The sequence below is a fragment of the Lysinibacillus sp. NPDC059133 genome (assembly GCF_042755925.1).
Taxonomy (GTDB): Bacteria; Bacillota; Bacilli; order Bacillales_A; family Planococcaceae; genus Lysinibacillus.
Genome location: NZ_JBHZDH010000006.1, coordinates 39,007 through 138,463, shown reverse-complemented (window position 1 = coordinate 138,463; position 99,457 = coordinate 39,007). Strand labels below are relative to the sequence as shown.

The window sequence follows — 99,457 nt, the reverse complement described above, 5'->3', positions numbered from 1 at the left end:
AGGTAGATAGGTTCGAGGTGGAAGTGTGGTGACACATGGAGCTGACGAATACTAATCGATCGAGGACTTAACCAAAATGTTTGAAACATTCAATGAACCGTTTATCCAGTTTTGAAAGAATAACATTTCTTTCAATAGTCTAGTGATGATGGCAAAGAGGTCACACCCGTTCCCATACCGAACACGGAAGTTAAGCTCTTTAGCGCCGATGGTAGTTGGGGGCTTCCCCCTGTGAGAGTAGGACGTCGCTAGGCACCTAGAAAAGTCGAGGATATTTTCCTCGGCTTTTTTTATTTTCAATTTTTAGTAAATATTAACCCAAACAATACTATAAAAATAGTTATGGTTCCTGCCAATTATCTAGTCGAAGCTAGAGAAATGAGAAATCTGAATCTTAAAAAGCCATAGCTAAGAAATATGGCATACGTTTCGACAACAGAGTAAACTATTGAGCACTAGCTGACGAAGGCCAAGGACCTAAAGATTGAAGAACATGACATTTTTATTGACCAAGCGAGAGATGAAGTTTTTGATCGTCCGCAGTATCAGGCGATGAAAAGTGGATTCGTAGTGGCGTAAGAAGTAGAGGGATTTGTACTTTACCCAAATTTTTAGCGGTAATAACCACAATTCACAAATTGTTCAATGAAAGCGTTTAGAATTTGAACAGTTTGTGAAGACCTTCACATTATGCTTTATTTTTTTAAAAAAAGGAGTAGAATAGGAATCAGTAAGAGGTTGTTATAAAACAGTTTATCAAAAATATCACATTTTTAGTGGTTGTTATATTACAAAAACGTATAGTTGAAGGGAGATTTTACAATGTGGGTTATTACAGTATTTGAGAAAAAGGACGTTCGTATTTTTGAATATACAAATAAAAATGAAGCAACAAAAGCTTTAGGCGGATTTAAGAAAAACGCAATTTTATCTTTCACAAAATAAGCTAACTAAAAACTCGTAGCCATGTCGAATTGGCTACGAGTTTTTCATTATGTTGGAAAACAAAATAATTAAGGAAATCTTTGTGCATGTTGTGGCGTTTTAAATGAGGATAATAATCGTTTCAGGTCCCTTGATTTCTTGTGTGCGAGCTTCAATCCGCTTATGTTGCAGCTAACACTTCGTTTTTGCGCAGAAAATATCTGTTGCTGTCGCTGCGCTTTCGCACAAAAAACATCTGTTGCTGTCGCTTCGCTTTCGCACAAAAAACATCTGTTGCTGCCGCTTCGCTTTCGCGCAAAAAACATCTGTTGGCCCGAGACTCTGGAGCGAGCAACGCGAGTGAAGCGGCTCATCGGACGCCCCTAGGAAAGCGCCCAGTCGGAACGGAAATCAATCTCTCGTTGTGTCGAAGGACTATTAAAGAAATCAACATTCTAATGAATCCCAATACAGGGCGTAATTAGGGCACTATGCTTAAAATAATTTTCAATGCCAAAACATAGCATTTACTTGCTCTTTATTTTAAAGCGTATTATAATAAAATTGTAAGTGGGACATAATTTTAAGTAGTGGGACGAAATGCAACCCGCAACTATTTAAAAGGGAGTAGATAAATATGTTATCTGTACCTGAGGCACAGCAAAGGCTACTTCCAGAAATGTATCCGCTTCTACAATCGAGATATCGTATTTTGCAAACAGTTCAACTTATGCAGCCAATTGGGCGTCGTACACTTGCAGATTCACTTAAAATGACTGAACGAGAAATTCGTAAAGAAACAGATATTTTACGCGAGCAAGGGTTATTAGATTCTCAAAAGTCGGGTATGGTATGTACAGACGAAGGTGAAGTAGTTATTGATAAGCTACGAGCACTAGTCTATGAATGGTCTGGTCTTACTCAGCTAGCTAAATCATTGAAAAACCATTTCGGCTTCCAGCATGTAATTATTGTTCCAGGTGATTACAATGAAGACGATACGATATTAACATTGCTTGGAAAAGAGGCAGCACAACAATTTATGTCAACTAGCTTTGATGGTCAAACAGTAGCTGTTACAGGCGGAAAGTCGGTTGCATCACTCGCGCAATTTTTACATCCAGCTGATACACGTAACATCACATTTGTTGCTGCTCGTGGAGGTATTGGACATGAAATGCAAATGCAAGCCAATACACTTGTCTCAACATTTGCCATGCAAATGAATGCACAGTATCGCACTTTGTTTTTACCGGAGCATTTAAGTGAGCAGGCCTATCAAGCAATGTTAGCAGAGCCAATGGTAACTGAAATGATGAATTATTATGATCATGCAGATTGTGTCATCCATGGTATTGGGTCGGCGGAGGAAATGGCTGTTCGTCGTAATTCATCGCCTGAAGATTTACGGATACTCGAAGAAAAGGGTGCAGTTAGTGAAGCATTTGGCTATTATTTCAATGCAAAAGGCGAAATTGTACATCGAATTCGAACAATCGGTATTCAGTTTGAACAAGTTCAAAGAAGTAAGCAAGTCATTGCAGTTGCTGCTGGTAAACAAAAAGTGAAGGCAATGCTATCGTACTTTAAGGTAGCACCAAAGCAAACCATTTTTATAACGGATGAGGTAGCCGCAAAAGCTATCGCGGAAGGTTTATCTTCTTTATAAATGACTATGTAAATCGTATTTCAGCGGGTGCTACAAACCCCTTGAATGAGAATAAAGCCAATTGCGGATATTATAAATGTCCGAGGCAAAAATAAATTATTTAAACAATATTGGAGGAATTGACAATGGCATTAAAATTAGCGATTAACGGATTTGGACGTATTGGACGATTAGTATTTCGTGAAGCTATGAAGCACGATGAAATCGAAGTGGTTGCAGTAAATGACCTAACAGATGCAGGTCAGCTTGCACACTTATTAACTTATGATTCAGTACACGGTATCTACGATGCTGATGTTTATGCAGAAGGTGATTCTTTCGTAGTAAATGGAAAAAAAATCAACGTTTATGCAGAAAAAGATCCTGCTAATTTACCTTGGGGTGACCTAGGTGTTGATGTAGTACTTGAATGTACAGGTAGATTCCGCTCGATGGAAGAAGTAGGCAAACATGTTCAAGCAGGTGCAAAAAAAGCTATCCTTTCGGCTCCAGCGAAGGGCGAAATGCCAACGTTTGTAATGGGTGTTAACCATGAGGATTATAACCCTGAAACAGATGATGTTATCTCAAACGCTTCTTGTACAACAAACTGTCTAGCGCCAGTTGCAAAAATACTTGATGAAAAATTTGGTATTGAACGTGGCATGATGACGACAATTCACTCATATACAAACGATCAACGTATCCTTGACTTCCCGCACTCTGATCCACGTCGCGCACGTGCTGGTGCAGTGTCAATGATTCCAACAACAACAGGGGCAGCAGTAGCAGTTTCAAAAGTATTACCTCAATTAAAAGGTAAATTAGATGGCTTCTCTATGCGTGTACCAACACCAAACGTTTCATGTGTTGACTTAGTAGTGGAGCTAAAATCAGAAGTAACAAAAGAATCCATTAATGCTGCATTAAAAGAAGCTTCAGAAAAAGAGCTTAAAGGTATTTTAGGATACAACGAGCTACCATTAGTGTCAATTGACTACAATGGTAACCATAACTCTTCAACTGTAGATGGTCTTTCTACAATGGTATTAGAAAATAGTATGGTAAAGGTTCTAGCGTGGTATGATAACGAAATTGGTTACTCTACTCGTTTAATGGACTTAGCTTTATATATCGCAGAAAAAGGATTAGACAATAAATAAGTGTCATAATTCGATAATTAAAGTAAAAAGTGTGACATAATACTGCTTTTTACGCACAAAAAGTATAGCCTTTATAATATCTAGAAGATATAATATACAAGGGTAAAGGAGTAAGGGAAATTTACCCTTACTCCTTTTTTATACGTAATATAAGGCAGACACGTGTCTGATTATACAATTGCAAGACATAGAACGTGACTTTTGCTACTATAAAGGCAAGTAAAGGGTATTTCTCCATAGCGTGGGTTGATTTCCGTTCCGACTGAGCGCTTTGCCGCTGACGCTTCGCTTTCGCGCAGAGCAGAGCTTCCTGGGGGCGTCCGATGAGCCGCTTCGCTTGCGTTGCAGGGCCTCATCTGTGACGCTGATCTCAGCAGTGCCCAGTCACCACTACAATCAACTCGTATACATGGTATGCGTTTTAACAAATGTTATTTCTAACTTTTGGTGATAAGTCAGATAAAGGGTATTTCATTAAAAGTTTGGATGATACTAGCTGAAAAGGCTTGTTATAACTCTATGTGTGATGGACCAATAAAACAGTTGCGTGAATGATGTGAGGAGCCAAGATGGGTGAATCCAGGAAGTTCACGACTAAAACTTTGAAGGGGGTTTCTTCATGTTAAATAAGAAGACGATGAAAGATATTGATGTAAAAGGGAAGCGCGTATTTGTACGTGTCGATTTTAATGTACCAATGGCAGATGGTGCGATTACTGACGAAACACGTATTCGAGCAGCAATCCCTACAATTGAATATTTAGTGGAGCAAGGTGCCAAAGTTATTTTAGCCTCTCACTTAGGACGTCCAAAGGGTGAAGTAAAAGAGGATATGCGCTTAACTGCAGTCGGTGTACGTTTAGCTGAATTAATAGGCAAGCCTGTTACAAAATTAGATGAGTCAATTGGTCAAGAGGTAGAAGAAGCTGTTGCAAACATGCAAAATGGTGCCATTATTTTACTTGAAAATGTACGCTTCCAAGCTGGCGAAGAGAAAAATGATGCTGCATTAGCAGAGCAATTTGCAAAATTAGCAGACGTTTATGTTAATGATGCATTCGGCGCAGCTCACCGTGCACACGCGTCAACTGAAGGAATTGCTAAGCATGTACCAGCAGTATCTGGTTTCCTTATGCAAAAGGAATTAGATGTGCTAGGTAAAGCTTTATCTAAGCCGGAGCATCCATTTACAGCCATTATCGGTGGTGCCAAAGTTAAAGACAAAATTGGTGTTATTGAAAGCTTATTAGAAAAAGTGGACCACTTAATTATCGGTGGCGGTTTATCATTCACATTCATTAAAGCGCAAGGCTATGATATCGGTAAATCTTTATTAGAGGAAGATAAAATCGACTTAGCAAAATCTTTTATTGAAAAAGCAAAAGCAAAAGGCGTGCAATTACATATGCCAATCGATGCAGTTGTCGCAAATGAATTTTCAAAAGATGCAGAAACTAATATTGTAGATGTAGATGCTATTCCAGCGGATTGGATGGGCTTAGATATTGGTCCGAAAACAGCTGCTAACTATGCAGAGGTTATTAAAGATTCTAAATTAATCATTTGGAATGGACCAATGGGTGTCTTTGAAATGGATAAATTCGCGAATGGTACAAAAACTGTAGCTGAAGCTATGGCAATAACAACTGGTTATACAGTGATCGGTGGCGGGGATTCTGCAGCAGCAGTAGAAAAATTTGAAGTTGCCGATAAAATGAACCATATTTCTACAGGTGGCGGTGCATCACTTGAATTAATGGAAGGCAAAGAGCTTCCTGGAATTGTGGCATTAAACGATAAGTAAAACATTAATGTTTAAAAAACATAGGAGGCAATAACGATGCGTAAACCAATTATTGCAGGTAACTGGAAAATGTATAAAACATTTGAAGAGGCTGTTCAGTTTGTCGATGCGGTACAGGACAAACTTCCTTCAAACGATAAAGTAGACGCTGTTGTTTGTGCACCAGCACTTTATTTACCTACGCTTGTGCAAGTTGCGAGTGAATCTGAGTTAGCCATTGGTGCACAAACGATGCACTATGAAAACGAAGGTGCATTTACTGGAGAAATTAGTCCAGCTCAGTTAGCAAGTGTGGAAGTGGACTATGTTATTTTAGGACATTCTGAACGACGTGAATATTATAACGAAACAGATGAAGCCATCAATAAAAAGGTTGCTGCAGCACTAGCGCATAATATCGTACCAATTATTTGCTGTGGAGAAACGCTTGAGGAACGTGAAGCGGGGACTACTGAGCAAAAGGTTGCTCATCAAATTACAGCAGCACTTGCTGGATTTGGGGCACAAGAAGTGGAGCATATGGTGATCGCCTATGAACCTATTTGGGCAATCGGTACAGGTAAAACAGCTACAGCAGAAGATGCTAACCAAGTATGCGGAGCAATTCGTGCAGTAGTGAAGGAATTATATAACGATGAAACGGCCGCTGCTATACGTATTCAATATGGTGGTAGCGTAAAACCTGAGAACATTCAGGAATTATTATCAAAAGAGCATATCGATGGCGCTTTAGTCGGTGGAGCAAGTTTACAACCAGAATCATTTTTAAAATTATTGGAGGCGGCAGCAAATGCCTAAAAAGCCAGTAGCATTAATTATTCTAGATGGCTTTGCATTTCGCGACGAAACTTTCGGAAATGCAGTAGCCCAAGCAAACAAACCTAACTTCGATCGTTTATGGAATGAGTTCCCGCACTCAACATTAATTGCAGCAGGTGAAGCCGTGGGGTTACCAGATGGACAAATGGGGAACTCTGAAGTTGGACACTTAAATATCGGTGCTGGACGTATTGTTTATCAAAGCTTAACACGCTTAAACAAATCTATTCGTGAAGGAGATTTCTTTACGAATAAAGCATTTTTAGATGCAATAGCACATGCTAAGGCTCATCAATCGAAGCTTCATATTATGGGCTTACTGTCAGATGGTGGCGTACATAGCCATTATGAGCATATGTTTGCACTATTAAAGCTTGCAAAACAACAAGGCTTAGATGAAGTCTTTGTACATGGCTTCTTAGATGGTCGTGATGTTGGACCGACAACAGCTTTAGGCTATATTGAAGAAACTGAAAAACAAATGAAGGACATTGGCGTAGGTCAATTCGCTTCTATTCATGGCCGTTATTATGCAATGGATCGTGATAAACGCTGGGATCGTGTAGCCCTTACGTACAATGTACTAGTAGATGGTGTTGGTCAAACAGCTGATAGCGCAGCAAGTGGTGTAGCTGAATCATATGAGCGTGATGTAACAGATGAGTTTGTTATTCCATTTAGCGTTCAAGAGCATGGAGAAGCGGTGGCAACAATAGACGATAATGACGCTGTTATTTTCTTCAACTTCCGCCCTGACCGTGCAATTCAGCTGTCGAAAGTGTTTACAAATAATGAATTTGATGGCTTTGCATTATCAGCTAAACAGCCTAAGAATTTGAAATTTGTGTCATTTACACACTACAGTGATGAAGTCAATGCGCAAGTTGCATATGCAAACGACAACTTGAAAAATACGATTGGTGAAGTGTTAGCTTCTAATGGCAAAACACAGCTTCGTATTGCAGAAACAGAAAAGTATCCGCATGTTACATTCTTTATGAGTGGTGGTCGTGAGGAGAAATTTGAAGGGGAAGAGCGTATTTTAATTGCATCTCCAAAGGTTGCAACATACGATTTACAACCTGAAATGAGTGCTTATGAAGTAACAGAAGCATTACTTGCAGAGATTGCGGCCGATAAATTTGATGGTATTATTCTTAATTTCGCTAACCCTGATATGGTTGGGCATAGCGGAATATTAGAGCCAACTATCAAGGCTATTGAAACAGTCGATGAATGTCTTGGTAAAGTAGTAGATGCACTCCTTGCAAAAGGTGGCGCAGCTATTATAACAGCTGACCATGGTAACTCTGATGAAGTTCTTACTTTAGAAGGGGCTCCAATGACAGCTCATACAACAAATCCTGTTCCAGTAATTGTAACAAAACCGAATTTATTGTTAAGAAATGGTGGCATTTTAGCCGATTTGGCGCCAACCATGTTAGAATTATTAGAGGTGTCACAACCTTCTGAAATGACAGGTAAATCATTAATTGAAAAAGAGGAGAATTAATTATGCCATTTATTACACAAATTTATGCGCGCGAAGTTTTAGACTCACGTGGGAACCCAACAGTAGAAGTTGAAGTATTTACAGAATCAGGCGCTTTTGGACGTTCAATCGTACCATCAGGTGCATCTACAGGTGAATATGAGGCAGTAGAATTACGCGACGGTGACAAATCTCGTTACCTAGGCAAAGGTGTATTAAAAGCAGTTGAAAATGTAAACACAATTATTGCTCAAGAGCTTGAAGGTAACTACTCAGTTCTTGATCAAGTAGTCATCGACAAAGCTTTAATCGAGCTAGATGGCACAGAAAACAAAGGTAAACTGGGTGCCAACGCCATTCTAGGTGTATCAATGGCAGTTGCGCATGCTGCGGCAGATTACTTAGATGTACCTCTTTATCAATATCTTGGTGGATTTAATTCAAAACAACTACCAGTACCAATGATGAACATCATAAATGGTGGCGCTCACGCTGACAACAACGTAGACATTCAAGAATTCATGGTAATGCCTGTAGGAGCAGAGTCATTCCGTCATGCACTACGTATGGGTGCTGAAATCTTCCACAACTTAAAAGCAGTACTTAAAGCGAAAGGCTATAATACAGCTGTAGGTGACGAAGGTGGTTTCGCACCAAACCTTGGTTCTAACGAAGAGGCCATTACTGTAATTTTAGAAGCAATCGAAAAAGCTGGCTATAAACCAGGTGAAGAAGTGAAACTTGCAATGGACGTTGCGTCATCTGAATTATTCAATAAAGAAGATGGCAAATATCACTTAGACGGTGAAGGTGTTGTCAAAACTTCTGAAGAAATGGTTGACTGGTACGAGGAATTAACTGCTAAATACCCAATCATCTCAATTGAAGATGGCTTAGACGAAAACGACTGGGCTGGACACAAATTATTAACAGATCGCATTGGCGCTCGCGTACAATTAGTAGGCGACGATCTATTCGTAACAAATACGAAAAAATTAGCGGCTGGTATTGAGCAAGGTGTTGGTAATGCAATCCTTATCAAAGTAAACCAAATCGGTACGTTAACAGAAACATTTGAAGCGATCGAAATGGCAAAACGCGCTGGTTACACAGCAGTTATCTCACACCGTTCTGGTGAATCAGAGGATGCAACAATTGCTGATATCGCAGTTGCAACGAACGCTGGTCAAATTAAAACAGGTGCTCCATCACGTACAGATCGCGTAGCTAAATACAACCAACTTCTTCGCATTGAAGATCAACTTGGTGCAACAGCTGAGTATCTTGGTCTAAATTCTTTCTATAATTTAAAATAAGCTATTCCTTAGTAGCTTCACTGGTATCGCCTCAAAGGTATTTCTATACTTTTGAGGCGATTTTTTTTATTGCTTGGGCGGATTATTGAGGGCAGCTTTTGGCAAAATGCTCGGGTCCCCGCGAGAAGTGATCAGGTAGGAAGGCAAGGTGCTCAGGTCTCCAAAAGAACAGAGGAAAGGCTATGCAAGTGCAATAGTTAGTCCGTTATTATATATTTAATTCATTAGTAAAACATACATTACATATAGGAAAAAGCTTAGGAAATGGAGAATACAATATTGAAAGGAGAATTATGATGAAAATTCTTGAAACAGAACGACTTACCCTTCGCTTACAAACAACAGATGATGCAGATTTTATCCTTGAGCTAGTGAATGATCCTTCATGGCTAGAATTCATTGGTGATCGCGGTGTGAGAACAGTAGAGGATGCGCGTGAATATATAGTGAATGGACCAATGCACATGTATGAGCAATTTGGCTTTTGTTTTTATTTAGTTGAAAGAAAAGAAGATCAAAGCCCGGTCGGAATTTGTGGTTTTGTTAAAAGAGAGTCGCTAGAAGATGTGGATATTGGCTTCGCTTTTCTTCCTAAGTATTGGGGAAAAGGATACGCCTATGAAGCAGCATCAGCGACATTGGCATATGGTCTAGATACACTAGGACTAAATCGTATTGTAGCTATCACAACTCAAGATAATCATGCTTCAGCCAAGGTACTCGAAAAAATAGGCTTGAAGTTTGAAGGATTAGTCCAATTCTCCAACGATGCTGAAGAACTTAGATTTTTTTCATTTAATAATCACTTAAAATTATGATGAAAGCAAAGGTGAGCATGTGAATATTAGAGAAGCGAATGAATTAGATTACCCAGAATTAAGAATAATCTATCTGGAATCACGGCGTAAAAATTTCCATTGGGCGGCTTTAGAAGAAATGGCTTTAGACGATTTTGATAAAGATACAATAGGGGAGCATGTAATTGTAGCGGAAGAGGATAATCATTTACTTGGATTTGTTTCATTATACTTGCCAGATAACTTCATTCATAATTTATTTATTCATCCAAATTTCTTAGGTAAAGGTGTAGGGGGTCACTTGCTAAATGCCTCCATTAAAAAAATGAACAAACCGTTAAGATTAAAATGTGTATCCGAAAATCATAAAGCGTTGAAATTTTATGAGAAGAATGGTTGGAAGAAGGTAAATGAAGAAGGAGAAAAGGAAAAATATTGGGTTATGATATATGAATAACGGATTAAGAAGGTCTTGAAATAACCTTCAAACAAGAGGGGCTTCGAGTTCATTTGTAACGAAGAAGGGGGGCAGGAGCATGAATTTTAATATGAAGGAAGCTATTGAAATTCTGGAGCGTACACCACAAACCTTGGAGCATTTTTTGACTGGATTATCAGATGGATGGCTGCAATGCAATGAAGGGGAAGGAACATGAAATGCTCGTGAAGTGATAGACCATCTGATTGAGGGAGAGAAAAATAACTGGATGCCACGGTTAGAATTTATCCTTAAGGAAGGTGAAGGTAAGGCATTTCCTTCATTTGATCGATATGCTCACTTACACAAAGAGAATAAAGATTCTACTAAACAAGCATTATTGGACTTTAAAGAGATTAGAGCTTTAAATATAAACAAGCTTCAGACTCGACTTTTGCCTTTGCATCTAGAATGGAAAGGGTACCATCCTGATTTTGGTGTAGTGAAAGTAAAGGAATTACTGTCTACGTGGATTGTTCATGATTTAACACATATAGCTCAAATTGTTCGGGTAATGGCCAATCGATACTCAACAGATGTCGGGCCGTGGAGTGAATACTTAGGTATATTAAAAAAGAATTGAAGTGCGGGAAATTAAGGATTCATTGCATAATGTGGGGGTGATTTCCGTTACAGGTTACTCGCATCCTACGTTTTATCGCTATAAATTTGGGTGATGTGCTAGAAGATACATGCTATGTGAAATGGTTGATTGGAGTGGAGACTGGGCGACTCCTTGGGGATTAGCAATAGAGGAACGAAGGCTAAAACCATCACATCCTGTGATAACGCCTTCGTGACCAACATCGTGTTGGCCCGAGACCCTGCAGCGTAGCGGATGTTTTCTGTGCGAAAGCGTAGCGACAGCAACAACAAAAGCGGCTCAACGGACGCCCCAGGAAGCTTTGCTCTGTGCGAAAGCGAAGCGTCAGCAACAAATGTTTTCTGTAGCGAAAGCAAAGCGGCAGCTACAAAGCGCCCAGTCGGAACGGAAATCAACCCCCTCGTTTTGCCGAAGAGACATACTTTAATCAATATATGACACCTTTATTTCTTTTTTCGAAAATGAGCACTAAACATTGCATTTGCCCTCAAAGATAATCCACATAAAAAAGAGAGACAGCCTAAAGTGAGTAACACTTTAGACTGTCTCTTCGTTCGTTAAACGATTTATTTCTGTGCCCAGTATTTGTCTAGCTCTTGATCTAGATAGACCCAGCCCTTCCATGCGATATGAATCGTATCCATAATGAAATAAGGATCATAGTCATGGCTTGAGAAATCAACATATGGAACACCATTATCAGTCAAGATCTGCCCCATTTTTTCGTAATATTTTTCTCGACGTTCTTCAGGATATTCCGTGTAGTCATACCAATGACCATTTACTGGAATAGAAACAAATAGTGGCTTTGCACCAGCATCCTTTAAAACATCAATGACTAGCTGTAAATCCTCATATTCAGGTGAAGTTGTATAATCTTCGTTTTTTCGCATGCCTTTAAACTTTTTAATATTAGCGTTTTTAAGGCGTTTATAAAACTTGTTTTCAATCATTAATTCATTGGATACACGTTTCTCGCCATATTTCTCGGCATTTTGCAATTGTTGCTCAAATGTTTGGTCGGCAACTAGTTTGTCATTGCTTTTTAAGTTACTTCCTTCTCGAGGGAAGAGCGAGTAATATAAATCTTTTTTCTCTAAAAGTGCCTTTTGGACATGGCCTGCCATCATTGCAAGTCGTCCAGTGATTGGTTTTTCTTTACCACCAGATAATTTATATTCATAAATTGTTTTTAGCAGTTCATCGCGATTGACAGTATCGAATTCAAGAAGGCGTTTCATTCCTCGATTTCGAAGATCTTCGTCAATGTCCTTGTTGTATGCTAAATCATATGCATGCAACATCGAATAGTTTGGAGAAAAATGTAATTCATTCATGCCCTTTTTCGTAAACCATTGAGGGGAAATGATGAAGACAATTTTCTTATCCTTTAAATTCTCTTCCTGTGCAGCAAAATTTAAAAAGTGTGTAATAGACTGCATTCCACCACGCCCGACCATAAATGTCGTATACGGAGCATTTGTAGCTCGAGTATAATTATAAGGGTGGAAAGGATCAAAACGATTTAATTCTGAGGAGCCATATAAAGGCATAGTATTAGGCTCCTGCAACATTCGCTCCTGGAAATACATCCCTTGGAACACTAACGGAGACATACTAGTCTTTGCCTGTTCTACTTCTTCATCAGAAATCCAAGCTTTAATCCAAGAATTTGGGAAGAACACAACGGCAGCAAAAAGTACAAAAGCAATTAATAATGATAGAAAGCCTTTCTTAATCATTGTCTTTCAGCTAATTCCGCTACAATACGATTTGGCGTGTTCCATTCCTCACGGTTAAAATCAGTAATTGGTACTGAGATATTAAAGCGGTTTTCAATTTCCACTAATAAATTAATGGTACCGAATGAATCAAGAAGACCTTCTTCAAATAAATCGATATCTTGATTTTCTAAAATGATATCGTCCTCGCATAATTCTACTAGCATTTCTAAAACTTGTTGTTTATCCATATTATAAATCTCCTTTATTGTTTAGGCTGTGTTATTCATAAAATTAACAATTAACATGAACAGAGCCGTTGATTAAAATAATGTTCCTGAAAAAATATAGAAACCAAAGCAAATGGCATTAAACGTGATAAATACGCTTATTGCATGAGTCCACTTATTTTTTGGCCAAATTTTGCGTTTTTTATTCCAGCGTTCAAATTTATCGAAGCAAATAATTAACATGGCATGGTAGAGACCGTAGACAATATAGTGCAATTCTAATCCGTGCCAAATACCCATTAAAAAGAACAGTAAAAAGAAGCCAAGATAAGAAACTGTATATTTGTTTTTAATCCATTTTTTCTTAGTCATCCAAAGCACGAAGCGCATATAAACATAATCTCTGAACCAGAATGAAAGACTCATATGCCAACGATTCCAAAAGTCTTTAATATTGCGACTCGAGAATGGACGGTTAAAGTTAATGGGCGTTTGAACACCCATAATGCGACTGACACCAACGGCAAACGCACTATAACCCGCAAAATCGAAAAATAAATAAAAACTATACATATACATATACGCTATTTGCCCTTGAAAAGGTGTCAAATAGTTATACGTTTGGCCTGGTAAATAAATAAGTGTGTAATTGTATATTAAATAAGCCAAAATAAATTTATATAAAAAACCTACAAATATATAATTGATCCCACTTAACAGCAGTTTTTGATAGTCTTGCCCAGACGGCACTGTGTGCATATCTTTATAAAAGCGTCTCCAACGATCAATAGGTCCCGATGATACTGTTGGAAAGAACAGTAAGAAATAGGCAAGCTCAACGGCTGAAATTTTATCCTTAATTAAACCATCTCGCGTTTCTAAAATCATTTGTACCGATTTAAAGGTAATATAGGATACCCCTAAGAACCCAAATAAATTTTTAAGACCAAGTATTGGCAGAACCTTTACAAGCACAAGTGGCAAAATAGACAATAGTACAGCAATGACGAATACAGAGGTGTTATTCTTCTGTAAGCGATATTTTTGGTAAACGATAATTAATAATAACTGAAATACTGTAAACAGTATAAGAGAAATGGAGCCATTAAGGGAGTTACCAAAAATAAGAGCTAACACGACAATCGAAATAACAATATTATAGCCTTTAGATGATTTCCCTCGTAGTCCTAAAATAATGGTTGGCAGTAACAAAATACCAATGATGATGAAAAAAACTATATTTCCATAAGGCGTCATACTGTTTCCATAACCGCCAATCCTTTACGATCAACTTTACCGTTTGTATTTAAAGGTAAAGTGTCAATGTATTTGAATGTTTTCGGAATCATATAAGACGGTAAATACTCCGATAACAATGCTTTAAGCTGCTTCGTCATTTTGAAGGCAGAGTCCGTCAATGGCTCGCGAAGAACAATATACGCACTTAATGATACAATCTCATCATCTTTTGAAACAGGTATAACAACACAGCCAGATACAGGTGGAAGATTGCCCATTTGTTTTTCAATTTCCTCGATTTCTAAACGATAACCGTGTAGTTTTACCTGGAAATCTTTTCGTCCAGAGAAGAACAAATAGCCATCTTTTTCATAACCAACGTCTCCAGTTTTATAAATACGTTGATCCCCTATTGTAGGGAACGCTTTAAGTGTTAAATCAGGCGCACCAAGATAACCTGCACTTACAGTCGGTCCAGAAATAATAATCTCGCTATCTTCTAACAAGGATAGATTAGGCTCAGATAGAGGGGCGATTGGTAATTGGTCAAATTGCTCCAAAAGCTCCTTTGTTACTTCTACATAAGAGACGGCAACGGTTGTTTCTGTAGGACCGTATAAATTAAAAATAGATGCTTGAGGGAAGCGCTGCATTAATTCTGTCGCTACGGATACGGGTAACACTTCTCCGCAGAATAAAAATGTATCTAGAGAAGGCATTAACTCCTGATGCCACTCCTTGTTCATTAAACACATCTTCGCGAAGGAAGGTGTGGAAGTCCAAACGCGAACATTAGATGAAGCTAATGACTCAAATAACGCTTTTGGATTAGCAATTTGCGCTTGCGTAATCGCGTAAAGTGTTTGCCCGCTAACTAGTGCAGGATATAAATCCATCACAGATAAATCAAAGGAATAAGGCGCTTGATTTAGAAACACACCAGATTCCTGTAAAGGGAAATGTTCATGCATCCAAGCAACAAAATGTGCTAAATTATCAGCTGTAATTTGAACACCTTTTGGCTTACCAGTAGAACCAGATGTGTAAATAATATAATAAATTTCTTGATCCTTAACCCATGTTGAAGGCTCTGTCGAAATACTAGTAGTTTGAGCCACTAAATCACTTACTTCTACTACAGGGACTGCTAGGTTCGAGCTTAACGTTTCAGTCTTTAGTAGCAAGCAAGCCTGAGAAGCTTCTATAATAATCTGTAACCTTTCAGACGGTGTAGAAGAGTCCACAGGTACGTACGGATGACCCGCCTTTACAGCACCTAAAAAGGCAACGATTTGTAAAGGTGACATATGCCCGTAGACGACGATAGGCTGTTGTCTTTTTAAATCAAGAGCCATTAAATATTGTGCTACACAATCAGAAAGATGCCAAAGCTCACCAAACGTTAAAGATTCACTGTCGGTTTGATAGGCAGTTCGATGTGGATGCTGTTGTGCCACTTTTTGAATAGCCGCTAAAGTGCTTAACATAGTTTATATCTCCTTTTCTTAAAATTCCGTATATATAAACGGTCCTGCGTTCATATCATGGAAGCCATGAATAAGAAACAAGAGCACTAAAATGATGAAATAAAATAACGTAAAGCCTATAAAACGAAAAAGCTCATTATTTTTAATGGATTGCATAAGTCCACCTCCAATTAAAAATGAAAAAAGATTGTAACTTTGTAAATATACTAAATAAATTGATATTTTTTCAAGTTTTTTCTAAATTATTTTTACATTAATTAAATTTTTAACACTGATTTGACGGATTGTAGAGTGAAATGTTGCTAAATTTCTATTTATTCATGAAATCATAAGATTAATTTAAGGTAAAATTAAGGTTTTGAAAAATATGGCTATTATAAAGGGTAGAAAATGATTTTTTGTATCACCTCAACTTGAATTTTTCTAAACGTAATCCATATTTATTATCGCTGTTTTTCTGCTTTATTGGTACTTAAAAAATCCTTAAATTTTGTAAAGAACTTCGAGATAATTGATCCCGCAGTAATACGCCCACCTCAAAATTCGGCAATAGCAAAGAAGTTAGGTGGGAGAGTAACTGCCCGTAAAAGCCCGATTCTTTCAACTAATAATCATGGGGCACTATATCCTATTAACCATTTTGACTTCGTTATTAAGCATAATGTATGAAAGTAAAATCAAAGTAAATTTGATGAAAAATATCGGTATAAAATAAGTTGAGATGCAAAGGGGGTAACGAAAAAGGAAGCCGCAAACATATGAAGCAGATGATGAAATCGAGAATCTTTCGAGGACTGTTGCCAAGACATATTTGGGCAAAAAGAAAAGCGCCATCATCCAGTTAATCATCTCAACTTATGATAGCACCCGTATTGTGATCCCGCTTTAACGGGCAGTAATTTATCTGTACCTAAAGTGAAGCGTCAGGTATAAGAATCCCGTTTCACTTTATTCCGCATTAACGGGCAGTAATTAATCTGTACCAAAAGCGAAGCGGCGAGGTACAAGTATCCCGCCTCAAAATACAGAGAGAGAAACTGCCCGTAAAAGCCCGATTGGTGAAGACTAATAATCAGCGGGGATGAAGAAAATCCCCACTGATTAAAGTTTCACTTTATTTGAGAACCTTTAACACTTTTTTGGAAACGTAAAATTCAGTGCCGTTGTAGACATTGATTGTGTCAAACGTATGCGTTTTTACGGTCTTGTCTTGTTTGTATATGACGATGTTCTTATTAACTGGGATTGTAATGGTTACATCCTTTTTTTGTGCAATAAATTTAGGGTTTTCTTGATCGGTTAAGTCAATTTTAGAAGTGTAGCCTTTGTCTGTGAAAGCCTTTGTTGCTGGTATATATAAATCATCTGTAAGCTTATTTAAATCGAAGCCCATAAACTTTGCCATCGCATGTGCTAAATCTGTGTTTTCGACAAGGCCTGTAATTTTAGATGGCCCGAATGAGTATAAGAATACATCCTCACCCGTGTGCCCACCAGTTGTATAACCAATATTGGCGCGATTTGCAAGCATTTTCACCATTTCTTCTCCGGGGTCTTTAGCTAATTGTAATGTTGCAAGCTCGTCCGCAGATAGATCATCTAATCCATAAAGTGCAGCGACTTCTACTATATTTGAGTTGTCTTCTTTTAATTGGCTTAACGCACCTTCAATAGTCATTTTAGCTTTCTTCAGAGGAGCGATATAGGCAGATACAGGTGTGTTGGGATAAGTACTTGTGGTGTTGGCATTACCCATTGTAATCCCACTATTGCCGTGGTCTGTAACAGCAATGACCATTGTATTGCCATCTTTTTTTGCGAAATCAACGGCTTCTTTGACTGCAGCATCAAACGATAATATATCGCTAATTATGCCGATCGTGTCATTTGCGTGAGCCGCCCAGTCCACCTTACTGCCTTCTACAAATAAGAAGAAGCCATCTTCATCCTTTTTAAGCGTATCGATAGCTTTACTTGTCATCTCAGCGAGTGTAGGCTCAGATGCTCTTGTTGTAGCACGATCTATATCGTAGGCAAGGTCACTTGGAGCAAAGCTTCCCCAAATTTTTGACTTTTTACTATTAAGGAGCTCATCACGCGTCTTAACAATGTCATAATTTTTTTCTTCAAGGACATCCACTAAATGCTCGCCATCTTTACGAGCATTTTTTGTGGTACCCGGTGCCAAAGACTCTAAGCCACCGCCTAACACGACATCTATGTTTTGATAAACTTGCTGCTCAGCGATGTCATCGTATTGGCTTCTATTTTTCACATGTGCAGAAAAGCCAGCTGGTGTGGCATGCTGAATTTCCGAAGTAGAAATTAGTCCAGTTGCCTTGCCTTGTTGCTTAGCCCCTTCCAACACATTAGCTACAGGTCTATAGGCATCTTCTTTGGCAATTGGCTCTAGCCCTGGCGAATTAATAACGGCTGGTAACACACCTACAAATTTATCATTTGATTTATGACCAGTTGCTAACGCAGTAGCAGCAGGGGCTGAGTCAGTAATGGCTGAATCGGCAGAGTATGTACGCACTGCCCCTGATAAAATTTCATCCATCGCCAAGCTTTCCCCTTTGTACCAACGAGAAAGTGTAACGGCATTATTACTACTACCATCCATCACGAGCATAATCACATTTGTTGGTTTCTTTACTTGGGCTGCTTGTACTTGCGGCTGAGCGATACTAATCGACGATAAAGCAATAGCACTTGCTAACAACAATGAACTCCATTTTTTTGAGTATTTCATGATTTTCCTCCTTTTGGTCAATTCACAAGTAAGTGTAAAGGAAGGTTGTAAAGCTAGGATGAATTAATTGTTATGAATTGTGAGGGGGTTGTTAAATATAGGATTAATCACTGAAAGTTAGGTGATTGGAGTGGAGACTGGGCGACTTCTCGGGGAATCAGTCACAGATAAGACCATGGAGCGAAGCGGCTCATCGGTTGCCCTCCCAGGAAAGCGCCAAGTCGGAATGGAAATCAACCCCACATTTTGGTGATGAGCGACTAAAGGGGAAAATAGAATCTGCTTACTATCCATTGATTGATGGAAGCTTGCAGATTCTAGAATTGGCTATAAAGTTTGTGAATGTTTTTCACCGTCAATGGTTTCGTAAAATAAAACCCCTTTATCATCAACAAACAAGTTTAGAACCTCATCCTCTAATAACACTTCTTCTGAACCATCGTTTATAAATATTTTCGTTAAAAAGCCGGCATTATCATAATCACTGCAATAAATCGCATCGTCAAAAGCCGCCAAGTAGTAGCAGGCTGTTTCTGTAACTTGCCTATTTTTTTTTGTTGCTAAGTCATAGGCGTATACCATGTTATCGTTCAAGTTATTATAATAAATAACATTGCCAACAGTATCTGTGTACCACATATCATGCATGAAATCATACGCATTGCTTGTAGCAGCAAAATAGTTTTCATTTGCCCAAATATGATCTTCACTTAGTTTCTCGTCATTCACTAAAAAATATGCGTAGGAAATAGCGTAAGGTTCAATAGGATTGATATCATTCCAAGTCGTATCAATATGATACCAATCGCCATTAACACTTACTAAATTCCATGCGTGAAGCTGATTATCACTATAACCATATACATATTTAGCATCAAGACCAGCTGCTAAAAATAAACGATAGGCTAATAGTGCATAAGCTTGACAAACACCAGTTTCATTAGTAATTAATTCATAAACCGATTGTCCTTGTGAATCACCTTTATCAGTATAAGTGGCTAGTTGTACGACAAAGTCATTAACGGTTTTAGCACGATGAAAATCATCCATGTCAGAGGTAATAGACTTCTTAGCAAATTCCTGAACATACGCGTCAATTTTCTTTTCTTTTTTCGCATCTGAAATATATGTAAAGTCAAACTCTACCTCGTAACCATTATCTACTTCCCATGCTTCCCAGTTGTAATCTTGGATATAGCCTGTTGTATATGGATTTACAAAATTAAGTATGTTATAAAGATCATTTATTTGTTCTTCAAATGTATCCCAATCTAATTTTCCTCTATACTTGACTGTAAAGTTTGGCTCAAAAGTTGAAATATGTTTTTCGACTTTTTTTGAAAACTGCAGCATAGCAGGATCTTCCTTGAATAATGTCGTTGAAAAAAGATCTTCCGTAGAAAACTCACCTGATGGGGCTTTACTAGCAAGCTCCTTGGGGTCTATAGTGATTTCTTCATCTGATTCAAGTTCGTCTTGTAATACTACTTCGAGGGCCTTGATAGTAGCTGAGCAAGCGCTAAGCATGCTTAAAATAATAAGTAAAAAAATCAGCAATATACTCTTTTTCATAATTCCTCCCATTATTATTATATTTTTGGGTCATCACTAAAACGTGGGTTGATTTCCGTTCCGACTTTATAAAAACGGATATATTCCTTTTTTAGTGAAGATCTCGCTTTTACTATTATAGGGTAATATGGAAGGAGTGTGGTGTGCTATATTTTGGGAAAACTAACCGATATAGGGCGAATAAGGCCATTTATTAATCTCGGTTTGTCAAGAGAACCTTTTTTTGTTATAATATGATATGTTGTGATGTTCGAAGTTCGGGAGGTGCAGTGAATGCATACAGTAGTATTAGTTTCATTAGTTATCGTTTCAATAGCGTTGATCGTTGTAGTATTACTTCAATCTAGTAAAAGTGCAGGCTTGTCAGGTGCCATCTCGGGTGGAGCTGAACAACTATTCGGAAAGCAAAAAGCACGCGGTATGGATCTAATCCTTCATCGTACAACAATAGTGTTAGCAATATTATTCTTTGTTTTAGCACTTGCTATTACAAAAATCTAATAGTTGAAGATATATCGCCTAACCTTACTGGTTGGGCGTTTTCTTTTATGGTACTAATTATTTGGACGTCAATACATAGTTAGTTCAGTAAAGTGAACACCCGCGGAGCAAGGCGAATACTCGCGAAGCGAACTGAATACTCGCGCAAGGAAGGTAAATACCCGCGAATCTCAAATGGACGGATGGAAAAGCTAAAGTGATAGATAGAATCCTAGAATCCCAGAAGTCGTGGATAGAAGAGCCAAAATCGTGGATAGAATCCCAGAAGTCGTGGATAGAAGAGCCAAAATGATGGATAGGATCCTAAAAATTCCAAAAAGACCATCGAAATGCAAGAAGACCCATCAAATTAATAAAAAAAGTAACAATCGCCAATGCTTTTGAGGAAGCTTCAGTATGGCTATAATAGGTATAGTATGTATTTGGATGAAGGAGAGCTCGCAATGAAAAAATCGTTATCACAGCCTTTTTTCTTTCAAGCAGGACCTCGCGCAGTTTTATTATTGCATGGATTTACGGGAAGCTCGGCGGATGTGCGCATGCTTGGTAGATTTTTAGAGAAAAAAGGGTATACTACATTAGCGCCTCATTATAAAGGTCATGGTGTGGAACCTGAGGAACTCATTACAACAGGTCCTGCTGATTGGTGGCAGGATGTCGTAGCCGCGTACAAACAGTTACAGGATGCGGGCTATCAGGAAATTGCGGTTGCTGGCTTGTCATTGGGTGGTGTCATGGCTTTAAACGTTGCGCTGAATAACCCAGTTAAAGGTATTGTGACAATGTGTGCCCCAATGACGATGCGTACAACAGATGTTATGTTTCAAGGTGTCCTGAAATATGCGAGGGACTATAAAAAGTTCCAAGGTAAAGATGAGGAGCAAATCGAAGCTGAAGTTGCGTTAATTGCTGAGAAGGGCATGCCATCTCTACAAGAGTTGCGAGCGTTTATTGCTCGGACACGTCAGGAAATTGACATGATTTATGCACCAATTTTTGTCGTACAAGCGACAAATGATGAGGTAATTGAGACAGAATCTGCCAACATTATATATAATCAAACTGAGTCACTTGAAAAACAAATCAAGTGGTATGAAAACTCAAAGCATGTTATTACGTTAGATCAAGAAAAAGATCAGTTACATGAAGATATTTATTGCTTTTTAGAAAGCCTAAATTGGGCACAATAAAAATATAATTAGGATTTTCTCATGAAGGAGGGAAATTATGAAAGACCAGAAAGATACACTACAAAGTCGTTTACTCGATTTTTTCGGTGGAGAAGAATATAAACCATTAACAGTTGGCGAAATTGAGGACTTATTTGGCTTTGAGGATGCTGACGAATTTAAAGAATTAGTGAAAACGTTAGTACGTATGGAGGGGCAAGGCTTAATTGTACGTTCTCGCTCCAATCGTTATGGCCTACCGGAGCGAATGAATTTACTTCGAGGTAAATTTATCGGACATGCGAAGGGCTTTGGCTTTGTGACACCTGATGTTGAGGGAATGGACGATGTTTTTATTCCACCACATGAAATAAATGGTGCGATTAATGGCGATACGGTGTTAATCCGTGTGTTAAAGGAATCATTCGGTGATCGCCGTGAAGGAACAGTGACAAAGGTAGTGGAACGTGGGCAAACGAGTTTTGTTGGGACGTTCCAAGCAAATCGAGGCTTTGGCTTTGTTGTGTTAGATGATAAAAAACTACCGATGGACATTTTCATTGCTAAAGGAGATACGTTAGGAGCTGTCGACGGACACAAGGTTGTCGTTGAGGTAGCTACTTGGCCAGAAGATTTAAAATCAGCAACAGGCTATATCACAAAAATTTTAGGGCACAAAAATGACCCAGGTGTGGATATTCTATCTATTTTATATAAGCACGACATTCCACCTGAATTCCCAGAAGAAGTGGTTGCTGCTGCGCAACGCGTGCCAGATGAAATTACAGAGGCAGATTTAGAAGGTCGCCGTGATTTACGCCACGAAACGATTGTGACAATCGATGGAGCAGATGCGAAGGACTTGGATGATGCTGTAACCGTAACGAAAAATGTAGACGGTACTTATAAACTTGGCGTACATATTGCAGATGTTAGTTATTATGTAACACAAGGCTCTGTAATAGATATTGAAGCGTATGATCGTGCGACGAGTGTATATTTAACAGACCGCGTTATTCCAATGATTCCGCACCGATTATCGAATGGAATCTGTTCATTAAATCCACAGGTTGACCGTCTAGTACTATCCTGTGAAATGATTATTGATGCAAATGGTAATGTGGTTTCACATGAAATATTCCAAAGTGTCATTAAAACAACTGAGCGTATGACTTATAAGGACGTTTACAAAATTTTAGAGGAGCAAGACGAAGAGCTAATTAAGCGCTATGAGCCATTAGTGCCAATGTTTAAACATATGGCTGAGTTATCTAATATTTTACGTAATAAACGTCAAATGCGCGGTGCTATTGACTTTGACTTTAAAGAATCTAAAGTGATCGTGGACGAAGATGGCTGGCCAGTAGATATTGAATTACGTGAACGTACAGTCGCAGAGAAATTAATTGAAGATTTCATGCTAGCTGCCAATGAAACAGTAGCAGAGCATTTCCATTGGATGAATGTACCGTTCCTTTACCGTATTCACGAAGATCCAAAGCCAGAAAAGCTGCAACGCTTCTTTGAATTTGTGACGAACTTCGGTATTTTAATAAAAGGTACAGGAAACACAGTCCATCCGAAAGCTTTACAGGATGTAATAAAAGCTATTGAAGGCATGCCAGAGGAGCCTGTTATTTCAACGATGCTTCTACGCTCGATGCAACAGGCAAAATATTATCCTGAAAGCATAGGCCACTTTGGTTTATCGACTGATTTCTATACCCACTTTACGTCACCGATTCGACGTTATCCGGACTTAATCGTCCATCGTTTAATTCGAACGTATTTAATTAATAAAGATACATCAAAAGAAACAGTGGCACAGTGGAGTATGGCGATGGATGAAATTGCGGATCATACTTCAGAACGTGAACGCCGTGCTGTTGATGCAGAACGTGATACAGACGCACTGAAAAAAGCACAATACATGTCCGATAAAATTGGTGAAGAGTTTGAAGGTATCGTTTCGTCGATTACAAACTTCGGGATTTTCGTAGAGCTTCCGAACACCATCGAAGGACTTGTCCATATTAGCAATATGACAGATGACTACTATCGTTTTGACGACCGTCAAATGATTATGATCGGTGAGCGTACAAATCGTCAATTCCGTATTGGTGATGAAGTTACAGTCCGTGTAGCAAATGTTATTATTGAAGAGTCATCCGTTGACTTTGAAATCGTCGGAATGGTAACGTCATTTGGACGAACACGAAAAGCAGCACCTACTGTCATTCACGCACGTAAAAATTATAGCGACAACAAAGGTGGCCGTAATAGCCGCAAAGGTGGCCGCGAAGAAGAAAGAGGTAGACGTGGCAGCCGCAGTGGTCGTAATGAAGAAGAACGTGGTGGACGTGGCAGTAGCAGAGGTCGCAACGAAGAAGAAAGAGGCGGACGTGACAGTCGCAGTGGTCGCAATGAAGAAGGACGAAGCGGACAAGGAGAACGACGTGAAAACGACCGTGATCCACGAGGAAGCCGCAAAGATGGCTCAAACTCAAGCCCAGGCCCTAAAAAAGGCGTGAAGCAAAAGCAAAAGTTCTACGAGGGCGTTGCCAAGAAAAACAAAAAGAAAAAATCAAAACGTAAATAAAAGTAATGGCGAAAGCACCAACTAGCGCTTTAAAGCAATTTGAAGCGGGGTGCTTTCACTTTATCAATAAAAGCAGGTTAACCCTGCTCAACCTTTAAGTAGAGGGTGAATAATATGGCAAAAGGTACTGGGAAAGTATTAGCACAAAACAAAAAAGCCGGGCACGACTACTTCATTGAAGAGACAATCGAAGCGGGTATGGTGCTCACAGGCACAGAAATTAAATCCATCCGTGCAGGAAGGGTTCAACTAAAAGAATCTTATGTACAAGTCCGCAACGGTGAAGCATGGATCAACAATATGCATGTCAGCTCATTCGAACAAGGCAACCGCTTTAACCATGACCCACTGCGCGCCCGCAAATTACTGCTCCATAAAAAGCAAATCGGCGAGCTAGTCGGTGCCGTAAAACGTGACGGCTACACAATCGTTCCGTTAAAAATGTACATTAAAGATGGCTATGCCAAACTATTAATCGGCGTCGGCAAAGGTAAAAAAGATTACGACAAACGTAATGACATGCGCAAAAAAGAAGCGAAACGCGATATGGAACGCGCCTTCAAATCTAAAAATCAATAGTCATAGATTGTTAGAGAGCTCACTATATTTAGATAGTGAGCTCTTTGTATTTGGACAGATAGAATTCTAAGAGAGGTTCTAAAAGATATCGAGTTAAAAATATAATAAAGGACTACCGCATATAATAGGAGGGAATCCGCATTCTTACAATAGGACGAAAATTTATGTTTATGAACATAGAGCACATTTATTTTGCCGAGGAACGTAACAATGCCAGCGAAAGAAAAAAGCTAGTATGCTACCATCAAACAAAGCGACCTGCGCAATCACTCCAAACCCAAAAGACATTGCAAATCATGCTACAGCAAGATGAAGAAATCCTATTAGCGAATCTCTCAAAAATGAATCGCTATATGCTTCGCCGCGCCAAAAAAGAGCCATACGAAGTCATCGTAAAAGAAAATCCATCCGATCAAGAGCTATTAGAATTCCAACAATTTTACAACGCCTTCGCTAAAATAAAAAACACACATCGCGTTCGAAAATTTCATATGCAAACGTTAAAGCTACTTCGCGAAAAAGGCGCACTCGTCTATACAAAGCTTCAAAACGACAAAGGTGAAGCACTATGCTATCGACTGTACATTGCCGACGAAGATATCGTTTTTAATTTATATACAGGTACCGCTGTCTGGATTAAAGATAGACCAGATTTAAAGCAACAAATCCGCTTCGCCAATCGCTATTTACTGTGGGAAAATATCATGATGTTCCGAAGCAAAGGATATGCACACTATGATTTCGGCGCAGTAACGAACAAGGAGGAAATTAATGAATTCAAGCTCGGCTTTGGCGCACAAGAGAGAGAGGTCTATTACGGCTATCTTACAGAATCCAAATTAGGAAAGCTCATTTTACGATTAAGAGATTTGAAATCTAAGATAATGAAATAAGAAAATTATTCGGAGCTAGCCAATTTTTTCTACTATGGCGGGACACTTGAACTATAGCTAGTTTTGCTTTATAATAAGTATTACTGAATGCCAGATTACATGGAAGCGTACTTTTAGCTCCCACCGTACTAGAAGAAATTCTAGCTCCTTTGCTTGAACGAGGCTACGTGCTTCGATTCATATTCAAGGGGACGTTACGGATTCGACAGGGATGGTTCAAGCTTTGGTCGCGCGTCGGAGGTCTCGGCTCCGTCATCAACGGAAGTTATATAATAACTGGCAAACAACAAAATTTAGCTTTCGCAGCGTAAGCTCGTAAGCGCTCTGCCTCTCTATCGCCCATGTAGAGAACGTGGGGCCCAACTTTAGTGGGATACGGTCGATGGTGCCACCTGAGTCACCGACAAGAGATTTCCAGGTTAGCGTACAAGACGCCTGTTTGTCGGCATAATGTTACGTGAATCGTAAATAGGCAAACTACACGCGTAGAAGCTGAAGTATTGGAGTTTCTGGACGCGGGTTCGACTCCCGCCGTCTCCATATTCACTCGAGGAACGTTGATATATCAAGGTTTTAAGATAGTCGAGTACACGAAAAGTACAAATTGTACTAAATCAATAGAGCAGGCATCATATTTTGATGTCTTGCTCTATTATTTTTATAGCTTCATCTTGTGAATTAGGGTAAAGGTGAGCATAAGTATTTAATGTTTCAGCTACATCTTTATGACCTAATCGAGCAGCTACAACAGTTATTGTACATTTTTTATTAATCAAATATGAAGCGTGCGAATGTCTAAATTCATGAATGTGAATTCTACGGACGTTCGATTTTTTTAGATATTTATCATACATACGATCAAGTTGTGTTGGCGATAAAGGTCTAGTGCCTGTTTCACCTAATATAAAACAATCATTTTCCTTAAAAGCCTCTGGCAAACTTTCTTTGTAGTCCATCATTAACTTTACTAAACTTTCAGGTATTGAAACAACACGCTCCGAAGCTTCAGTTTTTGTGTCATCTACACCGAATTTACCTGCACTAACTTCGATAAAAATTTCTCTTTTCTTATCATCAACGTTTTTCCATTGTAACCCCAATAATTCACCTTTTCGTATACCGCCATAAAACAGTAATAGAAATGCGATTTTGTATTTTATGTTGTCGATGGCGTTATAAAAATCCTCAAATTCATGTACTTCCCAAAAATTAAGCCTTTTAACTGGTTTTAATTCGAAATTACCAACAACAGCTGCAGGATTCGTTTTTAAATTGTGATGTTTCATACCGAAATTAAAAATGGCCGATAGCCTAGTGTGAATAGATAATAATGTGTCATTCGCTAATATTTTTTTAGTTCCCCAACGTTGTTCAAATTTAGTTTTCATCATGTAATCTTGCCATTCTATAATATCGGCTGTACTTATCCGTTCTATTTTTTTCTTGCCGAAATAAGGAATTAGATATTTTCTTGCTATTGGTTCTACTTTTGCAAAGGAAGCTGGTTTTCTTCTAGTCTCATACCAATTTAGATACTTGATGGCAACTGCTTCGAAAGTCAATTTAGATACATTTTCAAGTACACCAGCTTTCATCTTTGCCTCGTACTCTTGGGCTTCACCTTTACTTGTGAATCCTGTTTTCTTATGCTGCTTCTTTGTACCATCAGGTAATTCAATTTGCATTTTAACCCAATATGTTCCTCGTTTTTCCCCTTTATATACAGGCATAATATTCCTCCTATTTAAAAAAGAGAGTAGCATCTAGCTACCCCAAAGTGACCGCGTATAAAATTACTTTTGCTAAAATTTCAACTTCATTCTCGGTGTCTTTAGAAATAGCGAAATCAAAATATCTTGGATTATTAGATTCAGGGCTAAAGACTACATAATCACCGCGCACACTAAAACGTTTCATTGATGATTCATTATTATAAGAATAGATAACGATGTCATTATCATGTAATTCATGTTCTTCCACCGGAATACAAACAACATAACTATTGTTTGGAATAATTTTATCCATACTATCGCCGTTTACTCTCATCATGAATGCACCAAGGCGATCAGCATATTTACCCAACATAGATTTCGGCAATTCAATAACGTCTTCTTTTTCAATACTATTAATGGATGTTAGTTCACCTGCAGATATTTGACCATAATAATTTAGTATTGAAAGACTCCGTTTGTTAGAGGTAGTCTCATAAACACTTTTAGCTTCTTTTACCTTAAATCCAATGGGAGGATTAAGGTATGAATTTTCATCAGTCATAGGAGCTGCCTCTTGAATAAAATCGGATACTTTTATATCAAGTGCTTGTGATATTGATAAAGCTTGTGCAACTGTAATATTCCTCAAATCCCTATCGATTAACGATTTTAATGTCGTATATTTTATATCAGCTTTCTCCGCTAGAGTGGCAACTTTCCATCCGCGCCTACTAATTAACGTTAGTAACTTTTCACTGTTTTTCATCACATTCACCTCCCTTTTTTATTAGTTAATTACGATATATCGTAACTTCCAAAGATATAATAACATATTCGGTTGACTATAAACAACATATTTACGATATATCAAAATTTGTTGGAAATATTTTGTTGAATAAGTGCGAAATTTCGTATATCATAATTCTTGTAAACTACGAAATTTCGTAATTAAGTAGTTGGAAATTAACAGAAATACATTATTGTGAAAGGAGGGGGACGGACTTGTTTCCTAACCTAGATTTAGAAATGAGGAAAAAAGGACTAAAACGAAAAGATTTAGCTATTTTATTCGGAGATCGAATTCCGACCGTTTCGGAAAGATTAAATGGAAAGTCTGAATTAACAATAAAAGAAGCTATTTCTATTAGAAATACATTTTTTCCAGATTTAGAGATCGATTACCTTTTTAAAATGTGGGAGTGATAAATAATGTATTACAAATTGATTGCTTATAGAAAGAAGGCTGATATATCTCAAGAAGAAGTAGCGGCTACCTTAAATATGACAAGGCAAACATACAGCAAAAAAGAACGAATGATTTCTAAATTTGAACTAAATGAAGCTATTGCTTTGGCAAATTTATTCAATGTTAGTGTTTCTGAATTATTTGAGGAAGAAAGAAAAAACCAAAGCGCTGTGATAACGAGCCAATGACGGTATAAATCAAATTCGGACTTATAGCTTAAATGACGGTAGCAACGTCAAATCTTCCCAGAAATAAGGAGGGGCAAGGATGTTAAAACAACTTCAAACGGCATACAGACAAGCGTTACAAAATCTAGTGTTTGTAGATTTTGTAAATAAGAAAGTTATAGTAGGGAAAGAAAGTTTGGAATTGGAGCACTCAAAAGAAAATGCTTGTTGTAGGGACTTAATAACAGCAATAAATAAGTATTTCCAAGATGGCAATTTTGAGTTAGTGAAAGAACGTATAGAAGTTTTAACAAATAGAGCTGATTACGCTAATCGCTTGGAAGTTCAGATTAAAGAACATAGAAGAAACAAATTATTTGAAATTGCTAGTCAACTAGACATGCGAGGAAATTTAACAGAAGAGGTGAGCTTTAATGCTAGCCGAAGTTAAGGACATAAAAAAACTGCCTAATCGATGGAGCGATTAAACAGCACGGTCTAAAACATCAGATTTAGATTAATCCGATTATAGCAAGAAGCGGATTAAGTGTCTAGCGAGGGTTTTCAAAATGATAGGCAACGCAGGTCATCAAAAATCAATAAGGGGGTATCTTCCGTTGAAAAGACCACGAAATTTAACAAGACAGGAAAAAGAATATATAGCTAGTTTCCGTTTGAATCCTTTTAACTGGCTTATTAGCAAAAAAGTTAACAGAGAGTTGGCTGATTGTTCACCGCGAAACTGGACGATCACGTACAATCCCTGCGCCATAAAGAAAAGCCTTTGTGATAAGTCGCAAAGGCTTTGATTTTAGACAATAAAAAAAAGCCGTATCAACTCTGGACAGTTAACACGGCTCGTTTGACTATTGCCAAACAGCTCATAGCTAGAATAACAGCTTTCTTGGTGAATAGTCAATTAACGGCCTTGTATGGAGTATTAAGTTTACGACCACACAGAGAAAAAGTGGAGTGACTCAAACAAACGTACTAGGGGCTATAAAGGATTGACTGGAGGATGGGCATATGAAAAATGCTCCGTTTAATGCGCTTAATGAAAAAATCGACATAGAAGATTATGAAGAAATATTCACAGTAGATGAAGATGCAGTTGAAGATCGCATAGAAAACCTACGTGATAAACAAATAGCTAAATGTCGAAGAAAGACAATTAAGAGCGGAAATATACTTGAATGTGAAATCTATCCTATTCGTTCTGATATGGGTAAGTGGGAGCGCGGAAAAAAGAAGCAAGATGGCAGAAGTAGAATGGCGCAAAAGAATTTGAATATGAAAAATGCTGTAAAGCACTTTGTAAGACTGGTTAATGCAAATTTCACCAGAAAAGATATTGCTATGCACTTAACGTATGACAATGCCAATTTACCAAAAAGTTACGAACAAGCTAAAAATGATGTAACGAATTATATACGCCGTTTAAAGCGCTACATGAAAAAATCAGGGCTAGGAGAACTTAAATATATTTATGTAATCGAGTTCAGCGATGCTGAGGGAAAAAAAGTAAGGGTACACAGTCATATCATTATGAACTTTAATGATCGTAAAGTAGCGGAGGAATTATGGGCTAAGGGTTTTGCGAACTCGCGGCAGTTGAAACCGAATGAAAGTGGATTAAAAGGGATTGCTCAATACATGATGAAGCAACAGCGCAAAGACAGCACAAAGCGTTATACACCTTCGCGGAATTTAAAACAACCAACGATTACAGTGGCCGACAGCAAAGTAACAAGAAAACGTGCGGAACGTATTGCGCTAGAGCAAAATACTGCTCATGAAATATTTGAAAAAATGTATCCAGGTTATCAATTTAATGAAATCAAAGTGAAATATAGTCCTTTTGCTTCGGGTGTCTATATATATGTAGAGATGATACGAATTGATAATCCAGTGCAAACAAAAAGGAGACTAGATATATGAGAGTAATAAGCATAATCAACTTAAAAGGTGGAGTGGCTAAAACCATATCTGCTATCAATATTGCCTACACATTAGTAAAAGCGCACGGAAAAAGGGTGTTGCTCATTGATAACGATAAACAAGGGAATACCTCTAAATTTTTTGGTTTGCATAGCTATGAGGATAAAAGTTTAGCAGATTTGCTGATAGATAGAGACTGTAGCATAGAGAGCGTTATTAAACATACGGCATACGAAGGGTTGGACATTATTCCTGCAAATATGAATCTATTACGTGCTAACAAAGAGATATTGCTAGACGTATCACGCCCACAGCAAACCAGACTACGTAAAGCTTTATCACGGTTAACTAATGCATACAAGAACGAATACGATTATTGCATTATCGACAATGCGCCAGACATTAACATGACGGTTATTAATGCTCTTGTGGCTTCTGACGATGTTTTAGTACCAATCAAGGTGGATAAGTTTGCATTTGATGGTTTAGAGCTACTTGTGGAGCAAATAGAAGATGTTAAAGAATTTAACGAAAACATCACATTCAAAGGATGCTTCGTTACGATGTTCCAGAAGAATGGCGTAAATGTACAAGGATGCGAATACTTGTTTTCATCCACAAGTTATCCACTTTTCCACACTGTAATTAGGAAAACGGTAAAGGTTGATGAAACGACATTCGTAGGAAAACCGCTTTTAGATTACAAGAAGTCAACTGCTGGACAGGACTATGAAAAATTGGTCAAAGAATACCTACAAATGTGTTAGTTTCGGACACAAAAATGGAGGGACGAACACATGAAATTTAATCTAAGCCAATTAATGAATGAGAAGTCAAAAGAAGCGGTGGAGAATGAAGGACTTGCCTTCAAGATAGAACATATTTCAATTGAAAAACTAAGACCTTCCGAAATGAATAAGTACACTGTCGAAGATGTCGAAGAGTTAAAAGCAAGTATTGAGTTGATGGGGCTTCAACAAAATTTGTTGGTGCGTGAAGCGGAAAACGACTTTGAGGTCATAAGTGGACACAGGCGTTTAAAAGCCATGAAAGAACTGTTTGCGGAAGGTAATGAACAATTTAAAAAGATACCGTGCAAGATTATGAAATCAGTAGACGACATTCAAGCTGAATTGCAACTAATACTAGCAAATTCGACAGCTAGGGAAATGACAGACTATGAAAAAACATATCAAGCAGCAAGACTACAAGAGTTGCTAAATGATCTTAAGGAAAGTGGTTATCAAATTTCAGGGCGAAAACGTGAAATTGTTGCACAGCTCATGAAAGTATCACCTACACAAGTTGCGCGCATGGAAAGCATTAATAAAAAGCTGACACCTGAGTTAAAAGAAGAATTTAGCAAAGAGAACATTAATATCACGACTGCATATGAGTATTCACGACTCCCTGAAAAACAGCAACAAGAAGCGGTGCAGGAATACAAAGAAGGTAAACCGCTAACCCCAACTATCGCAAAAGAGAAGCGACAGGAAGTCATTGAATCAGAGCAAAAAGAAAAGCCTATGACACATGAATTAGACAGCTATCGAGAACAATTTGAAGCGGTAAAAACAGGGTTGAAAACGTTTATGTGTGGCTTTAATAATCAAAGCTTCCGAGTGGGTGATAAGTTGAAAATAAATGAATTTGACAATGACAAACTAGTGTATACAGGAAATTTTGTTGAGGTCAGGATTGTCTACTTGCAAGAAGGCGGAGAAAATGACATCCCAGAAGATTACGTCATCATGAGCATTAAAAAAATTAGATAAAAGCAATTTCGAAGGGAGAGGAAGCGGTTGGAAAGTAGCTTACGCCAGTTGAGTTTGTTTGATGATTTTTTACAAAAGGCTCATACATCTCATGCAGTGTTTAGGGTGCATGAGACAGTGAAGGTAATTGAGGTTAGGGATAATCCTGAAATCTATGAATATCGGAAACATTATTTTAGTTATGTGATAGGTAAAAAGGGTGTTGTGCAGAAAGTTGATGGTCAATCGGTATTGGTGCGAATTGGTGACGAGTCGATAATTTTTGATTCGCAGGAATTACAGTGGGTTGCTTAAAACGAAAGGGGTTAAAAGAGAATGAGAACACGAAAACGACAGTATTCACGAAGTCATGCTAACAGAGGGAAGCTTTTCGAAAATTTAATTGATATGACAAACAATCAATATCGAAACAACAACTTTGCAGATGTCCGTAAAGTGCCTCCTCCGTTAACGATATTAGAGGTAAACAAAAATCAAGTAGATGCAAAGCTAGAAAAGGCAACGTGGGTAGATTATAGCGGTATCTACAAGGGACAAGCCATTATTTTTGATGCAAAGGAAACAAAGCAAGGAAGATTCCCTTTGGAAAATTTGACTGACGAACAATATAAATTACTGCATTCATGGCATTGCAAAGGAGCAAAAGCATTTTTATTAGTCTGCTTTTGGATAAAGAACAAAAATGAACCTGAAATCTATTATCTCAAATTTGAACAGTTAGAAGCTGCATGGATTGGTCAAAGTGATGGCGGTGCTAAATCCATTCCACTTCAGTTTTTCAGAGATTATTGCGTTCGAGTTAAATCAGGCATATATACGGTGCATTACTTAGAAGCGGTGGGAGGTGCTTCTTGATGACTGAACCATACTGGAATGCTAAACATGGAGCTTATATCAAATGTCCTGTACCTAATTGCAATCATATCGGTATTGTTATTACAAAAGCTCACTGTCGCCTAGTACATAGGATGACTTGTGAGGAAGTGCGGAAGAAATACGGATTCCCTAAGAATGTATCCAAACTTAATCGAAAACAAATCGAAAAAATGAAGGAAAGAGGGAGTCGAATATGATAGATATTCGAAATAAGAAAATGGTCACAACACGAAAGGCTCATATGTGTTTTGCTTGCGTAGAGGAAATCGAGAAAGGAAAAAGTGCGGTTTATGTTAATGCGAAGGAAGACGAAAAACGCATTCAATTCCATCTTCATGAGGAATGCAATAAAACAATCGTAAAAGATCAATGGTTTGCTGGAAGCGGTCTTTATAAAGGATGTATAAAAGATGCGGAGAAAACCATGGAGGGATTAAAAGTAATTGATTTTTCCTCGGAAGAATTGCCGTTTTTTGTGGGGTGTACCAATGAATAATATCGAACAAGAACAAATAGCTGTAATAGCGGAGGTAGCAATTACAAAATTTAATGAACTGCAGCAAGAGGAAAAAACAAAACGATTAGATAGACGTTTATTTAATACAAGAATATTATTAAAGAACTACCGCCATTTAAAAATGTACTGTGATGAAATGAAAGAGACTATGGATATTGATGATGGGGAAACGGAGGATTTATTCACGGCTGATAAGGAATATTTATCATTGGAATCAATAAAAAGAAGTGAAGCTCGGACACTAGCTATGATGCGGTTTATTGATAATATGATTAAGGTTTATGAATTGGACTGTAAGCATTTGGGAACAGAGGCAGTACGTAGATTTAATACATTGATGCATTTTTATATTTATGAAAAGAAGAAATCCTATGCAGAAATAGCGGAGATATACCATGTACATGAGCGTACTGCTCAAAGAGATTTAAAAGAAGCAGTTTATGCAATGTCAGTTTTATTCTTTGGTACGGATGGATTACGTTTACAGTTTTAATTAAATATTCTTGCTTTGGAATAAAGGTGGTGTGAATTTTATTTTCACATCATCTTTTTACTTTTATATTGTATAATAATAGTGCGGTATCTAATATAATACATATTTTAAAGGAATATAATAATATGTTTAATTTAGTTTGTTTGGAGGGATTGTATTGAAAGCGAAAACTATTTCTATACTTAATATGAAAGGAGGGGTAGGAAAAACTACCTTATCAACTAATATAGCGATAGAATTGTTTAATCAGGGCTACAAAGTATTATTAATTGATATTGATCCGCAGTTTAATTCTACTCAAAGTTTATTTAAATATTTTTCTAAAATTTCTACATACTTTGATTTAAGAGATGAAAAAAGAACAATAACTAGTATTTTTTCAGGTGATAAGGGAAATGGAATTTCCAGAAAAAACGATGATACGGATAATTTAATCTATACTTTAAAAAAGAGTGAAGAAGATCAAGATGGGCCAGTTATAGATATTATCCCAGGGGATTTAAAATTAATAATTGATATAAATACTCAAGCTATAGATAGATTAAGTGGCTTTTTCAATAGAAATAATTTAAAGGAACAGTACGATTTCATTATTTTCGATTGTCCACCAACATGGGGCCAGGTTACATCTGTTTCTCTAAGTTTGAGCAACTATTATTTGATTCCAACTAAACTTGATGATTTTTCAACTATAGGTATTACTTTATTGTCTCAACTTCTTAAAGAAAAAGTAGAGTCATTACAAACTCCTCTGAAATGTTTAGGAGTTATCTATACTATGTTAAATGAAACGAGTGCAGCATCAGGAATTAGTATTAAACAAACGGTATATAAAGAAAAAATAGAAGATTTTTTCAAAAAAACTATGACTAATGAAGTTAAATCTGGAGTGAAGGCTTTCGATTCTGTTATATATAGCTATGGTCCAGTAGCTTCACAATCCATAGTCTATGAAGAATACACTAATCCTAAGGGCAAAAATTTATATGCATCAATTAAAGAATTAACGGGAGAAATTTTATCTAGAATAGAAAGTTTGGAGGTTGCTAAAGTTGAATAATATTGACCTTGACCTTGACCTTGACCTTTTATTTAATAGTAAAAAGTATAAATTAAGTGAAAAAAGATTATTTTTAATAGCAATTGCTCAAAAAACTATTTATTCAAGTTATTTTAAAAGTAATCCTTCATTAAAAGAATACATTGAAATATTCGAAATGCTATATAAACTACCTGATGATAAAAAGTTTAAAGAGTATTTATATAAATCAAGAACGGCTTTAGCAGCGCGAGTAAGTAGGCTGATTATTGAAGAAGACAATTTAGAGGTAGAGAAAGAATTAATGGATTGGCATTCTACTTATTATAAAGAAAGAGTTCAAACAATATCTTCTTCTAATAAGGAAAAAGATAATTCTACAAGTCTATTAGAAGACTTTATTAACCATAGTAAAAACTAAAAAGAAAAGGACGAAAATAATAGTCAATGAGTAATTTAAGTGAAGGGTTGTTTTTTGGAGAAATAAAAAGAGATTATGAAGAATTCATTAAGCTATTTAGTAAAAATGAATTAATTGAACTTGGATTAGATCAAGATTACAAATTGTTACATAAAAAAGTATATATCTTTAAAGAAATGCTTAATGAGTGTGAAATAGTTAATAGTACAGCTTTAAGTTATACTTTAGATACTTTAGGGAGCCTAATTGAATATATTCATCTTTTATCGCAAAATAGGTATAAATTGGCTGCGTCATTATTAAGAGGAAGTATGGAAACCTTCGCAAAAGCATTAATTCATATTAACTCTTTAACAGATAGTCATGGATTTACTAATAATATCGAATTAGCTATTAGTAAAATATCTGATGATTATATAAACAATATTTTGAAGCTTGCTAGAAATAAGACTTTAAAGAAAAAAATAGGAGATGCATATAGAGAAGTACTGAAAGATTTGTACTGGAGTTTGTGTGATATTGTACACTCTAGAGATACTGCTTATAATCATTGTTATGAATATCTAGAATCAATTTTAAATAATAGATTTGAACAAAGTAAATATAAAGTTCTTTATGATTATGCTATTTTGTTTATTAATAAAATGCTAGTGATTTTCTATATTCAAAATATAGGTGTTATTAATAAAAATATGAATGCAATTAAGCTGGAGTACATTGTTGGTGAATTAGAACCAGAATATCATCAAATATTTAGAACTGTATAGCTTTTCAAGTGGCTTTAGATAAATTTATAAGACTATAAAGAGCGCTTTTTTTCAAAACTACGGATCTATTTTGCAAATATTTAAGTATATTTTGGGCAATGTCGTAAAAATGTCGTTTTAAATACTTATTACATAATTTATAGTGTAAATGTAGAGTAAGTGGATTTACTTTATAACAGTCTTCCAATCGACATAACAAGTCCTGTTTTCGAACAGGCGCTAAAACTGAATAGACGTTTGCGAGAACGTCAACACTACGAAGTCACATCTAAAAAGGTGTGACTTTTTATTATGCAATCTTATAGAAAGGTTGTAGTGATGAACAATGATTAAAGCACAACGCAAACAAGAACTAATACAATTCATTCATGATGGAAAGCTAATGAAGTTCTATAAGTCTAAAGAGTGGATGGCATTAAGACAGGATGCATTGAAGCGTGACAATTATGAATGTCAGTTATGCAAAGATGCTGGACGTTATCACAAAGCTGAAAATGTGCATCATATGAAAGAAGTAAAGACGCATCCACATCTTTCGCTGACATTAAGCAACTTACAATGCTTATGTATCAAGTGCCACAATGAGGTACATGATCGTCTGGAATCAGTTAGGGGACATAAGTTTACTAATGAGGAGAGGTGGTAAAGTGCAGCTTACAGATGGTGCGTGGATGTTCGATACAGAAGATATAGATTCAGCTATCAAAAAGTCTGAGCATAACTGGTACGAGCGTGATATGCTAAACGCTTTTACTCGTTATACTTATTATCGTTACAAGCAAATACGTGATTGTGTTAACTCACGTAAATGTAAATACATGACAGTAGATGAAGTCCGTGAACAGTTGGCCATTGAAAGTAAGCTCAGTTTTACTACTGAGTTGTTATCTATAACAGCTGATGAGGTTCATTACATCGTAGACTATGCTGACGAACACTTGGAATACATTAAGTAGATCCCCCCCTATCAAAAAGTTTCGCCTTTTTTAAGGGATTCGTTCAACGGGTAGGGTTCATGGGAGAAAATATTTTTTGATTTTCCACGTAGTAATTGCACCCTATGTAAGCGTGCATAAATATTCATGAAGGAAGGTGGGCGGTGAGGATGCATGAAACATGAAATGGCGTATGAAGATTGGCTAAAAGGCATGAAATACAAGGACATTGCTGAAAAATATGGTGTGAAAGAAAACACAGTTAAGTCATGGTATAAAAGATACAATTGGAAAGAAAAAAAAGAAAATAGTGCACACGAAAGTGTGCGTGCTGAGATAGTCGATGCACCACCGTCCATCGAATTAGTACCTAGTCATAATAAATTACGATTACTGATTGAAAGGGATCTAAAAGATCAACTCAAGTTGCGAGGTCTTGATCAATCATATTACATTGATTTAGTCGATGATTATATGGCCCTTTGGGATGTTAAAAATCTCTTAATCGAGGATATAAATGAACGAGGTGTCGTTGTACCTGGCATGTACGTGGAAAAGAAGAATGATAGCGTAGCTGAATTGAATAAGACAAACGCACAAATGTTACGCATACTCGCTGAACTGGGATTGAAAGCAGCGGATATGGAGAATGTGGATGATGAAGATGACGAATTATAAATATCATCCTTACATCGATGATTATATTAACGGTGTCAGAAGCGGAAAGTATATCGTATCTGAAAATGTCAAATTGCTTGTAGAATTAGTGGATCGTAAGCTGCAACAGCCAAATGTAAGTATTGAAACGAATGAAATAACAGAAGCGAAGGAATTTATTGAACGCTATTTCCCATTCAAACTGTATCCAGCACAGCTATTTGTGTTGGCATGTATGGTTGGACTTTTTTATGAAGATGGGACATTAGTATTTAATGAATTCTTTTTAATGTGGGGACGTGGGGCAGGCAAAAACGGTTTTATTGCTGCTATCAGTAAATACTTTATAGCAAAGCAGGGCGTCAGAGGGTATAACGTTGACATTGTTGCAACCTCTGAAAAACAAGCAAAAACCTCGTTTAATGATGTATACGACATTTTAGATGATCGTAAAGAAAAGATGAAGAAACACTTTAAGTGGACCAAAGAAGAAATAAAGCATATAAAATCAAAATCGATATTAACTTATCATACGAATAATGCCAAAACAAAGGATGGATTGCGTCCAGGTGCGATAATTTTTGATGAGGTCCATGAGTATGAGTCGTATGACAATATCAAAGTATTTACTTCAGCTCTTGGTAAAGTGCCACTGGGAAGACGTATCTATATCACAACTGACGGATATGTACGTGGTGGTGTACTCGATGATTTTAAAGCTGAAGCAGATATGATTTTGAAAGGCGAGCTTCCTAACTCGCGAATGTTCCCGTTTCTTGCACATCTTGACGATGAAGAGGAAATGCATGATGTGGCCATGTGGGAAAAGGCGAATCCAGGAATCAACTTTTTACCACATTTAAAATCAGAAATGCTGCTAGAGTATGATAATTTAAAAACTAGACCTTCTTTACGAATTGAATTTATTACGAAACGTATGAACATGCCATTTATGTTGTCTGCGAATGGCGTTACGGATTGGCCGAAGTTAGAAGCGGCTAGTAAATCATTGCCAGACCTAAAAGGATTAGAATGTATCGGTGGCGTCGACTATGCAGATATACGTGATTTTGTAGGGGTAGGATTACTATTTAAACATGAAGGAAAACGTTTTTGGATACATCATACATTTATCAATCATCGTAGTTTAAAGTTGTATGATTTTAAAATTGATATTGATTTGGCGGTGCAACAAGGACTAGCCACTATTATTTATGAAGAAACAAATAGTCCAGAAAAAATCGCTAATTGGTTCCTTGAACAGTCGAAAAAATATCGGATAAAAACGGTTGCAGCGGACCATGTAAAATTTGCTCATTTAGAAGAAAAATTTAAAGACTATGGGCTAGATCTTATTAAGGCGCGCAAAGGTTCACTAACTCACACGATATTAGAGCCAGTTATTGAAGAAATGTTCTCACATGAAAAGATACTGTGGGGAGATGATTTCATGATGCGTTGGTATACGTGGAATACGTATGTGAAACGAGATGGAAAAGGAAATATTACTTATGAAAAAATTGAGCCGGAATTACGAAAGACTGACGGCTTTTTTGCATTCTTGCACGCGCTGCAGCATGAAAACTTATTAACTGAAAAGCAAATTATCACAAAAGAAAATGTAGCAAAAGCATTTAAAACATACAGCTATTAGGAGGTGAGAATATTGAGTTTATGGGGATGGGTGAAGCGATTCTTTAAAAACGGCCAATTAGAAAGCTTAAAAGATTGCTATTATGAACTGTCAGCTGAGTATTATTACAAGAAACTAGCTGTAGAAACATGTGTAAACTTAATCGCTAATGCCTTATCAAGATGTGAAATTAAGACATTCAAAGAAGGTAAAGCACACAGAGGAAACATGTACTACGCTTTAAATGTGCAGCCAAACCAAAATCAAAATGCGACTGCTTTCTTTCATAAAGCAATCAGAAAACTTATCTATGATGGCGATTGTTTAATTATTATGCAGAATAACAACTTCTATATAGCTGATAGCTTTAATGTGGAAGAGTTTGCATTCTATGAGAATAAATATTCTGGTATCCAAATTGGTGACTTAACGATGGACAAGACATTTGTAGAATCCGAAGTCATTCGTTTGAAGTTGACGGATACAAAAATACTATCTGTCATAAATGATTTGTATGAATCTCATGGAAGAATGATTGAGGCAGCTAAGAGTTACTACAAGCTTAAAAATAATAAGCGTGTATTAGTAAAAGGTGATTTTTTAAGACCGCAAGATGATAAAACGCAAGAAGCAATTGACGATATGTTTGAAACACAATTGAAAAATTGGTTTGATCCAGATAAGAAAAGCGTTGCTTTCCAACTACAAGAAGGCTTTGAACTTGAAGATATGTCTGACGCTAAAGTCGGATTAACGATTGACAGTCGAGACATTAGTAATCTTATAGATGACATTTTTAATTATGTGGCGATGGCTTTTCATGTACCACGTGGTCTACTCAAAGGTGATTTAGCGGACATCGATAAACAAACGGACAACTTTATTATGTTTGCCATCAATCCACCTGCCGAGATGATGGAGGACGAAATTAATCGCAAGGCTTACTCCAAAGAAGAATATTTAAACCGCACGTATTTAAAGATTGATACGTCGAAAATCAAAGTATCGGACATTACAGAGCTAGCAACCGCATTAGATAAAATGTTTGCAATCGGATTTACGCTAAATGAAATTTTTGAAGAAATGGGGCACGAAACGGTAGATGATCCAATTGCGAATATAAGACATATTACTAAAAATTATCAAACAGTTGAACAGGCATTGAAAGGGGGTGAAACTTAACATGAAAAATCGTTTAAAGCAATTTAAAAATCAACAATATGCTGAACAAATTCCAGAAATTAAAAAGCAACTATCCGCAAAAAAAATTGATGCGTCCACCACTGAAATTGTCATCTATGGCGACATTGGGGAAAGCTGGTGGTACGATTCTATTTCTGCAAGTGATATTGATTCATTATTAAAAGATGTAACGACTGACAATATTACGGTTCGTATTAACAGTCCTGGCGGTGACGCTTTTGACGGTATTACAATTTACAATCGCTTGAAGGATCATAATGCTGAAGTGAAAATTATTGTAGATGGTTGGGCTTGTTCTGCAGCATCTATTATAGCGATGGCAGCGGATGAACTTGTAATGAACACAGGTTCAATGTTGATGATTCACGAAGCATCTACAGGTATTTGGGGGACTAAGAAAGATTTAGAAAAAGAAGCGGAGTTATTATCTAAGCTTGATAAATCTTTAGTGGACATATATATGACAAAGGCAGTTGTAGAACGTGAAGAAATTGAACAAATGGTCAATAATGAGACATGGTTTACTGCTGATGAAGCTATTGCTATCGGCTTCGCCGCAAAATCAATTGTGGAAGACGTAACCGATGACGACAAAACCAAAACAGATGCAGAAGCATTTAAAAATAGTGTTCTTGCCCGTTTTAAGCAAGAGCCATCACCAAAACAAAATATTTTAACAAAATTCCAACGCAACTCAATTGAGTAGGCGTTTTTATTTTATCCGAAAATAGGAGGTCATTTATATGACAGGTATTAAAAATTTAGATAAAGAACCAAAAGTTATCGAAAATAAAGAAGCCCAAGTGGCCGCTCTAAAAGCAGCATTTGAAAGTGCTGATCCAAACGAAGTTGCAGCTCGAATTGTTGAAAATTATGAAAGTAATATGCTACATTTCCAAGATTTAATGAACACGACAATTCGCGAGGCCAATCGTGCAAACGAGCAACAATGGGACAATGCTGTATTAGCATCACGAGGCATACGTACATTGACGACAGAGGAAAAGAAATTTTATAACGCTGCAATTGATGTGCAATCATTTGACGGTGTAGCTACATTTGTACCACCAACTGTATATGAACGCGTATTTGAAGATTTAGCAATGGACCATCCATTATTGTCTCGCGTTAATTTTCAGCGCGTCGGTGCAACTACGCAATGGGTCGTGCGTAAGGAAGGGGCAACAACAGCCTTCTGGGGAGATGTGTGCGATGAAATCAAAGAGATGGTTGACCACGGATTTGAAACAATTGAGCAAGGTATGTATAAACTTTCTGGCTTTTTAGTTGTCTGCAAAGCAATGTTCGAACTTGGACCTGAATGGTTAGATCGTTATGTACGTGCGTTTTTAACAGAAGTTATCTCAACAGAGTTAGAAAATGTCATTGTTAAAGGAACCGGTAAAAAACAACCAATTGGTATGATAAAAAATTTAGCAGGTGCCATTGTGGATGGCGCATATCCAGATAAAGCCAAAGTAACTTTGAATGTTTTCACACCGCAAGAAATCGGTGAAAAAATCTTAGCACCAACAACAAAAGGCGGTACACGTAGTTATACGGGCGTATCATTAATCATTAACCCGTTCGATTATGCGACAAAATTATTTGCGTATGGGGCAAAGCAACGCGATGACGGTTCTTGGACACATAATAATTTTGCTATTCCTGGTTTGGAAATCATTCAATCACCAGCTGTCCCATTGAATACAATGATTTCCGGTAAACCGAAAGATTATTTCATGGGGGTAGCTGGTGAAACAAAATTAGAATCTACTGACGTATTACGCTTAATTGAAGATCAACGTTTATATTTAACTCGTCAATTAACAAATGGTCGTCCACTTGATAATGATTCGTTCATCGTATTTGATATTACAAATATGGCTATCAACAACACAGCCACTACAAATACACCAGACACACCTTAATTAAATTGGGAGGGAAATGAACATGATTACAGCAAAAGTAGTAAATCCATTTAAAGCGCTTGAACATGATGGCCATATGTATAAGGCTGGTGACACATATCCAACTGAAGGTTATATGGCTGATGAGGAACGTGTGTATTTTTTAACAGGTGTACATCCTGAGTATAAAAAAATCTATCTTGCCGATGTATTAATCAATGAACAAGAAGAAACAAAAGAACAAGCGTTAGAGTTTCCAAAGCACACAGGAAAAGGCTATTACGAGCTTTCTAATGGCACTAAAGTAAAAGGTAAAGAGGAAGCTATTGAAGCTGAAAATGCATTAAAAAGCGGTGAATAATGATGAATGAACTGCTTATAGAATTAAAGCATCGATTACGTATTACATGGGATGATGAAGATGCTGAATTAGAACGTATCATTAATAGAGCAAAGTCTTACTTCGAGAAATTGACGAGTAAGACTTTTTCTTTTGGATTAGACGCATGGAAAACAGAGCTGTTATTAGAGCGCTGTCGCTATGTTTATAACAATGCCGCTGATGAATTTGAAAAGAATTTTGCAGATGAACTCAAGCGTCTAATACTACATGTCGCTTTAGAGAAGAGGGCTGTAGATGGCGAACAAGAAGATTCGTGATGTTTTAAACGATGGTTATATTCAATATGGCACGAAGGAAACTGGAAGGTCCGCGAAGAGAAAACGAATCGGTGAAAAATTTGTTCCAATGGGTCGGCTTGCTTATCAAGAAATGTCGTGTCGTGATGAAGATTATGAAATGGCAAAAGTATTAAGTGCTGTTTTAAGCTTGAAAATTCGCACGCTCTGTCCTCCTCAATTACGCAAATTTGATAAAAGTAAATTAAAAGTCATTGTAGAAGGTATAGAGTACGATGTCATAAAGGTAGATAGTGACCGTGAAAAGATGTATCTCTATTTTTATTTGCAGGAGGTGGGAGCACATGAGCAAAACGAAAATCAAGATGCAGGAACAGATTGATGCTTTACTTACAGCGTTAAATACCTTTGATATTCCTGTTTTTGAGGATGATTTAGCAGAGGATGAAGAAACTCAGTTTAAGAAAAAGAACTATCATTTCTTTGTATATGAAACAGGTGACATGAATAAAAACGATGATAATAAGTCTATCAGTCAAGATGTAGTTATCTATTATTATTCGGAAAATCGTGATGACATCGACGAACGTACGATTGATATTATTACAGAGCTTTCTAACTTACCTCGCATGTCTTTGAAACGTACCCAAAAACAAAGATTAAAAAGAAAAGATACGGATAACTACGTTGATAGAGTTGTATTTCTTTATCAACGCAAAATTGTGACTGGGTGTATTGAATTATGAGATCACTAGTTGAATTTAATGATTTAACTTCTTTGGAAGAAAAAATTAAGGCGTTACCCGGTCGAGCTGAGAAAGCCATTAACCAGGTGCTACACACGGATGCTATTGAGATTGCTACAAAAGAAATGTCCAATCTTTTACCCGTTTCAAATGTTGCTAATAAGAGACACGCAAAAGAAAGTAATTGGTCAACAAGTGAGGAACATAATTTGGGGTTTGTTGTGAAAACAAAGGGAGGAGCCGCCAATAAAAAAGGTAGTTTTGGTTACTTAGTTTTCCCTGATGAAGGTCGAGGACCAACGAATCCCTGGGCACAGCATTTTAGTGATCGTTCATTACAGAAATCAACGCCTAAAATTTTAGAGAAATTACATGGAGCATTAGAAGAATTAATAGAGGAGGGCTTATAATGTCAAAACAAGTAATTGAGCAATTTGATGCGTGGAATATCAAAAACGCATCGATTCAATTTATGAAAGGAAACAAACAAGAACCAGGTACAAAATTTGGTTGTGTAGGTACGATTGCATCTGAACCTGAGACAACAGTTTTATCGAAAAAATGTGGTCGTGCAACAATTGCGGAGAAAACCGTTACACTAAAATTAAATGTAACAGTTAGTGCTCATGTACCTGTACAAGTTTTACGTGACTATTTCGGTTTATCTAATGAGGAATTAAAGCCTGGTATCTATAGTTATGGCTCCAATTCATTAGGTAAAGACTTTGTATTTACAGCTGATGTGATAGATGAATTTGAGGACCTAACAAAATTAATCGCATTCCCTAAAGCATCTAATGCGGGTGGTTTTACCATCAACATTGATACGTCCCAAGAAGAGTTAGCGATGCTTGAACTAGCATTTAGTGCAGTTGCGGATGCACATGGCCAATTCTACTATGAGGCGATTACAGCTGAGTTAGAAGAACCAGAAATTGCGGAAACTTGGCATACAAACTTCACACGAAAATTAGTTGAAAAAACTGAACCAGATACACCTTAATTGAACGCCTCCAAACTTGGAGGTGTTTTATTTTTGAATAGATGGAGGAGAATTACATGAAAATTGAAAAGGTCGAGTTAAAAGAAGTAGAAGTTGTAGAGGTTGACGGTGAGTTTGAAAAGCGATTTGTTAACACGAAAGTACACCCAGCCTTTTTAACGAATGCTGCTGTGAAAAAAGGTTATGATACAGGCTTATTAGAATCGAGTTTATTTGAGGATTTATTGAAAATAAAGGGACTTGAAACACTTATTACTCAATCCGATGAAGAAGCTTCCCTTGAGTTATTGAATGCTTTTGATGAGCAAAAATTAATTGCTGTTATTTATTTAGCTGCAATTGGTGCCAATAAAAATCTTGGATTATCTTTTGATGAATTTTTAGAAATGTACCATTATTCATTAACAGATACAATCCAACTTTATGCTAATTTGATTGTTGGATTAATGAGTGAATCGAATGAATTTGCTAAAACTTTACACAAACAAACGAAAAAATCCAAAAAAAAACAACACCACCAAAGCTAGTCATCAAGCATGTGGAGGACCTTTACACACTCTACGTATTAATAGCAGGCATCGACCCCGAAACCTTTTGGCATGGTCCAATAGCAACAGTAGAGCGTATTTATGCGAATAAACTGGCGTTTGATGGGTGGAGTAATAGCCTGATAGGAGAGTGAGTATATGGCTAACAATAACAACGAAGTCAAAATAACATTCAAGGCATTTAACCAAGAATTTAATAAATCAATGACGGAAATGAACAAAGAAACAACATCATTACGTCAAGAGATGAAGCTCCAACAAGAACAGATGAAACACAATGCTTCTGAGACTGAAAAATTAGAAACGAAAATGAGTGGTTTACAACAAATTTATGAAGTGGCAAAGCGTAAAACAGAAGAAACCACAGCAACTTTAGCACGTGCAAAAAATTTATGGGGCGAAAACTCAGAGGAAGCAAAAAAACTTGAGGAACAGCTCAAACGTAATCAAATTGCTGAACAACAAGCAGCCAATGCCATAACAGGAACAGAACAAGCATTACAACGTGCTAAGCAAGCTCAGGCTGATCAAACGGAGTCTTTACGACAATTACAAAATTTATTTTCAGTCACTGGCCAATCGGTTGGTGATTTTTCTGATTTATTGGGGCGAGATTTAACAAGAGCAATCCAAAATGGTTCTGCCAGTGCAAAACAATTAGATACTGCATTCGATAAAATCGCACGCTCATCATTAAATGCAGGTCGTGATATAACAGAGTTGCGAGCATCCATTCGATCGTTAGACAGCGGTTCTTCTGTTGAACAAGTTCGACAAGATTTAGCTCGATTGGGACAAGAAGCAAATGAAGCCGAACAAGAAGTGAATGGTCTTGCGGATAGTTTAAAGTCTATGGCAGGTGCAGCGACTGCGGCTATTGGAGTAAGCACAGCAGTATCAACAGCATTAGAAAGCTCTAGTTTGGATACATCTATTAAGATTTCCTTTGATGTACCTGAATCATCAAGAGAAACCGTTAGACAGGCTGTGCGAGATGTAGAAGCGTACGGTGTTGATGGAGAAGCCTCACTCGAAGGAGTTCGTAGGCAATGGGCTTTAAATAAAGATGCTACAGATGAGGCTAATCAAGAAGTTGTAAATGGTGCAGCTGTCATTACCCGAGCATATAGTGGGATCGATTTTACTGAACTGATTCAAGAAACGAATGAAGTTGGCAAGGCGCTGGGTATATCCAATATCGAAGCAACCAACTTAATTAGTCGTTTATTGAAAATCGGTTTCCCTCCTGAACAACTTGATATTATCAGCGAATATGGCGGACAGCTGAAACGAGCGGGCTACAATGCTAAGGAGATTGAAACCATCTTAGCGAGAGCTGCTCAAGAAAAAAGCTGGAATATCGATAACTTGTTAGATGGCTTGAAAGAAGGACGTATTCGCGCTGTTGAAATGGGCAACGGATTGAAAGAGTCCATGAAGGACGCTATTCGCGATGTTGTTGGGGATACGCAAAAAATGTCAGATGAACAACTTTCCGCAATGGAATCTAACTTTTCTAAGCAAGAAGATGCCTTATCCAAATCGTTAAGTAATCGAGAGAAGGCCATCTCCAAGGGGCATGCTCAACAACAAAAAGCTTTAGATAAACTGCTACAAAAAGAGTATGAAGCTGTATCTAAGAGTTATGATCAGCAACAGAAAGCACTCGAAAAAAAATTAAGTGCTAGTTATGATGCGACGGTTAAAAGCTATGAACAGCAACAAAAAGCATTGGAAAAAAGATTAACTGCTGAAACTGAGGCATTAACTAAAAATCAGCAAGAACAGTTACGACAATTAGAAAAGGCACAACAAGAAGAGCTGAAAATTTTTGAGAAAAACTCTCAAGCAAAAATAAAGCTCATAGATAAAGAATACAAAGAGCGTATGAAGCTCATTGATGAAGAAAAATATAATCAGTTAAAAGCCTTAGACAATAAAATAGATTCATTAAATGCTAAAACTGAAGCTGAAGATAAAGCCATTAAGAAACAAGAGAACGCACAGAAACGTGCTGAACTAAACTTACGTGTAAATAATGCGAAAACGAACGCTGATCGCCAAAATGCAATGCGAGAATTACGCAATTTTGAAGAACAGTTACGTCTTGAAAAAATCAGAGAAGATCGCAAAGAACAAATTGAAGTTTTAAAAGGCCAAAAGGATTCAGTAAAAGAAGCATCGGATTCTAAAAAAGAAGCGCTTAAAACAGAGACTGAAACTCGAAAAGAACAACTTTCGGAGCAAATTGCAAACGAAAAAGAATCGTTAAAAAGTGGATTTGATGAGCGGAAAAATGCATTAAAAGAAATGCAGGCAGCTGAAAAAGCAGCCTTACAAGAACGGCATAACACTCAAAAAGAAGCTTTTCAACAACGCAAACAAGAGGAATTAAAGGGACTTAGTGAATCTAATAAGGCACAGATTGATGCGTTACGAGAAGTGAATCAGGCGAAATTATCGGTAATTCAAGAGGAACATACTAATCGTAAAGAAGCACTTAATGAGAGATTAAGTGATGAAATGGATGCTGTAAGAGAAGCGCACAAAGCAGAATTAGATTCATTTAAAGCTATGAATGCCGAAAAGTTAGCGATAGCGAAAGACCCTCCTGACAGTGCTGCTGTACAAGCCTTATTCTCTCAGTTAGAGGGATGGGGAAAAGCGATTGCTAAAGGTGGCGAAGAAGGTTCAAAAGCTTTCTCCGAGATGGCAACATGGTTATCAACAATAGAAGATGCTACTTTACGTGAAACGATTGGCGTTGAAATTTTCGGGACTATGTGGGAAGACCAGGGCGATGCAATTGTTAGTGTGCTAGATGATGTAGCTAATGGACAGATTACTGTTGCTGAAGGTCAAGCAGAAATTAACAAAATGGCGAATGAATTAGACACAGATCCGATGGTTTCATTAAAACAAGCCATATCAGATGTAAAAGAAGGACTTGATCCGTTGCTTGGTGTTATTACTGAAGTAGTGTCGGGTATTGCTAGTTTCGCAAAAGAACATTCCACTTTAGCATCGATTATTGTTGGTGTTGTCGGTGCTATTGGCACATTAGTAGGTGCATTTACCGCACTCAGTCCAGCAGTATACACCATAACCACCTTATTTGGTGGTGGAAAGGGTGGTGCTGGCTTTGCTTCAATTTTAGGTAAACTCATTCCGGTCATTGCTAATCTAGCCTCTAAAGTCTTGCCAGCTTTAAGAGTTGCTTTTGGTGCTTTAACAGGACCAATTGGTATTGCGGTCACAGCGTTAACCATAGCCGTTCCGTTAATTATTGAAAACTGGGATTCTATAGCTGAATTCTTCACAGATTTATGGGATTTTATTGTTGGCGTTTTTAAAAAAGCTGGTGGTGCTATAGTCGACTTCCTGAAGGAAAACTGGAAAACCATCCTTGTTGTCGTTACGGGACCAGTTGGCATATTGGTAAAAACGATCGTTGAAAACTGGGATACAATAAAACGTAAGACAGTTGAAATTTTTACGGGTGTCTCCAACTTCTTTTCGAATATCTGGTCAAAGATTTCTGATATAGCCAAGACTGTTGTCGACAAAATTAAAGGATTCTTTTCATTCGGTGATTTGCTTGGGAAGGTCAAAGAAAAATGGGATTCTATTTATTCGGCCATTAAGACACCAATAAACAAAGCAAAGGATGCTGTTAAAAAAGCAATAGATGCTATAAAGGGATTCTTTAAATTCGACTTTAATTGGCCAAAGCTCAAGAAGCCTAAATTTAGTATTAAGGGCTCTATCAATCCATTAGATTGGTTCGGTGAAGGGCTTCCTAAAATCGATATTCAATGGCATGCAAAAGGTGGCGTATTTAATAAGCCAACGTTGTTTAATACAGGAAATGCATTGCATGGGGTAGGAGAAGCAGGTCCAGAAGCCATTTTACCTCTTAATGAGCGAGTGTTAGGTGCAATTGGTAAAGCAATATTTGATGCAGCAGGTGGAGGACGACAAGAACCACAAGTAATTCACAATAATTATGAACGCATGTTAGAAGGCGCACAATTTATTATTCGCGAAGAAGCTGATGTTAAGAAAATTACACGTCAAATTTATGAGCAGCAGCAACGTGATCGAAAGGGGAAATAGTATGTGTGACATCACATTTAAAGGAATACACTGTTCACAATTGGGGCTTGAGGTTATGGACACCGAAAGGCCCCTTTTTGGTGAATTTAGTGATTCGTTTATTAAATTACCGAAGGTTAGTGGCAGTGTAGTAGTGGCTGATGATAGTGAAAGTGATATTGAAATTCGCATACAATTCCTACTTACACCGTTGCCAGGTCAAACTTATTATGATGCTTGTCGGGCTTTACGTGGTTATTTTAAATCATCACAGAAAGAGCGATTAATTTTTGATGAAGATTCAAAGTGGGCATACATGGCCAAGTTTATTTCTAGTGAAGATTTTGAGCGTATCGTGAATGACGGGTTATTTTGGGCAACGTTCCGTTGTTCACCTGATATGGTGGCTGTATGAGCTACGATATTAAAGTTTTAAATCATAGCAATCTATCGCTTATCGGTACGCTTGAAAATGTTATTAATGCAGAGATTTATGAAGTCATCAATGACCAATACACTGCTGACATACAAATGGCTGAAAATATATTCCCCTCCTTTTTACGCTACCCTAATTTAGTGGAAATGGATGGGGATTATTTTATTATTGCGGGGGTAGACAAGCAGCGGGATCGAAGTAAAGCAATTAAGCTGATGCTTGAGCATGTAAGTTATGTATTAAATAATCCATCGGAAGCGCCCTTTGTAGCAGAAGATGAAGAAGAGTTTTATGAGGGTTCACCACGGAATATCATTTCGCAATGCTGGGGAATGAACGGATTTAAGATTATTGATTTAACAGGTGGTTATTATTACTATAGGCCAAGCGCTAAAGGTGGCAGGAGTCGCATTAATGAATTTGCACGCCAAAATGGGTTAGAAGTTGAATATAACAAGTTTGTCATTACGATTCATAACAGACGTGGTGCCAATAAAAACCTTAAGCTAGAGGTTGGGAAAAACATTCAATCGATGACACAAAAAATTGATTTGGATGAAAATTTTTTGTTTGAATATGCACATGAAGTAGACATTATCGATTTTAGTAAAATGTCTGGCTCTCAACAGCAAGAAATTGCTTCAGCTGAGTTAGGGGATACCGTTCGCATGATTGATACAGATTTAGCCATTGATGCAACGGAACGTATCGTAGGTAAACGTTATAATCCTTTATTTAAAGAAGTACCGAAGTTGGATGTAGGGCAAGTTATACGTGATATTGTGAATATCATGAATGAAGATAAGGAATATGAAGAGAAAGAAGACCCTACTTTAAATTACTTTTTGCAGAGCTGGCAAATGGGCAAGATCAATTGTATGGCTCTTGATGGAATCGAACTTGGCGAGGAAGATATCTTACCTGACAATATATCTACCTCTATTGATTATTATATCCAAGGTGAACTAAAAGGTATGTCTTTAAAGGTTAAGCCCCAATACAGCAAGTACCACGTGTACATTAGTGAGTGGTATGAGGACAATCAATTTGAAGAATACAAACTTGAGAAAATAGCTGACGCCATGAGTAACTGGACATTTCCAAAACCAAAAATGCAAGCAATCAGTATTACCATAAGTGAAGTGCCTCTCGAACAACTTAATCCAGAGATTCACAAAGTAAGAGATTATGCAGTGAAATTCAATAAAGTTTATATTGCCCCGTTACGTGAATTTAAAATTGGTAAGAACAACATGTTAGGCAACAGTAGCTTGTTAATTGACACAGAAGGGGAAAATATAGAGCTTGATGATTTTTCTGTCAAGTTAAACTATCACCTGATGCAAGAGTACGGTGGTATTAAATTATCATTAAGGCCTGAATTTAGTAATTATAAAATAAATATTGTGACGTTCGGATCCGATGGTGTTCCATTTGTGTACGATTACGAAACGATAAGGGATCAGTTGCTCAATTGGAAACTACCGCGTGATGGTGCAGAATACTTATTAATTACTATTTCAGAAGTTCCAAATTCACAATTTGATCCAACTGTTCATAAGAATGTGATGTATGGAGTTGCTTTCGAAAAGATACCATTTGAACCTCTTTACGAGTTACGTATTGGAGAAGTGAATTGTTTACAATTAAATGGCGTGTTAGTACCTGCTAGTCCTTCATTAAATGCTATTCAAGCAGAAATATTTTATAAAGCATTACTCGAACATAATGGATTACGCTTGAAGTTATTAAGAAAATATCGTTCTTATTATGTTGGTATACGTACTTACAGCAGTAAAGGTATAAGAACTAACAGATCATACGAGGGTATAAAGGACTGGACTTTCCCACGCAAAAATGTGATGTACATTGTTATTAGCATTCTTGAAAAACCACCATCAGAATTTGACTCATCAAAGCACAGGCAAGCTTGGTATGCTATTAGATTTACAGCACAAAATGATGAGGTTGTTGACCCAGGTTTACTTGGACCAACGTATTATTTAGAGTCAGAAACTGTATCAGCAGATAGTGAAGGGGCTGAATTTCTTTTTACAACTTCCTATGATGAAGTGATTAGTGTGACTACGGGGATTGGCCAGGTAGAGCAAGCAGAGCCAATAGCAGCACTATGGGAATTAATTAAAGATGCAGAAGATAAATATATAGGCGTTAAAATTAATTTGATAGGCTTGGAAAGCGGAAATGTAGATATAAGTGTACAAGCCATGTGTCAAGAGGGAACAGAAGAAGAAGAAGAAGAAGGAGAGGGGGATGATGTTTAGTGGTGGAACTGGTACAAAAGATGACCCATTTTTAATTAAAACTGTACAAGACCTTATCAATGTGAGGAATAAAAATAATGAAAACCCTAAGTATTATTATAAACAAGTGGCAGATATTGATTTATCAGGTGTTGAATGGTTACCAATAGGTGATAATCAAGGTAAAGCTTTTTGTGGTACCTATAATGGTGGCGGATATACGATAAGTAATTTAACAATCACTAAAGATATTGAGGGTCCAGCTTTTATCAGTTCAGCAATAGGAGCAACACTTTTAAATATCACGATTGATAATGGGTATATTACTAACACGATATATAACTGGATAGCTATTTTAGTATCACAAACAAACGATTGTACAATTACCAATTGCCATGTAACAGGCAAAATGGAATCCACAAATGTACACAGTAGTACAGGCGGCCTGATAAGTTCAGCTGGTACAGGGACAATAATAAATAGGTGTTCTGCTAATGTTGATATAACAGCAGGATTGGCGGGAGGGCTTGTTTGCTATTCCAATGCTGTTATAAAAGATTGTTATGTTACAGGGAAAATTAGTGGCGTACAAGATGAAGATAAGCCAGATGATAAGTATATAAAGGCTGGTACATTTGCTTACGTTCTATATAGTGGTAATGTTGAGAATTGTTATACATGTGTAGAGATTTATAACTATTCGTCACGCAGTAGGAAACAGTTGTATGTTTTTGCCGAAAATTACGGTGCTGAAATAATTTCCTGTTATTGTGATGTATCGTTGGGTGTTACTATGCGGGGGTGGTCTAGCGATTTAAATTATGTTGAAGAAATGTTTATAAGAGGTACAGATAATAAATTATATGGAAATTACAAATCACAATACAATAAAGATCGTGATTATTGGGAGCCTGAATGGAATAGTACAGGTCCTCCTTCATGGTGGCCAAAACCTTATTATAGGGCACAACCTATAACAGGTGAAGTATGGTCAAATTTCTGGAAGCAAGTAACAGAAACTCACACCGAAGCACGTACAACTACAGAAATGCAAACACAATCAACATTTGATGGATGGGATTTTGATACGGTATGGACAATAGATGAAGGTAGAGACTATCCTCGATTTAAATTAAAGATTACACAAATAAAATGCAAACGGATGCCATTAACAAACTATAGAAGGTGATAATATGAAAAAATTTAATCAAGAAAAGTTAATCCGTGATGCATTGGGAAGCCCTATACCTAGTCAGTATTGGGATGATGTGAAGCAAACTTTTATAATACCAGGTGGTGAAGGTGTTGATTTTACAAAAAAGAAGCTGATTCGTGATGCAGTTGGCGCAGTTATACCGCAATATTGGGATGATGAAAAGGGTGGATTTTCAGCTATTACATCGGGAAATCAGCAGTTTAAAGAAACCATTAACTTGGGAAGATTAATGACAGATTTCTCAAGATGGCAATTGTGGTATGGAGTAGTTTCACAAGATACAGAACATGTTAAAGTTGGACAGTCGTCTGTCAAAGTAACTACAAATGATGCCAATACTACATCAGCGAGTAGACTAAGATCAGTACAATTTAACTTATCAAAAACCAAAACAATGATGATACGTTTCTACGTAGAAGATGTGAACAAGCTTTCTAATATTGAATTGAGATTATCTTCAGTTGATAATATGGCCAGCTATCTATCTTGGAAAACGACAAAATGGAAAGTGATTAGTGGATGGAATGAGGTCATGATACCTCTTTCTAAATTGAATGTTGTGGGTAATGAAAGTCTTAATAATACGATTACAACATTACAAATTAGTGTTACTGGCGATCATACATTTGTCGTATTTGATGGAATCTACACCAACAGAAAATCAAAAGGAAATGTATTGCTTCACTTTGATGATGGTTTTATTTCTCAATATACGAACGCTTTTCCCCTCATGTTGGCTAGAGGATTCGTTGGATCAGTCGGTGTTATTAGCGGTTCAGTAGGTACAACGGGATATATGAATTTAGCACAATTAAGAGAGTTATATAATTATGGGTGGGATTTGTTTAATCACACTGTTACACATCAAGATTTATCAACATTGTCAATAAATCGTATTCAGGCAGAATTGGACGTTTGTAGGGAATGGTTAATATCCAATGGATTTTCCAGAACTGCTGATTTTGTAGCGTATCCTTATGGCGGTTATAATAATGACGTTTTAGAGGTCATGAAAAACTATAAATTAGGGAGGTCAATAAGAGAAGAATATGAAATTCTTCCACCAATTCAACCACATCTGCTTAAAACGGTCATTCTATATAACAATGTAGAAGAAATCACATTTAGAAATGCGATTGATTATGTAATAGAAACGGGTGCAACAGTGATTTTCCTACTTCACAAAGTAGAAGATGTAAATAAAGATGAAATGAATTATCCAACAGAAAAGTTTAAAAACATGCTTGATTATCTATATTCAAAGCAGGAAGAACTAAATGTACTGTCATGGAGTGAGTATGCAAATATGTTTTAATAGGAACGCGAGCGGAGCTTAGCGTTATTTTTTATGTCCTCCACACTGTGGTGGGCTTTTATTATGCAAAAATAAAGGAGTGAGATTATGGACAGTCAAACAGTAGCGTTAATAGGAATTTTATGTACTGTAATAGGTGCCGTTATAGGTGTATTATCTTATAATCGTAATCGTGATAAAGACGTTAGAAGTGATGCATCAGATTCAGCTGTTATACGCACGAAATTAGACAATATTAATTCAGGTGTAGAATCTATCCGAATTGATATAAAGGCACAGGAAATGCGTGTAACAGACTTGTCAGAGCGAATTATTCGTGTGGAGGAATCAACTAAGCAAGCTCATAAAAGAGTGGATAAAGTGGAGGGAATCATTCATGAAAATTAACTGGAAAGTACGTATTCGACATAAACAATTTTGGGTGTCCTTAATTGCATTACTACTAGTGCTCGCTAATCAAATAGCGGGCATTTTTAATGTCGATATTACGATTTATAACGGCCAAGTTACAGCTATTTCTGAGACGATTTTAAGCATTTTAGGTTTGCTTGGTATTATAATTGACCCAACAACTGAAGGTGCATCCGACAGCTCACAAGCATTGAATTATGGTACTCCAAGAAAGGATGAGAATTGAATGGGTAAAATTATTGATATATCTCATCATCAAGGAGATATTGATTGGGCTAAAGTAAGCAAAGAAGTTGATTTGGCTATTATTCGCACTCAATATGGGACAAGTACTATTGATCGTAAATACGTTCAAAACATTGACGGATGTAAAAAATACAACGTGCCTTTCGGTGTATATATTTATGTTACCTTCACAAACAAGATGCAAGCACTAGCGCAAGCGAAAGATTTCTACGAACGGGCTAAAGTGCATAACCCTTTATTTTACGTTGTCGATGTTGAAGAGAGCTTCGGAGCAAAGGTGCAAGATATTATTCAAGGAACACAAGCATTCATTGACTACCTGAAAGGTAAGGGTGTTAAGGTTGGTTTGTACACAGGTCATCACTTCTATGAACCATACGGAATGAACAAAGTAACTAACTATGACTTCCTATGGATCCCACGATATAGTACAACTAGTGCTCCCGGATTAAAGCCTAAGTACGCTTGTGACTTATGGCAGTTCACGGAGAAGGGGGCAGTTGCTGGTATCAAAGGCACTGTGGATTTAAACCAACTAAACGGCAATAAGACATTATCTTGGTTCACCAACAAAAATGAGGAAGACAATAAACCAATTGAAAAGGATGATGATAAAATGCAATTTTCAAATGAGACAACACAAGCAGCAGTACGTGACCACATTAAACAAACGGTAGATAAAAAGCTGATTGATAAGTCATGGCTAGATAAATTCGATAGTGGAACTATGACAAATGGTGATTATGAAGGTTTGAAACTTATCATTGAACAGCGCAGTAACTAACAACAAAGACCAAGATAGCTATATGCCATCTTGGTCATTTTCCATTTATATCAGTTTTAAAAATCAAATATATAAAATAGAGTTTTGATAGATAAATAATGGAATAATTTTGTATATTTTTCGGAGTTGTAGATGCTGAAAAAAAATTATGATTAAGATGTTCCAATAAAACAATAAAGGAGGAATTATTAATGGCAAAAAATGATGGTAATACAGATTTCGGTTTAAAGGTATCTAAAACAGGGACGAAAAGTTTAAAAATTTCTTGGAGTAAAAGTGGTGGTATTGGTTACGGTGGCTCCATTCAAGTATTTCGACCAGGAGATGGAAAAATTATTTTTTCAAAAGATTATAGTGAAAAGACTGCAAAAGATTCTCTCACAGTCGAAACTCCATATTTTGGTGAATATAAAGTTCATATTAAGGCGAATAAAGGTTATACTTACGACACAGCTTACTGTAAAGTCCATTTAGCAAAAGGATCTTCAGCTACACATGAGTTCACTGCAGAAGATATTAAAAAATGGAAAAAAGAAGCTACAATTACAGCAGCAGCTTTTGCAACATTAGGTTTTGCGAACTTTTTAGTTGTATCTCTTACTGCTACAGTTATTTCGTTAGGTGCAACAATAAGAGGTGTGTGGGTACATGACACTAAGTATGAACCATTTCCAACACCTAAAGAGGGAGATAAGATTACTACAAAAATCCAGCCTGTTGCTGATGGAGTTAAGACAACAATTTCATATAAAGCGAAAAATGGAGCAGTGTATAAAGATAAAGTTACTACTGCAAAATACTTAACTTTTAAACGTTAAGTGAGATAATTAAAAGCACATGTTAAACATGTGCTTTTTTTAAATAGTTATAAAGTTGGTAAAAAAAGATGATATAGCATGCAAGCAAAATTAATACTACTCCTAAATCTATTAAACTAAAATCGGTAAACAAAGTATCTCTCATAACGAAAACAAAAATGTTTAATAACAAGAGTATGCCCAAATTCGAAAATAAATTAATAAGTCGTTTTTTTTGTTTAAAAATAATAGGTAGAATTGATTTTAAAGCAAGAATAAGCCCTAGAACTAATAAATATATATACATAACATTTTCAAACTCCATGTTTCACCTCAAAAATTTATTTAGTGAATCTCATTTCATCTTATATAATAACCAACTTTGTTATTTATTGTAATATAATGCGCGTTTATAGTATAGTAAAAAGAATAAAGAGAACATATGTTTTTGTATAAGAGTTGTTATGGAATACATTGGTTTTTACAAGACTATTATTAACGACTTAAAGGTAAAAAGAATAAGAACTAGGGATAACATAAGCTAATAATAAAGTAAATAACTAATGGGCAAATGAAACTAGGCAAAGGGGCAAATGAAATGAAAAAGAACGACCGCGAACTCGATAAAATAGTAGAAGAATATCTGAAAATGTATCCTTATATAAATAAAGAAAAAGCCGGGACTTTAACCAAAGATCAAAAAATAGCCATATGTATTAGTGAGTTGTTAAATATTATGCCAGAAAAAGAAGTTAACTATATTAATTTTAGATACTTAAAAGGATGGACTATAGTTAAAGTCGCAAAAGAGATGAGTTATAGTCAGCAAATGATTTATGTTATTCGTAAAAATGCCCTAAAGAAAATCTATCTTGGGATAAGCCATTTACTATATACCGAAGGAAAAGAGTTGGTTTCAAATGATAATTTAAGATGAAACCATGTAATCAATAATATTCGATAAACAATAAACATGCCTAAGTGGCTATTTTTTTATTACCAAAAACAGAACATTAGTTCTGTTTATTGCGCAAACAAACGTTCTGACTAAGAGGGATAACATGGCTAGTAAAACAAAAACACCAACAAAAAAGAAAGAGCCAAAGCACCAGACCATGATGGATTTGATTTAGAAGAAATGGCATACACATTATCTGAAGCACAGGAAGAAAATAAAAATAAAGTATTCACCATCTATAAAAATATGAACCAGACACAGGTATGGTCACGAAAATGGATCCAAACACTAATTTAATGCATATCAAAAATAAAAATGACCAGGTGCTCATCATAAAAGGTGAGTACCTGGGCTTTTTGTGTTTATTCGTCATATGGTCTGTATTTAGCATGCAATTCTTTTGCTGCTTCTTTTCTAGCTTCCACATCTTCGCGTAAAAACATTCTATCTCTTGGTAACTCTTTGATAGGAACTAACTTTCCACGCTTTACAAGTGAATTTAATGATTGCCTAGAAATTTGCAATTCCTCCAACACTTCTGATGATGTTAAGATTTCAGTTTGAACTAATTTAATAAAATCTTCTTTGCTATTGAAAGAGTAGTTTTTCGACATTGGATTATACCACCTAGCATTTATTATTTTCTTCTCATTATAACAACTGTTATACCAATAACTACTAGTGCTGCAACTATGAGAATTGAAGTTAAAATCATCATATGATACACCTTCTTTCTTGATGTTTTTGTTTGTATCTCAATTTAAAATGTTCTATAGTTAGGGTAGAAGGTTAAGGGGGTCAGCCTTAACCTTCTTTTTTAAAACTTTTGTTGGGCGCTACTTCTTTGAAGTAGTGTCTTTTTTGTTGTTCTTAATCACTATCTGTAAGTTAATCAGTGTGATTATTAAGTTGATGAACGCTGTTAGTGCTACTACTCTTTCAATTTCCATTTTCCTTACCCCCTTTCTATACTCTTATTATAACATAACTACATACTTAAGTAAATAGATATAAATGATTTATTTTACTGTTTTGTTAAAAATTTTCAATAAAAAAAGCCACTCGTTTGAGTGACTTAATTTGGTTTAGCTTGCAATATGATAGCATCCCTCTCGATACTCCCCTTAAATGTATACATAATATCGTTAAGTGAGTAGACTTCTGTACGATCAAGCATATCGCTATTTCCTGTTATTTTTAATTTATCAAATATAGCTAATTGTTGAGTTGTACTTAGTGTGTCATCTACACTTTTAAGTAAAGCTTTAAATGCTATTTGCACTTCTTTATTTTGAACCATTAATGCATTTGAAGTTGCCCCAACGCTAACATTTTTTACTTTACTGTCTTTATCAGGAGTTATAATTACAAGAATCCCACTGGTTAATTCAATTTGATATTTGCCGTCTTTTATCTCCTTACCTTTCATTTCAATGAATGAATTACCTTTATTTTCATTAATGATGTTTTTTAAAGCAGTCTCGTATTCATCAACAGTGAAGTTAAAACTTTTTTCATCTTTTTCACATGCTACGAGTAATAGAGCTAAAAGTGTTATTAAGTATATTAATTTTTTCATTCTATAGAACCCCCTTATTATTACTATTTTAGGGAATTGTACCTTCGATGTACATACAAAAAAACAGACAACCAAATTAGTTATCTGTTTCTTCATTATCTTCTACTTCCACAATTTTAAATAAATCGTTCATGTCGGTTATCCCGAAAGCGTTTATTAGTTCGTTAAGTGACGCCTTTGGATAGCTTTTTTGTTTACCATTTACCATTTCGCTAACTGCACGATTTGTTAAATTTGTACGTTCCACTAAATCTTTTTGTTCCCAATCACGCTCTGCAAGAAGTACACGTAAGCGTAATTTTAATTCTTTTTGCGCCAAACAATTCACCCCTTTTTATATGTATTTCATAACACAATTATAAATCAAATTAATTAATTACGCAATTTGTAATTGACATATCTTTTTGTTTTATTTATTATGTAAATTAGTTATATGATACGTATTTAATTTACGTGTTTTGAAATTTAGAAACGAAGGGTGGAATTGGAATGAGTGGTGTTATGTATAAACTACACACAAAAAAATATTGGGTAGGGGCATTAAATTTAAACATTGATTTGGAACGAGAATATGCACATAAAGCTGAACAGTTAAAGCCTTCAGCTATTGTAGCTTTTCGAAAGTATGGAGCAGGACATATAACTTTAGAAGAATTCAGGGAGTTGATTTTTGAATATAGCTTCTATCAAAGAAGGGCATACGAAGCTAACAAAATAATTGTTGAGTGCCATAAAGCACTAGATTGGTTTGATTCTCAAACAATTTGAAAACTGAATAGGGAGCATTCATTAAGTGCTCTCAATTGAGTTTTTAAATAACAAAAAGGAGGATAACCATGAACAATTATTTCAAGCTCGAGCAAGAACGATCAAGATATTTATTCGAGCAAGTACTTGTATTGTCTACCGTAAAGGGTCACTTGAAAGGCACTATCAAACACAATGAATCCAGTGAAGTTGTCGATTTTGCAAATATGCTACTAGGAATCATAAACGAAAAATTATCAGCTGTAGAACAAAAGTTTCATGAACAAAAATGAAATAACGAACAAAACTAACATTTAAAGATCCGGATTGTTCGTGAATTGAAAGCGAGGTGAGAACGATGGCATTTGAATATTTAGCAACTTACAAAACATTTGAATCAGTAGCAGATATGGATAAGAGTGTGGAGAACCACATGGTGGCTCACTATTACGACTTAACAGAATCAGAACGTGCCATCGTTTTCAAGCTTGCTAGTCACGCTTTGGAACATCCTGGGGCTTGTCATTTAAAAGCTGCCACAATTGCTGAGGCATTAGAAATCAGTACAAAGATTACCGTAGCGTTAAGAAATTGGTTGAGTTTGGCATCATTGAAAAGGTAGCATCTACTAAATTGAACGGCATTAAAGGGGCTAGTATTTATCGTGTTTTACCTTTTGTCCCATCGAGCGTGTCCCAACGAGAGACAGCGCAAGACATTAGTGATGACACGGTTTCTGAGACTTTTTCAGAAAACCAACCATCTAATTCTTTTAATCATTTAAAAACAAGCAATTTACAAGATATATATAATTACGCTCACGCTGAAAAAGAAGCTTGTAAGAAATGGATGAATGAGTACCAAGTAATGTTGTTCGATTTCATGCACTCGTTGCCTATACGTGACGATTTAAAAGACCAACTGCATAAATGCATATTAGCCACAGAAATGAACGATATACGTGATTTTGTGAACGCTAAAGATGTTTTAGCTAACATTATCCGTGATATTGCGAACGGTACATTAACAATTGCTAGTACATTAAGAGCAATATTTGTAGGGGCTTATAGTAGGGCTGTTGAGCGTTTGAAAAATAAGTCGATTAAATCATTAACTGCGGAGGACAAATCGCATAGAGAGCGTCCGGTGCCTTTCTATAATTGGTTAGATGAAAAGGATAGCCTTCCACAATCAATAAGTAGTAGACCAAATCTAGAAAACTGGCTTGAATGGTGAAAGGGGAATAAGTATGGATAAATTAGAAGCATTGATTGAAGCATTAAGATTCTATGCGGATGAAAGAAATTATTTATGTGAATACAGCTACAACTCTGATGAATATATGGATTCTGTAGTTGAACATGATGCTGGTGATACAGCAAGAGAAGCATTAGAAAGGTTGGAGATAGAAGATGACTCATTTTAAATACATGGAACAACAAGAGCAATTGCATTGGATGTATGAGGGGGATATATTATGATAAAATGCATCTATAAAATCGTTGATAATTTTTTCTTTATGCCACAAGGATATGAGGAAGAAGAAGGTCTTCGGGAATGGTATTTAAAGTATTTTATTTCAACAATGGTTTTACTTATTTTCGTGTTAATAACATTTGGTTTTCAGTACAAATAAAAGTACAAAAAAAGTACAAAATATGTTTTACAACATTACTTGCCATCGTAATTTTATTCACAAGAAAATGAATAAAACCTTGATATATAACGGTTTATCGTAACTATGTAAATACGGTTTAACGGTGTGTAGTGACTCCCGCCGTCTCCATACATTGGAAACAATATAGTTTCAAAAAGTGTCAAATTCCTTGATATATCAAGGGTTTGGCGCTTTTTTTATTTGACGGATTGTAAGATTAAGTGCAACACCCAGAAGTCAATATAAAGGAAGCCCATAACGACCTCGTGTAGAATGTAGTTACCACACCAACATTCAAACGGAGGAATCGTTATGAGCTATACCCATCTTACCATATCAGAACGTGTAAAAATAACATACCTGGAACTTGATTATCCGATTCGTAAAATAGCGAAACTCTTAAATCGTCAACCTTCTACGATTTCCAGAGAAATAAAACGCCACGCCGGTAGTACGGCTGACGAAGCGCAAGTACGTTACCACCAAAATAAATCCAACTGTGGTGCCAAGTCAAAATGTACGCCAGAAGTAAAAGAAGCTGTTCAAGAAAAGTTGCGGGATACTTGGTCGCCTGAACAAATTGTCGGCCGCTTGTATCAAGGTCAGCTGAGTTTTAAAACCAACTATCGCTGGATTTACGATGGTCTTTTAGAAGTGCCTATAACCGTTCTCCGTCAAAAAGGAAAGCGCCAAAAGCCCCGCGAAACAAGAGGAAGATTTAACATTGGCACACCAATTTCTAAACGCCCAAAAGAAGTACGTAAACGTGAAACCTTTGGACATTGGGAGTTAGATACAGTTGTATCTGGACGTGGGAAAGCAAAAGGTTGTGTAGCAACATTTATTGAACGAATGACACGGTGGTATATTGGCTTTTTGATACCGGATCGCTCAGCTCAATCAATGGAAAAAGCAGTACGTCTTCTTCATACTAAATTACCAAAAGGCACTATAAAAACAGCCACAACAGACAGAGGTAAAGAATTTAGCTGCTATAAAGTGTTAGAAAAAGACTTGAAAATTGATGTTTATTTTGCGGACGCCTATTCTTCTTGGCAACGCGGAAGTAACGAAAATGGAAATGGATTACTTCGCGAGTTCTTCCCTAAGCAAACAAATTTCGAAGAAGTATCACCAGAAGAACTAACAGAATCATTAAACTAAATCAACAACCGACCAAGAAAATGTCTTGGTTGGAAAATTGCAAACGAGGCTTTTAATGAGCAATTGTTGCACTTAATTTGACAAATCATCATTTCAAAAACTTTCAACTGATTTCAAACGTTTTTGGGTCATTTTTTGGGTCAAACTAGGTCAAAATTGGGTCAAAGAATTAGCGTGAATTGATATATGTATCAAACTTTTCAATGGTGCTAGTTTTGGTTTTCTTGGTCACATGTGTGTAAATGTCCATTGTTGTTTTGACATCTGTATGTCCCAATTGTTCTTGTACTCCTTTAATACTTGCACCCGCTTCAAACAATAGAGAACAATGTGTATGTCGTAAACCATGTGTAGTAATAGGTTGAAGTTTGTATTTTTCAATTATTTTATTAAGCCACTTTTGTGTTTGAACAGGTTGGATGAAGCGGTTATATTTATTGCTGAATACGAGTTGTTTTTTATTAGAAGTATTAATGCCTTTTGCTAAATAAATCTTACGTTGCTGTAACTTCCACATGGATAGTAAAGACATTGATGTTTCATCCATTTTAATTGTTCGCACTACATCATTTTTAGTTGTTTTCAAGTACAGTTTGCATTCCTTACCGCGTGAAATTGTTTGTTAATACGAATTTCATTTCGTTCAAAGTTGATATCATTCCACATCAGTGCTAATATCTCGCCTTTACGCATACCCGAATAGCTTAGTACATGAAATATTGTATAAACCATTAAATTATTTTCCTGTTTAAAGGTTTCAAGCAGTTTTATTAAATGTTCTCTTTCGTAGAAGTTTTCAAATTCTTCTTCATCTAAAATGATTTGCTTGCGCTTTTAGGTATCTCAACCAATGCAAAAGGATTTTTATCAATGTAGCTATGTTTAATCGCATAAGCAAGAACTTTCGCAGCATATGATTTTACCATGCGAAACCGCTTTAGCTTCTTAGCCCACTGATTTACATGCCAGCCTTACAATGTATTAAAATGATCTTGTATCCACTGCTAATGTTATAAAGCAATCCACCGTTTTCTAAATTACCTTTTTTTAATTATCATTGATACATAAATTTCGCTTAAAGATAGAACTATTTCAAAGCAAGGGGGATTTCATTGCAAAATCGAGGGATTTCTAATTATTTCAACTAGATTGTCGATCATTCAGAATTCGGTTCATAAAGAGATTAGAGATTTTTTTATTAATTTTCCAAGATATAAACACAAAAATTGTATTTTTTTGAATTTCATTACTTAATGTTTGTTGAATTGAACTATTGACTGTTATGATGGTATCACTATCTCATTTGGGGGGCTAAGAGCTTGGAAATATTATTGCCGAATATAGTAAGCTCAATTGCTAGTATTGATAGTTTCAATCAGCAAGTATATGCAGCAATTGATAAAAAATATAAAAATATAAAAATTAATGCTTCAAACTTAACTTTTATAACTCCATTAGGAATGGTGAGCTTGGTACTTGCTATACAAAATTTAAATAAATTTATGGATGTACATTTAGATCTAAACGGCTGCCAGAATGTATCATATCTTGAAAGGTTAAATTTTTTCAAAAACTTACCTCCAAATATATTAAGAGATTATCATATAGAGGAATTCGAGTTAAGGAATAGAAATGATACAAGCTCAATTTTATTGGAAATTTTACCATTAAAAACAGAAGAGGATGTTGAATGTATGACAGACTCTATTTTTAAAATATTTACTCAAAATAATTTATCAAAAAAAATTGCTAATAATATAATGAACATTACAACGGAACTAGGTACAAACATTCTTCATCATAGTGAGGGGAATGGGTATGTAACAATTCAATTATATAAGACTTCTAATAAAATTCGTATAGGCATTGCCGATGATGGAGTTGGTATTATACAAAAATTTAAAACTAAGGCAAATTCCTCCGTTGCTCAACACGAGATTTTAAGAAAGGCTTTTATGGTAAACGAAAGTACAAGAGAATCTTCCGGTGGTATGGGATTGAATAATATGCGAATAAATTCTTTTGCTGATAGTTTTAAAAGTACTAGGCTGTTATTGAAGACAGGTAATAATATATACGATATTTTAAGTCGAGATATTCATATTTTTAAAACGACATCAACGTATCCAGGTACTTACTACGATTTTTGTATAGAAGTAGCTTGACAATTATTGAAAAGTATAATAAGGTTAACTTAACGTTTTCAAATTTAGAATTGAAATCAAAGGGGTGATTATTATTAATGCGGTATCACTTTGTCCGGAGTTAATAAGTAATAAGTACCTTATTAGTAGAATAAAAGTAGTACCAATTAAAGAGGAAATTATTAAAATAATTTCACATGCAGATACCAATACAGTTTTTTACTATGATTTTAAGGATGTTCAAGCTATAAATAGCTCTGGAGTAGATGAATTGGTTAGTAAAGTAATTAAGCATTTATGTGAATATGAAAAAGATAAATATCTTTATTTTATCAATCTTAATAATCAGGATCATGAGCATGCTTATAATATTGAAACAACTTTACACGGCACAAAATTAGCGATTGTTGAAAAAGACGCCAATGGAAAAGCGAACTTTATCGGTGATATTTCTGACACGCATAGTAAAATTTTAGACCAGGTATACTTACTAAAAATGACTACTGCTAGAGATATAGCTGATTTACTAAACAAACAACCAAATTTAATTAGTACACATCTAAATTCACTCTACAAGCAAAGATTAGTTAAACGAGTTGAGGAACCTTTAATAGAGGGTGGAAGACAATTTGTATATAAAAGTATTTTTTAGGGAAGGAAACTTCCTTAAAAATATCTATAGGTTTCAATTTTTAAATTGAAATCATTTTTAATATATCGGTTTCAATTTTTTTTTTGAAAATGAAAGGAGGTGAGTAAGATAAGTATCAACAACAAATCATATACGGCAATAGTTTTGGTAATTATCGGAATGCTAATTTTACTTTTTTCTAATCAGTATTTTGCAAATGTGCATGCTGAAAATGTTCAAAGAGCAATTGAAATAATTTTTAGTGAAAATGCTAAGGAATTGTCAATATTTTGGTTTTTAACACTACTGGGAGCAGCACTAGAATTATCAGGAGTAATAATAATGTTAAAAGTGACTTGGGAGTCTATTAAGTATTCGTACTATGAATATAGTATTGGATTACATGTTGTGATATCAATCATAGTATTTGCAGGAGCTTTTGCAACAATTTTCTATGCATTAAAAGCAGTTATTGGGATCGTATTAATTGCTGTAGTTGGAATAGCATTATTAATTGGAGATAACAAAAAGTGATAATTTGAGGAGGTGCAGAGATGAAAAGACATTCAGGTGGGAAAGTGGGAAAAGCCGGAAGAACGTTAAGCAGTAAAAAAAGTTCAAAAAAACAAAAAAGCGGAGCTGCTAAAGTCTTGAAGAAACATCAAGATGAAAAACATTAAAAGCTTAAATGCGGGCAAACATTTAAGCTTTCAATGAATGGAGCAATTTTATCTTGATTGACGGCAATCAATTAAGGTATATCACTCTAAGGGTTGTTTTTATAACTGTATTTATAATTTTAGTTTTCTTTTTAAATAAATTCAACTACATATTTAGAGTGATGCTCCTAATTAAATCTATAAGGGAGTGATCGTGATGTGTAAAATAACACCTCATTTTCGTTGTGCGCACATGGTGAGAGGCCATTTTAGAAATACTCGATACGGTAGAATATGGATAGGACCACATGAACGTGCAGCAACGGTTGTTAATGACCATTGTATTTGGGATTAATTCGTAGGGCAGTTTACTGCCCTATAATAAATTGGGGGTAGAATTATGAGGTTTTCTAAGTATTTTTGTTTAAATAATTCATCACAAAAAGATTTGAGTTTTATAGATATTCGAATTGATTGGGATAATAAATTATTTATTGACCCAACTCGTATTGAAGCTGAAACAGATACATTTTCAGCAGAATGTGACAGTATTATTCTAGACTTTTTCAATACTGTATTAGATTTATATGGAGTGAAAAATATAGATGAAGCTAGGAGTAACTTGGTATATTCTGGTGAATCCAATGAATTGTTTTTAGGATATACTGAAGGGTTTCCTCAAGGTACAGGCAATAGTGAGGAAGAGTTAGCTGAAATATTTAACTATATTCACATTAAAGAATTAATTTCAAAAGGTTTAATTGGTCGTATAGAAGACTTGCATGTATTTATTGATAAATTTGGTTGCGATAAAATGTCTGATTTAATTGCAAGTTTAATTAAGAAAAAATTAGTTGAATATACTGTTCAACAAAGTGAGAAATATAATATAAAAAGAGATTTTGAGTTAACAAAAAAATATTGGAATCACCATACACATCAATGGGACGAATTTACGGAATACGTGCCTAGTATAAAAGGGCATGGTGGGAGAGATTTTCCTGTCGTGCTTGTACCAAAAAGGTATGTAGTGACTTCGTACTTATATGATGCAGAAAAGTATTGGGAAAAGATAGTCAGCCGAAGTAGGCAAGATTTTCACAAGATAAAAAGAACCTCTCTCTACATTAATAAGGCTAATAGTAGAGGTCAACTTAACAAAAAGGATATTTGGGAGCATGAGTCTCAAGGTAGGAGTTTAAAAGAATACCTTATAGATTATACGATTGATGATTTAACTGCTATAAATAGCTTTAGGCAAGGAATCAAAAATACTCAAAGATCTAATGAAAATAATGCTTTAAGTGATGACGAAATAGATCTTATTATTAATGAGTCTTTAGGAAATTTCCCATCGGAAGCAATTATTAAGTAATTATGAAATAGTACCCTTTAAAGGTGCTATTTTATTTTGATTTAAAAGTTGAATATTAATCTAATAGGTACTTACCTGAAGTTTAAATACTTAATGATGAGAGTTTCAATAGATGTAGAGACCTATTTTACTGAACCTTTTATATGTCAATTTTAGCAAGAGATTCTAAAAGCTATTTAAGAAGAAATTCTAAATGAAAAAATAAAAAAGGTTGTTAATGCAGAGGGATAATTAATTGCACTTTCAAAGAATTGAAAGACAAGCAACTACTTTAAAAAAGTACAGTGTTTATGCGTTCGAAGAACTTTTTGGGTCAAACTGTGGGTCAGGCTTTAAAACTGGTGCTGAAAAACCATTGAAAACACTGGTATTTCAGCCCTTTTCTTATTTTCCGTTTCAAGACCCGCCGTCTCTATGGGGGAATATTAGCCTATTCGATTGGCCCTGTTCAAGACGGATTTTGTCTTAGATACACTTCAACAGCTTGCAATTTACCAAAAGGCGTTGTATTGAAGAATGATAAGGGATCCGTACATATACATATATTCTGAAAATAAAACTAACAATAATAAGTGCAGTAGGTTCAATTTTTTGAAGAATTAAAGTGTTAATAAAAGTGGAGGTAACCTAAAAGATTAAGGCTTAATCTTTGTTTCAAAAGTGATATAACAATAATAGGAAAAGTTACATTTAGATAATAGACAGTAGAAGAATTATCGATATATTTTAGAAAAAGAACCTTGATTGCTTTTAGTTTTTTTGAGGTACAATCTACGTATTTCTTTATGAAGTAAGTCCTCTGGAGCAGGTTTACTTTTAATTATCGTTGAAATATCCTGCGGTTCAATACTACGATCATCTATTTTATAGCCACGACGGTTAAGAGTTTCAGCAGTACGATTAATGTTTCCCTGATAAGCATATTCTTGTATGACACGTTGAGTAAAATTTTTGGGTTGATAATTTTCGATTAAACTGATGTAGTCTTGAAATACTTTTAGATCCTTTTTTGCTTGATTATACGTACGGAATTTTTTCATGGCAATTCCTCCCTAGGATTTTAATAGTTTTATAATATATTATTGAAATAAACTGGATTCGATTATTTTCGATTATTTTTTTAAAAAGGCAGATATAGTTTTTTATGTGAGAAGCAAGCTTAAAAAAATGAATTATAAAGAAGGGATTATTAGTTAAAAAGGAAGCTTGTGAAAAAATACACAAGCTTCCTTTTTAATTTTTTTGCAAGCGTGCGAAGATTTCAATTGATATATTCAGTAGCATTCGAATATCGTCTTCATTTTTATCTTCAAGCGTGTTTATTAAGAGTTTTAAAAGCTCATCTTTATTATTTTCTGGGCCTTTATTTCCTCTAATTTCAGGTATAAGTACGCTACCTGGATCGACCTTTAGGGCATCTAATATTTTAGTTAAAGTTTGTAACGTAATATTTCTCTCTCCACGTTCAACATCTGATAAATACGGGGCTTGAAAATCACACTTCTCTGCTAGTTCGTCGATTGTTAACTTTTGTGCCTTTCTAATCGCTCTAATGTTCATTCCTACTCGTTTTGTTAAATCCATTTGTATCACCCCCATTTTTAAGCCTATGTGAGGTGAAACAAACGTTACATACCATTAAAATATAATATAAATAACTTATAAGTTTATTTTAATTGATTTATATTAACTTTTGGTATTAAAATGATTTTAATTAATTTGAAAGGAGTGTGTTGAAATGGATTTAGATTATAGTTTAATGATGGGTTTAGATTATAGTTTAATGATGGATTTAACAGATATAGAGTTGAAGCTAGAAGAGTTGGAAGCTGGATATAAGAAAAAGTATTTCCGTAAAGATACGAAAAGAGAATGGAGCTTTAAATGTCATTGCGACGAAAAAGTAGAAAGCAATGTAGCAGATGAATACTTTATTGTATCAATTACCTGGAAAGATCCGAATGCTATTGGTCGTCGCTTCTGTTCAAAAGAATGTGCAGATTTTTATTTCAATGAGCAACGTAATGAATTGTTAGTTGAACGTGAACGGATTATTGAGGAAAGAAGAAGGATGAGGGAGGTTTATGAAGAAGCGGTGCGGAAGTTTATAGCTATAAAGGAGAAAAGTTAAATAAGGGTTATGGAAAGCACGTAGTATCTATAAATGGAAGCTGAGGGTTTTTCGGGGGATTTATAAAGCTGACAGAATACGCTATATAGAGGAAAATTAGATTGATACAAGCAACCTTTTTAAAATGTTTCATCAAAATTTTTTCACAAAAAAAGTAGCCACAAATAAAAAATTCAATCGTTTTGAAGAATCTTTTTTCAAAACGATTGGATTTTTTCAATGTAAAATCAATATTTTTAAAGCCACACCAATCACTTTAAAGTGATAAAGTTCAAGCTTTCTTTTGTTTCGGGTACCCGATAAGGATTGCGATAATTCCGCAAATTCCTATAAGGATCGGATAGAAAGAGTATTGCAGCATGCTCACCGGCGATATTCCAGCTACGCTTGCTGCTGCCAGGAATTGGGCTCCGTATGGCAGAATACCTTGGATCGTACAGGAGAAAATATCTAATATACTTGCGGACTTTCTCGGCTCAATCCCATACTGGTCAGCAATATTTTTTGCAAGTGGACCAGCAATTAAAATAGCAATTGTATTATTGGCAGTAGAGAAATTAGTTAAACTCACAAGGCCGGCAATCCCGAATTCAGCACCCTTTTTTGATTTAATTCTTCGTGTGGCAAGGTGAAGTAGGAAGTCAATTCCTCCGTTAAGCTTAATAATCTCCACCATTCCAGCTATTAATATCGCAAGAAATGCCATTTCATACATGCCTGACATTCCTTCGCCAATCTTTTGCATAAGGTCCATTAACTGATAGCTGCCTTCCGCTAAGCCAACACCCCCGGCCAGAACAATCCCAAATGCAAGAACAAGGAATACGTTCATTCCAACTAGTGCAAAAATAATAACCAAAACATAGGGAATAATTTTTATCCAACTATAGCTTAAATGTTCTACTTGTGTCGCCGTTTCACCCATTGTGATAACCCCTAAAATAATGCTCGTTACAATAGCTGCCGGCAACACAATCCAAAAATTCACCTTAAATTTATCCTTCATTTGTGCACCTTGTGAACGAACGGCAGTGATGGTTGTATCTGAAATAAAGGATAAATTATCGCCAAACATCGAACCGCCAACAATCGCTGCCATTACTAAAGCCATGGAAAAGTCGGTATGCTCGCTGATCCCAACTCCAATTGGTGCCAGTGCAACAATTGTTCCTACCGAAGTACCCATTGATAGGGAGATAAAGCAGGCAATGATGAACAAGCCTACGACAAGTAAGTTTGGCGGAATGACTGACAGAGCAAAGTTAACAGTGGAGTCCACTGCCCCCATGCCTTTTGCTACCTCTGAAAAGGCTCCAGCCAATAGAAAAATAACAACCATCAGCATGACATTTAAATTTCCTGCGCCTTTACAAAAAATATCAACCTTTCGCGAAAACGATTCTTTTCGATTCATCGCCAGAGCCACAGCGCCCGAAATGGCAATGGCTACAATGACAGGGAAGGCATAAAAATCACCTGTAATAACCCCTGAACCAATAAATAAAACTAAAAAAACAACAAATGGGATTAGCGCCCATGGATTCTCTTTCTTCATTGTTCTACCTCCAAAAATTAAAAATGGATACGTCTTTGTCCATTCTCTTACTAAAAAAGACCTCTTCTTGAAATAACAAGAAGAGGTCTTATATCTATAAAACACTCCTCTTATCTATCAAGCCATTGCTTGCTGGATTTGGCACAGTAACTTAATCACAAAGTTCCGCTGCCGAGATTTCATAGGGCCAGTCCCTCCATCTCTCTTGATAAGAAGAAAAACATATTATTTTTTGCACAATAATGAAATATTATAATAAAACATCTATATTTGCAACTTATTTTTAATCAAACTGTATTTCAAAACGACATAAAAGTACTTTTTCTCAAAAAAGCCTGCTTTAAGGCTACCGCAGTACAAAAGAGAAGCTTTAAATTTTCGCGAAATTTAGTGTCTTTAATCTCTCGAAAAGAAAAAAGATATTTAATATTATCGACCTAGCAATGGATTTTTTTGACAATTTAATGATCATGAATTATAGTAAAAATACAATATTTAAATAATATTAAAATTGAAATGGAACGTTTCCTGAAACTAAGGGTGAATATATGAGTAATTTTATTGTCATGCAAAATGCTACACACGAGGAAGAAATTATCGGAGGATATATGTGGTCCCCACAAAAAAATAAAAATGGAAATAGCAATCATGCGTACGAACGAATGGCTATAATTAAGGCTGGTAATAAAATTTACAGCTGTTATGATCAAGCAATTCGAGCGGTAGGTATAGCAACGTCAGATTGTTATATTGCAGAACAACCGCATGAGCTACAGGAGAAAAATCTATGGTCTGATGAAGGATATAAGGTGGATGTAGATTACACAATTTTAGAAAATCCAATTATGATTAGAGATGTTTGGGGAGCTATGGAATCTGATCGTCCGCAAAAATATTCAGCCTTTCAAGAAAATGGACGAGGAAATCAGGCTTACTTATTTCCCTGTCCTGAAGCTTGGGCTAGCTTGTTTGACAGCTTTTTGGACGAAGATAGCTCAGAAGCAGAAGCAGAAGCAGAACTAATAGAAGATGGTGAAATTAACGAGGAAACGTTTGCGACTTCTAGTTACGAGCAAGGAGAGTCTAGAGTTAGTAATAGGATAGCGGGTAGTACGAAGAAACGTGGTCGAGTAGTAAGTCAAGAACAGCTACAAAAAGATTTGAAAAAGCGTAAAAAAATTGGAGATATTGCGGAGCAAAAAGTATTTGAATATGTGAAAAAGAAAGTAATAGAAGTATTCGGTGAAAAATACGGAGATCAGGTAGAGCATGTAGCGCAAACACAAGGTGACGGATTAGGATACGATATTACAGCATTCGATTATTTACAGCCACAGTCTCCTCCAAAACCAATTAAAATTGAAGTGAAGGGTACAACATCAACAAGTACAAGCGCAGTCTATTCAATTACTTACCCTGAATTGGAAAAGTTCATTCGGTATAAGGATGAAATGTGGCTAGTACGTGTATATGGTGTAGGCAAGAAAAGTAAGATGAAGATGGAAATAGATAATGACTTTAGTAGTTATAACTCTGTAAGTGATTTGTTGACACGTAAGTATGCATATATTACATCAACAATTGATGTATATGGCACACGAGTAGAAAACAATAAATAAATTATTAAACTTCAAAAAAAATAAAATAATTTCTCCTATACTTGACGATAAAGAATAGGATTTTTCTCTACATAAGAAAGACTCGATATATCTTAACAAATGCAGCAATCTTCAAAAGAAGTTTGCTGCATTTTTCTTTCAGTTTATAAACCTTCCTCAAAAAAGTCTAAATCCATACGTTTTATTGTAAAGGATTGAACGTTCGATACACCTACATTGTATAAAAACATGAGCTCAGTAAGCTTCATTCCATCAATTAATATTAATGATTTATCAATACTCTCGGAATATGCAATTGCTTCTTTTGTAAAACGAGAGGTAGTAATGAAAATCCCTTTGTTCGCTTTAAAGCCTACTAAGCTTCCTACAAATGCTTGGATATCCGGTCTTGAAACTGGGTTTGCCCAACGTTTTCCCTGTAAGTAGATTTTATCTAATCCGAGGATGTCTTCTTTCACAATGCCATCGATTCCACCATCGCCAGATTTTCCTACTGCTTTCCCAGCATCTGAAATCGATCCCCCGTAACCCATTGCTACAATTAAGTTTACAATTAATTGCTCAAAGAATTGAGGAGAGCATTCCATAATTTTTTCTAATAGTTCGGTTTGCAATGATTGCTTTAAGATTTGATAGTTTTCATTCATAATTTCTAATGGGGTCCTGGGATCCTCAGAGATAACTGTTTGTATATCAGAATCTGTGGAAGGTTTTGTACGATTTTTAAATGCTAAAAATTGAGGGTAACGTTCTAACGCTTTCTGATTGATTTCTTTATCAGACAAATCTTGAAGAAGTTTTAAGCCTTCTGGTGTAATTTTAAATACAGCGCGTTTTGGACTGCTAATTAAACCAGCATTTTTAAGGTAAGTACGTGCCTAACCTATTCGATTAACGACAACTGTTTGATTTCCACTAGGGAGAAGTTCTTCTACTTGTTCTTCTGATAAATTAAAATATTGAGGTAAAAATTCATATAATTCTTTCAATGTATGCTCATTTTCATCTTTTAGATAGTCTAAAAAAGGATACATAAATTGTTCATAAGTAGGTATTTGCAAGTGAGTCATTCCTTTGTATTAATATAAAAAAATCTATATTTTTATTTTACGATAATTGTATAAGATGTGGGACTTAATATTATGTATAATATAGGTATAAGGAAAAAATATAATTTAATGCCATTTTTAGGGCATGTTGATAAGAAGTAGAATTGGAGATTAAAAACAGCTTATTGGAAGAAAGAACACAACCTGAGTGTTTTATTGGTCTTGAAGTCAGCCATAAATATAGGAAATATTTACGTTAAACATTTACCTTTTATGTAAGGGAAGCGTCCACATTTAGAGTTTGTGTGATTTAATACCGGAGGAGGGATATAATGCGTGGGGAAAAGTATTTGCAACTACAACAATTTTTAAAATCAAATGGTTCAGAGTGTATTACACTTTCTTTTGGAAATATCGAAATGATTTTAGGTTTCAAACTTCCCGACTCAGCATATAAATATTCTGCTTGGTGGAGTAATAATATTGGTTCTCATACACAAGCGCACTCTTGGGTTGACGCTGGTTACAAAACTCAATCAATTCAATTGGGAAATCAAGTTATTTTTAAGAAAGATATAATAAGATGAAAAAAGGAGATTAAAATGAGTAGCACATTTAAGTCAAACGATACAGCAATTGTGGATATTTTAAAAAATATAGAGAATGGACAAATTCAACTACCAGATTTCCAGCGTGGATGGGTTTGGGATGATCATCGTATAAAAGCATTAATCGCAAGTATTTCAAATGCATACCCTGTTGGAGCATTGATGTTTTTGGAGTTTAGTGAAAATGGTGAAATTCGTTTTAAATATCGCCCGTTTACAGGTGCTAATGCAGGAGATAGTCCAGAAATTTTAGTCTTGGATGGACAGCAAAGGATGACGTCAATTTTTAACTCTTTATATTCGAGAAAACCGGTACAAACGCGTACTGAAAAAAATAAAGAAATCCAACGCTATTATTATTTAGATATTGAAAAAAGCTTGAATAGTACAACGGACCGTGTAGATGCAGTAATTTCTGTTCCAGAAGATAAAATTATCCGAACAAATTTTGGGCGAGATATAGAGCTAGATGTTAGTACGCGAGAGAAAGAATTTGCTAATAAAATGTTTCCATTAAACATTGTCTATGATTCTGTGGAATGCATGATGTGGATGAGTGAGTATCAAAAATTCTATAATTACGACCCTTTAATCTTTCAAGATTATATAGAATTTAACAAAGAAGTACTAGTACCAATTCAAACGTATAAAGTGCCAGTTATTACTTTAGGAAAAAATACACCTAAAGATGCCGTTTGCCAAGTTTTTGAAAATGTAAATACTGGCGGAGTCTCGTTAACTGTTTTTGAATTGGTAACAGCTACTTTTGCTGCAGATAATTTTGAACTTCGAAAAGATTGGGAAGAACGAATGAAAAAAATGATTGATTTGTCTGCTTTATCGTATGCAAATCAAGATCAAGCACTACTAAAAGTAGTATCTTCATCAGATTTTTTAACTGCGATAACGCTTTTAGATCGCTATTATGTTCGTAAAAATGGTGGGGAAGCAATAAGTTGTAAAAAACGTGATGTTTTAAAACTAACCTTAGAGAAATATCAAAAGTATTCAGAGGATTTAATGGAAGGCTTTATTCAAGCGGCTAACTTTTTGAAGGAACAACGGATTTTTACTGCACGTGATTTACCATACAGTACTCAATTAATCCCATTATCGGTTATGTTCACGGTACTTAAAAGCAAAGCACAGGATAGCACAGTGAAACAAAAAATATCTAGTTGGTATTGGTGTGGTGTATTTGGTGAGATGTATGGAGGAGCAAATGAAACTAGATTTGCTACGGATGTTTCTGGAATGATGGAATGGATTGATGGAGGAAAAGAACCAGATACTGTACAACGAGCATACTTCCAACCTACCAGATTACTTTCTTTACAATCTCGGTTAAGTGCTGCGTATAAAGGAGTAAATGCACTAATACTAAAAAAGGGTTGTTTGGACTTCATTACAGGTAGCTCAATGGACTTTACTACATTTTTAGATGAAAGTACAGATATACATCATATATTCCCTCGTAAATATTGTGAGGATAACAAGTTAGAAAAACGAAAATGGAATTCCGTTGTGAATAAAACCCCATTATTTGCTAAAACAAATCGAGGAATTGGTGGTTCTGCACCAAGTAAATATTCTCAAAAAATTATAATTGATAATCGAGTAACTGAAAAAAATCTTAATAATTATCTTGAAACACATTTAATTAGTATTGAAGATTTGAAAAATGATAATTTCGAAGAATATTTTATCAAAAGAGCAAAATCGTTACTGAACTTGATAAGTGTTGCAATGGATAAACCAATCTCAAACTTAGATGGGGAAGATGTTGTAAAAGCATTCGGTAAAGCGTTAATTTAAATTCTCTTTTGAATATTGTTTAGTAATAAAACCTGAGAATTATGAGACGAATTAAAAAGCTCAATAGGTATGGCCATATACTATTGAGCTTTTGTAATCAATTACTAATTTTCTAAGAGTTTATTTTCTTTTTATAAATGAATCAAGCCAAACTCGACTGCAGCAATACTAAGGATACAGTGTATTTCGCGTTTACTGTTAATGTGACAAATGGATCTAATTACCATAACTAATATCTAGCACCTTGTGCAACGATGAATCGATCCAGCCATGTTTCAAAATCCATTGATAATCTTTGAATATCTCCAACTTGAACATAAATTAGATAGTCGTCATCCCCATTAGCAACTTTTTCTGAGTCAATAAACAAATAGTCACCATATCCTTTGTAATATCCGATCATATACCAATTTTTATCATACGCACTTTTATAGTTTAAATTTATATCATATTCAATTAAATAATTTAGTATCTCTTTTAAAGTGAATAGTTCAAAGTAATCAACGCCATCTGAAAATAATTTTCCACCATTACATAATTTTAAAAACGAACAAAAGTCTTCCGGTAAAATATGATTAGTTTTTAAAGAAAATTCTTTTAATTCTTGGCCAGTTACTGGTTTGTTCCAATCGCATGTAACATTTAAGGTCTCACCATATTCTCTTTGTATAGTTATGGGCTTCTTTTTTTCTAATCGTTTATTCAATGATGTTAAAACTAATTCAAGAGACATACTGAATCACCTTATTTTCAAATAGTTAATTAGTTTGCACACCAAGGAGATACAGTGCTTCTGCCGAGAATCCCTTGAACGTTTCCTTGTTTCACAGTTTGAAGATTACAACCAAAACTTTGCGACACGTTGCCATATCGGTTTCAATCAGGCTCGAGCGGAACTTGAAGCGATGTTTGAGCGACAAAAATCATTCCTTCGAAAAAATCTATTTAAATCAAAAAGTGATGATCTATAAGAAAAGGTTGGATTGTCATTTACACAAAAATATTGACAGTCCCTTTGAATATGTTTATTAATAGCCTACAATTTTTTTATTAATAGAAGTAATTCAAATACAAATATATTTAAAAGGACAATTACTCCTAAAATGATAAATACGCTCTGTGTAGCAATATCTAGAATGAAGATTACTGTTAATAAAATTATTATTCCAATAAGCATTTCTAAGTAACCTTTTATTCTTTCGCTCATAAATTCAGCTCCTAAACTAATTAAATTGATATATAGGGCTATCAGATTCCTTTGAATTCTTTTCATTTAAAAGCCTCGCTTTATAGTTGAAGCCAAAAAATCCCTCAATTAGAATCCATTCTATATTTTATGATAGGTAAAATATTGTACCCATCATTAAAAAGACACAAAAAATTATCGGTCCCTAAGCATACTATTAAAATGTTCGCCCTATGGATTTGGAAAGGTTTTATAACTACATACAATAATCAGTGTTTTTTAACTGAAAATTCAAAAATCAAACCCCTGAGTAGTACAATACCATTGGCTATAAAAGTTTCAAAATCAACTTTTGTTATAAAATGAACAAAAATTGATAAAAATCAGAAAAGTATCTTCTGCTTCTGAAATTGAATTTTCGAAATTACAAATTAATGCGGTGTATTGGCGTGTAGGTGATTAGTAGGGGGTGGAGTTTGAAGTATTGCAGAATGGGGATATTATCAGTAAAGTGAAGACAGAGGAAAGTTGAAATATTAAATGAAGAGATGGAGCAAGTTATTGCACTTGTGATGACGATTGATTATGTGAATGTAGATTAAGCTGTAGCTTCAGCAGCATCGCTTTAACAAGTAAAAGAAAGAGGGTAAAAAATGATACAGTTACATATCGAAAGTAAGAAAAAACCGGAAATCTATCGAAAGTTATTGTTACCGGAGAACAGTAGTTTTTCCTTGTTAGATGACATTATATTACTAAGTTTTGATTTGGATGCTTCGGACTTTTTTGATTTTGAAATTGTAAAAAAAGATGGACGAGTATCTAAAGAAAAGATTTGTTTTTTACCTGAAAATGATACGGATTTAGATACAGAAGAGGAGTTAGTCGGTGAATCGCTTCGAAAAACTGGTGATGAAGCCATTGCACATGTAATTGATATGAGTGATTCATTTACTATTCGATTAGATAGCTATGTGGAATTACCGATGAACACTGAAACTCCTATATGTATTGCTGGAGCAGGCAATATTCACACGGGTAAATTGGACAAGGTCAATTTGGAGGAAATTAATGAACGGATACGGGAGAATGAAGAGGCAGATCCTTTACTTGAAAGCCTAGAGCCAGATTATCTTACTTTATTGGAGCTTGCGAATGACCTAAAAAAATTAAAGTCATGGCAATACTTAAGGGATGATGAAGTCGTTGTCATTGACATTGAAGATGCAGATTATAAAGTACTTGTTTCTGTTATGGGAGCAGGTGGTGAAGAGTTTGGGTTAATGATTTTTGACATGGAGCTTGGCTATAATAGCTTAGCAAAGATTCTTTATGAGAAAAATGAATCGAGCGATTTTTCCTATGGTTTAAATGCTTTAACTGTGAATTTTGTTGATAGAGAAGAGTTAGATACAGCAGATTATCTGCTCATTAAAGATTGTGGGCTGTCGTATAGAGGGAAGAAGAACTGGATTCAATTCCGTAGCTATCAGGAGGGAACGCATCCTGAAAGACCAAACTATCTAGAGGTAGAGCTATTAATTGATGTTATAAGTACGATGATTAATATAATAGAAGCTCGTAAGGATGGTTGGGAATATCCACAGGTAGCTGCACATCAATATCCAGCGTTTAAAGTGCAAATGGATGGTGAGTTACAAGAAATCTATATGTTGCAAATAAATATGGCAAAGCCAACGTATGAGTGCTACGAGGAAATTTCTATGTTTGAAAAAGCACAATATAAGAAAAAGCCTAAAAGCGCGTTACAGCTAGAATATGATGTATTTTACATGCCTTATGGCGTAGAAATAGAAGAAACGAACCGCACTGTTTATCCGATTGTTGGTATACTTGTTGAACGAGGGAGCAATTTAGTTATTGGACATGAAATGTTCCCTATGCCTAAAACGCCACCAATTGCACAAGGCGTTTTATGGGCATTTTTACAAAGCTTAGAGGTAAGACCAAGTAAAATATTTGTCTCTAAAGAGTTAAGACCAATGCTTCAACCACTAGCAAAAATTGTAGGGGTGGAACTTGTAGAAAGCGAACTCCCTGGTATTCGGGAAGTGAGAGAATTTATGAAAACCATGCCCATGAATTTAATTGAAGATTAGTAAATATCCAATCGCACAAAATTCCACGGAAATGTTGAGGACTTTTCCGTGGGATTTTCTTTTTTTAAGGTGAAAAAAGATAAGATATTTCGTAACTTACTTTAACCATGGTTATAAATCAAAAAATGCTTTTCATCACTTCAAGTAGTAACAGCCGAAATACCCAAATATCTATTGTTTTTCAATTGCTATACTCCATTTTCTTCTAATATATTCCATCAGCCATATATATACTAACAAAAGAAGAATTGAAATAATGATTAAATGAAATCCCAACTCTATATTCTGTCCAACATTTGCACGAAATGTTGAAGCATTGGTGTTAAATATACTTGGGTAAATGGTTAATAATATATTTTTTAAGTCATATTTACCCAACGGCGGTAGTATCAAATTGTATATGCCCAGAAGAATTTTTAACATTCATAGCTACTAGACTTGATTGATCAGCCATATAATAAAAAGAGGTTGTTGCTCAATCAATTTCCTAATTACTACGGTTTATTACTTCAGTAGCAATATAAAATTTACCCTCGCGTTTATACACTACAGATTTTGGAAACTCATCTCCGTTTTTTCTTTCATATATAGGAGTACCCTCATTTAAAGAATTAGACTCAAAATTAGTATTCGGAACTTGATTTCTATCTATTTTTTGCTTAATCTCCCCCAATTTCCTTACTGCTTGCGATTTTCCAACTGGTTCATTGGTTACTACATAGACTGTATCTTGAATTTTCAGCATCTCCACAAGATTGTTCTTGCTCTCGTAAACTTTATAAGCAGTTATAAGCAAGGCAATTATAAGTATTATTATACTAATAATCCAAAATGTTTTTTTGTTTTTCATACGGCATACTACTCTCTATTTATTTTTACTCTTAACATACGTACTTGATGCATTGCTTATATATTTTGTCGTGGAACCAGTGTATATTCCTGCTCCATTATATTTCTTCACATTGTATTTAGTCACATCTACGTTGCCATAAACACCCGGTCTTGTCCATTTTTTTGGATCAGCTTTAATACCTTGTCCACTAGATCCTGCTTTCGCAACAGAAATAGAAAAATATCCATATCCAACACTTGCACTAAATGACATAGTGGATTTGCTAAAATAATAAAACGAGATGTTGTATTGATATTCGCTCCAATCTGGATGCCAAGCAATAAAGCCATTAGAAATTTCTCTAGTAGTTGATTCCTTTGTCCATTTCTCAGTCCCTAATGTTGCACTTCTTAACAACGAGTTCGTATTATCATTACTGTTAACAATAAATTCATCCGGAAGTTCTGTACCGTCATTCATATATCCGTTTTCTACTTCTTCTTCACTAACTACTGGAGTTGAAAAATCATTGGACTCCATACTCTCAATGTTTTCATCTTTACTAATCGTTTCTGGAGTTGAAAAATCATTGGATTCCATGCTCTCAATGTTTTCATCTTTACTAATCGTTTCTGCTGAACTTTTCATTACCCCTACATTTAGCATCAATCCCGAAACAAAAAATACTGCTACAACTAATTGTTTCAACCATTTTTGAGATTCCATCTTTTTATTCTCCTCTCTCTTCCTTTTTCTTTTTGATATTATTAGTTAATTTGAAATATTCGATTAATTTAGAATTTTAGCTTTCGCGATGTTTACTATAACCTACCTATTTCTGGTGATATCAATATATTTTGGTTTTGTTAACTCAATCCATATTTTGTGTTTTTATCTACAAGGAGATAAATCTTAATCGAAAGCAAAGATAAAAAATTTTAGCATGATATTTCCTCCTACTTTACTTTTCCCGAGTATATTAAGCATATCAGTAGCTATAAATATTACAAAATCAACTTTTGTTATAAATTAAACAAAAATTGATAAAAATCAGAAAAAATGGTGTTGATATGGACTTTGTAGAAAGTAAACTCCCTAGTATTTGAGATGAGAGAGAGTTTATGAAAACTGTGCAAATGGATTTATTTAAAAGAATAGTGTACAATTATTCCACTCATTTTCGTGACTATAGCAAGTTAATATATATTCAATACAAATTTTAAAGGTAATAAAAATTATTTAGTGATTTAAACCATTTCGCCAACCACACAAAATCCCACGGAAAGGGTGTAGACTTTTCCGTGGGATTTCTTTTCAATGATGAAAAATAGATATTTCTGTTAAGGGTATTACCAAAAACGCAAATGATGCTACCTATCCTTGATACACACTTTCACATGTATCAGGTGCTGGTTCATAGAAGCAATGATTTTTAAATTGACCAGTAAAAGGCTGACCGTACCATGTTGGAGGACATGGTGCGTATGGATTGAAATACCACAGTGCGAACTTTGCTGGATGTTCTCTCCAATAATCTAGCGTCAGTTTGGCTAATCTTTTTTCGGAAGATCGCGCTCTTTGGTAAAACATATTCCCTTTTTGAACTGCTTCAAAAGAATAATTTCCTCCTTGTACCTGATAAATGACATCATTAATGGTTCTTAAATCTTTAAAGTCTGGACACTCTGCTATCACACGATTCACAATGACATTGCCAACATATAGCATTCCTTGGTTTCCTTCACCTACAGCTTCTGCTCTCATCATCCTTGCCACTAAGTCAACGTCAGAATTTATATATTTTACTCTTGGCATTTTTTCACCTCCACCTTATAGTATGAAAAAGAGCATACATTATTGAAGAATTAGTGATGATCTATAAGAAAAGGTTGAAACGTCATTTCGAATGACTTTCGTGAAAGTGGGGTACCAATGCACTTTTATGTATAAGCAGTTATGCGAAAGAAAAAAATCATGTGCTTTATACACATGATTTCTTTAAGTCTTTCATTTATTTTTAACGAACGTATAAATATTTAAAATAACGCCTGTAACGAACATAATGATTGCATTTAATGCAAGGATTACCGCTATAAATCCTCCTGCAAATGCAATTCCTTCTCGTGTGTTATCTGGTTCAAAGGCTTTAGCATAACTAACCCCTAAATACACAAAACTACCGACTATTATCGGAATTAAAAGCGCCATGCCAATGGCAGAAGCCCATATAGGGATCTTCTTATTTTTGTATAAATAGGCTGCTAAATAATCACAAATTACAATAGACAGTAATAAAACGATCCAAACGATAGCATCTCCATTCATTTCCAACCACCCCTTTGATTTTAGGTTAAATGAATTTGCAAAATTAATTGAGGTTATTTTCCCCTTGGTGTTTTTCTTCTTAATATATAGTATGGAAAAAATCCTGCTTGATTGCCTCTAGAAAGTCTAAAGTAGCGACAACCAAAAAACACACCATCTTTGCTGTCGGCAAAACAGCAAGATGGCGTGTTTATGTGGTAGTAATCAATTATAATTGCGTCCAGAATCGGCTTTGTGCTTAGGCCTGCACGAGGGCCGACGCGATGTCGGTCATTTCGGTAATGCCACAGGACGTGGCGTTCTCAGACTGAGTTCCTATATTTCAGCAAATGTCTTTTGTACCGAAAGCGTAGCGGCAGGCACAGGTGTTTGGACACCCGCTGAAAGAAGTTAAAAATTTTTTTTGAAGTACGGTGTTTTTTTCATCACGATACATACTGGAATGGCGATGATTAACCCGACAACGTTTTGGATTAAGTCTCCTGGAATGGATGCCATCGGGGCAACCCAGCTTTTGAACATAATCGCTTGCCCGATATAGTAAACCCCCATCATCACGGGCATAGCAACTACTGCTGCTAAAATGTTTAGTCGGATGTCGTCGCCTCTATGTCCTTTAGACCAAGCGATTTTCCCAACGATGGCGCCTTGTAATGCGCGGGAGAGTATTGTAGTTGGCGCCCAAATTAACCAACCCCCTACGATATCGAATAAGCCCATTCCGATTGCTCCGGCAAGAGCTCCTTTTTTAGGACCGAATAAAATCGACGTGATTAAAAGCATGGATGTCCCTAAGTGAATAAGGCCGCCTTGCCCAAATGGCAGCCTAATATTAATAAACATTGTGGCGACGAAAACAAGTGCTGCTAAAATGGATGTAATCACCAAATCGAATGTTTTCGTGCGTGATTTTGTATACGATTGACCTTGTATAGTTTGCATCTGCATGTCCTCACTATGATGAATTTTTCGATAATTTTAACTTTATCAAAGGACTGACTATCGTAAAAGTGCCAATTTGATAAAAATATTAAAGGTCAGTTTGTTTTTTTATAAATATGCACATTTTCGCATCTTTCTAATTATGATACGATGTAGAGAGTACAAGCAGGATTAGTTAGGTGGAGAGTCTGATGAAAAAAGTTGCTGTAATTCAAGATATGTCATCCTTTGGGAAGTGCTCGTTAACGGCTGCGATGCCTGTGCTGTCAGTGATGGGTGTTCAGGCGGTGCCACTACCAACTGCGATTTTAACGGCGCAAACGGGGTATCCGAGTTTTTATTGCGAGGATTTAACGTCAAAGATGGATTACTTTGTGGATGAGTGGAGCAAGCTTGGTGCGACCTTTGATGGCATACACACAGGCTTTGTGACAGGGAAAGAGCAAATTGATAACATTTTTCGATTTTTAAACGTGTTTCACTCAAGTAAAACAACGTTGCTTGTCGATCCGGTAATGGGTGATTTGGGCGAGGTGTATAAATTGTATACAGGCGAGTTGCTTGATCGTATGAAAGCGCTAGTGAAGTGTGCAGACATTATTACGCCTAATATTACAGAATGCTGCTTGCTTACGGGTTTGTCATACGAGAAGCTACAAAGCTATCAAGCTGATTCAGATTATCTTCAGGCGTTAGAGGAAGCGGGCCATCAGCTACAGCAGACAACCGGAGCGAACGTCATTATTACCGGTTTGAATCCGCCGCCAGTAGATGCGAACAAGCGCTATGTAGGCAATATGTATGTCGATGCAGATCGTTCATTTTCTAGCATCCGAGAGTACAACGGCGAGAGCTATTCAGGCACAGGTGATTTGTTTGCATCCGTCATTATGGGTGGCATGATGCGCGGGCAGGATTTAGTTGAATCGATGAAGCTTGCTGAGACCTTTTTAGCCGCTTCAATTGAAGCTACGTCAAAAGAGCAAATTCCGCGCGAAGCAGGCGTGAATTTTGAAAAGTTTTTAAGAATGCTACTTTAGAAATCTTAGTGTTTTAACACGTTAATTGGTGGTAACGGCTATACAGCTTAACGGGGGATGGACTTTTTGTAAAAAAGGACATAATGAAAATCATGAATTGGGGAGGTGTATAATGGATTCAATTAGATATTACGTAGTGCAAGTAAATGGTCGTTATTACCAGGGCGAAATAGACCTTCAATCATTCACAGATGATGAAGAACAGGCCTTTGCGTTTACGGATATTGTGGCAGCAAACCAATTGGCTCATGAGATCAATGGAATCGTCCTGACAAGAGACGTCAGTTATCAGGAGCTAGAAGATCTTTCAGCACAATATCTGATTGAGTACGAAGCATTGCCGAAAGAAGAGCGTGACAGGATCGAATCATTTTGTAGGGAGCTCAGTATAGGAATGTATGAATAAAAGTCGAATCGAATCTTTTCGGTTCTTTTTTTATGTAGTTTCTTTAAACTGAACTTAAGCATTCTAACCCTCTAAATCATGGCACTTTCACAATAATGTTCAATGAAATAGGAAACAGCCCGTAGCCACGATTGATGGTTGCGGGTATTTTTTGTAATATGAAATGTGATTTGTGTTGTAGATCTATTGTGAGGTGAGGAAATTGAAACTACTAGATGAACTTGCGGAAGCATTTTTAGATGGATTGAGTGATGAAATGTCGTATGTGTTAAACCGTCGAACAGGTGAAGTTCTTTTGGATGCGTCAGAGGATTTAACTGGTGAGCCTGAAATTGATTGGGATGACGAGGAAGTGGCTGCGGATTTAGTGATAATTCCAACCGTTTCATCGTCTGAAATGTATGATGCCATGGTGCGCTTTGCTAAAAAGCAACCAGATTCGATTACCATCCATTTAATCAACGTGCTGAACGGAAACAAGCCTTTTCGATTTTTTAAGGAAAAAATTAATGAACTAGGCATCGAAAATCATTGGTACCAATTTGAGCAGGATTATGCTAAGAGCAGAATGACGGAGTGGCTAGAAGAGTTTTCTAAAGTTGAAGATTGCTAAGCAATGTCTTGAATATTAAACACCAGATGATATGAGAAAATCATGTAGCACAGTAGCATAAAACGAGTAAGAAACATCAATTACCCCTTCACATCCCGGGTAAGCGGTCGATGGCCCTTTTTGCTGAACGGGCTAACCGGGATGTGGAACTCTCTTTTCTTTACGCTCAAAAGAAAAAGCCTTGAAGAAACTAACTCTTCAAGGTTTTGTTAAACGCTTTTAGAAAGTACATGTAGAATTATGATCCGTCCCAAAGTATATATGAAAATGCTTACTACAATTTGGATTAAAAAGAGTATGACAATGCTTACATTTTGTGCTATTCATATATTCAAGAATAGTTAATTCCTTTTTACAGATACCACAAAATATTGCCTTTTCATCAAAATCCTCTTGTTTCCATGGCTGAATTTTATGATTTGAATTTTCCTCATGACATTTATAGCAAGGATAATACGCGCCACAACATTTGAATTTTATTGAAATAGTATCTTGCTTCTTAGAATAGTGTGTACATCTTCCTTGCTCATCAATAACATTTCCTAGAATAATCATAGTCCTAACCTCTTTTCTTCAATGAACTGGACATAATTTTTTTATTTCAAAATCTCCAATTTTCTAAAACGCTTAAGTTAAAACTTCGCTGGACGCAATCAATCTATTATATTGCCCCTCCATCATTCTAAAATGATGCTTTTCGTGGATGGCAAGTAGCTGGATCGACTGAATAAGGTTAGGATAGTGGGCGATGGGATCAGGAAAGACAATATGCCCGGCAATATCTTCCTCCATATTTTTTACTAATTCTTGCATTGCGCTCGTTTCGTTTACTAGTAATTGTTCGATTTCGTCACTGTTCAGCGTAAAACGTATTTTTGAAGGTGGCACTAATATGCCAGGAGCTCTCATGCCTCGCCCTTTTTTGTTTTTATATTCTTCGTAAATATCATGTATTTCAGTGGCGAATGGCTTGTTTCTTCGCATTCTTGCGTAAGGGGTGAGTAGTAAGGAAAATTTTGTTGCTGTTTTTAGCATTTTTAGGATGAGATAAAGGTGATAGAAATGTTCACCGATAGACCATTTTTCTTCTTTCTCACGATGCCAGAGTTGTTCCAGCGAGAGTGATTGAATACAAGGTAGGTAGTGTATTCGCTGCTCTTGTAATGTATGAAAATGATGCGCCATATTGTTAGATTTCATAATTTAGAATCTCCTTTATGCTGCTATTTCCATTTTAGGGACTTTTGTGGTGGAAGTACATGAAACTGACTTGGTCGGAGATTCCTACGACCTTTACAAATATATAGCTACTTATCATGTTTTTGTAACATTAGTAGAACATCTATTTCATAAGCATAGCGAGCGTTCAATAATTTAAACTAAAAATTTTGGTTGCCTATCCGATATGATAATAGAGGTTTTATTGTAAATAAATACTAATAATAACAATGTTAGGTTTATTTTTTGGTAATAATACCTAATTATCTTTACGAAGAAGGATCATTGAAATGAAATTTACGAAATTCTTTAGTTTTCTGCTTGTAGTAGTAATGATGTTTTCGTTCACAACATCTACAACACTTGCTGCATCATCTTCAAAAACGGTTACTTCTAGGGATACAATGAGTCTAACTCTTGCTCAACAAACAAGTGGAGATTCTAGTGTAGCTACATTTAATTTTTCTGGATTACCATCTAATGCTGTAGTTACTAAAGTGGTAGTTGATGCCAATAGTGGTCTCACATATGGAGGTAACGGAGCAATTGTTTCTAATAGAGTGCATATCAAAAATGATTCTATGGACAATTATACTTCTGCCCCTTGGGGTTCGCTTAATAAAACTGAAATAACTACTGGAGTTATAGGACAACCAGCTGCCGGTACATGGTCTATTTATTATAATGGGACAAATGTAAGTATTTTAGCAGGTAGTTCATGGAAGAAATATTCCTCTCCAAAATTAACTGTTTACTATAACTATGAGTAAATAATAATGTAACTAATTATAATGTTCTCTCAAATATAGGAGGTACAAATGCGATTTCCAACTATAAGTAGTGATGCATTAAAATTGTTAGGTGTTGAAAGTAAATTAACACCTATTTCAATGCCAAGTTTTTCAGGAATAAATGCGATGCCGACAAAATCAGCTCCAGCGATGAGTGAAGAAAAATATAAGGAAGCAATTATTGCACAAGCTAAAAAAGATTTTGAAACTGACAAATTTGGTGGGCATAAAAATTCTTCTTATAGGACATTAAAGAAGAGTTTTGTATCTGTAGCATCACCTGATCGTAAAGGCTCGATAGCACAAATGTTAAGGCAATTACCATTCATGCAGCGTGGAAATGTGAGCTATTTAGAGGTGAAGGATGCGAGGGGGAATATTACTTCTACCTATTCGCCCCATAATGGTTGGCATGCGATTGGTACACGAGAAGAACATCTCCGTGAAAGTGAATTTAATGCGATTTATACAGAAGCTTGGCGCTCATTTAAAGCAGCAAGTCAAAATAATCAAAGTCATATCAGTACATCCAGCGGTTCTATTGATGTGTCCGTTTAATGGAGCTTTTAAAAAGTCAATTTAAGATACCATTATCAAGTAAACCCCTAGAATCTTTTCTAGGGGTTTTGTGTCGTATATAGCTGCTAGCGCTTGCCCGTTTTATTTTTCAGTAGCTTCAAACTCAGGACTATATTGATGATTGATAAAGGGAAAGCTAACCAAAACCCTAAATGACCTAAGCGTTCTATTTGAATGGGTGATTGATTGTAAAAATAATTATAGGTAATACCTAGAACAAGTAAAATTGACAGCACAATATTGGTCGATGCAATTTTATTGTTGCTAGTCATAATTGCCTCCAATCGATCCTTGTATTGATGTATAGTATGCTTGGAATAAAAATCTGCTAAAGAATTTAAACGTCATGGCCTTGATTACATTCCTTAAGTAGTTGCTTATTTAAACCATTTCCGACCTGATTAATGGAGAAGTTTTCCAATGGAAGAGCATGCGACAATAAGTAATCATACACATACATAGGAATCAAATGTGGCTCAGAACGATTTATCATCTTTATAATAAGTGCAGCGGCACCAGCAACAAAAGGCGCTGCCATAGAGGTTCCGGTCAACTCTACATAATCACTGTTTAAATGTGTAGATAAAATATTTTCACCGGGCCCAACGAAATCTAAATTTACATTTGTATTAGAAAATTTTGAGGGTGTTTCTGTGTCAGATATGGAGCCGACTTGTATGACTTCCTTATAAAATCCAGGGTATGATATTTCGATAGTATCGCTTTCTCCATCGCCTTCATTACCGGCAGCGGCTACTAATACGATACCTTTTGAACGGGCATATTTTATAGCTCTATATAATTCTTCATGTGGTTCAGGGCTACCTAGCGACATATTCATGATGTTTACTTTTTCTCCATTAGGTCCAGTCCAATCAACGGCATACATAATTGCCTTAATCAAATCCTCAAAGCTACCTCTGCCCTTATGATTAATGACTTTTAATATAAGAAGTTTACTTTTGGGGGCTACGCCTATGATCCCTCCACCATTATCGACGGCTGCAATAATGCCAGATACATGTGTCCCATGCCCGAGATAGTCTTGATAAATGATAGGATTACCTTCATCATCATCTGTGAAATTATAGCCATCAATAATATTGACCTTTAAACTCGGGTGGTCAACCTGAACGCCGCTATCTAATACAGCAACTACAGATTCTGAACCTTGATCTGTTTTTTCCCATAGTTCCCTTGCCCGAATCTTATCTAAGTTATCGGGAACTGCGTTAAGAGCTTTAAACAACTTAACGATTTTCACTGGTTTTAAAATGATTTCTGCGCTCATTATCTTCATCTCCTTTTACATAATAAAGTGATGAAAGGACGATGATAATAAAGTGAAATTCGCAATTTAAAGAAAAAAATACCCTGAAAATGTTAGGAAAGGTCTAACATTTTCGGGGGAGTACAGGATACGTATTGTCAGTAATGGATTCATCTCTTTAATTTTTAGGACCGATTCTTCCACCTGTTGTTAACCAACCCCAACATATCTCGAAAAACTTCACCTTTTTCTGTAATAAGTAAGGAAGGCCAATAAACAACCAATACAATAAAGCAAGAACCAACACACCAGTTAATATACTGTTCATCTGTGTAGCAATAAAAATGCTAAGGAACATAATAAGAAAATATAGTACAGCAATTCTCTTGTAGGCTATCATAAATTCCCCTCCTGTTCATACAATCATACATTAATTGGATGAAAGATGTAAGGAAATTGGTAATGGAATATTCCATTAAAAATTAAAATCCACCAAATAAAATTTAGGGTCTATAGCCTAAATTATTTGGTGGGTTTATTTGTAAAAGGATCATATTTCATTAGCATGAATCTGACAATATTCCCTCAATAAATTAGAAGAAGTACTGGCATTTTTAATAAGATTTATTAGTAAATCGCGTTCTTTTGGAGAAAGACTGTCATTCGTTAAACAGCTTGTATAAAATGATTGAACTTCTCTCGCTTTACAGTAACAAGCCATTAGTTTTTCAATTTCCATCCAAGCCAACCCAATCAGATCGAGTAGCCACCCGATCACTTCATCTGCAAACCCGATCAGTTTGAGTTACTACCGGATCACATTCCTGACAAACCCGATCACTTGCCACAGCCGATACGTACAATTCGAATTGTAACCTAAATTCCGATACCTTGGAAATATAAAAAACGATGGACATAGTATCTTGCTATGTCCATCGTTTTTATTGATTGATTAGCCTTTTAGGAAATCAGGCTTTGCGAAGTTTGGGTTTGGATATTTATAGAAGCCTTCGCCTGTTGTGCGACCTAGTTTGCCTTTATCGATATACTCTGTTTTTAAGAGGTTGGCTAATTTTTTAAAGTTTTCTTCACCAGTAGCAGCGGCTTTCGCTTCTACAATGTTGAAAGCAGTGTTAATGCCGACAATGTCAAGAATGGCGAATGGACCTAGTGGTGCTCCTGTTCCGATCATCCATGTTTTATCGATTGTTTCTGGGTCCGCTACTTCTTTTACTAATAGTGATTCAGCAGCATCTAAAAATGGAACTAATAATGAGTTCAAAATATAGCCTGGTTGTTCTTTATATAATGGTAGTGGAACCATGCCGATTGCACGTGCGAATTCTACGACTTCATCGAATACGTTCATATCAGTGCCTGGGTGTTTCATAATTTCGGCTGTGTTGTTTTTCCAAATCGTATTTGCAAAGTGAAGCGCTATAAACTTCTCTGGACGACCAGTTGCTTCTGCAAATTGGCTTGGTAATAAAGTTGATGAGTTTGTAGCAAAGATTGTTTTAGCAGGGGCAAGTTTGCCAAGATTTGTGTAAAATTCTGTTTTAATTTTTACAACTTCAGGAATCGCCTCAATCACAAGGTCAGCATTTGCAACCGCTTCCGATAGATCACTTTTAAATGATAAACGTGCATATGCAGCATCCACTTCTTCTTGAGTCGCGCCTAAATCTTGTTGGTATAACGGTTTTAATTTTGTGATACGATCTTGTGCATTTTTTAATGCCTCATCATTAATATCGTATACCGTTACATTAAATCCTTTAAAAGCTGATTGATAAGCAATTTGACTACCTAGAACACCGCTGCCTGCAACCGTAATATTTTGATAATTCATCCTAAATTCCTCCCTTGAAATTGTTACATTAATATAATTGTTTGGATAGGGTATGCATCCCTTATTACAAATCCATACTACTTCTTTCGATATTGAAAAATCAAATGAAAGCCTCAATTATTATAATGATATAAAGAGTTCTACGCTGAATTAATTTTCTGAAAAATATACCAATAAAAAATGCCACCCGAGAGAGTGACATTTAATTTCTGATATCTTCCAATGATTTATCCATTTGGCGTTCATTATATTTTATTGCATTACTATTAGTCGATTCGAGTCCCTTAAAAGTATAATTAGAATTTTGATAAAACCCAAAGACAAAATCGTTGATAGGCGTTTCTTCTTCTCCATAATATCTATTCACTACATATGCCTTAAAAATATTTCCTAGCATATATTCATCGTTTTGTACATCTTCTAAATATTTCTTATTTTTATATTCGGCAATAATGTAATCCTCGAATTCTTTGATTTCAGCCTTTGTAGCTGGATACTTTTTAGCGTAGGCAACAATTGTATCGAACTTTTCAGTAGGAGGGCTATTAAGAGAAGTAATTTCCTTTACTTTATCCTGCCAAGTTACATCTTCTGTTGCCTCTACTTTAGCTACAGGCTTTTTTTCAGACGTATTAGCTGCATTTGATTTATTTGCTTCATATTCAGGTGAAATATCCCAATAGGCTAACATACATAAGATCATAAAGATTATGGGAATCGTAGTAAATTTCAGCATTTTTAGAGCTTTAATTCTATCCATTTTGATGAAATGGAAAACTGCAAGAAGAAGAAAAACAACTGCTATAACGATACTGATAAGAGTGATAAGGACTAATATATTTACAAGGGTATTTACCAAGTTTTGAAACTCCTTTCTTTAGATCGAAATCTTCAGTTTATAAATATTTTAATATATAGAATAAAATAGAACTACAATCTAGCTAAAATTTTATACTACAAAAAAGAACAGCCCTTGAGCTGCCCTTGTATTAAAATAAAATTTCACATGCTACTTATAGCGTAACTTTAAAACTGATAGCTTTTCCAATAATCTTTGCAGGATTATTTTGGTCTACTATATAAGGTTCATGTTTTGGGTTATCTGGCATTAGTAAAATGGTATCACCTTGTTTTTTAACACGCTTAAGAGTTGCTTCTGTATCTCCGTTTACAAGTACGGCTGCTATCTCACCGTATTCAACTTCACTTTGCTCTCTTATTAAAACTTTAGAGCCATTTGGTATAGTCGGCTCCATCGAATCACCTTTTGCCACTAAAGCAAAAATATTTCCTGCGGGTAATAACTCGGAAAACTCGTACATATATCCTTCGACATTTTGCTCCGCTAGAATAGGCTCCCCGCAAGCGATGGTACCTAAGATTGGAATTTTCATAAAGTTTGGCTGTATTTCTATTAAATTTGTTGGCTGCTCTTCTGTTAAATCAGAACGCCTAATATTAAAGTAGTTCGCCATTAATTGAATTTTATCCGGTCTAGGGTATGTGCTAGCTTTCATCCAATTAGAAACGGTTGTCTCTGGTAAATTTAAATCTCTAGCCATATCTGTTTGATTTAAACTTCTCTTATCCAATTGTTGTTTTAAGTTTATGGAGAAGACGATTTTGAGTTTATCTGATTTATCCATATAAAAGCACCTCCTTAACTATAATAATACCGATAATCAGTAGTTGTGTAAACTTTAAAGTACCTTTTAAAGGAATTTTATACTTGACTATACCGTTTAAAGGTATTACTATTAATTTACATTGTATATGGAAGTAACAGAATCTATAAAAATACAAGGAGATGAATTTTGAATGAAATAAACAAAGAGATGTTCACAAAGAAAGGCAATAGAGAGAATTGCTATATGTATTATCTCTCAATAAGATAAAAAAATTTATAATAAAGTACCGTTTAAAGGTATTTTGTATTTTTAATGATGCTACCTTATTTTCAAAGATTAATAAAAAATAAAAATAAAGCAGGTGCTTAGTATGTATGAATGGTTAAGAGATTATCAGCAAATTGAAGATGAGATTACATATTTGGAATTTAATTTAGAGCGATCACAAAAAGAGTTAAGACGTTGGGTCAGTGGCGATTTAGCAGGAGTAAAGCTGACTGCAGAATCTGATGGCGCGAAACTAGAGGAACGGATAGAGCGAATTGAAAGAGAATTACAAATTAAGCATACTGAACAGAAGAATTTTATGGAGCTTATTAGTAAATTCGATGGATTGAATCACAAAATTTTAAAATCGAAATATATAGATGGTATGACATTAGAAGAAATAGCTGAAGAGTTAAATTACAGTGCAAGCTATATTTATAAAAAACATGCAGAAATTGCTAAAATGATTAGATTTGCTCACGAAATAAAACTTACACATTGACACCTTCTAGTATGAAATTTCTTATTAACTGTAGCTAGAGACCACTTGTGAAAAGTGGTCTTTTTTATTGGACAATGGTAGATTCTCATTTCCCATAACTGACACCCAGTAGTATGAATAGAAACGATTGAAATTCCATTATATGATGGCAGTGTAAAAGTTCGGTTAATGAACAACATATATTTTAGTTAGAGATTACTTAGAAAAAAGTGATCTTTTTTTAAGGAAAGCTCCTATAAGTGAACTTTCCCATAACTGACACTCAGTAATGAGAATAGAAACGATTGAAATTCCGTTATAAGATGGTAGTGTAAAAGTTCGGTTAATGAACAACGTATATTTTTTTGTTAGAAATCACTTAAAAAAATGATCTTTTTTTAAGGAAAGCTCCTATAAGTGAACTTTCCCTTAACTGACACTCAGTAATGAGAATAGAAACAATTGAAGTTCCATTATAAGATGGTAGTGTAAAAGTTCCGTTAATGAACAACATATACTTTAGTTAGAGATCACTTAGAAAAAAGTGATCTTTTTTTAGGGAAGTTCCGATAAGTGAACTTTCCCTTAACTGACACTCAGTAAAGAGAATAGAAACAATTGAAATTCCATTATATGATGGTAGTGTAAAAGTTCGCTTAATAAACAACATATTCTTTAGATAGAGATCACTTAGAAGAAAGTGAATTTTTTTTATGAAAAGCTCCTATAAGTGAACTTTCCTTTAACTGACACTCAGTAATAGGAATAGAAACGATTGATATTCCATTATATGATGGTAATGTAAAAGTTCGATTGACGAGCAACATATACAGCAAAGATAAAGCAAGAAACCACTCCAAGTCGAGTGGTTTTTTTGCTCATAAAAATTAATAAGTAGAAGGGAGTGAGTAGATGGAGCCTATTTACGCAAAGTGTAATAAATCATGTGGGCACAAATTTTATGTCCAACATTTTAAAAAAGACAAGCTGCAGGATGCGATTGAGGAAACTTATTTTACTTGTCCAAACTGTGGTCGAGAGTATGTATGTTTTTACACGGATGATCATACACGTAAACTTCAAGCTGCATTAAGAGAGCTGCATCGAGAAATGAAATGGATTGAAAAAGATGAGCTAGAGGGGCTAAAGAAAAAAGAGTCTGACTTAAAACAATTAATTTCGAACGGTATGGCTAGTGCTAGAAAATTGATTGAAGGCTAATTGAAATAATGCTCTTGAAAGGAGGTGAATAAAGTGAATAGGAACGCAAGAATGAAAACGTCTACTGGTTTCTTTTCAGTAGGCGTTTTTGATATTCCGAAAATCAGTAATTGTAAACAGCTTTTATATACCGAGAAGCCAACATCATTAGAACTCTTACTTTATTTAAGAAGTTCAATATTTCATTCACTGAAAGGAGATATTATTTTAAAGTCTTACCTACATTTATAAAAGTAGATTAGGAGAAAACTATGAGGGATCTAATGAATCACATACCTGCTATATTAGAGCCATTAGGTCTGCCTATCATCTTTAATGGATATCCTACGGGCTCAGAAAAGCCAAATCAGTTCATTACCTTTCTAGAGATAAGTGCAAAGCCTATCTTTGAAGTCGATGGAGATGAACTGGAAATCGAGAGGATTGTACAAATCAATGTATGGTCCAATTCGAATTATCATCAGCTTGCAGAGAGCATCAAACGGTTGATGGGAAGTGCGGGCTATGAGCGAACTTTAGAATATGATGAACCAACTACGACAGGCGAGTCTCACTATAATAGGGTGCTACGATTCGTCTTTTTTGATGAATAATTATAAACAATTAGGAGGTCATGTAAATGACAACAGTAAATGAAAAACCACAAAAAATTAGCTTAAAACGTATTCACTATGCACTAATGACAAATGAACAAACAGAGACATGGGGTGAAGTGAAAACTTTAACAATGCCTATCTCCATGACACTTACACCAAATTTCTCAGAAGCGCATTTAGATGCTGGGGATCGTGTAGTGGATCAAGAAGCACAATTGGATTCTATCACAATTGCTGGTGAAACAGCGGATTTACCAACAGAGGTGCTAGTAGATTGGTATGGACACAAAAAATCTGCTGAAGGCGGTATTATTACAAACGCAAATGATACACCAAACGCGATTGCAATTGGTTTTGAATCAGGCTCTAAGCTGGTTTGGTTATTAAAAGCAAAATTAAAACCAGGTGAAGAAACAAATACAACTCGTAAAAAAGGTGAAACAAGTTATAAAGTATATCCATTCGGCGGTGAAGCATTACCACTAATCGATGGTGTTATCAAACATACGGTAGATACACGAGATACGGGAGTAACAGCGACTGCAGAAACTTTCTTTAAAACGGTTGCAAAACCAAATGAAACAGTTGAAACACCATAATTGATAAGAAGCCCTTTTAAGGGTTTCTTTTCTTTTTTAATTAAAGTCTCTTTCGAAAAGCAATGAAAGCATTATTAACGAATAATACGAAAAGAAGGATGGATGAATGATGCAAATTACATTAAAAATGAACGGACAAGAGAAAATGTTCTCAAATGACTTTGTGAAAGCACGAGTGTTCCGTAATGCCTTAAAAATGAACGAAAAAATGCGTAAAGAAGGTAATGAAATTTCTGTAGAAACATTTGATGAGATGATTTCCTTTGTTGTGAACGTATTTGATAATCAATTCACAATTGATGATGTATGGGATGGTTTAGAGGCCGGTAAATTACAAGATGAAATTATGCGAGTTTTCAATAACGTGCTAAATATTGGTGGACTTGAAACAAAACCGGCTCCTAATGATGCTGAGGGAAAGCTAGTGGAATAACACCTTATCAATATATTAAAAAATTTTATCGAGATTTAATAAAAGAAGGTTATAAATTACATGAAGTCGACGAAATGGATATTCATTTTTGGTTCGAACTAACAAGTGATTTTGATGAAATGGAGGAGGTCACAGCAGATGAAATTTCTTGGCTGTGATTTATTTTCCAAAAAAGGCGGTGATGAAAAATGGCGGAGATTGGTGCTGTTGAACTTAGTCTAAATACTTCTAATTTCGATGGATCCATTGAGCAATCTATTAGGCGATTGACCGCAATGGGGGCTGAATTAAAGGCTTTACAAGCGCTTGGTACTAATTACGAAAACTCTATGGAGGGTTTATCCCAAAAACAAGATATACTCACACGATCAGTTGAAGCATCGAACTTTAAACTAATGGAGCAACGTAATAAATATGAAGAATTAATAGCTTCCGAGTCAGCAAATACAGAGGCGATTGAAAGACAGGCAATCGCTGTTAATAAAGCTCTTGCTGAATACAATCGTTTAACTACACAGTTACAAGATGTAGACAATCAATTAAATGTACAGACGTCAACTTGGGATAAATTTCAGGAAGCTGGAGGCAAAGTAAAATCTGTCGGTGATAGCATAACCTCTATTACAGCCCCTATTAAAGGTTTTGGTGCGTTTGCTCTTAATGCAGCAGTAGATTTTGAAAGTGCTTTTGCAGGAGTGCGTCAAACGGTAAACACGAGCGAGGAAGGTTTTAAAAAGCTTGAAGATGGTATACGAGGTATGGCTAAGGAGCTACCAGTTAGTGCTACCGAAATTGCGGGAGTTGTTGAATCAGCTGGACAGCTAGGAATTGCTGAAGAACACCTTTTATCTTTCTCACGAACAGTTATTGATATGGGTAATTCCACGAGTATGACCCGTGAACAGGCTGCGAAGGAATTTGCTGATTTTGCAAATATTGTTGGAATGGGGCAAGGTGATTTTGACCGTTTAGGCTCTTCAATTGTTGAACTTAGCAGCAAAATGAACGTTTCTGCTTCTGATATTATGGCAATGGGAATGGGATTTGCCGAGCAAGCTTCCAAAGCTGGTCTAACAGAGGCGCAAATTATGGGACTAGCTGCTACCATGTCTAGTTTAGGGATTAACGCTGAAACCGGGGGAACGGCGATGACTTCGGTTCTCCAAAAAATCCAAAAGGCAGTAGGAGATGGTGGCGATAGCTTATCAGGTTTTGCTAAAGCGGCCAACATGTCTAGTGCAGACTTTAAAAAGGCTTTTGAAACAGATGCTGCCTCTGCATTAGATGCATTAGTGAAGGGATTAGCTGAATCATCAGAAGGTGGAGCAAACCTAAAAAGTGTACTTGCAGATTTAGGTGTTAACGGTGATGAATCAGATGTACTTATAAGCATGGCTGGTGCCTCTGATTTACTGTCATCGGCTGTTAATTCATCCTCAGCTGCGTGGGAGGAAAACACGGCTTTATCAGATAAAGCCGCTGAACGCTATAAAACGACAGAGTCTCAAATGGCCAAAATGAAAAACGAGCTAACAGATATTGGAATTAGCATTGGAAATATTTTAATACCGATCGTTAAGAGTTTTTTAGAAAAGCTACAACCATGGATTGAAAAGTTTTCTAACCTTAGCGATGGTACCAAAACGCTAATTACGATTATTGGTGGGATTGCGGCAGTTATTGGGCCAGTTCTTGTAGCATTTGGATCAGTAATATCAACTGTCGGTACAATTATAGGAGTGTTTAGTAAATTAGGACCGGCTTTATCAATATTAACCGGACCAATAG

General features: G+C 35.8%; 114 protein-coding genes, 1 rRNA gene, 1 other RNA gene, 3 pseudogenes and 1 riboswitch. Of the genes and pseudogenes, 85 read left to right on the top strand and 34 right to left on the bottom strand.

The window, feature by feature from the left end:
- Window positions 1-138: 138 nt before the first annotated feature.
- The 11 genes and pseudogenes from rrf (at window position 139) to ACFXN8_RS05475 (ending at window position 11,024) form a co-directional block, all read left to right on the top strand.
- A 5S ribosomal RNA gene (gene rrf, locus ACFXN8_RS05525) occupies window positions 139-254 on the top strand.
- A gap of 568 nt (window positions 255-822) precedes the next feature.
- Window positions 823-945 (top strand): hypothetical protein, encoded by a 123-nt coding sequence (locus ACFXN8_RS05520; RefSeq protein ID WP_263297453.1) that lies wholly within the window; start codon window positions 823-825, stop codon window positions 943-945.
- A 616-nt stretch (window positions 946-1,561) separates the two neighbouring features.
- Complete coding sequence (locus ACFXN8_RS05515) at window positions 1,562-2,593, top strand: sugar-binding transcriptional regulator (protein WP_386843456.1); 1,032 nt, start codon at window positions 1,562-1,564, stop codon at window positions 2,591-2,593.
- A gap of 125 nt (window positions 2,594-2,718) precedes the next feature.
- Entirely contained in the window at window positions 2,719-3,735 is a 1,017-nt protein-coding gene (gene gap, locus ACFXN8_RS05510; RefSeq protein WP_376078156.1) for a type I glyceraldehyde-3-phosphate dehydrogenase, read from the top strand.
- Window positions 3,736-4,354: 619 nt separating this feature from the next.
- A complete protein-coding gene (locus tag ACFXN8_RS05505) occupies window positions 4,355-5,539 on the top strand; it encodes a phosphoglycerate kinase (protein ID WP_386843453.1) in 1,185 nt (394 codons plus the stop codon).
- A gap of 36 nt (window positions 5,540-5,575) precedes the next feature.
- The gene (tpiA, locus tag ACFXN8_RS05500; RefSeq protein WP_386843451.1) at window positions 5,576-6,337 is read left to right on the top strand and encodes a triose-phosphate isomerase; all 762 of its coding nucleotides are present in this window, start codon (window positions 5,576-5,578) and stop codon (window positions 6,335-6,337) included.
- Window positions 6,330-7,871 carry a 2,3-bisphosphoglycerate-independent phosphoglycerate mutase gene (gene gpmI / locus ACFXN8_RS05495; protein WP_386843449.1) on the top strand — a complete coding sequence of 514 codons (1,542 nt, stop codon included), beginning with the start codon at window positions 6,330-6,332 and terminating at the stop codon, window positions 7,869-7,871. The genes tpiA and gpmI overlap by 8 nt, the downstream gene beginning before the upstream one ends.
- 2 nt (window positions 7,872-7,873) lie before the next feature.
- A complete protein-coding gene (gene eno, locus ACFXN8_RS05490) occupies window positions 7,874-9,166 on the top strand; it encodes a phosphopyruvate hydratase (RefSeq protein WP_376078170.1) in 1,293 nt (430 codons plus the stop codon).
- Between the two features lie 296 nt (window positions 9,167-9,462).
- Window positions 9,463-9,984: a GNAT family N-acetyltransferase gene (locus ACFXN8_RS05485; RefSeq protein ID WP_386843446.1), complete on the top strand. Its 522-nt coding sequence runs from the start codon at window positions 9,463-9,465 to the stop codon at window positions 9,982-9,984.
- Window positions 9,985-10,003: 19 nt separating this feature from the next.
- Window positions 10,004-10,420: a GNAT family N-acetyltransferase gene (locus tag ACFXN8_RS05480; RefSeq protein WP_386843444.1), complete on the top strand. Its 417-nt coding sequence runs from the start codon at window positions 10,004-10,006 to the stop codon at window positions 10,418-10,420.
- 79 nt (window positions 10,421-10,499) lie between these two features.
- Window positions 10,500-11,024, top strand: a pseudogene (locus ACFXN8_RS05475) (DinB family protein).
- 587 nt (window positions 11,025-11,611) lie between these two features.
- Here ACFXN8_RS05475 and dltD read toward each other — a convergent pair.
- The 7 genes from dltD to ACFXN8_RS05440 all read right to left on the bottom strand — a co-directional run bounded on the left by dltD (window position 11,612) and on the right by ACFXN8_RS05440 (window position 20,049).
- Window positions 11,612-12,787 (bottom strand): D-alanyl-lipoteichoic acid biosynthesis protein DltD, encoded by a 1,176-nt coding sequence (gene dltD / locus ACFXN8_RS05470; protein WP_386843442.1) that lies wholly within the window; start codon window positions 12,785-12,787, stop codon window positions 11,612-11,614.
- A complete protein-coding gene (gene dltC, locus ACFXN8_RS05465) occupies window positions 12,784-13,017 on the bottom strand; it encodes a D-alanine--poly(phosphoribitol) ligase subunit 2 (protein WP_323648322.1) in 234 nt (77 codons plus the stop codon). The genes dltD and dltC overlap by 4 nt, the downstream gene beginning before the upstream one ends.
- A 72-nt stretch (window positions 13,018-13,089) precedes the next feature.
- Complete coding sequence (gene dltB, locus ACFXN8_RS05460) at window positions 13,090-14,253, bottom strand: D-alanyl-lipoteichoic acid biosynthesis protein DltB (RefSeq protein ID WP_386843439.1); 1,164 nt, start codon at window positions 14,251-14,253, stop codon at window positions 13,090-13,092.
- Window positions 14,250-15,722: a D-alanine--poly(phosphoribitol) ligase subunit DltA gene (dltA, locus tag ACFXN8_RS05455; RefSeq protein WP_386843437.1), complete on the bottom strand. Its 1,473-nt coding sequence runs from the start codon at window positions 15,720-15,722 to the stop codon at window positions 14,250-14,252. Before dltA ends, dltB begins: the two co-directional genes overlap by 4 nt.
- A gap of 18 nt (window positions 15,723-15,740) precedes the next feature.
- Window positions 15,741-15,878, bottom strand: a complete 138-nt coding sequence (locus ACFXN8_RS05450) for a teichoic acid D-Ala incorporation-associated protein DltX (protein ID WP_285397286.1) — start codon at window positions 15,876-15,878, stop codon at window positions 15,741-15,743.
- A 958-nt stretch (window positions 15,879-16,836) separates the two neighbouring features.
- On the bottom strand, window positions 16,837-18,477 hold the full coding sequence (locus tag ACFXN8_RS05445) for an alkaline phosphatase (protein ID WP_386843435.1): 1,641 nt from the start codon (window positions 18,475-18,477) through the stop codon (window positions 16,837-16,839).
- A 327-nt stretch (window positions 18,478-18,804) separates the two neighbouring features.
- A complete protein-coding gene (locus tag ACFXN8_RS05440; RefSeq protein ID WP_386843433.1) occupies window positions 18,805-20,049 on the bottom strand; it encodes a transglutaminase domain-containing protein in 1,245 nt (414 codons plus the stop codon).
- 273 nt (window positions 20,050-20,322) lie between these two features.
- Between ACFXN8_RS05440 and secG the strand changes: the two genes are divergently transcribed.
- The 6 genes from secG to ssrA all read left to right on the top strand — a co-directional run bounded on the left by secG (window position 20,323) and on the right by ssrA (window position 26,333).
- On the top strand, window positions 20,323-20,550 hold the full coding sequence (secG, locus tag ACFXN8_RS05435) for a preprotein translocase subunit SecG (RefSeq protein WP_376078199.1): 228 nt from the start codon (window positions 20,323-20,325) through the stop codon (window positions 20,548-20,550).
- Between the two features lie 443 nt (window positions 20,551-20,993).
- The gene (locus ACFXN8_RS05430; RefSeq protein WP_376078202.1) at window positions 20,994-21,740 is read left to right on the top strand and encodes an alpha/beta hydrolase; all 747 of its coding nucleotides are present in this window, start codon (window positions 20,994-20,996) and stop codon (window positions 21,738-21,740) included.
- Between the two features lie 37 nt (window positions 21,741-21,777).
- Window positions 21,778-24,318: a ribonuclease R gene (gene rnr / locus ACFXN8_RS05425; protein WP_386843430.1), complete on the top strand. Its 2,541-nt coding sequence runs from the start codon at window positions 21,778-21,780 to the stop codon at window positions 24,316-24,318.
- 114 nt (window positions 24,319-24,432) lie between these two features.
- Window positions 24,433-24,897, top strand: a complete 465-nt coding sequence (gene smpB / locus ACFXN8_RS05420) for an SsrA-binding protein SmpB (protein WP_349662121.1) — start codon at window positions 24,433-24,435, stop codon at window positions 24,895-24,897.
- 164 nt (window positions 24,898-25,061) lie between these two features.
- Window positions 25,062-25,790, top strand: a complete 729-nt coding sequence (locus ACFXN8_RS05415; RefSeq protein WP_386843428.1) for a hypothetical protein — start codon at window positions 25,062-25,064, stop codon at window positions 25,788-25,790.
- Window positions 25,791-25,977: 187 nt separating this feature from the next.
- Window positions 25,978-26,333: a transfer-messenger RNA gene (gene ssrA, locus ACFXN8_RS05410) on the top strand.
- A gap of 86 nt (window positions 26,334-26,419) precedes the next feature.
- Here the strand turns inward: ssrA and ACFXN8_RS05405 are convergent.
- Window positions 26,420-27,520, bottom strand: coding sequence for a tyrosine-type recombinase/integrase (locus tag ACFXN8_RS05405; protein ID WP_386843426.1), 1,101 nt, complete (start codon window positions 27,518-27,520; stop codon window positions 26,420-26,422).
- A 37-nt stretch (window positions 27,521-27,557) separates the two neighbouring features.
- On the bottom strand, window positions 27,558-28,268 hold the full coding sequence (locus tag ACFXN8_RS05400; RefSeq protein ID WP_386843424.1) for a helix-turn-helix domain-containing protein: 711 nt from the start codon (window positions 28,266-28,268) through the stop codon (window positions 27,558-27,560).
- Between the two features lie 236 nt (window positions 28,269-28,504).
- Between ACFXN8_RS05400 and ACFXN8_RS05395 the strand changes: the two genes are divergently transcribed.
- The 39 genes from ACFXN8_RS05395 to ACFXN8_RS05205 all read left to right on the top strand — a co-directional run bounded on the left by ACFXN8_RS05395 (window position 28,505) and on the right by ACFXN8_RS05205 (window position 58,516).
- Window positions 28,505-28,705 (top strand): XRE family transcriptional regulator, encoded by a 201-nt coding sequence (locus tag ACFXN8_RS05395; protein WP_386843422.1) that lies wholly within the window; start codon window positions 28,505-28,507, stop codon window positions 28,703-28,705.
- Between the two features lie 6 nt (window positions 28,706-28,711).
- Entirely contained in the window at window positions 28,712-28,936 is a 225-nt protein-coding gene (locus ACFXN8_RS05390; RefSeq protein WP_386843420.1) for a helix-turn-helix transcriptional regulator, read from the top strand.
- A gap of 79 nt (window positions 28,937-29,015) precedes the next feature.
- Complete coding sequence (locus ACFXN8_RS05385) at window positions 29,016-29,366, top strand: hypothetical protein (protein ID WP_386843418.1); 351 nt, start codon at window positions 29,016-29,018, stop codon at window positions 29,364-29,366.
- Window positions 29,367-29,484: 118 nt separating this feature from the next.
- The gene (locus ACFXN8_RS05380; protein ID WP_386843416.1) at window positions 29,485-29,724 is read left to right on the top strand and encodes a DUF6906 family protein; all 240 of its coding nucleotides are present in this window, start codon (window positions 29,485-29,487) and stop codon (window positions 29,722-29,724) included.
- Between the two features lie 217 nt (window positions 29,725-29,941).
- Window positions 29,942-30,853: a rolling circle replication-associated protein gene (locus tag ACFXN8_RS05375; RefSeq protein WP_386843414.1), complete on the top strand. Its 912-nt coding sequence runs from the start codon at window positions 29,942-29,944 to the stop codon at window positions 30,851-30,853.
- Window positions 30,850-31,620, top strand: a complete 771-nt coding sequence (locus ACFXN8_RS05370) for a ParA family protein (protein WP_386843412.1) — start codon at window positions 30,850-30,852, stop codon at window positions 31,618-31,620. The genes ACFXN8_RS05375 and ACFXN8_RS05370 overlap by 4 nt, the downstream gene beginning before the upstream one ends.
- A gap of 30 nt (window positions 31,621-31,650) precedes the next feature.
- Window positions 31,651-32,628: a ParB/RepB/Spo0J family partition protein gene (locus ACFXN8_RS05365; protein WP_386843410.1), complete on the top strand. Its 978-nt coding sequence runs from the start codon at window positions 31,651-31,653 to the stop codon at window positions 32,626-32,628.
- A 27-nt stretch (window positions 32,629-32,655) separates the two neighbouring features.
- Window positions 32,656-32,922, top strand: coding sequence for a hypothetical protein (locus tag ACFXN8_RS05360; protein ID WP_386843408.1), 267 nt, complete (start codon window positions 32,656-32,658; stop codon window positions 32,920-32,922).
- Between the two features lie 21 nt (window positions 32,923-32,943).
- The gene (locus ACFXN8_RS05355; protein WP_386843406.1) at window positions 32,944-33,483 is read left to right on the top strand and encodes a Holliday junction resolvase RecU; all 540 of its coding nucleotides are present in this window, start codon (window positions 32,944-32,946) and stop codon (window positions 33,481-33,483) included.
- Window positions 33,483-33,701, top strand: coding sequence for a Ros/MucR family transcriptional regulator (locus ACFXN8_RS05350; RefSeq protein ID WP_386843404.1), 219 nt, complete (start codon window positions 33,483-33,485; stop codon window positions 33,699-33,701). Before ACFXN8_RS05355 ends, ACFXN8_RS05350 begins: the two co-directional genes overlap by 1 nt.
- Window positions 33,698-34,000, top strand: coding sequence for a hypothetical protein (locus tag ACFXN8_RS05345; RefSeq protein WP_386843402.1), 303 nt, complete (start codon window positions 33,698-33,700; stop codon window positions 33,998-34,000). Before ACFXN8_RS05350 ends, ACFXN8_RS05345 begins: the two co-directional genes overlap by 4 nt.
- Entirely contained in the window at window positions 33,993-34,514 is a 522-nt protein-coding gene (locus ACFXN8_RS05340) for a hypothetical protein (RefSeq protein ID WP_386843400.1), read from the top strand. The genes ACFXN8_RS05345 and ACFXN8_RS05340 overlap by 8 nt, the downstream gene beginning before the upstream one ends.
- A 157-nt stretch (window positions 34,515-34,671) precedes the next feature.
- Complete coding sequence (locus tag ACFXN8_RS05335; RefSeq protein WP_386843398.1) at window positions 34,672-35,574, top strand: ParA family protein; 903 nt, start codon at window positions 34,672-34,674, stop codon at window positions 35,572-35,574.
- Window positions 35,567-35,974, top strand: coding sequence for a hypothetical protein (locus ACFXN8_RS05330; protein WP_386843396.1), 408 nt, complete (start codon window positions 35,567-35,569; stop codon window positions 35,972-35,974). The genes ACFXN8_RS05335 and ACFXN8_RS05330 overlap by 8 nt, the downstream gene beginning before the upstream one ends.
- A gap of 26 nt (window positions 35,975-36,000) precedes the next feature.
- Window positions 36,001-36,741, top strand: coding sequence for a hypothetical protein (locus ACFXN8_RS05325; RefSeq protein ID WP_386843394.1), 741 nt, complete (start codon window positions 36,001-36,003; stop codon window positions 36,739-36,741).
- A 382-nt stretch (window positions 36,742-37,123) separates the two neighbouring features.
- The gene (locus ACFXN8_RS05320) at window positions 37,124-37,387 is read left to right on the top strand and encodes an HNH endonuclease (protein WP_386843392.1); all 264 of its coding nucleotides are present in this window, start codon (window positions 37,124-37,126) and stop codon (window positions 37,385-37,387) included.
- 1 nt (window position 37,388) lies between these two features.
- Entirely contained in the window at window positions 37,389-37,697 is a 309-nt protein-coding gene (locus tag ACFXN8_RS05315) for a hypothetical protein (RefSeq protein ID WP_386843390.1), read from the top strand.
- Window positions 37,698-37,850: 153 nt separating this feature from the next.
- Window positions 37,851-38,354, top strand: coding sequence for a helix-turn-helix domain-containing protein (locus tag ACFXN8_RS05310; protein ID WP_386843388.1), 504 nt, complete (start codon window positions 37,851-37,853; stop codon window positions 38,352-38,354).
- On the top strand, window positions 38,332-39,987 hold the full coding sequence (locus tag ACFXN8_RS05305; RefSeq protein ID WP_386843386.1) for a terminase TerL endonuclease subunit: 1,656 nt from the start codon (window positions 38,332-38,334) through the stop codon (window positions 39,985-39,987). The genes ACFXN8_RS05310 and ACFXN8_RS05305 overlap by 23 nt, the downstream gene beginning before the upstream one ends.
- Window positions 39,988-39,999: 12 nt before the next feature.
- Window positions 40,000-41,148, top strand: coding sequence for a phage portal protein (locus ACFXN8_RS05300; RefSeq protein ID WP_386843384.1), 1,149 nt, complete (start codon window positions 40,000-40,002; stop codon window positions 41,146-41,148).
- A gap of 1 nt (window position 41,149) precedes the next feature.
- The gene (locus ACFXN8_RS05295) at window positions 41,150-41,875 is read left to right on the top strand and encodes a head maturation protease, ClpP-related (RefSeq protein ID WP_386843382.1); all 726 of its coding nucleotides are present in this window, start codon (window positions 41,150-41,152) and stop codon (window positions 41,873-41,875) included.
- A gap of 37 nt (window positions 41,876-41,912) precedes the next feature.
- Window positions 41,913-43,100 carry a phage major capsid protein gene (locus tag ACFXN8_RS05290; protein WP_386843380.1) on the top strand — a complete coding sequence of 396 codons (1,188 nt, stop codon included), beginning with the start codon at window positions 41,913-41,915 and terminating at the stop codon, window positions 43,098-43,100.
- A 22-nt stretch (window positions 43,101-43,122) separates the two neighbouring features.
- Complete coding sequence (locus ACFXN8_RS05285; protein ID WP_386843378.1) at window positions 43,123-43,440, top strand: hypothetical protein; 318 nt, start codon at window positions 43,123-43,125, stop codon at window positions 43,438-43,440.
- A gap of 2 nt (window positions 43,441-43,442) precedes the next feature.
- On the top strand, window positions 43,443-43,739 hold the full coding sequence (locus ACFXN8_RS05280; RefSeq protein WP_386843464.1) for a phage head-tail connector protein: 297 nt from the start codon (window positions 43,443-43,445) through the stop codon (window positions 43,737-43,739).
- Entirely contained in the window at window positions 43,717-44,100 is a 384-nt protein-coding gene (locus ACFXN8_RS05275) for a phage head-tail adapter protein (protein ID WP_386843376.1), read from the top strand. The genes ACFXN8_RS05280 and ACFXN8_RS05275 overlap by 23 nt, the downstream gene beginning before the upstream one ends.
- Window positions 44,063-44,464, top strand: coding sequence for a hypothetical protein (locus ACFXN8_RS05270; protein ID WP_386843374.1), 402 nt, complete (start codon window positions 44,063-44,065; stop codon window positions 44,462-44,464). The genes ACFXN8_RS05275 and ACFXN8_RS05270 overlap by 38 nt, the downstream gene beginning before the upstream one ends.
- Window positions 44,461-44,874, top strand: coding sequence for a hypothetical protein (locus ACFXN8_RS05265; protein ID WP_386843372.1), 414 nt, complete (start codon window positions 44,461-44,463; stop codon window positions 44,872-44,874). Before ACFXN8_RS05270 ends, ACFXN8_RS05265 begins: the two co-directional genes overlap by 4 nt.
- Window positions 44,874-45,467 (top strand): phage tail protein, encoded by a 594-nt coding sequence (locus ACFXN8_RS05260; protein WP_386843370.1) that lies wholly within the window; start codon window positions 44,874-44,876, stop codon window positions 45,465-45,467. Before ACFXN8_RS05265 ends, ACFXN8_RS05260 begins: the two co-directional genes overlap by 1 nt.
- Window positions 45,468-45,523: 56 nt before the next feature.
- A complete protein-coding gene (locus ACFXN8_RS05255; RefSeq protein ID WP_386843368.1) occupies window positions 45,524-45,994 on the top strand; it encodes a hypothetical protein in 471 nt (156 codons plus the stop codon).
- 159 nt (window positions 45,995-46,153) lie between these two features.
- Window positions 46,154-50,131: a tape measure protein gene (locus ACFXN8_RS05250; RefSeq protein WP_386843366.1), complete on the top strand. Its 3,978-nt coding sequence runs from the start codon at window positions 46,154-46,156 to the stop codon at window positions 50,129-50,131.
- Window positions 50,070-50,525 (top strand): distal tail protein Dit, encoded by a 456-nt coding sequence (locus tag ACFXN8_RS05245; protein ID WP_386843364.1) that lies wholly within the window; start codon window positions 50,070-50,072, stop codon window positions 50,523-50,525. Before ACFXN8_RS05250 ends, ACFXN8_RS05245 begins: the two co-directional genes overlap by 62 nt.
- Complete coding sequence (locus ACFXN8_RS05240) at window positions 50,522-52,831, top strand: hypothetical protein (RefSeq protein ID WP_386843362.1); 2,310 nt, start codon at window positions 50,522-50,524, stop codon at window positions 52,829-52,831. The genes ACFXN8_RS05245 and ACFXN8_RS05240 overlap by 4 nt, the downstream gene beginning before the upstream one ends.
- The gene (locus tag ACFXN8_RS05235; RefSeq protein ID WP_386843360.1) at window positions 52,821-53,999 is read left to right on the top strand and encodes a GLUG motif-containing protein; all 1,179 of its coding nucleotides are present in this window, start codon (window positions 52,821-52,823) and stop codon (window positions 53,997-53,999) included. The genes ACFXN8_RS05240 and ACFXN8_RS05235 overlap by 11 nt, the downstream gene beginning before the upstream one ends.
- 4 nt (window positions 54,000-54,003) lie before the next feature.
- Window positions 54,004-55,341 (top strand): polysaccharide deacetylase family protein, encoded by a 1,338-nt coding sequence (locus ACFXN8_RS05230; protein WP_386843358.1) that lies wholly within the window; start codon window positions 54,004-54,006, stop codon window positions 55,339-55,341.
- Between the two features lie 87 nt (window positions 55,342-55,428).
- Window positions 55,429-55,728 carry a hypothetical protein gene (locus tag ACFXN8_RS05225; RefSeq protein WP_386843356.1) on the top strand — a complete coding sequence of 100 codons (300 nt, stop codon included), beginning with the start codon at window positions 55,429-55,431 and terminating at the stop codon, window positions 55,726-55,728.
- A complete protein-coding gene (locus ACFXN8_RS05220) occupies window positions 55,718-55,978 on the top strand; it encodes a phage holin (RefSeq protein WP_386843354.1) in 261 nt (86 codons plus the stop codon). The genes ACFXN8_RS05225 and ACFXN8_RS05220 overlap by 11 nt, the downstream gene beginning before the upstream one ends.
- Complete coding sequence (locus tag ACFXN8_RS05215) at window positions 55,979-56,782, top strand: GH25 family lysozyme (RefSeq protein ID WP_386843352.1); 804 nt, start codon at window positions 55,979-55,981, stop codon at window positions 56,780-56,782.
- Window positions 56,783-56,973: 191 nt separating this feature from the next.
- Entirely contained in the window at window positions 56,974-57,600 is a 627-nt protein-coding gene (locus ACFXN8_RS05210; protein WP_386843350.1) for a hypothetical protein, read from the top strand.
- A 577-nt stretch (window positions 57,601-58,177) separates the two neighbouring features.
- Window positions 58,178-58,516, top strand: a complete 339-nt coding sequence (locus ACFXN8_RS05205) for a hypothetical protein (RefSeq protein WP_386843348.1) — start codon at window positions 58,178-58,180, stop codon at window positions 58,514-58,516.
- A gap of 383 nt (window positions 58,517-58,899) precedes the next feature.
- Here the strand turns inward: ACFXN8_RS05205 and ACFXN8_RS05200 are convergent, their stop codons facing one another.
- The 3 genes from ACFXN8_RS05200 to ACFXN8_RS05190 form a co-directional block, all read right to left on the bottom strand.
- The gene (locus ACFXN8_RS05200) at window positions 58,900-59,151 is read right to left on the bottom strand and encodes a helix-turn-helix transcriptional regulator (protein WP_053595405.1); all 252 of its coding nucleotides are present in this window, start codon (window positions 59,149-59,151) and stop codon (window positions 58,900-58,902) included.
- A 461-nt stretch (window positions 59,152-59,612) separates the two neighbouring features.
- A complete protein-coding gene (locus ACFXN8_RS05195) occupies window positions 59,613-60,116 on the bottom strand; it encodes a hypothetical protein (protein ID WP_386843346.1) in 504 nt (167 codons plus the stop codon).
- A gap of 76 nt (window positions 60,117-60,192) precedes the next feature.
- Window positions 60,193-60,435 carry a helix-turn-helix domain-containing protein gene (locus ACFXN8_RS05190; RefSeq protein ID WP_386843344.1) on the bottom strand — a complete coding sequence of 81 codons (243 nt, stop codon included), beginning with the start codon at window positions 60,433-60,435 and terminating at the stop codon, window positions 60,193-60,195.
- 170 nt (window positions 60,436-60,605) lie between these two features.
- On the opposite strand from ACFXN8_RS05190, the gene ACFXN8_RS05185 reads away from it, so the two are divergent.
- From ACFXN8_RS05185 to ACFXN8_RS05155, 7 genes and pseudogenes are all read left to right on the top strand, one after another.
- The gene (locus ACFXN8_RS05185) at window positions 60,606-60,884 is read left to right on the top strand and encodes a hypothetical protein (protein ID WP_386843342.1); all 279 of its coding nucleotides are present in this window, start codon (window positions 60,606-60,608) and stop codon (window positions 60,882-60,884) included.
- Window positions 60,885-60,952: 68 nt separating this feature from the next.
- The gene (locus tag ACFXN8_RS05180) at window positions 60,953-61,156 is read left to right on the top strand and encodes a hypothetical protein (RefSeq protein ID WP_386843340.1); all 204 of its coding nucleotides are present in this window, start codon (window positions 60,953-60,955) and stop codon (window positions 61,154-61,156) included.
- A 65-nt stretch (window positions 61,157-61,221) separates the two neighbouring features.
- On the top strand, window positions 61,222-61,485 hold the full coding sequence (locus ACFXN8_RS05175; RefSeq protein WP_386843339.1) for a hypothetical protein: 264 nt from the start codon (window positions 61,222-61,224) through the stop codon (window positions 61,483-61,485).
- The gene (locus tag ACFXN8_RS05170) at window positions 61,455-62,099 is read left to right on the top strand and encodes a helix-turn-helix domain-containing protein (RefSeq protein ID WP_386843337.1); all 645 of its coding nucleotides are present in this window, start codon (window positions 61,455-61,457) and stop codon (window positions 62,097-62,099) included. Before ACFXN8_RS05175 ends, ACFXN8_RS05170 begins: the two co-directional genes overlap by 31 nt.
- 13 nt (window positions 62,100-62,112) lie before the next feature.
- Window positions 62,113-62,289: a hypothetical protein gene (locus ACFXN8_RS05165; RefSeq protein WP_386843335.1), complete on the top strand. Its 177-nt coding sequence runs from the start codon at window positions 62,113-62,115 to the stop codon at window positions 62,287-62,289.
- 51 nt (window positions 62,290-62,340) lie between these two features.
- A complete protein-coding gene (locus ACFXN8_RS05160; RefSeq protein ID WP_386843333.1) occupies window positions 62,341-62,499 on the top strand; it encodes a hypothetical protein in 159 nt (52 codons plus the stop codon).
- 333 nt (window positions 62,500-62,832) lie between these two features.
- Window positions 62,833-63,765 (top strand): annotated as a pseudogene (locus tag ACFXN8_RS05155) (IS30 family transposase).
- An 88-nt stretch (window positions 63,766-63,853) separates the two neighbouring features.
- Here the strand turns inward: ACFXN8_RS05155 and ACFXN8_RS05150 are convergent.
- Together ACFXN8_RS05150 and ACFXN8_RS05145 are read right to left on the bottom strand one after the other, a co-directional pair.
- Complete coding sequence (locus tag ACFXN8_RS05150) at window positions 63,854-64,270, bottom strand: tyrosine-type recombinase/integrase (RefSeq protein WP_386843331.1); 417 nt, start codon at window positions 64,268-64,270, stop codon at window positions 63,854-63,856.
- Complete coding sequence (locus ACFXN8_RS05145; protein WP_386843329.1) at window positions 64,267-64,416, bottom strand: site-specific integrase; 150 nt, start codon at window positions 64,414-64,416, stop codon at window positions 64,267-64,269. The genes ACFXN8_RS05150 and ACFXN8_RS05145 overlap by 4 nt, the downstream gene beginning before the upstream one ends.
- 587 nt (window positions 64,417-65,003) lie before the next feature.
- On the opposite strand from ACFXN8_RS05145, the gene ACFXN8_RS05140 reads away from it, so the two are divergent.
- The 5 genes from ACFXN8_RS05140 to ACFXN8_RS05120 all read left to right on the top strand — a co-directional run bounded on the left by ACFXN8_RS05140 (window position 65,004) and on the right by ACFXN8_RS05120 (window position 68,493).
- Window positions 65,004-65,849 (top strand): hypothetical protein, encoded by an 846-nt coding sequence (locus tag ACFXN8_RS05140; protein ID WP_386843327.1) that lies wholly within the window; start codon window positions 65,004-65,006, stop codon window positions 65,847-65,849.
- A gap of 64 nt (window positions 65,850-65,913) precedes the next feature.
- Window positions 65,914-66,480, top strand: coding sequence for an ArsR family transcriptional regulator (locus tag ACFXN8_RS05135; protein WP_386843325.1), 567 nt, complete (start codon window positions 65,914-65,916; stop codon window positions 66,478-66,480).
- 321 nt (window positions 66,481-66,801) lie between these two features.
- Entirely contained in the window at window positions 66,802-66,993 is a 192-nt protein-coding gene (locus ACFXN8_RS05130; RefSeq protein ID WP_386843323.1) for a hypothetical protein, read from the top strand.
- A gap of 20 nt (window positions 66,994-67,013) precedes the next feature.
- Window positions 67,014-67,139, top strand: a complete 126-nt coding sequence (locus tag ACFXN8_RS05125) for a hypothetical protein (protein ID WP_255250348.1) — start codon at window positions 67,014-67,016, stop codon at window positions 67,137-67,139.
- Between the two features lie 379 nt (window positions 67,140-67,518).
- A complete protein-coding gene (locus ACFXN8_RS05120) occupies window positions 67,519-68,493 on the top strand; it encodes a hypothetical protein (RefSeq protein WP_386843321.1) in 975 nt (324 codons plus the stop codon).
- A gap of 713 nt (window positions 68,494-69,206) precedes the next feature.
- Here the strand turns inward: ACFXN8_RS05120 and ACFXN8_RS05115 are convergent.
- Together ACFXN8_RS05115 and ACFXN8_RS05110 are read right to left on the bottom strand one after the other, a co-directional pair.
- A complete protein-coding gene (locus ACFXN8_RS05115) occupies window positions 69,207-69,533 on the bottom strand; it encodes a hypothetical protein (protein WP_386843319.1) in 327 nt (108 codons plus the stop codon).
- Between the two features lie 193 nt (window positions 69,534-69,726).
- Window positions 69,727-70,077 carry a helix-turn-helix domain-containing protein gene (locus ACFXN8_RS05110; protein ID WP_386843317.1) on the bottom strand — a complete coding sequence of 117 codons (351 nt, stop codon included), beginning with the start codon at window positions 70,075-70,077 and terminating at the stop codon, window positions 69,727-69,729.
- Between the two features lie 154 nt (window positions 70,078-70,231).
- Here ACFXN8_RS05110 and ACFXN8_RS05105 point away from each other — a divergent pair, with 154 nt between their 5' ends.
- On the top strand, window positions 70,232-70,624 hold the full coding sequence (locus ACFXN8_RS05105) for a hypothetical protein (RefSeq protein ID WP_386843315.1): 393 nt from the start codon (window positions 70,232-70,234) through the stop codon (window positions 70,622-70,624).
- A gap of 271 nt (window positions 70,625-70,895) precedes the next feature.
- Here ACFXN8_RS05105 and ACFXN8_RS05100 read toward each other — a convergent pair whose 3' ends face one another.
- Window positions 70,896-72,179: a Na+/H+ antiporter NhaC family protein gene (locus ACFXN8_RS05100; RefSeq protein WP_386843313.1), complete on the bottom strand. Its 1,284-nt coding sequence runs from the start codon at window positions 72,177-72,179 to the stop codon at window positions 70,896-70,898.
- A gap of 107 nt (window positions 72,180-72,286) precedes the next feature.
- Window positions 72,287-72,394, bottom strand: a riboswitch (SAM riboswitch).
- 333 nt (window positions 72,395-72,727) lie between these two features.
- Between ACFXN8_RS05100 and ACFXN8_RS05095 the strand changes: the two genes are divergently transcribed.
- Complete coding sequence (locus ACFXN8_RS05095) at window positions 72,728-73,798, top strand: protein NO VEIN domain-containing protein (protein ID WP_386843311.1); 1,071 nt, start codon at window positions 72,728-72,730, stop codon at window positions 73,796-73,798.
- Between the two features lie 143 nt (window positions 73,799-73,941).
- On the opposite strand, the gene ACFXN8_RS05090 is transcribed toward ACFXN8_RS05095, so the two are convergent.
- Window positions 73,942-74,583 (bottom strand): restriction endonuclease, encoded by a 642-nt coding sequence (locus tag ACFXN8_RS05090; protein WP_386843462.1) that lies wholly within the window; start codon window positions 74,581-74,583, stop codon window positions 73,942-73,944.
- A gap of 15 nt (window positions 74,584-74,598) precedes the next feature.
- Window positions 74,599-74,832, bottom strand: a pseudogene (locus ACFXN8_RS05085) (winged helix-turn-helix domain-containing protein); the annotation flags it as partial.
- A 347-nt stretch (window positions 74,833-75,179) separates the two neighbouring features.
- Between ACFXN8_RS05085 and ACFXN8_RS05080 the strand changes: the two are divergent.
- Entirely contained in the window at window positions 75,180-75,434 is a 255-nt protein-coding gene (locus ACFXN8_RS05080) for a DUF7662 domain-containing protein (RefSeq protein WP_376074598.1), read from the top strand.
- A gap of 15 nt (window positions 75,435-75,449) precedes the next feature.
- Entirely contained in the window at window positions 75,450-77,270 is a 1,821-nt protein-coding gene (locus tag ACFXN8_RS05075) for a GmrSD restriction endonuclease domain-containing protein (RefSeq protein WP_386843309.1), read from the top strand.
- Window positions 77,271-77,499: 229 nt separating this feature from the next.
- Here ACFXN8_RS05075 and ACFXN8_RS05070 read toward each other — a convergent pair whose 3' ends face one another.
- Entirely contained in the window at window positions 77,500-78,003 is a 504-nt protein-coding gene (locus ACFXN8_RS05070; protein ID WP_386843307.1) for an SMI1/KNR4 family protein, read from the bottom strand.
- Between the two features lie 303 nt (window positions 78,004-78,306).
- The gene (locus ACFXN8_RS05065; protein WP_386843305.1) at window positions 78,307-78,543 is read right to left on the bottom strand and encodes a hypothetical protein; all 237 of its coding nucleotides are present in this window, start codon (window positions 78,541-78,543) and stop codon (window positions 78,307-78,309) included.
- 566 nt (window positions 78,544-79,109) lie between these two features.
- Between ACFXN8_RS05065 and ACFXN8_RS05060 the strand changes: the two genes are divergently transcribed.
- Window positions 79,110-80,576: a DUF7309 domain-containing protein gene (locus ACFXN8_RS05060; protein WP_386843303.1), complete on the top strand. Its 1,467-nt coding sequence runs from the start codon at window positions 79,110-79,112 to the stop codon at window positions 80,574-80,576.
- A 487-nt stretch (window positions 80,577-81,063) separates the two neighbouring features.
- Here ACFXN8_RS05060 and ACFXN8_RS05055 read toward each other — a convergent pair whose 3' ends face one another.
- The 5 genes from ACFXN8_RS05055 to ACFXN8_RS05035 all read right to left on the bottom strand — a co-directional run bounded on the left by ACFXN8_RS05055 (window position 81,064) and on the right by ACFXN8_RS05035 (window position 84,675).
- Window positions 81,064-81,426, bottom strand: coding sequence for a hypothetical protein (locus ACFXN8_RS05055; RefSeq protein ID WP_386843301.1), 363 nt, complete (start codon window positions 81,424-81,426; stop codon window positions 81,064-81,066).
- A gap of 15 nt (window positions 81,427-81,441) precedes the next feature.
- Window positions 81,442-82,134, bottom strand: a complete 693-nt coding sequence (locus ACFXN8_RS05050; RefSeq protein WP_386843299.1) for a hypothetical protein — start codon at window positions 82,132-82,134, stop codon at window positions 81,442-81,444.
- Window positions 82,135-82,782: 648 nt separating this feature from the next.
- Entirely contained in the window at window positions 82,783-83,223 is a 441-nt protein-coding gene (locus tag ACFXN8_RS05045; protein WP_376074606.1) for a cell wall hydrolase, read from the bottom strand.
- A gap of 192 nt (window positions 83,224-83,415) precedes the next feature.
- Window positions 83,416-83,733, bottom strand: a complete 318-nt coding sequence (locus ACFXN8_RS05040; protein ID WP_386843297.1) for a hypothetical protein — start codon at window positions 83,731-83,733, stop codon at window positions 83,416-83,418.
- A 390-nt stretch (window positions 83,734-84,123) separates the two neighbouring features.
- Window positions 84,124-84,675, bottom strand: a complete 552-nt coding sequence (locus ACFXN8_RS05035) for an ECF transporter S component (RefSeq protein WP_386843295.1) — start codon at window positions 84,673-84,675, stop codon at window positions 84,124-84,126.
- A 191-nt stretch (window positions 84,676-84,866) separates the two neighbouring features.
- Here ACFXN8_RS05035 and ACFXN8_RS05030 point away from each other — a divergent pair, with 191 nt between their 5' ends.
- The 3 genes from ACFXN8_RS05030 (at window position 84,867) to ACFXN8_RS05020 (ending at window position 86,734) form a co-directional block, all read left to right on the top strand.
- Entirely contained in the window at window positions 84,867-85,715 is an 849-nt protein-coding gene (locus tag ACFXN8_RS05030) for a pyridoxamine kinase (RefSeq protein ID WP_386843460.1), read from the top strand.
- Window positions 85,716-85,827: 112 nt separating this feature from the next.
- Window positions 85,828-86,121, top strand: a complete 294-nt coding sequence (locus tag ACFXN8_RS05025) for a hypothetical protein (protein WP_386843293.1) — start codon at window positions 85,828-85,830, stop codon at window positions 86,119-86,121.
- Between the two features lie 202 nt (window positions 86,122-86,323).
- Complete coding sequence (locus tag ACFXN8_RS05020; protein ID WP_386843291.1) at window positions 86,324-86,734, top strand: UPF0158 family protein; 411 nt, start codon at window positions 86,324-86,326, stop codon at window positions 86,732-86,734.
- A 219-nt stretch (window positions 86,735-86,953) separates the two neighbouring features.
- Here the strand turns inward: ACFXN8_RS05020 and ACFXN8_RS05015 are convergent, their stop codons facing one another.
- Together ACFXN8_RS05015 and ACFXN8_RS05010 are read right to left on the bottom strand one after the other, a co-directional pair.
- Window positions 86,954-87,289 (bottom strand): CHY zinc finger protein, encoded by a 336-nt coding sequence (locus tag ACFXN8_RS05015; protein ID WP_386843289.1) that lies wholly within the window; start codon window positions 87,287-87,289, stop codon window positions 86,954-86,956.
- Window positions 87,290-87,361: 72 nt separating this feature from the next.
- Window positions 87,362-87,934: a DinB family protein gene (locus tag ACFXN8_RS05010; protein ID WP_386843287.1), complete on the bottom strand. Its 573-nt coding sequence runs from the start codon at window positions 87,932-87,934 to the stop codon at window positions 87,362-87,364.
- Between the two features lie 308 nt (window positions 87,935-88,242).
- Here ACFXN8_RS05010 and ACFXN8_RS05005 point away from each other — a divergent pair, with 308 nt between their 5' ends.
- Together ACFXN8_RS05005 and ACFXN8_RS05000 are read left to right on the top strand one after the other, a co-directional pair.
- Window positions 88,243-88,722 carry a hypothetical protein gene (locus ACFXN8_RS05005; RefSeq protein WP_386843285.1) on the top strand — a complete coding sequence of 160 codons (480 nt, stop codon included), beginning with the start codon at window positions 88,243-88,245 and terminating at the stop codon, window positions 88,720-88,722.
- Between the two features lie 48 nt (window positions 88,723-88,770).
- On the top strand, window positions 88,771-89,301 hold the full coding sequence (locus tag ACFXN8_RS05000; RefSeq protein WP_386843283.1) for a hypothetical protein: 531 nt from the start codon (window positions 88,771-88,773) through the stop codon (window positions 89,299-89,301).
- Between the two features lie 86 nt (window positions 89,302-89,387).
- On the opposite strand, the gene ACFXN8_RS04995 is transcribed toward ACFXN8_RS05000, so the two are convergent.
- From ACFXN8_RS04995 to ACFXN8_RS04970, 6 genes are all read right to left on the bottom strand, one after another.
- Window positions 89,388-89,594 carry a hypothetical protein gene (locus ACFXN8_RS04995; RefSeq protein ID WP_386843281.1) on the bottom strand — a complete coding sequence of 69 codons (207 nt, stop codon included), beginning with the start codon at window positions 89,592-89,594 and terminating at the stop codon, window positions 89,388-89,390.
- 65 nt (window positions 89,595-89,659) lie between these two features.
- On the bottom strand, window positions 89,660-90,613 hold the full coding sequence (locus ACFXN8_RS04990) for a S8 family peptidase (RefSeq protein WP_386843279.1): 954 nt from the start codon (window positions 90,611-90,613) through the stop codon (window positions 89,660-89,662).
- 157 nt (window positions 90,614-90,770) lie between these two features.
- Window positions 90,771-90,992: a hypothetical protein gene (locus ACFXN8_RS04985; protein WP_386843277.1), complete on the bottom strand. Its 222-nt coding sequence runs from the start codon at window positions 90,990-90,992 to the stop codon at window positions 90,771-90,773.
- A 552-nt stretch (window positions 90,993-91,544) separates the two neighbouring features.
- The gene (locus ACFXN8_RS04980; RefSeq protein ID WP_386843275.1) at window positions 91,545-92,444 is read right to left on the bottom strand and encodes a 3-hydroxyacyl-CoA dehydrogenase; all 900 of its coding nucleotides are present in this window, start codon (window positions 92,442-92,444) and stop codon (window positions 91,545-91,547) included.
- A 202-nt stretch (window positions 92,445-92,646) separates the two neighbouring features.
- Window positions 92,647-93,303, bottom strand: coding sequence for a hypothetical protein (locus ACFXN8_RS04975; RefSeq protein WP_386843273.1), 657 nt, complete (start codon window positions 93,301-93,303; stop codon window positions 92,647-92,649).
- 154 nt (window positions 93,304-93,457) lie between these two features.
- A complete protein-coding gene (locus ACFXN8_RS04970) occupies window positions 93,458-94,090 on the bottom strand; it encodes a LexA family protein (RefSeq protein WP_386843271.1) in 633 nt (210 codons plus the stop codon).
- A gap of 352 nt (window positions 94,091-94,442) precedes the next feature.
- Between ACFXN8_RS04970 and ACFXN8_RS04965 the strand changes: the two genes are divergently transcribed.
- The 7 genes from ACFXN8_RS04965 to ACFXN8_RS04935 all read left to right on the top strand — a co-directional run.
- Complete coding sequence (locus ACFXN8_RS04965; protein WP_386843269.1) at window positions 94,443-94,841, top strand: hypothetical protein; 399 nt, start codon at window positions 94,443-94,445, stop codon at window positions 94,839-94,841.
- 891 nt (window positions 94,842-95,732) lie between these two features.
- The gene (locus ACFXN8_RS04960) at window positions 95,733-96,041 is read left to right on the top strand and encodes a hypothetical protein (protein ID WP_386843267.1); all 309 of its coding nucleotides are present in this window, start codon (window positions 95,733-95,735) and stop codon (window positions 96,039-96,041) included.
- A 33-nt stretch (window positions 96,042-96,074) separates the two neighbouring features.
- Window positions 96,075-96,272, top strand: a complete 198-nt coding sequence (locus ACFXN8_RS04955; RefSeq protein ID WP_386843265.1) for a hypothetical protein — start codon at window positions 96,075-96,077, stop codon at window positions 96,270-96,272.
- Between the two features lie 32 nt (window positions 96,273-96,304).
- On the top strand, window positions 96,305-96,634 hold the full coding sequence (locus ACFXN8_RS04950) for a hypothetical protein (protein ID WP_386843263.1): 330 nt from the start codon (window positions 96,305-96,307) through the stop codon (window positions 96,632-96,634).
- A gap of 26 nt (window positions 96,635-96,660) precedes the next feature.
- Window positions 96,661-97,236 carry a major tail protein gene (locus ACFXN8_RS04945; RefSeq protein ID WP_386843261.1) on the top strand — a complete coding sequence of 192 codons (576 nt, stop codon included), beginning with the start codon at window positions 96,661-96,663 and terminating at the stop codon, window positions 97,234-97,236.
- A gap of 106 nt (window positions 97,237-97,342) precedes the next feature.
- On the top strand, window positions 97,343-97,669 hold the full coding sequence (gene gpG, locus ACFXN8_RS04940; protein ID WP_376074628.1) for a phage tail assembly chaperone G: 327 nt from the start codon (window positions 97,343-97,345) through the stop codon (window positions 97,667-97,669).
- 188 nt (window positions 97,670-97,857) lie between these two features.
- A partial coding sequence (locus tag ACFXN8_RS04935) for a phage tail tape measure protein (protein WP_386843259.1) occupies window positions 97,858-99,457 on the top strand: 1,600 nt, incomplete at its 3' end.

Coding starts and splice junctions, on each gene's coding strand:
- ACFXN8_RS05485 (WP_386843446.1), top strand. CDS start 9,463: ATGAAAATTCTTGAAACAGAACGACTTACCCTTCGCTTACAAACAACA.
- ACFXN8_RS05280 (WP_386843464.1), top strand. CDS start 43,443: ATGAATGAACTGCTTATAGAATTAAAGCATCGATTACGTATTACATGG.
- ACFXN8_RS05325 (WP_386843394.1), top strand. CDS start 36,001: ATGAGTAATTTAAGTGAAGGGTTGTTTTTTGGAGAAATAAAAAGAGAT.
- ACFXN8_RS05160 (WP_386843333.1), top strand. CDS start 62,341: ATGATAAAATGCATCTATAAAATCGTTGATAATTTTTTCTTTATGCCA.
- ACFXN8_RS05235 (WP_386843360.1), top strand. CDS start 52,821: ATGATGTTTAGTGGTGGAACTGGTACAAAAGATGACCCATTTTTAATT.
- ACFXN8_RS05080 (WP_376074598.1), top strand. CDS start 75,180: ATGCGTGGGGAAAAGTATTTGCAACTACAACAATTTTTAAAATCAAAT.
- ACFXN8_RS05200 (WP_053595405.1), bottom strand. CDS start 59,151: ATGTCGAAAAACTACTCTTTCAATAGCAAAGAAGATTTTATTAAATTA.
- ACFXN8_RS05390 (WP_386843420.1), top strand. CDS start 28,712: ATGTATTACAAATTGATTGCTTATAGAAAGAAGGCTGATATATCTCAA.
- dltA (WP_386843437.1), bottom strand. CDS start 15,722: ATGTTAAGCACTTTAGCGGCTATTCAAAAAGTGGCACAACAGCATCCA.
- ACFXN8_RS05345 (WP_386843402.1), top strand. CDS start 33,698: ATGATAGATATTCGAAATAAGAAAATGGTCACAACACGAAAGGCTCAT.
- ACFXN8_RS05060 (WP_386843303.1), top strand. CDS start 79,110: ATGATACAGTTACATATCGAAAGTAAGAAAAAACCGGAAATCTATCGA.
- ACFXN8_RS05005 (WP_386843285.1), top strand. CDS start 88,243: ATGAAATTTACGAAATTCTTTAGTTTTCTGCTTGTAGTAGTAATGATG.
- dltC (WP_323648322.1), bottom strand. CDS start 13,017: ATGGATAAACAACAAGTTTTAGAAATGCTAGTAGAATTATGCGAGGAC.
- ACFXN8_RS05125 (WP_255250348.1), top strand. CDS start 67,014: ATGAAAAGACATTCAGGTGGGAAAGTGGGAAAAGCCGGAAGAACGTTA.
- ACFXN8_RS05035 (WP_386843295.1), bottom strand. CDS start 84,675: ATGCAAACTATACAAGGTCAATCGTATACAAAATCACGCACGAAAACA.
- ACFXN8_RS05265 (WP_386843372.1), top strand. CDS start 44,461: ATGAGATCACTAGTTGAATTTAATGATTTAACTTCTTTGGAAGAAAAA.
- ACFXN8_RS05320 (WP_386843392.1), top strand. CDS start 37,124: ATGAAGTTCTATAAGTCTAAAGAGTGGATGGCATTAAGACAGGATGCA.
- ACFXN8_RS04995 (WP_386843281.1), bottom strand. CDS start 89,594: ATGACTAGCAACAATAAAATTGCATCGACCAATATTGTGCTGTCAATT.
- ACFXN8_RS05255 (WP_386843368.1), top strand. CDS start 45,524: ATGAAAATTGAAAAGGTCGAGTTAAAAGAAGTAGAAGTTGTAGAGGTT.
- ACFXN8_RS05185 (WP_386843342.1), top strand. CDS start 60,606: ATGAGTGGTGTTATGTATAAACTACACACAAAAAAATATTGGGTAGGG.
- ACFXN8_RS05130 (WP_386843323.1), top strand. CDS start 66,802: ATGTTAAAAGTGACTTGGGAGTCTATTAAGTATTCGTACTATGAATAT.
- ACFXN8_RS05195 (WP_386843346.1), bottom strand. CDS start 60,116: ATGAAAAAATTAATATACTTAATAACACTTTTAGCTCTATTACTCGTA.
- ACFXN8_RS05440 (WP_386843433.1), bottom strand. CDS start 20,049: ATGAAAAAGAGTATATTGCTGATTTTTTTACTTATTATTTTAAGCATG.
- ACFXN8_RS05520 (WP_263297453.1), top strand. CDS start 823: ATGTGGGTTATTACAGTATTTGAGAAAAAGGACGTTCGTATTTTTGAA.
- ACFXN8_RS05210 (WP_386843350.1), top strand. CDS start 56,974: ATGGCAAAAAATGATGGTAATACAGATTTCGGTTTAAAGGTATCTAAA.
- ACFXN8_RS05230 (WP_386843358.1), top strand. CDS start 54,004: ATGAAAAAATTTAATCAAGAAAAGTTAATCCGTGATGCATTGGGAAGC.
- gap (WP_376078156.1), top strand. CDS start 2,719: ATGGCATTAAAATTAGCGATTAACGGATTTGGACGTATTGGACGATTA.
- ACFXN8_RS05120 (WP_386843321.1), top strand. CDS start 67,519: ATGAGGTTTTCTAAGTATTTTTGTTTAAATAATTCATCACAAAAAGAT.
- ACFXN8_RS05290 (WP_386843380.1), top strand. CDS start 41,913: ATGACAGGTATTAAAAATTTAGATAAAGAACCAAAAGTTATCGAAAAT.
- rnr (WP_386843430.1), top strand. CDS start 21,778: ATGAAAGACCAGAAAGATACACTACAAAGTCGTTTACTCGATTTTTTC.
- ACFXN8_RS05515 (WP_386843456.1), top strand. CDS start 1,562: ATGTTATCTGTACCTGAGGCACAGCAAAGGCTACTTCCAGAAATGTAT.
- ACFXN8_RS05295 (WP_386843382.1), top strand. CDS start 41,150: ATGAAAAATCGTTTAAAGCAATTTAAAAATCAACAATATGCTGAACAA.
- ACFXN8_RS05350 (WP_386843404.1), top strand. CDS start 33,483: ATGACTGAACCATACTGGAATGCTAAACATGGAGCTTATATCAAATGT.
- ACFXN8_RS05115 (WP_386843319.1), bottom strand. CDS start 69,533: ATGAAAAAATTCCGTACGTATAATCAAGCAAAAAAGGATCTAAAAGTA.
- ACFXN8_RS05415 (WP_386843428.1), top strand. CDS start 25,062: ATGTTTATGAACATAGAGCACATTTATTTTGCCGAGGAACGTAACAAT.
- ACFXN8_RS05065 (WP_386843305.1), bottom strand. CDS start 78,543: ATGAAAAGAATTCAAAGGAATCTGATAGCCCTATATATCAATTTAATT.
- ACFXN8_RS05225 (WP_386843356.1), top strand. CDS start 55,429: ATGGACAGTCAAACAGTAGCGTTAATAGGAATTTTATGTACTGTAATA.
- ACFXN8_RS05400 (WP_386843424.1), bottom strand. CDS start 28,268: ATGAAAAACAGTGAAAAGTTACTAACGTTAATTAGTAGGCGCGGATGG.
- ACFXN8_RS05275 (WP_386843376.1), top strand. CDS start 43,717: ATGGCGAACAAGAAGATTCGTGATGTTTTAAACGATGGTTATATTCAA.
- ACFXN8_RS05375 (WP_386843414.1), top strand. CDS start 29,942: ATGAAAAATGCTCCGTTTAATGCGCTTAATGAAAAAATCGACATAGAA.
- gpmI (WP_386843449.1), top strand. CDS start 6,330: ATGCCTAAAAAGCCAGTAGCATTAATTATTCTAGATGGCTTTGCATTT.
- ACFXN8_RS05205 (WP_386843348.1), top strand. CDS start 58,178: ATGAAAAAGAACGACCGCGAACTCGATAAAATAGTAGAAGAATATCTG.
- ACFXN8_RS05100 (WP_386843313.1), bottom strand. CDS start 72,179: ATGAAGAAAGAGAATCCATGGGCGCTAATCCCATTTGTTGTTTTTTTA.
- ACFXN8_RS05250 (WP_386843366.1), top strand. CDS start 46,154: ATGGCTAACAATAACAACGAAGTCAAAATAACATTCAAGGCATTTAAC.
- ACFXN8_RS05240 (WP_386843362.1), top strand. CDS start 50,522: ATGAGCTACGATATTAAAGTTTTAAATCATAGCAATCTATCGCTTATC.
- ACFXN8_RS05445 (WP_386843435.1), bottom strand. CDS start 18,477: ATGAAATACTCAAAAAAATGGAGTTCATTGTTGTTAGCAAGTGCTATT.
- ACFXN8_RS05030 (WP_386843460.1), top strand. CDS start 84,867: ATGAAAAAAGTTGCTGTAATTCAAGATATGTCATCCTTTGGGAAGTGC.
- ACFXN8_RS05305 (WP_386843386.1), top strand. CDS start 38,332: ATGATGAAGATGACGAATTATAAATATCATCCTTACATCGATGATTAT.
- ACFXN8_RS05355 (WP_386843406.1), top strand. CDS start 32,944: ATGAGAACACGAAAACGACAGTATTCACGAAGTCATGCTAACAGAGGG.
- ACFXN8_RS05505 (WP_386843453.1), top strand. CDS start 4,355: ATGTTAAATAAGAAGACGATGAAAGATATTGATGTAAAAGGGAAGCGC.
- ACFXN8_RS05075 (WP_386843309.1), top strand. CDS start 75,450: ATGAGTAGCACATTTAAGTCAAACGATACAGCAATTGTGGATATTTTA.
- ACFXN8_RS05385 (WP_386843418.1), top strand. CDS start 29,016: ATGTTAAAACAACTTCAAACGGCATACAGACAAGCGTTACAAAATCTA.
- dltD (WP_386843442.1), bottom strand. CDS start 12,787: ATGATTAAGAAAGGCTTTCTATCATTATTAATTGCTTTTGTACTTTTT.
- ACFXN8_RS05165 (WP_386843335.1), top strand. CDS start 62,113: ATGGATAAATTAGAAGCATTGATTGAAGCATTAAGATTCTATGCGGAT.
- ACFXN8_RS05110 (WP_386843317.1), bottom strand. CDS start 70,077: ATGGATTTAACAAAACGAGTAGGAATGAACATTAGAGCGATTAGAAAG.
- ACFXN8_RS05405 (WP_386843426.1), bottom strand. CDS start 27,520: ATGCCTGTATATAAAGGGGAAAAACGAGGAACATATTGGGTTAAAATG.
- ACFXN8_RS04985 (WP_386843277.1), bottom strand. CDS start 90,992: ATGATAGCCTACAAGAGAATTGCTGTACTATATTTTCTTATTATGTTC.
- ACFXN8_RS05370 (WP_386843412.1), top strand. CDS start 30,850: ATGAGAGTAATAAGCATAATCAACTTAAAAGGTGGAGTGGCTAAAACC.
- ACFXN8_RS05285 (WP_386843378.1), top strand. CDS start 43,123: ATGATTACAGCAAAAGTAGTAAATCCATTTAAAGCGCTTGAACATGAT.
- ACFXN8_RS04965 (WP_386843269.1), top strand. CDS start 94,443: ATGTATGAATGGTTAAGAGATTATCAGCAAATTGAAGATGAGATTACA.
- ACFXN8_RS05040 (WP_386843297.1), bottom strand. CDS start 83,733: ATGAATGGAGATGCTATCGTTTGGATCGTTTTATTACTGTCTATTGTA.
- ACFXN8_RS05175 (WP_386843339.1), top strand. CDS start 61,222: ATGGCATTTGAATATTTAGCAACTTACAAAACATTTGAATCAGTAGCA.
- ACFXN8_RS05310 (WP_386843388.1), top strand. CDS start 37,851: ATGAAACATGAAATGGCGTATGAAGATTGGCTAAAAGGCATGAAATAC.
- ACFXN8_RS05365 (WP_386843410.1), top strand. CDS start 31,651: ATGAAATTTAATCTAAGCCAATTAATGAATGAGAAGTCAAAAGAAGCG.
- tpiA (WP_386843451.1), top strand. CDS start 5,576: ATGCGTAAACCAATTATTGCAGGTAACTGGAAAATGTATAAAACATTT.
- ACFXN8_RS05245 (WP_386843364.1), top strand. CDS start 50,070: ATGTTAAGAAAATTACACGTCAAATTTATGAGCAGCAGCAACGTGATC.
- ACFXN8_RS05055 (WP_386843301.1), bottom strand. CDS start 81,426: ATGAAAAACAAAAAAACATTTTGGATTATTAGTATAATAATACTTATA.
- ACFXN8_RS05180 (WP_386843340.1), top strand. CDS start 60,953: ATGAACAATTATTTCAAGCTCGAGCAAGAACGATCAAGATATTTATTC.
- eno (WP_376078170.1), top strand. CDS start 7,874: ATGCCATTTATTACACAAATTTATGCGCGCGAAGTTTTAGACTCACGT.
- ACFXN8_RS04950 (WP_386843263.1), top strand. CDS start 96,305: ATGAATCACATACCTGCTATATTAGAGCCATTAGGTCTGCCTATCATC.
- ACFXN8_RS05270 (WP_386843374.1), top strand. CDS start 44,063: ATGAGCAAAACGAAAATCAAGATGCAGGAACAGATTGATGCTTTACTT.
- ACFXN8_RS05450 (WP_285397286.1), bottom strand. CDS start 15,878: ATGCAATCCATTAAAAATAATGAGCTTTTTCGTTTTATAGGCTTTACG.
- ACFXN8_RS05010 (WP_386843287.1), bottom strand. CDS start 87,934: ATGAAATCTAACAATATGGCGCATCATTTTCATACATTACAAGAGCAG.
- ACFXN8_RS04945 (WP_386843261.1), top strand. CDS start 96,661: ATGACAACAGTAAATGAAAAACCACAAAAAATTAGCTTAAAACGTATT.
- ACFXN8_RS05215 (WP_386843352.1), top strand. CDS start 55,979: ATGGGTAAAATTATTGATATATCTCATCATCAAGGAGATATTGATTGG.
- ACFXN8_RS05380 (WP_386843416.1), top strand. CDS start 29,485: ATGATAGGCAACGCAGGTCATCAAAAATCAATAAGGGGGTATCTTCCG.
- ACFXN8_RS05015 (WP_386843289.1), bottom strand. CDS start 87,289: ATGATTATTCTAGGAAATGTTATTGATGAGCAAGGAAGATGTACACAC.
- ACFXN8_RS04970 (WP_386843271.1), bottom strand. CDS start 94,090: ATGGATAAATCAGATAAACTCAAAATCGTCTTCTCCATAAACTTAAAA.
- ACFXN8_RS04990 (WP_386843279.1), bottom strand. CDS start 90,613: ATGAGCGCAGAAATCATTTTAAAACCAGTGAAAATCGTTAAGTTGTTT.
- ACFXN8_RS05095 (WP_386843311.1), top strand. CDS start 72,728: ATGAGTAATTTTATTGTCATGCAAAATGCTACACACGAGGAAGAAATT.
- ACFXN8_RS05050 (WP_386843299.1), bottom strand. CDS start 82,134: ATGGAATCTCAAAAATGGTTGAAACAATTAGTTGTAGCAGTATTTTTT.
- ACFXN8_RS05340 (WP_386843400.1), top strand. CDS start 33,993: ATGAATAATATCGAACAAGAACAAATAGCTGTAATAGCGGAGGTAGCA.
- ACFXN8_RS05045 (WP_376074606.1), bottom strand. CDS start 83,223: ATGCCAAGAGTAAAATATATAAATTCTGACGTTGACTTAGTGGCAAGG.
- ACFXN8_RS05000 (WP_386843283.1), top strand. CDS start 88,771: ATGCGATTTCCAACTATAAGTAGTGATGCATTAAAATTGTTAGGTGTT.
- gpG (WP_376074628.1), top strand. CDS start 97,343: ATGATGCAAATTACATTAAAAATGAACGGACAAGAGAAAATGTTCTCA.
- ACFXN8_RS05070 (WP_386843307.1), bottom strand. CDS start 78,003: ATGTCTCTTGAATTAGTTTTAACATCATTGAATAAACGATTAGAAAAA.
- dltB (WP_386843439.1), bottom strand. CDS start 14,253: ATGACGCCTTATGGAAATATAGTTTTTTTCATCATCATTGGTATTTTG.
- ACFXN8_RS05105 (WP_386843315.1), top strand. CDS start 70,232: ATGGATTTAGATTATAGTTTAATGATGGGTTTAGATTATAGTTTAATG.
- ACFXN8_RS05430 (WP_376078202.1), top strand. CDS start 20,994: ATGAAAAAATCGTTATCACAGCCTTTTTTCTTTCAAGCAGGACCTCGC.
- ACFXN8_RS05260 (WP_386843370.1), top strand. CDS start 44,874: ATGTCAAAACAAGTAATTGAGCAATTTGATGCGTGGAATATCAAAAAC.
- ACFXN8_RS05145 (WP_386843329.1), bottom strand. CDS start 64,416: ATGGTTTATACAATATTTCATGTACTAAGCTATTCGGGTATGCGTAAA.
- secG (WP_376078199.1), top strand. CDS start 20,323: ATGCATACAGTAGTATTAGTTTCATTAGTTATCGTTTCAATAGCGTTG.
- smpB (WP_349662121.1), top strand. CDS start 24,433: ATGGCAAAAGGTACTGGGAAAGTATTAGCACAAAACAAAAAAGCCGGG.
- ACFXN8_RS05220 (WP_386843354.1), top strand. CDS start 55,718: ATGAAAATTAACTGGAAAGTACGTATTCGACATAAACAATTTTGGGTG.
- ACFXN8_RS05025 (WP_386843293.1), top strand. CDS start 85,828: ATGGATTCAATTAGATATTACGTAGTGCAAGTAAATGGTCGTTATTAC.
- ACFXN8_RS04960 (WP_386843267.1), top strand. CDS start 95,733: ATGGAGCCTATTTACGCAAAGTGTAATAAATCATGTGGGCACAAATTT.
- ACFXN8_RS04980 (WP_386843275.1), bottom strand. CDS start 92,444: ATGAATTATCAAAATATTACGGTTGCAGGCAGCGGTGTTCTAGGTAGT.